General features: G+C 49.0%; 112 protein-coding genes, 1 pseudogene and 2 riboswitches (1 of these 115 cut by a window edge). Of the genes and pseudogenes, 94 read left to right on the top strand and 19 right to left on the bottom strand.

Annotated elements, in window-relative coordinates; genetic code table 11:
* The 4 genes from DFQ01_RS31370 to DFQ01_RS13480 form a co-directional block, all read left to right on the top strand.
* A partial coding sequence (locus tag DFQ01_RS31370) for a hypothetical protein (protein WP_281272010.1) occupies positions 1–180 on the top strand: 180 nt, incomplete at its 5' end.
* A 10-nt stretch (positions 181–190) separates the two neighbouring features.
* Complete coding sequence (locus tag DFQ01_RS13490; protein ID WP_110044410.1) at positions 191–1219, top strand: ROK family protein; 1029 nt, start codon at positions 191–193, stop codon at positions 1217–1219.
* A 61-nt stretch (positions 1220–1280) separates the two neighbouring features.
* A complete protein-coding gene (locus DFQ01_RS13485; protein ID WP_110044423.1) occupies positions 1281–2489 on the top strand; it encodes an MFS transporter in 1209 nt (402 codons plus the stop codon).
* A 142-nt stretch (positions 2490–2631) separates the two neighbouring features.
* Positions 2632–3561: a GNAT family N-acetyltransferase gene (locus DFQ01_RS13480; protein ID WP_174812683.1), complete on the top strand. Its 930-nt coding sequence runs from the start codon at positions 2632–2634 to the stop codon at positions 3559–3561.
* Positions 3562–3691: 130 nt separating this feature from the next.
* Here the strand turns inward: DFQ01_RS13480 and DFQ01_RS13475 are convergent, their stop codons facing one another.
* A complete protein-coding gene (locus DFQ01_RS13475; protein WP_110044408.1) occupies positions 3692–5167 on the bottom strand; it encodes an MDR family MFS transporter in 1476 nt (491 codons plus the stop codon).
* A 158-nt stretch (positions 5168–5325) separates the two neighbouring features.
* On the opposite strand from DFQ01_RS13475, the gene DFQ01_RS13470 reads away from it, so the two are divergent.
* The 9 genes from DFQ01_RS13470 (at position 5326) to DFQ01_RS13430 (ending at position 13897) form a co-directional block, all read left to right on the top strand.
* Positions 5326–6006, top strand: a complete 681-nt coding sequence (locus tag DFQ01_RS13470) for a TetR/AcrR family transcriptional regulator (RefSeq protein WP_110044407.1) — start codon at positions 5326–5328, stop codon at positions 6004–6006.
* Between the two features lie 139 nt (positions 6007–6145).
* Positions 6146–6739 carry a DedA family protein gene (locus DFQ01_RS13465; protein WP_217490337.1) on the top strand — a complete coding sequence of 198 codons (594 nt, stop codon included), beginning with the start codon at positions 6146–6148 and terminating at the stop codon, positions 6737–6739.
* Positions 6740–6837: 98 nt separating this feature from the next.
* Positions 6838–7359: a GNAT family N-acetyltransferase gene (locus DFQ01_RS13460; RefSeq protein ID WP_110044406.1), complete on the top strand. Its 522-nt coding sequence runs from the start codon at positions 6838–6840 to the stop codon at positions 7357–7359.
* Positions 7360–7477: 118 nt separating this feature from the next.
* Positions 7478–8155 carry a response regulator transcription factor gene (locus DFQ01_RS13455; RefSeq protein WP_110044405.1) on the top strand — a complete coding sequence of 226 codons (678 nt, stop codon included), beginning with the start codon at positions 7478–7480 and terminating at the stop codon, positions 8153–8155.
* Positions 8152–9531, top strand: a complete 1380-nt coding sequence (locus DFQ01_RS13450; RefSeq protein ID WP_110044404.1) for a sensor histidine kinase — start codon at positions 8152–8154, stop codon at positions 9529–9531. The genes DFQ01_RS13455 and DFQ01_RS13450 overlap by 4 nt, the downstream gene beginning before the upstream one ends.
* Positions 9532–9596: 65 nt before the next feature.
* On the top strand, positions 9597–10724 hold the full coding sequence (locus DFQ01_RS13445; RefSeq protein ID WP_110044403.1) for an ABC transporter permease: 1128 nt from the start codon (positions 9597–9599) through the stop codon (positions 10722–10724).
* Positions 10721–11398, top strand: coding sequence for an ABC transporter ATP-binding protein (locus tag DFQ01_RS13440; RefSeq protein WP_110044402.1), 678 nt, complete (start codon positions 10721–10723; stop codon positions 11396–11398). The genes DFQ01_RS13445 and DFQ01_RS13440 overlap by 4 nt, the downstream gene beginning before the upstream one ends.
* A 204-nt stretch (positions 11399–11602) precedes the next feature.
* Positions 11603–12697 (top strand): amidohydrolase family protein, encoded by a 1095-nt coding sequence (locus tag DFQ01_RS13435; RefSeq protein WP_110044401.1) that lies wholly within the window; start codon positions 11603–11605, stop codon positions 12695–12697.
* A gap of 210 nt (positions 12698–12907) precedes the next feature.
* A complete protein-coding gene (locus DFQ01_RS13430; RefSeq protein WP_110044400.1) occupies positions 12908–13897 on the top strand; it encodes a hypothetical protein in 990 nt (329 codons plus the stop codon).
* A gap of 67 nt (positions 13898–13964) precedes the next feature.
* Here DFQ01_RS13430 and DFQ01_RS13425 read toward each other — a convergent pair whose 3' ends face one another.
* Positions 13965–15371 carry an MFS transporter gene (locus tag DFQ01_RS13425; protein WP_110044399.1) on the bottom strand — a complete coding sequence of 469 codons (1407 nt, stop codon included), beginning with the start codon at positions 15369–15371 and terminating at the stop codon, positions 13965–13967.
* A gap of 114 nt (positions 15372–15485) precedes the next feature.
* Here DFQ01_RS13425 and DFQ01_RS13420 point away from each other — a divergent pair, with 114 nt between their 5' ends.
* The 9 genes from DFQ01_RS13420 (at position 15486) to DFQ01_RS13380 (ending at position 30800) form a co-directional block, all read left to right on the top strand.
* Positions 15486–16379, top strand: coding sequence for a LysR family transcriptional regulator (locus DFQ01_RS13420; protein WP_110044398.1), 894 nt, complete (start codon positions 15486–15488; stop codon positions 16377–16379).
* Between the two features lie 228 nt (positions 16380–16607).
* Positions 16608–18437 (top strand): sensor histidine kinase, encoded by a 1830-nt coding sequence (locus DFQ01_RS13415; RefSeq protein ID WP_110044397.1) that lies wholly within the window; start codon positions 16608–16610, stop codon positions 18435–18437.
* Positions 18412–19572, top strand: coding sequence for a response regulator (locus DFQ01_RS13410; RefSeq protein WP_110044396.1), 1161 nt, complete (start codon positions 18412–18414; stop codon positions 19570–19572). Before DFQ01_RS13415 ends, DFQ01_RS13410 begins: the two co-directional genes overlap by 26 nt.
* 166 nt (positions 19573–19738) lie before the next feature.
* On the top strand, positions 19739–21376 hold the full coding sequence (locus DFQ01_RS13405; protein WP_110044395.1) for a hypothetical protein: 1638 nt from the start codon (positions 19739–19741) through the stop codon (positions 21374–21376).
* 42 nt (positions 21377–21418) lie between these two features.
* A complete protein-coding gene (locus DFQ01_RS13400) occupies positions 21419–25063 on the top strand; it encodes a hypothetical protein (protein WP_110044394.1) in 3645 nt (1214 codons plus the stop codon).
* 145 nt (positions 25064–25208) lie between these two features.
* A complete protein-coding gene (locus DFQ01_RS13395) occupies positions 25209–27014 on the top strand; it encodes a putative bifunctional diguanylate cyclase/phosphodiesterase (RefSeq protein ID WP_110044393.1) in 1806 nt (601 codons plus the stop codon).
* A gap of 131 nt (positions 27015–27145) precedes the next feature.
* A complete protein-coding gene (gene argC, locus DFQ01_RS13390; protein ID WP_110044392.1) occupies positions 27146–28102 on the top strand; it encodes an N-acetyl-gamma-glutamyl-phosphate reductase in 957 nt (318 codons plus the stop codon).
* A 157-nt stretch (positions 28103–28259) separates the two neighbouring features.
* Complete coding sequence (locus DFQ01_RS13385; protein WP_110044391.1) at positions 28260–28712, top strand: helix-turn-helix domain-containing protein; 453 nt, start codon at positions 28260–28262, stop codon at positions 28710–28712.
* Between the two features lie 75 nt (positions 28713–28787).
* Entirely contained in the window at positions 28788–30800 is a 2013-nt protein-coding gene (locus DFQ01_RS13380) for a Na+/H+ antiporter (protein ID WP_110044390.1), read from the top strand.
* A gap of 51 nt (positions 30801–30851) precedes the next feature.
* On the opposite strand, the gene ytxJ is transcribed toward DFQ01_RS13380, so the two are convergent.
* The gene (ytxJ, locus tag DFQ01_RS13375; protein WP_110044389.1) at positions 30852–31190 is read right to left on the bottom strand and encodes a bacillithiol system redox-active protein YtxJ; all 339 of its coding nucleotides are present in this window, start codon (positions 31188–31190) and stop codon (positions 30852–30854) included.
* A 369-nt stretch (positions 31191–31559) separates the two neighbouring features.
* Here ytxJ and DFQ01_RS13370 point away from each other — a divergent pair, with 369 nt between their 5' ends.
* The gene (locus DFQ01_RS13370; protein ID WP_245946669.1) at positions 31560–32204 is read left to right on the top strand and encodes a phosphatase PAP2 family protein; all 645 of its coding nucleotides are present in this window, start codon (positions 31560–31562) and stop codon (positions 32202–32204) included.
* Between the two features lie 118 nt (positions 32205–32322).
* Positions 32323–32577 (top strand): hypothetical protein, encoded by a 255-nt coding sequence (locus tag DFQ01_RS13365; RefSeq protein WP_110044387.1) that lies wholly within the window; start codon positions 32323–32325, stop codon positions 32575–32577.
* Between the two features lie 15 nt (positions 32578–32592).
* On the opposite strand, the gene DFQ01_RS13360 is transcribed toward DFQ01_RS13365, so the two are convergent.
* On the bottom strand, positions 32593–32952 hold the full coding sequence (locus DFQ01_RS13360) for a hypothetical protein (protein WP_245946663.1): 360 nt from the start codon (positions 32950–32952) through the stop codon (positions 32593–32595).
* An 86-nt stretch (positions 32953–33038) separates the two neighbouring features.
* On the opposite strand from DFQ01_RS13360, the gene DFQ01_RS13355 reads away from it, so the two are divergent.
* The 3 genes from DFQ01_RS13355 (at position 33039) to DFQ01_RS13345 (ending at position 36374) form a co-directional block, all read left to right on the top strand.
* Positions 33039–33659, top strand: a complete 621-nt coding sequence (locus tag DFQ01_RS13355) for an NAD(P)-dependent oxidoreductase (RefSeq protein ID WP_110044386.1) — start codon at positions 33039–33041, stop codon at positions 33657–33659.
* A gap of 210 nt (positions 33660–33869) precedes the next feature.
* Positions 33870–35057: a GTP-binding protein gene (locus DFQ01_RS13350; protein WP_110044385.1), complete on the top strand. Its 1188-nt coding sequence runs from the start codon at positions 33870–33872 to the stop codon at positions 35055–35057.
* 114 nt (positions 35058–35171) lie between these two features.
* Positions 35172–36374, top strand: a complete 1203-nt coding sequence (locus DFQ01_RS13345; protein WP_110044384.1) for a macrolide family glycosyltransferase — start codon at positions 35172–35174, stop codon at positions 36372–36374.
* A gap of 117 nt (positions 36375–36491) precedes the next feature.
* Here DFQ01_RS13345 and DFQ01_RS13340 read toward each other — a convergent pair whose 3' ends face one another.
* Positions 36492–36770: a DUF2642 domain-containing protein gene (locus DFQ01_RS13340; protein ID WP_245946662.1), complete on the bottom strand. Its 279-nt coding sequence runs from the start codon at positions 36768–36770 to the stop codon at positions 36492–36494.
* 153 nt (positions 36771–36923) lie between these two features.
* Here DFQ01_RS13340 and DFQ01_RS13335 point away from each other — a divergent pair, with 153 nt between their 5' ends.
* On the top strand, positions 36924–38321 hold the full coding sequence (locus DFQ01_RS13335) for a catalase (protein ID WP_110044383.1): 1398 nt from the start codon (positions 36924–36926) through the stop codon (positions 38319–38321).
* Positions 38322–38568: 247 nt separating this feature from the next.
* On the opposite strand, the gene DFQ01_RS13330 is transcribed toward DFQ01_RS13335, so the two are convergent.
* Positions 38569–39180: a TetR/AcrR family transcriptional regulator gene (locus DFQ01_RS13330; RefSeq protein WP_110044419.1), complete on the bottom strand. Its 612-nt coding sequence runs from the start codon at positions 39178–39180 to the stop codon at positions 38569–38571.
* 133 nt (positions 39181–39313) lie between these two features.
* Between DFQ01_RS13330 and DFQ01_RS13325 the strand changes: the two genes are divergently transcribed.
* Positions 39314–40753, top strand: a complete 1440-nt coding sequence (locus DFQ01_RS13325) for a DHA2 family efflux MFS transporter permease subunit (RefSeq protein WP_110044382.1) — start codon at positions 39314–39316, stop codon at positions 40751–40753.
* A gap of 217 nt (positions 40754–40970) precedes the next feature.
* The gene (locus DFQ01_RS13320; RefSeq protein WP_110044418.1) at positions 40971–41579 is read left to right on the top strand and encodes a DNA-3-methyladenine glycosylase family protein; all 609 of its coding nucleotides are present in this window, start codon (positions 40971–40973) and stop codon (positions 41577–41579) included.
* A gap of 62 nt (positions 41580–41641) precedes the next feature.
* On the opposite strand, the gene DFQ01_RS13315 is transcribed toward DFQ01_RS13320, so the two are convergent.
* A complete protein-coding gene (locus DFQ01_RS13315) occupies positions 41642–42160 on the bottom strand; it encodes a methylated-DNA--[protein]-cysteine S-methyltransferase (protein WP_110044381.1) in 519 nt (172 codons plus the stop codon).
* A complete protein-coding gene (locus DFQ01_RS13310) occupies positions 42147–42800 on the bottom strand; it encodes a bifunctional transcriptional activator/DNA repair enzyme AdaA (RefSeq protein WP_110044380.1) in 654 nt (217 codons plus the stop codon). Before DFQ01_RS13310 ends, DFQ01_RS13315 begins: the two co-directional genes overlap by 14 nt.
* Positions 42801–42995: 195 nt before the next feature.
* Between DFQ01_RS13310 and DFQ01_RS13305 the strand changes: the two genes are divergently transcribed.
* From DFQ01_RS13305 to DFQ01_RS31930, 3 genes are all read left to right on the top strand, one after another.
* The gene (locus DFQ01_RS13305) at positions 42996–43628 is read left to right on the top strand and encodes a hypothetical protein (protein WP_110044379.1); all 633 of its coding nucleotides are present in this window, start codon (positions 42996–42998) and stop codon (positions 43626–43628) included.
* Between the two features lie 115 nt (positions 43629–43743).
* Positions 43744–44226, top strand: coding sequence for a GAF domain-containing protein (locus DFQ01_RS13300; RefSeq protein ID WP_110044378.1), 483 nt, complete (start codon positions 43744–43746; stop codon positions 44224–44226).
* A gap of 43 nt (positions 44227–44269) precedes the next feature.
* A complete protein-coding gene (locus tag DFQ01_RS31930) occupies positions 44270–44398 on the top strand; it encodes a hypothetical protein (protein ID WP_281272008.1) in 129 nt (42 codons plus the stop codon).
* A 98-nt stretch (positions 44399–44496) separates the two neighbouring features.
* Here the strand turns inward: DFQ01_RS31930 and DFQ01_RS13295 are convergent, their stop codons facing one another.
* Positions 44497–45195: a helix-turn-helix domain-containing protein gene (locus DFQ01_RS13295; protein WP_110044377.1), complete on the bottom strand. Its 699-nt coding sequence runs from the start codon at positions 45193–45195 to the stop codon at positions 44497–44499.
* Between the two features lie 157 nt (positions 45196–45352).
* On the opposite strand from DFQ01_RS13295, the gene DFQ01_RS13290 reads away from it, so the two are divergent.
* From DFQ01_RS13290 to DFQ01_RS13255, 9 genes are all read left to right on the top strand, one after another.
* Complete coding sequence (locus tag DFQ01_RS13290) at positions 45353–46876, top strand: FAD-dependent oxidoreductase (RefSeq protein ID WP_110044376.1); 1524 nt, start codon at positions 45353–45355, stop codon at positions 46874–46876.
* Between the two features lie 123 nt (positions 46877–46999).
* A riboswitch (ZMP/ZTP riboswitch) is annotated at positions 47000–47079 on the top strand.
* A gap of 60 nt (positions 47080–47139) precedes the next feature.
* Complete coding sequence (locus tag DFQ01_RS32155) at positions 47140–47655, top strand: hypothetical protein (RefSeq protein ID WP_281272007.1); 516 nt, start codon at positions 47140–47142, stop codon at positions 47653–47655.
* A gap of 29 nt (positions 47656–47684) precedes the next feature.
* Entirely contained in the window at positions 47685–48305 is a 621-nt protein-coding gene (locus DFQ01_RS32150) for a hypothetical protein (protein ID WP_281272006.1), read from the top strand.
* A 48-nt stretch (positions 48306–48353) separates the two neighbouring features.
* Positions 48354–49295 (top strand): helix-turn-helix transcriptional regulator, encoded by a 942-nt coding sequence (locus DFQ01_RS13280; protein WP_110044375.1) that lies wholly within the window; start codon positions 48354–48356, stop codon positions 49293–49295.
* A gap of 70 nt (positions 49296–49365) precedes the next feature.
* Positions 49366–49905: a DinB family protein gene (locus tag DFQ01_RS13275; protein ID WP_110044374.1), complete on the top strand. Its 540-nt coding sequence runs from the start codon at positions 49366–49368 to the stop codon at positions 49903–49905.
* 113 nt (positions 49906–50018) lie between these two features.
* Entirely contained in the window at positions 50019–50327 is a 309-nt protein-coding gene (locus DFQ01_RS13270) for an MTH1187 family thiamine-binding protein (RefSeq protein ID WP_110044373.1), read from the top strand.
* Between the two features lie 142 nt (positions 50328–50469).
* Positions 50470–50799 carry an ArsR/SmtB family transcription factor gene (locus DFQ01_RS13265; RefSeq protein ID WP_110044372.1) on the top strand — a complete coding sequence of 110 codons (330 nt, stop codon included), beginning with the start codon at positions 50470–50472 and terminating at the stop codon, positions 50797–50799.
* Positions 50796–51197, top strand: coding sequence for an SRPBCC family protein (locus DFQ01_RS13260; protein WP_110044371.1), 402 nt, complete (start codon positions 50796–50798; stop codon positions 51195–51197). Before DFQ01_RS13265 ends, DFQ01_RS13260 begins: the two co-directional genes overlap by 4 nt.
* 115 nt (positions 51198–51312) lie before the next feature.
* The gene (locus DFQ01_RS13255) at positions 51313–53568 is read left to right on the top strand and encodes an ATP-binding cassette domain-containing protein (protein ID WP_110044370.1); all 2256 of its coding nucleotides are present in this window, start codon (positions 51313–51315) and stop codon (positions 53566–53568) included.
* A 70-nt stretch (positions 53569–53638) separates the two neighbouring features.
* Here the strand turns inward: DFQ01_RS13255 and DFQ01_RS13250 are convergent, their stop codons facing one another.
* Positions 53639–54019 (bottom strand): c-type cytochrome, encoded by a 381-nt coding sequence (locus DFQ01_RS13250; RefSeq protein WP_245946661.1) that lies wholly within the window; start codon positions 54017–54019, stop codon positions 53639–53641.
* A 165-nt stretch (positions 54020–54184) separates the two neighbouring features.
* Between DFQ01_RS13250 and tatC the strand changes: the two genes are divergently transcribed.
* Together tatC and tatA are read left to right on the top strand one after the other, a co-directional pair.
* Positions 54185–54919, top strand: a complete 735-nt coding sequence (gene tatC, locus DFQ01_RS13245; RefSeq protein WP_110044369.1) for a twin-arginine translocase subunit TatC — start codon at positions 54185–54187, stop codon at positions 54917–54919.
* 27 nt (positions 54920–54946) lie between these two features.
* The gene (gene tatA, locus DFQ01_RS13240; protein WP_110044368.1) at positions 54947–55150 is read left to right on the top strand and encodes a twin-arginine translocase TatA/TatE family subunit; all 204 of its coding nucleotides are present in this window, start codon (positions 54947–54949) and stop codon (positions 55148–55150) included.
* A gap of 88 nt (positions 55151–55238) precedes the next feature.
* Here the strand turns inward: tatA and DFQ01_RS13235 are convergent, their stop codons facing one another.
* Complete coding sequence (locus DFQ01_RS13235) at positions 55239–56954, bottom strand: GMC family oxidoreductase (protein ID WP_110044367.1); 1716 nt, start codon at positions 56952–56954, stop codon at positions 55239–55241.
* Positions 56955–56972: 18 nt separating this feature from the next.
* Complete coding sequence (locus tag DFQ01_RS13230) at positions 56973–57806, bottom strand: gluconate 2-dehydrogenase subunit 3 family protein (RefSeq protein WP_110044366.1); 834 nt, start codon at positions 57804–57806, stop codon at positions 56973–56975.
* A 126-nt stretch (positions 57807–57932) separates the two neighbouring features.
* Between DFQ01_RS13230 and DFQ01_RS13225 the strand changes: the two genes are divergently transcribed.
* Positions 57933–58625, top strand: coding sequence for a hypothetical protein (locus DFQ01_RS13225; RefSeq protein ID WP_110044365.1), 693 nt, complete (start codon positions 57933–57935; stop codon positions 58623–58625).
* A 71-nt stretch (positions 58626–58696) separates the two neighbouring features.
* Here the strand turns inward: DFQ01_RS13225 and DFQ01_RS13220 are convergent, their stop codons facing one another.
* Positions 58697–59542 (bottom strand): AraC family transcriptional regulator, encoded by an 846-nt coding sequence (locus tag DFQ01_RS13220; protein ID WP_342769990.1) that lies wholly within the window; start codon positions 59540–59542, stop codon positions 58697–58699.
* Positions 59543–59805: 263 nt separating this feature from the next.
* Here DFQ01_RS13220 and DFQ01_RS13215 point away from each other — a divergent pair, with 263 nt between their 5' ends.
* The 5 genes from DFQ01_RS13215 (at position 59806) to DFQ01_RS13200 (ending at position 63780) form a co-directional block, all read left to right on the top strand.
* Positions 59806–60543 (top strand): SDR family oxidoreductase, encoded by a 738-nt coding sequence (locus DFQ01_RS13215; RefSeq protein ID WP_110044363.1) that lies wholly within the window; start codon positions 59806–59808, stop codon positions 60541–60543.
* A gap of 171 nt (positions 60544–60714) precedes the next feature.
* Positions 60715–61086, top strand: coding sequence for an iron chaperone (locus DFQ01_RS13210; protein ID WP_110044362.1), 372 nt, complete (start codon positions 60715–60717; stop codon positions 61084–61086).
* Between the two features lie 71 nt (positions 61087–61157).
* A riboswitch (cobalamin riboswitch) is annotated at positions 61158–61364 on the top strand.
* 161 nt (positions 61365–61525) lie between these two features.
* On the top strand, positions 61526–61699 hold the full coding sequence (locus DFQ01_RS31095) for a hypothetical protein (RefSeq protein WP_174812681.1): 174 nt from the start codon (positions 61526–61528) through the stop codon (positions 61697–61699).
* 101 nt (positions 61700–61800) lie between these two features.
* Positions 61801–62742 carry a methylenetetrahydrofolate reductase gene (locus DFQ01_RS13205; RefSeq protein WP_110044361.1) on the top strand — a complete coding sequence of 314 codons (942 nt, stop codon included), beginning with the start codon at positions 61801–61803 and terminating at the stop codon, positions 62740–62742.
* A 123-nt stretch (positions 62743–62865) separates the two neighbouring features.
* The gene (locus DFQ01_RS13200) at positions 62866–63780 is read left to right on the top strand and encodes an alpha/beta fold hydrolase (RefSeq protein ID WP_174812680.1); all 915 of its coding nucleotides are present in this window, start codon (positions 62866–62868) and stop codon (positions 63778–63780) included.
* Between the two features lie 127 nt (positions 63781–63907).
* Here DFQ01_RS13200 and DFQ01_RS13195 read toward each other — a convergent pair whose 3' ends face one another.
* Entirely contained in the window at positions 63908–64813 is a 906-nt protein-coding gene (locus DFQ01_RS13195) for an AraC family transcriptional regulator (RefSeq protein ID WP_110044359.1), read from the bottom strand.
* Between the two features lie 162 nt (positions 64814–64975).
* On the opposite strand from DFQ01_RS13195, the gene DFQ01_RS13190 reads away from it, so the two are divergent.
* From DFQ01_RS13190 to paiA, 4 genes are all read left to right on the top strand, one after another.
* Positions 64976–67378 carry a glycosyl hydrolase family 95 catalytic domain-containing protein gene (locus DFQ01_RS13190; protein ID WP_110044358.1) on the top strand — a complete coding sequence of 801 codons (2403 nt, stop codon included), beginning with the start codon at positions 64976–64978 and terminating at the stop codon, positions 67376–67378.
* A gap of 166 nt (positions 67379–67544) precedes the next feature.
* On the top strand, positions 67545–68213 hold the full coding sequence (locus tag DFQ01_RS13185; RefSeq protein WP_110044357.1) for a FadR/GntR family transcriptional regulator: 669 nt from the start codon (positions 67545–67547) through the stop codon (positions 68211–68213).
* A 20-nt stretch (positions 68214–68233) separates the two neighbouring features.
* The gene (locus DFQ01_RS13180; protein ID WP_245946660.1) at positions 68234–69463 is read left to right on the top strand and encodes a CynX/NimT family MFS transporter; all 1230 of its coding nucleotides are present in this window, start codon (positions 68234–68236) and stop codon (positions 69461–69463) included.
* Positions 69464–69718: 255 nt separating this feature from the next.
* Positions 69719–70237 carry a spermidine/spermine N(1)-acetyltransferase gene (gene paiA, locus DFQ01_RS13175; RefSeq protein ID WP_110044356.1) on the top strand — a complete coding sequence of 173 codons (519 nt, stop codon included), beginning with the start codon at positions 69719–69721 and terminating at the stop codon, positions 70235–70237.
* 70 nt (positions 70238–70307) lie between these two features.
* Here paiA and DFQ01_RS13170 read toward each other — a convergent pair whose 3' ends face one another.
* Complete coding sequence (locus DFQ01_RS13170) at positions 70308–70634, bottom strand: YnfA family protein (protein ID WP_110044355.1); 327 nt, start codon at positions 70632–70634, stop codon at positions 70308–70310.
* Positions 70635–70773: 139 nt separating this feature from the next.
* Between DFQ01_RS13170 and DFQ01_RS13165 the strand changes: the two genes are divergently transcribed.
* The 23 genes from DFQ01_RS13165 (at position 70774) to DFQ01_RS13055 (ending at position 94700) form a co-directional block, all read left to right on the top strand.
* Positions 70774–71349: a hypothetical protein gene (locus DFQ01_RS13165; RefSeq protein ID WP_110044354.1), complete on the top strand. Its 576-nt coding sequence runs from the start codon at positions 70774–70776 to the stop codon at positions 71347–71349.
* Positions 71350–71481: 132 nt separating this feature from the next.
* On the top strand, positions 71482–71859 hold the full coding sequence (locus tag DFQ01_RS13160) for a VOC family protein (protein ID WP_110044353.1): 378 nt from the start codon (positions 71482–71484) through the stop codon (positions 71857–71859).
* A gap of 30 nt (positions 71860–71889) precedes the next feature.
* On the top strand, positions 71890–72813 hold the full coding sequence (gene coaA, locus DFQ01_RS13155; protein WP_110044352.1) for a type I pantothenate kinase: 924 nt from the start codon (positions 71890–71892) through the stop codon (positions 72811–72813).
* Between the two features lie 191 nt (positions 72814–73004).
* The gene (locus DFQ01_RS13150; RefSeq protein ID WP_110044351.1) at positions 73005–74195 is read left to right on the top strand and encodes a stalk domain-containing protein; all 1191 of its coding nucleotides are present in this window, start codon (positions 73005–73007) and stop codon (positions 74193–74195) included.
* A gap of 67 nt (positions 74196–74262) precedes the next feature.
* Complete coding sequence (locus DFQ01_RS13145; protein WP_110044350.1) at positions 74263–75105, top strand: DegV family protein; 843 nt, start codon at positions 74263–74265, stop codon at positions 75103–75105.
* Between the two features lie 198 nt (positions 75106–75303).
* Entirely contained in the window at positions 75304–75738 is a 435-nt protein-coding gene (locus tag DFQ01_RS13140; protein WP_110044349.1) for a YciI family protein, read from the top strand.
* The gene (locus tag DFQ01_RS13135) at positions 75735–76991 is read left to right on the top strand and encodes an RNA polymerase sigma factor (protein ID WP_110044348.1); all 1257 of its coding nucleotides are present in this window, start codon (positions 75735–75737) and stop codon (positions 76989–76991) included. Before DFQ01_RS13140 ends, DFQ01_RS13135 begins: the two co-directional genes overlap by 4 nt.
* Positions 76992–77019: 28 nt before the next feature.
* On the top strand, positions 77020–77361 hold the full coding sequence (locus DFQ01_RS13130) for a DUF1801 domain-containing protein (protein WP_110044347.1): 342 nt from the start codon (positions 77020–77022) through the stop codon (positions 77359–77361).
* A 649-nt stretch (positions 77362–78010) separates the two neighbouring features.
* Complete coding sequence (locus DFQ01_RS13125) at positions 78011–79384, top strand: aspartate kinase (protein WP_110044346.1); 1374 nt, start codon at positions 78011–78013, stop codon at positions 79382–79384.
* Positions 79381–80343, top strand: a complete 963-nt coding sequence (locus DFQ01_RS13120) for a DMT family transporter (RefSeq protein ID WP_245946659.1) — start codon at positions 79381–79383, stop codon at positions 80341–80343. Before DFQ01_RS13125 ends, DFQ01_RS13120 begins: the two co-directional genes overlap by 4 nt.
* A 149-nt stretch (positions 80344–80492) precedes the next feature.
* Positions 80493–81722, top strand: a complete 1230-nt coding sequence (locus DFQ01_RS13115; protein ID WP_174812679.1) for an ATP-grasp domain-containing protein — start codon at positions 80493–80495, stop codon at positions 81720–81722.
* A 23-nt stretch (positions 81723–81745) separates the two neighbouring features.
* Positions 81746–83107: an aminotransferase family protein gene (locus DFQ01_RS13110; protein ID WP_110044344.1), complete on the top strand. Its 1362-nt coding sequence runs from the start codon at positions 81746–81748 to the stop codon at positions 83105–83107.
* Positions 83108–83134: 27 nt separating this feature from the next.
* Positions 83135–85435 carry a DUF4082 domain-containing protein gene (locus DFQ01_RS13105; RefSeq protein WP_110044343.1) on the top strand — a complete coding sequence of 767 codons (2301 nt, stop codon included), beginning with the start codon at positions 83135–83137 and terminating at the stop codon, positions 85433–85435.
* Entirely contained in the window at positions 85417–86913 is a 1497-nt protein-coding gene (locus tag DFQ01_RS13100) for a class I adenylate-forming enzyme family protein (protein WP_110044342.1), read from the top strand. The genes DFQ01_RS13105 and DFQ01_RS13100 overlap by 19 nt, the downstream gene beginning before the upstream one ends.
* A complete protein-coding gene (locus tag DFQ01_RS13095; protein ID WP_110044341.1) occupies positions 86914–87168 on the top strand; it encodes an acyl carrier protein in 255 nt (84 codons plus the stop codon). It begins immediately after the preceding gene.
* Positions 87165–87617, top strand: coding sequence for a GNAT family N-acetyltransferase (locus tag DFQ01_RS13090; RefSeq protein ID WP_110044340.1), 453 nt, complete (start codon positions 87165–87167; stop codon positions 87615–87617). The genes DFQ01_RS13095 and DFQ01_RS13090 overlap by 4 nt, the downstream gene beginning before the upstream one ends.
* A complete protein-coding gene (locus DFQ01_RS13085) occupies positions 87614–88858 on the top strand; it encodes an MFS transporter (RefSeq protein ID WP_110044339.1) in 1245 nt (414 codons plus the stop codon). The genes DFQ01_RS13090 and DFQ01_RS13085 overlap by 4 nt, the downstream gene beginning before the upstream one ends.
* Positions 88859–88870: 12 nt before the next feature.
* Positions 88871–89833: a cysteine peptidase family C39 domain-containing protein gene (locus DFQ01_RS13080; protein WP_110044338.1), complete on the top strand. Its 963-nt coding sequence runs from the start codon at positions 88871–88873 to the stop codon at positions 89831–89833.
* An 18-nt stretch (positions 89834–89851) separates the two neighbouring features.
* On the top strand, positions 89852–90508 hold the full coding sequence (locus DFQ01_RS13075; RefSeq protein WP_110044337.1) for an HAD family hydrolase: 657 nt from the start codon (positions 89852–89854) through the stop codon (positions 90506–90508).
* Positions 90509–90537: 29 nt separating this feature from the next.
* Positions 90538–91725 carry an aminotransferase class I/II-fold pyridoxal phosphate-dependent enzyme gene (locus DFQ01_RS13070; RefSeq protein ID WP_174812678.1) on the top strand — a complete coding sequence of 396 codons (1188 nt, stop codon included), beginning with the start codon at positions 90538–90540 and terminating at the stop codon, positions 91723–91725.
* Entirely contained in the window at positions 91694–92716 is a 1023-nt protein-coding gene (locus tag DFQ01_RS13065) for a zinc-dependent alcohol dehydrogenase (RefSeq protein ID WP_174812677.1), read from the top strand. Before DFQ01_RS13070 ends, DFQ01_RS13065 begins: the two co-directional genes overlap by 32 nt.
* A gap of 75 nt (positions 92717–92791) precedes the next feature.
* The gene (locus DFQ01_RS13060) at positions 92792–93700 is read left to right on the top strand and encodes a dihydrodipicolinate synthase family protein (RefSeq protein ID WP_174812676.1); all 909 of its coding nucleotides are present in this window, start codon (positions 92792–92794) and stop codon (positions 93698–93700) included.
* 232 nt (positions 93701–93932) lie between these two features.
* Positions 93933–94700 (top strand): YheC/YheD family protein, encoded by a 768-nt coding sequence (locus tag DFQ01_RS13055; protein ID WP_110044333.1) that lies wholly within the window; start codon positions 93933–93935, stop codon positions 94698–94700.
* 89 nt (positions 94701–94789) lie between these two features.
* Here the strand turns inward: DFQ01_RS13055 and DFQ01_RS32000 are convergent.
* A pseudogene (locus DFQ01_RS32000) lies at positions 94790–94932 on the bottom strand (LysR family transcriptional regulator); the annotation flags it as partial.
* 98 nt (positions 94933–95030) lie between these two features.
* Between DFQ01_RS32000 and DFQ01_RS13045 the strand changes: the two are divergent.
* Both DFQ01_RS13045 and DFQ01_RS13040 read left to right on the top strand, forming a co-directional pair.
* Positions 95031–95558: a sigma-70 family RNA polymerase sigma factor gene (locus DFQ01_RS13045; RefSeq protein ID WP_245946667.1), complete on the top strand. Its 528-nt coding sequence runs from the start codon at positions 95031–95033 to the stop codon at positions 95556–95558.
* Positions 95534–96835: a DUF4179 domain-containing protein gene (locus DFQ01_RS13040; protein WP_110044331.1), complete on the top strand. Its 1302-nt coding sequence runs from the start codon at positions 95534–95536 to the stop codon at positions 96833–96835. The genes DFQ01_RS13045 and DFQ01_RS13040 overlap by 25 nt, the downstream gene beginning before the upstream one ends.
* A 99-nt stretch (positions 96836–96934) precedes the next feature.
* Here the strand turns inward: DFQ01_RS13040 and DFQ01_RS13035 are convergent, their stop codons facing one another.
* Positions 96935–97483 (bottom strand): TetR/AcrR family transcriptional regulator, encoded by a 549-nt coding sequence (locus tag DFQ01_RS13035; RefSeq protein WP_110044330.1) that lies wholly within the window; start codon positions 97481–97483, stop codon positions 96935–96937.
* A gap of 180 nt (positions 97484–97663) precedes the next feature.
* On the opposite strand from DFQ01_RS13035, the gene DFQ01_RS13030 reads away from it, so the two are divergent.
* Genes DFQ01_RS13030 through DFQ01_RS13020 form a run of 3 tightly spaced genes read left to right on the top strand, consistent with a single transcriptional unit; the run spans position 97664 to position 100365 of the window.
* Positions 97664–98704 carry an NAD(P)-dependent alcohol dehydrogenase gene (locus DFQ01_RS13030; RefSeq protein WP_110044329.1) on the top strand — a complete coding sequence of 347 codons (1041 nt, stop codon included), beginning with the start codon at positions 97664–97666 and terminating at the stop codon, positions 98702–98704.
* Between the two features lie 6 nt (positions 98705–98710).
* Positions 98711–99964: a multidrug effflux MFS transporter gene (locus tag DFQ01_RS13025; RefSeq protein ID WP_110044328.1), complete on the top strand. Its 1254-nt coding sequence runs from the start codon at positions 98711–98713 to the stop codon at positions 99962–99964.
* Positions 99965–99966: 2 nt separating this feature from the next.
* Positions 99967–100365, top strand: a complete 399-nt coding sequence (locus DFQ01_RS13020; protein WP_110044327.1) for a (R)-mandelonitrile lyase — start codon at positions 99967–99969, stop codon at positions 100363–100365.
* A gap of 69 nt (positions 100366–100434) precedes the next feature.
* Here the strand turns inward: DFQ01_RS13020 and DFQ01_RS13015 are convergent, their stop codons facing one another.
* On the bottom strand, positions 100435–101286 hold the full coding sequence (locus tag DFQ01_RS13015; RefSeq protein WP_110044326.1) for an aldo/keto reductase: 852 nt from the start codon (positions 101284–101286) through the stop codon (positions 100435–100437).
* Positions 101287–101455: 169 nt separating this feature from the next.
* Here DFQ01_RS13015 and DFQ01_RS13010 point away from each other — a divergent pair, with 169 nt between their 5' ends.
* On the top strand, positions 101456–102226 hold the full coding sequence (locus DFQ01_RS13010; RefSeq protein ID WP_342769989.1) for an AraC family transcriptional regulator: 771 nt from the start codon (positions 101456–101458) through the stop codon (positions 102224–102226).
* Positions 102227–102766: 540 nt separating this feature from the next.
* Positions 102767–104824 carry a pectate lyase family protein gene (locus tag DFQ01_RS13005; protein WP_110044325.1) on the top strand — a complete coding sequence of 686 codons (2058 nt, stop codon included), beginning with the start codon at positions 102767–102769 and terminating at the stop codon, positions 104822–104824.
* Between the two features lie 67 nt (positions 104825–104891).
* On the opposite strand, the gene DFQ01_RS13000 is transcribed toward DFQ01_RS13005, so the two are convergent.
* Positions 104892–105509, bottom strand: a complete 618-nt coding sequence (locus tag DFQ01_RS13000; RefSeq protein WP_146216867.1) for a hypothetical protein — start codon at positions 105507–105509, stop codon at positions 104892–104894.
* 409 nt (positions 105510–105918) lie between these two features.
* Between DFQ01_RS13000 and splB the strand changes: the two genes are divergently transcribed.
* The 10 genes from splB to DFQ01_RS12950 all read left to right on the top strand — a co-directional run.
* Positions 105919–106986, top strand: coding sequence for a spore photoproduct lyase (splB, locus tag DFQ01_RS12995; RefSeq protein ID WP_110044323.1), 1068 nt, complete (start codon positions 105919–105921; stop codon positions 106984–106986).
* Positions 106987–107358: 372 nt separating this feature from the next.
* A complete protein-coding gene (locus DFQ01_RS31915; RefSeq protein ID WP_217490336.1) occupies positions 107359–108708 on the top strand; it encodes a collagen-like triple helix repeat-containing protein in 1350 nt (449 codons plus the stop codon).
* Between the two features lie 189 nt (positions 108709–108897).
* The gene (locus DFQ01_RS12985; RefSeq protein ID WP_110044321.1) at positions 108898–109296 is read left to right on the top strand and encodes a hypothetical protein; all 399 of its coding nucleotides are present in this window, start codon (positions 108898–108900) and stop codon (positions 109294–109296) included.
* Entirely contained in the window at positions 109293–109484 is a 192-nt protein-coding gene (locus DFQ01_RS12980; protein ID WP_110044320.1) for a hypothetical protein, read from the top strand. The genes DFQ01_RS12985 and DFQ01_RS12980 overlap by 4 nt, the downstream gene beginning before the upstream one ends.
* Positions 109485–109516: 32 nt before the next feature.
* On the top strand, positions 109517–110245 hold the full coding sequence (locus DFQ01_RS12975) for a glycosyltransferase family 2 protein (protein ID WP_110044319.1): 729 nt from the start codon (positions 109517–109519) through the stop codon (positions 110243–110245).
* Positions 110232–111365, top strand: a complete 1134-nt coding sequence (locus tag DFQ01_RS12970; RefSeq protein WP_245946658.1) for a glycosyltransferase — start codon at positions 110232–110234, stop codon at positions 111363–111365. Before DFQ01_RS12975 ends, DFQ01_RS12970 begins: the two co-directional genes overlap by 14 nt.
* Before the next feature lie 22 nt (positions 111366–111387).
* Complete coding sequence (locus DFQ01_RS12965) at positions 111388–112455, top strand: polysaccharide pyruvyl transferase family protein (protein WP_110044317.1); 1068 nt, start codon at positions 111388–111390, stop codon at positions 112453–112455.
* A 134-nt stretch (positions 112456–112589) separates the two neighbouring features.
* Positions 112590–113468 (top strand): aldose epimerase family protein, encoded by an 879-nt coding sequence (locus DFQ01_RS12960; RefSeq protein ID WP_110044316.1) that lies wholly within the window; start codon positions 112590–112592, stop codon positions 113466–113468.
* 60 nt (positions 113469–113528) lie between these two features.
* Positions 113529–114311, top strand: a complete 783-nt coding sequence (locus DFQ01_RS12955) for an SDR family NAD(P)-dependent oxidoreductase (RefSeq protein WP_110044315.1) — start codon at positions 113529–113531, stop codon at positions 114309–114311.
* A 113-nt stretch (positions 114312–114424) separates the two neighbouring features.
* Positions 114425–114732 carry the 5' end (the start) of a phosphotransferase family protein gene (locus DFQ01_RS12950; RefSeq protein ID WP_110044314.1) on the top strand. The gene runs 643 nt beyond the window's last position, so only the first 308 of its 951 coding nucleotides appear in the window; it begins with the start codon at positions 114425–114427; its stop codon lies off the right edge, out of view.

Here is a 114732-nt window from a genome sequence, read left to right as displayed (position 1 = left end):
CTTCATTTCTTCTCTGCTCAATGTAATTGTCTCCTGTCCCATAGTGACATTATCTCAGAACAGTTATGGGGTGACATTATCACAGCAGAACAACAAACCTTCGAGAATGAAGTTGACTTCACCAACGAAGGCGCTTATACTCCATTTATTAAAACAGTTATAATAAGTATTCGAATATAGGGGTGTATACATGCAGCCTCATACGTACAACACGATCCAAGTGAAGAAAATGAACGTCGAGCTTGTAAAGAACACTTTAAAGGCACAGGGAGTAGGCACGAAAGCATCTATTGCTCAATTAACGAAGTTAAGTGTCGCTACATGCGGAACGATACTCAATGAACTCGTCGCATCCAACGAAGTCATCGAGATGGAGACCGAGGGAGCAAGCGGCGGTCGCCCTGCGAAGCAGTACAAGTACAATGCCGACTTCGGCTGTGTCATTTGCCTGCTCATCAAGACGGAGGGAGGAATATTGTCTATCCACACCAGCTGTGTGAATCTGATCGGTGAGACGTTGAACGAAGCCGTTCACGTGCTGGAGAGAATCGATATGGACGTCATCGATCAGCAGATCGAAATCCTGATGAGCGAGAACAGCAATGTCCAAGCAATAGGCATTGGGATTCCTGGCATCGTCCATCGTGGCGTTATCGGCGTCTGTGACGTGCCGGAGCTGGTGAATCAACCGCTGGGGCCATTTCTGGAAAATAAATACGAGTTATCGATTACGATCGAGAACGATATGAACATGACGGTGTACGGCTTTTACCATATGTTCAATTTCGAGGAGGATAAGACGTTCGCCGTTGTCACGTTTCCGAGAAACCATTTTCCAGGCGCGGGTTTTATTGTGGATGGGCGCATCTTGTCCGGCAACACGAAATTCGGCGGAGAAGTATCGTTCTTACCATTCGGTGTCTCGCGCGAAGAGCAGCTGCGTCTGCTCCATACAGAAGAAGGTTTCGTACAATTGGCATCTCACACGCTGACATCGGTCATTGCAATTATTAACCCGGTGACGATTGCGATTACCGGTGATCTCCCACAGGAGTCGCAGCTCGATGACCTATATCAATACTGTCTGAAGGACATTCCGGAGGCACATATGCCGCAGTTGATTGTGAAGAACGATACGAACCGCGAATATATGACGGGTCTTGCGACTGCAACGCTGGAGAGCTTAACGTACCGGCTGCAGATTATAGAGAAAAGATAAGGATAAAGGAGACAACGATAGAGTGGAGACATCAACTGCTGCTAAAGGCAAAATCAACAAGATGTACGCCATGCAGCTGGCGACGATTTTTATCGGATTTATTATTTTCGGCTTTTCGGAAAATATTAAAGGGCCTGCCATCCCGCGCATTCAATTCGACTTCAGCTTGAATGAGTCGCAGCTAGGTACTTTATTATCGCTCAATGCGCTAGGCTATCTGATCGCCTGTTCGTTCACGGCCTGGCTGACGCGGATATGGGGGATTAAGCGAGTAACGGTTATCGCTTTTGCCTCGATGGCGATATCTGGCGTCTTCATCTTTTTGTCGCAGCAGTACATGTGGTTCTCCGCATCGTACTTCCTGATGTACATAGGGAACGGGATGCTGGAGATCGGCCTAGCCGTACTAGGTGCGCGAATCTTCGTTAGAAATACAGGTACAATGATGAACTTAAGCCATGGCTTCTATGGCCTAAGCTCGACAGTGGCGCCGCTCATTGCAACGGGTCTGATGAAGGTTACAATGTTCGGTCATACGCTGGACTGGCGCGGCATGTATCTCGTCATGCTGATGTTATCGGCTGTACCGATCGTATTCGCGCTGCTCAGTAAGTTCCCGGGGGATGACATTAACCATGAAGAGCGTACGCCGTTTCGGAGCTTGCTGCGGGATCCTGTGTTGTGGCTTATGGTGTTCATTCTCACCTTCGGCGTCGTATCGGAGCTGGCAGTGGGAGGGTGGCTCGTTAACTTCTTGGAGAAAGCGTACGATTGGGATACGGTAAAAGCATCGGGGATGCTGTCTGCATTCTTCCTGTGCTTCGCGCTAGCCCGACTGCTGCTGGGACCCCTAACGGATCGGCTTGGTTTCACACTCTCATTGATCGTGTTCTCAGGCTTGTCTGCTCTATGTACATTCGCTGCCATTCTAGGTGGAGAAAGCTATGCTTTCTTATTCGCTGCTGCTGGTGTAGGCATTGCGATGATCTATCCGACGGTTATGGCCTTCATCGCTAAGCGTTACCCGAACGGAAGCGATACGGCAATTACGTTCACGGTAACGTTGATGGGGTTAGGCAGTGTCATTGGCAACTATGTCATTGGTGGCGTCATCGAGTTCGTCAAAGGTAGGGTTGGTTCTGATTCGGCGAATGGATTGCTGCGCGGTCTTCAAGCAGGCTACGGCTTTATCGGACTATGTGCGGCATTATGTGCAGTAACCGGCATTGTTTTGTATATCCTTCTGCACAAACGTAGAGAAATCATATAATCGAGGTGAAGACCGCCGATCTGGCGGTCTTTTTGTATGCATCTGCAGCGCCATGTGTTTATAAAAGTTATTATGAGGTCTACCATAAATTCCCTGAACTCCTGTATCATAGAACTATCTTGTAATTAAAGAGGGTATGCAAATGAAATTGAAATTATCCCGAGATGACTTGGCATTCCGGCTACATAACCGTGCGGATACAAAATTGATCGTTGCGATGATTAACAAAGATCAACATCATATGCTGCATGGCTATACAGCCGAGAAGTTCGAACAGGATCTAGACGAACCAAGTGAGCGAATTCGCGAGAATACGTTCATTGTCGAGCTTGCGAACAAGATGGTTGGTTATTTCTCTCTCTGTTTCGTTGAACGCGAGACGCATATCTCTGTCTATTGTTACGCGACAGTGGACATGGATTGGCGGAGACGCGGGATCGGGTCGGCGATGTTTGCTTACATATTTGATCATCTCCAGCATGCAGCGCAGCAAGGGAACAAGCCGATTCACTTCATCCATCGTGCATTGACCAGTATCCCAGGCGAAACTGCGCTTGGTGTTAACTTGGACATGGAAGTGCAGAATTGCTTGCAGATTATGTGCCTCGACGACTGGAGTCGAGCGATACAAGACATTCAACCGAACGGATTCCGTTTCCGATCGCCGCAGCTTGAAGACGCAAGCAGCTGGGCTGAGATCTATAACGATGCATTTGGTGGTAACAAAACAGCAGTGAGTGTCATTCATGAGTTTCAAGGAGTAGAGTTCTCACCTGAATTATACTTGATGGGAGTGGACGAGAAGGGTACGCCCGTTGGATTGATCTGCGCGACGAATAGGGGGAATCATGCCCGAATTCCGACGCTTGCGGTTAAGCGTGAATGGCAGCGTCATGGAGTAGGGAGAGCCTTATTGTCCGAGATGCTGCGAGGATTACGAGCTGCAGGTGCCCTCGATGTTCGACTTAGCGTAGAGAGCCGCAATGAAGCGGCGCAAGCGTTATATACGCAGTGTGGATTTGAACCGGAGTATCAGCGGATACACTACAGTACCATTTTCTCGAAAATATAACGGATTTCCTTCATCCTTCAGGATACCCCGACCCATTGCGTGGTATAATCAACAAACAAGAAGGCTCAACCATTAATCGTCCTTGGACGAATGGCTGAGCCTTGTAACGTTCTATATGGACTAACACTCGTTAAGAAAGCTGCTCTGCACTTGCTAAACCAGCTTCTGGCGTATTAGTCGGTGTGATGTTCTTCTTCTTAACCAGCAGACCAAGTGGGAATGCAATAGCAACGATAATGGTTGCAACCATGAATACGTCGTTCACACTCATTGTATACGCGAGCAATGGAATCGTTGCTTGATCTTGACCCGAAGCAGCTAACGAATGTCCATGCGATGTTGCATGTGAGATGAGCAGGGAAGTGAAGAGCGCAATTGCAAATGAACCGCCTACGTTACGAACCCAGTTATTAACCGAGGAAGCATCGCCGGACTGAGCACCTGGAATTTCCTCCATGCCTGCCGTACCTGTTGCAGCAGCGGCGAACGAAACGCCAATGTTACGTACCGTCATCCAGAAAATGATGTAAGCGTGCGAGATGCCAACTTCCATTCGCGTCATCTCGTAGCTGCCGATCAGAATGAGGATGATACCGCCTACCGTTAACCATAACGGGCCGAGTCGGCTGTACAGCTTGCCGGCAACTGGCATGAACAACGCCATGATTAGGGATGCGGGCAGCATGATAATACCTGTATCGAGTGCTGAGATGTGCTGCACGTTCTGTAGGAACAGTGGGATGAGCAGCGTACCCGAATATAGACTGATCATGATCAGCGTTGCAGATACGAGTGAAATCGTAAACCGAGCGTTTGCGAATACTCGCAGATTTAGCAGCGGATTGTCCGTTCGAAGCTCGTGCCAAATGAACAACGCCAACGTCACAAATCCAAGTGCGAACAAACCAAGCGTGCTCCACGAAGTCCAACCCCATTGTCTTCCTTCGCTAAGCCCCAGCAGCAGCGCGGTGCTGCTCACGATAACCGTTGCGAGACCCGCAATATCAAGTGGCTTGCGGCTGCCCATTCGATAATCTGGAATCATCAATTGGATGAATACAATTGCGATAAGGCCGATCGGAATATTAATAAAGAATAACCATTTCCAGCTGAAGCTTTGAATCAACCAACCGCTAAGCGTTGGACCAAAAGCAGGGGACAGCATCGCGGACAGCGCCCAGATACTGACGGCAAATGCTTGTTTTTCTCGTGGGATGACTTGGAAAATAATCGTCATCGTAGCCGGCATAACGAGACCGCTGAACGCACCTTGAATAATACGGAAGGCAATAAGCGATGTTGTATCCCAAGCCAGCGCACATAGCAGCGAGAACAGGACGAAGCCTACCATCGCATACAAGTACAGCTTTTTAAAGCCGAACCGATTACCTAGATAACCCGTTAAAGGCGCAATAACGCCAAGCGACAGCATGAACCCCGTCAATACCCACTGGATCGTATTCAGATCGCTGTGGAAATCTTCAATGAGAAACGGCAGGGCGATGTTGATCGTGCTAATGCCCATGACGCTAAGGAACGAGCCGAAAAAGATCGCGATCATGATCGGCCAGAACCTCACATTGCTGGGTACTGCATTTTCCAGCATGTTTACTTCACTCCATTTCCTGTCTATTTAAGTTTCTACATCATACTACACGACCTAATCGAAGTAAACTAAAATCATTAAAAACGTATAGTTCGTACAGAATGTTTACGTTACCGAAACATTCGTTTATACTATAGACATTAAGGGGGGAACGTGGAATGAAGAAACCGGAGGAACAACCGGGCTTCCGATATAATGACCTCGAGTGCAAATGCAGGCTCGCCAACAAGCTGTTGGCCCCCTTCCGAGCTACGGGCTTTCAACAGCTTAGAATGGACGATATTGCGAAGCAGATGGATATTTCCAAAGCGACTTTGTACAAATATTTCAGTTCCAAGGACGAAATCATTGATCTGATCGTCGATCAATTCGTGAATAGCGTTGAAGAGAATGACGCGGAGGATCTGCCTGGCGCGGAGAATTCGTATGAGGTGCGATTCCGCAACACATTCGTACGAACGCTGATGATCGCAAGCTATCGGTCGGAGCCATTCTTGAGAGACTTGCGCGAGACGTTCCCAGAGCTGTACGGAAAGCTTGAATCGGCCATTGCTGCCCGCAACGAACGGCTGTGCACGTTTTATGAGCAAGGGATGAATGAAGGCGTATTCAATCCTCAGAACGCAACCTTGTTATTGATGCAAGATGAACTGATCTTCCGGAATCTAATGGATCCGATCTATCTGATGAAGCATCACTTAACGCTGCGTAATGCTCTGTGGGATTATTACCTCATTAAGAAACGCCAACTGCTTAGTTCGCCAAAGGATGATGGTGATGAAGTCATGCGTGAACGACTGGATAAGCTGGCGAGTAAGTTTATGTACGGCGTGAGTTAACCAGGATTAACAATGGTGTAATGAACCGTAGGATATATCCTGCGGTTTTTTCACGATAACTGGGGAACAACTAAGATGGCAATGATGCATGATTATACGCACGATGCCAGAGAACAGCTAAGAAGGAAGAGGAAATCCATTGGGGAATGCAGCAATATGGTTAGAGCACTACGGTTATGGGATTCTATTCGCTGCGCTATTGCTTGAGATGCTGGCCTTGCCGCTGCCGGGCGAGATGCTAATGAGCTATACCGGTGTGTTTATCTCCGAGGGCCGCATGAATTTGCTGTTGAGCATCATTGTGGCCGGTGTCGGCGTAACCGCTGGCGTTACTTTATCCTATTTCGTCGGATATAAGCTCGGCAAACCTTTCGTTCTTAAATACGGCAGACACTTTCACATTGGTGAAGCACAGCTAGCGAAGACGTCCGTTTGGTTTGAGAAATATGGAGAAAAGCTGCTGTTCATCGCTTATTTCATACCTGGCGTGAGACATTTCACCGGCTACTTCTGCGGAGTTATGCGGGTGCCATTCCGACATTATGCACTCTACGCTTATACAGGTGCATGGTTCTGGGTATGTACCTTTATCCTGCTGGGACATGCCTTAGGCGAGAAGTTCGAGGCATATCACCATACGATCAACCGATATATGCTTGTGCTGATGCTAGTTGGCGTTGGAACATCGTTGCTGGTTTATTTCTTACAGCGATTAAGAAAGAAAGCTACATAAGAGATTGGGAAGCCGCATAATTGCGGCTTTTTTATTTCGGACCGCATGGGTATAATTGCCATAACAAGAGTAACAGGCAGGAGGATTATCACTGGATTATGCAAACCAAAGATGGAAAGCCAATCATAATAAGACGTTTAAACGAAACGGATGTGCAAGACATCTATGCACTTATGCTGGACGTCTTGTCACGACTGCCATCGCAAGATCTGTTCGCTATGTATGATGAAGCCTTTATTACCTATCACTTGAACGAACATGGTGAAATATACGGTGCGTACGTCAATGGGAACCTTGTTGCGTACTCGGTGATCTCATACCCGGATAAGAGTGATAACCTGGGCCCCGAGTTCGGCGTTCCGGTAGAGGAGCTGTCGCACGTTGCCGTGTTGGATTCGACCGTTGTTCATGAGTCTGTGCGTGGAATGGGGCTGCAGCGCTATTTTCATAGATTAAGAGAGGAACGTGCGCGGAAGAGAGGTTGTCTGTATCTCTATTCCACGGTCCATCCGGATAATTTGCCAAGTGTAAGGAATTTAGATGAAGCAGGATTAACGCTGCAGTTCACACGTCCGATGTATGGCGGCAAGATGAGGCATTGTTATGCGAAGCGGTTGTAGGCCAGGTAAATATACAAGGATGCCGCGTTCAACGGCATCCTTTTTTTCCTGCGCTTGTACTTGCTTGCGATTATGCTATGCTAACAACGACATCAGGTAAGTTATGGGGGTTGTTACGATGAAAAATCTGCTTGTGGCAGATGATGATCCGAATATTCGAGCGCTCGTACGATTTGTGATGACTCGGGAAGGCTACCAGGTACATGAAGCGCAGGATGGAGCCGTTGCGGTTGGAGTCATGCAGCAAACTTCGATTGATCTGGCTATCATTGACGTTATGATGCCGAAGATGGATGGACTCGAACTATGTGAATATATCCGGGAGCACTATGATATTCCAATCGTGATGTTGACTTCCAAGGATCAACTAAGCGATAAGGAGCAGGCGTATCTCAGAGGGACGGATGATTACGTCACCAAACCATTTGAGCCGGAAGAGCTTCTCTTCCGAATCAAAGCGTTATTTCGTCGGTATACGCGCGCTTCAAGCGATATCATTCGCCTGAATCGGATTACGATTGATCGTAAAAATGTAGAGGTGTCCGATGGTCAATCCGTGCTGCTGCTGCCGATGAGGGAATTTGAGCTGCTGGCCCAGCTCGCACAATACCCGGGTCGACTGTTCTCGCGAGAGGAGCTGATACGTCTCGTATGGGGAGCGGATTTCGAGGGGGATGACCGAACCGTTGATGTACATATCAAAAGGCTCCGCCAACGATTCGCGAATTACGTTGATGACTTCAGCATTCAGACTGTACGCGGCATTGGATATAAAGTCGAGGTGAGAGGCAAGTGAAGTCGCTCTATTTCCGTGTATTTCTTATTACGATAGCGGTTATTCTTGTGAGCAGTACGCTCGGCTTCCTAGCATCGAATATCTATTACCACCTAAAACTAAAGCCATATAACGATGAGAAGCTTACCGGCATCGCTGAGCAGATGAAACAGTACATCGAATCGGAACCTGAACAAATGGACAAGTATCTGCGCAATGCGGCTTCTCTCGGATACGAAATCTATGTAACGGATGAACAAGGTAATTCTCAGTTCTACGGCAGTAACTTCAGAGAGCGGGATTTGGATCAACAGGCGGTTGACCTTGTCTTCGGCGGTGAGGTCTACCATGGTGTAGCCCAATTTCCGAACAAACCATTCATCTCTGGTTTCTTCGAGAACCGTTTGAGCAACACGATAGGCTTGCTGGTCCAATTCCCTACGACGAAATATGCTTTATTCATGCGCCCGGACGTGCTTCTGCAATTTGGAGAGCTTCGTACATTTTTTGCATTGGTCGGGTTGTTGACTGTAATCATAAGCATTCTCATCTTCTTGATTAGTACCCGTTATTTGGTGAAGCCGATAACGAGACTGTCCGATGCAACTAAACGAATCTCTCAGGGACATTACAACCTTCGGCTGCCTACAAGAAGACGAGATGAGATCGGCCAGCTTGCGAGCCATTTCATGACGATGAGCAGGGAGCTTGATCGCGTTGATCAAGCGCGTCAGCAATTTGTCTCGAACGTATCCCATGAAATCCAATCGCCGCTCACATCCATTCAAGGCTTCGCCCAAATTCTTGCCAAGCATGAATTATCGACAGCGGAGCGTGCGCATTATATCTCTGTCATTGAAGCTGAGAGCCGTCATCTCTCCATGCTTAGCAAGCAGCTGCTTATGCTTTCCTCACTGGAACAGGGGGAAGATGCACTCAATAAACAACGGATCGTTCTACACACTCACGTCCGACAAGCGGTACAGGTGCTTCAATGGCAGCTGGAGGAGAAGGAGCTGCTATTGAAGCTTTCCATTCCTCCAACTGCCACGATCTATGGTGATGAAGTGCTCTTCATGCAGGTGTGGATGAACCTAATCGCCAATGCAGTGAGCCATATCCCGACAGGACGCAGCATCGAAATTGTAGCTGAGCAAACTGCCTCACATACAGTTATTATCGTAGCAGATACAGGGGACGGAATTGCTCCTGAGCATCTGCCCTTTCTATTCGACCGGTTCTACCGTGTCGACCGCGCCCGCGAGCGCACATCGGGTCGAACGGGTCTTGGTCTTGCAATCGTGAAGAAAATCGTACAGCTCCACGATGGTCAGATTGATGTAAGCAGTTCTCGAGAAACGGGTACAACCTTTACAGTGACGCTTCCGAATTTGTAATGGTTTGTTCACGCGCCGTTCATTTTCACTTCCTAAACTGGTGCCAACCAAGGGAGGGAAGCACGATGTATCTGGCCATTCGAGAGATGAGATTCGCTAAAGTTCGTTATGCGTTAATCGCGACCATTATGCTGCTAATCGCCTTTCTAGTCCTATTCGTCACTGGACTGGCGAAGGGACTCGCTTATGACAATGCAGCTTCGATTGAGAACATGAGCGCATCACATTTCGTAATGGAGAAAGAAGCAAGCCACCGTTTTACGCGATCACTTCTTGAAGAGTCTGTGCTATCTCAGACTGGCAAAGCTATTGGGGAAGAGAATGTACAGTCACTAAGTGTTCGAATGACCACTGTCACAAACGCGGGGGCAGAATTTAAACTCGATGTGACACTAATTGCAGTGAAGCCCGAGGGCTGGTTGATGCCATCGGTATCCGAAGGACATGCGATAACCTCGCAAAGTATAGGCGAAGTGCTGGTCGACAGCAAGATGAAGGAATCCGGGATTGGTATTGGCAGCATAATTGTCGATCAGGGTTCAGGGCTAGAATGGACAGTTAGCGGGTTTGTGAGCGATGAGTCTTTCAGCCATTCGCCAGTCATCTTCTTAAACGAGTCAGACTGGAGGCAGCTCCAACTCAAGATGAACGCGTTGAAAGGAGCTGACGGAGCGGCCTCAGACCGCTCAATCAGTGCAATTGCACTTCGAGCGGATAAGGAGCAAGTCGAGCAACTTGCAGCTGCAATGTCTCAAACCGAGATTGTAACGAAATCCCAAGCTATCGCGGCTATACCCGGATACAAAGAGGAACAAGGCTCTCTGACGATGATGATTCTGTTCTTATATATCATCTCCGTATTCGTATTAGCGGTATTCTTCTATGTCATTACGATTCAGAAGAGTCATCAGTTCGGGGTATTAAAGGCAATCGGTACGCGAACCGGCTATTTGGTCAAAAGCGTATCTCTGCAGATGCTGCTATTGAGCGTCAGCAGTTTAATGATAAGTGTGCTGCTAGTCCGAGCGATCGAAATGATGCTGCCAAGCGGCATGCCGTTTCAACTTCACGTGTCGACCCTTTTAATGACATGCGGAGCCTTTATCGTCATCTCGCTTGTTGGTGCTCTTCTGTCCGTCTATAAAATAAGTCGAATCGATGCGTTGGATGCGATAGGGAGGACGACAGCATGACTTATCGACTCATAATGGACCAAATCACACATAGATTCGAGGACGGAGGCGTACAGCGAACGATTCTCAACAATCTCAGCCTGAAGGTTGCAGAAGGAGAGCTCGTTGCCGTTCTCGGCCCTTCTGGTTCTGGGAAAAGCACCTTTTTATCCATTGCAGGCGCTCTTCTCGCGCCTACGAGCGGCAATGTGCTTCTTGATGGGGAATCGATTACGGGCGAGAACGCTGGTGAGCTGTCGAGCATACGACTTCATCAAATCGGATTCATATTCCAAAGTGCCAATCTGATTCCGTATTTGAAAGCGGAGGAACAGCTGATGTTTGTTGCCAAACAAAGCGGTATCCATTCGTCGCTAGCTGCAAAGCGAGCACGCGCTTTACTAGAGAAGCTAGGAATGTCACATAGACGAGGTGCATATCCGGAAAAGCTGTCAGGCGGTGAACGCCAACGTATCGCTATTGCAAGAGCACTCATGAATGATCCTGCTGTGCTGCTCGCAGACGAGCCGACAGCAAGCCTTGATGCCGCACGAGGCATGGATGTGGTCCAGTTGCTCGCAAGCGAAGCGAAGGAGCTGGGTAAGAGTGCGGTAATGGTTACCCACGATGAGCGTGTCCTTCCGCTATGCGACCGCGTTCTACATTTGGATAATGGATGTTTGATAGAGAAATAAACAAGCGGCAGTCTGGGACGTTATCGGGTCCATGGACTGCCGCTTTTCGATTCGATCGTGTAGTGAATGATACAATCCTCGTAATATTAATCGCATCATGCAACTATCTTCCCACAGAGTAATCGCATACAATATGACTATATCAACTATCTTTACCTTTTATTACATATCGATAGCATGTGATGCGTACGAAGGAGGTATAGTATGACTAAGAAATCATTCTTCATCCTATTCGTTAGCTGCTGCACGGCATTAAGTCTCACATCTTGCAGCGATCCAGACACGAATTCAGATTCTGTGATCAAGTCAGTTGCTGCTAAAGCTAAGGAATTGAAGAAACAGACAGATTCACCGACGCTGGCTGAACTCGTAGATACATATGGCGAATTAGGACTCGTAGATGGTCATAATCATGATGCTAGTGACTCGCAGTATCGTCGATCGGAGTCGATGTGGGCTAGAAATCAAGTCGCTCATGTCGTCCTGTTCGGTGACGTGTCTGAGCCGAGCGCGATCAATACAGATGCGAACAGTTGGACAGCTTATCAATCGAATCCTGAGCTCTACATCCCATATTTCTCTGGTTTCGACCTGCATGATCCTAGCAGCTTGGACGTGGTGAAGGAGAATCTGGAGAAAGGCTACTTCGGACTTGGTGAAATTGCAGGTGCATCGACTTATTCGCCAGTCGTCTCCAACGTTCTATGGAAGGCGAATGATCCCATGGACGGATATCTTCCGCAAATTTATGATCTGATCGCTACTTACAAAGCGCCCATATTGCTTCACATCGATCCTCCGAACGGAGAGCCTGTGGCGAAGCTGGAGCAAGCGATGTCTGAGCATCCGGATACAACCTTCATTTTCGGACATATCAATGCCTATAACACACCTGAAGAGATTGACCGGTTGCTATCGAGCCATCCCAATCTATACGCTGACTTTTTTGCTGGATTCTCAGTTTTTAACCCTGAAGGAGGCTTACACCCAGAGAACTTCATACCCGTGATAAAGAAATATCCCGACCGTTTCATCCTAAGTACCGATTCCGGATATGGTCTTGAAGGTGGAGAAGAGCGGGCAATTGAAGCGATGTATCACATACTCCATCTGCTGGATGATCCGAGGATCGCTCGTATGATCGCACAGGATAATCTTATGAATCTGATCAATGCGCAGCCTGCCACTTCGACCCAGATGAAAGCCATTCAAGGGCTAGGGACGAAGACGGGAAAGTCGTATGGAGAGAAACTAAGCAAGAGAGAAGCTGGTATCATCCTGGCTCAATCAACGAATTAAGGACAATAGAAAAGAGTGAACGACGGAGCGATATTTGTCATGAACTGGCATCTTTCATAGACAAAATCAAAGGCTGTCGCTGCGGCGGCAGCTTTATTAGTTGTGCCTCGAATTGAGACTGGCAATAACCACCTGCCCATTAGGTGCAACCAAATGAAGCTTAAATACGTTTAGATAGTATCTGACTTCGTTTGAAATGAGGGATTAAGTGTGAAAATCAAGAGTAAAGCAAGCGCTGCGGCAATGATGTGCTTATTGTCTGCTGTTCTGCTAGCAGCGTGTGATAATAACGATAAGAAGACCGAGAGCAGTCCGAACGAATCGACTTCGGCAGTGGATAAGGACCAACAGGCAGAGCCGACGCCTTCGGAACAATCATCGAAGGACGATCCAGTTCTAAGTGATTATAATGCATTGAAATCAACTAATCCTGATATAAGTGATAGGCTGAAGTTTCTGAACGAAAATCTAACCAAATTGCAACCAGAGTCTGCTGATCAGATCGTTCGTGATTTGGTTGCCAAGTACGACGAGGAGCTGCCGAGTCGACAGGAGCCATTTTACAAAGAGAATGTTGCAACGGCATTGAATGCATTGGATTGGCCAATCACGAAAGACAACGCAAGTCAGATCAAGGATGATTCGATTCGTACGATGGTCGAAGCGGTGTTCGCGGATGGCTATAAGCTGGAAGCGGTGGAAGGCTCGATTTTCCCAATTGTGGATTACAATTCGCTTCGCCAATATAAGACTGCGCTGACGTCTGCATATGCAACGTATATTGAACTGTTGGCGCAATTATCGGATCAGAAATCGATGTCAGATGGCGGACTTGTTATTACGTGGGATCAATTTGCTGACCGGATGATGATGTACGACCAGTATCTATCCCAATTCGCGAGCAGCCCTGATGCATCTAAGGTGAAAACAATGTATGAGGGAGCACTGACGATTTATATGAGCGGTGCTGACAATTCTCCGATCTATGATCGAGATGGTTCCTACAAGCTGCTGGATGAAGTGAAAACGAGCTATGAGCGCATCGCCAAGGATTTCGCTGACACGCAAACAGGTAAGATCATCCAAGGATACTTAGATGTGCTGCAGCAGTCGAACTGGCAGGTTCGCTCGACCGATGGGAAGTCCGCCGTACAAGCGGTAGACAGCTATCGGGAGAAAGCATTGGCTGAGATCAAGTAATAACGAAGAAGACCGGTTCGTTCCTCCAATAGGTACGGACCGGTCTTTTGTAGTGCCGTACGACCAACTAACTTGCTTGTTCCACTTTCGTTTGCTGCCTAGGGCTTATCTCTTGCCGACGACGTTTGCTTATGACAACTAATGTTAACGCAATTACTGTAAGGATAACGCTTAGCATGCGGAAACCATGATAACTGAAATGTCCGCCCATTACGACACCGATTAATAGGGAAGAGAGAATAGTACCTATATATCGTGATGTGAGGAATAAGCCGGACGCTACACCGATCATCGAGGTCGGAGCGCTGCGGAACAAGGCAGCCTGCATCCCAACGCTATTCAAGCCGTTGCTAATGCCAAACGCTGCTAGAGCAAGACTAACAAGGACTACTGGCGAATGCTCATTCAGTGTTATAAGCCATATCGATCCGACGGTCATGAGCAATGCAGATACGATTAGTGCTGGCCGTGGACCCGATCGTTCAACCCATCGACCTGCAATTGGAGAAGCGGCGAGCGAACAAACCCCTAAGCTTAGCATCAACATTCCGGTATGATATTCACTTACATGACGCACTGTCTGCAGATAGGAAGGAAGCCCGAAGAAGACCGAGTAGAACAACATGTTCATGAGCATGAATTCAACATTAACCCAGGTCAAAGAAGGATACTGGGCGAAGGTGCGCAGCGGAATGAAGGGAGACGATGTACGTAATTGCTGCTTGATGAATGCGAATAAGAGTATAATGCCGATTAGTCCAACAATGATATTGGTTAATGATAAATGACCGGATGATTTGGCTGAGAGTAACCCGATCAGCAAGGTAATTAATCCACCTGTAAAAAGCGCTATACCTAGCGGGTCCATCCTTGCGATCCACTGACGAACAGACGTACCATTACGTTCAGAGGATGGTCGACCATCCTTTGGTACTACGCGCCAAGCAAGCACGAGGCTGCCGATAACGAAGGGAAGATTGACGAGGAAGATTGCTTGCCAATCCCACCAGTGCATTAACATTCCGCCAATGAACGGCCCAATGGCTGCAGCGCCAGATAAGAAAATGCTAAGCACAGATAGTGCGATTGCCTGCTTCTCTGTCACATGAACGCGAACGATCGCCATCCCAACGGCAATCATCATACTGGTGCCGATCGATTGAACGACACGGAATACGATCAGCCATCCGAAGCTTGTAGATAGCGGAGCGAATAAGGATGCTGCGAATGCGACCAATAAGCCCATGATGAAAATCTTCCTGCGGCCGAACAAATCGCTCGCCTTGCCCATGACAGGCTGCGCTACGGCACTTGCAATATAGAACGAGAAAATAATCCAAGACACCTTAGTGAAATCAAGTCCAAACGCCTGCTGCAAGTCAGGAATTGCGACTGATACCATCGATGAATTAAGTGGGTTCAGCATAATCCCCAGACCTATAGCAATCATTAGCCACCAGCTTCGTGCACCCATGAATACATCCCCCTTACGTTGTGTGATGCTATCTTACAAGATGTCATTGATTTACTCCAACGCATTTCATGTTATGATCTCATTGACTAGAAGGAATGAGAGGAGAATCGTGAGATGGAGCTTCTTCAAATCCAATACTTTATTACGGTCGCGAGACTGGAGCATGTCACCGAAGCGGCACGCACACTGCATGTCACGCAATCTTCACTTAGTAAAACGATTCAACGTCTTGAAGAGGACCTTGGAGCACCGTTGTTCGATCGAACCGGGAGAAATCTCCGATTGAATGAGTTCGGCATTCGGTTCCTGCGCCGTGCGGAGAGGGCTATGCTCGAATTAGAGCAAGGAAGGCTGGAAATCGAGGATCTAACGAAGCATGAGCACCGTGCCCTCAAATTAGCGGTCACCACCGCAAGTACGCTGCCATCGATTCTTCGTGAGTTTCGGAAGCAGCTGCCGGATATTCAATTCCATGTCCAGATGCTAACGACGCAGGAGATGGTCACGCTTCTGCGCCGAGGAGAGGTCGATTTCTGCTTATGCTCTCCGCCGATTCAGAACGAAGACATCGAGTGTCAGATCGTATGTGTTGATCCGGTCGTCGTCGCTGTGCCGGCAGGACATCGCTTCGCACATCGAACAAGCATTTCGTTAATCGAATTGAAAGACGAATGGTTTGTTGGGGTGAAGAAAGGGTATGGGACTCGCGATTGGGTCGATGAGGTATGCAGATCGGTAGGATTTGAACCGCAGTACATATTCGAAGGGGATGAGCCAGCAAGGTTGAGCGCATTGGTTGAAGCGGAAATCGGAATCGCCTTCATCCCAAGTACAGCAAGGTACGCGCGTGACAGCATCCACTATATTGCCATCGAGGATCAACAATTGGCGAGGGAAATCGCATTATTATGGCACAAAAGCCGATATATCTCGCGAGCCGCACAACAATTCCGAGAGGTTGTCGTCGACTATTTCGATGCGTTCACATCAAGCGGAGCTGCGAAGTGATCCAAACATCCGTAAAAGCGCAGTTGCCGAAGCAGCTGCGCTTTTATCACGCTCTTTCCTCCGAAAAGGCCTTCTGCCGGGGTGCTCGCGTGCTTCCACAACATCGAAATATTTTATCATCTTAACTATTGTTCTTGATAACAAGACCATTTCACGATACGATATGTTTCAGGAATATAATGGTGTTGAAAACTTTATTCGTAAGAACATATAGGGGTTAACTACGCTATGGATCAAATCAAATGGATGTCATTACTACTTATCCTTGCAGCGGTCGTAATGATATATATCGCTTTCCTCTCCTATCAGAAGCGCCATCTGCCGGTTGCCAGAACGCTGATTCTGATCATGATCGGGGCATCTTTCTATGCTGTTGGGTATGCGTTCGAACTTCTAAGCAGTAACCTGCAAGAAGTAAAGCTAGCTCTGCAAATCGAATACATAGGCATTCCGTTCATCTCGACGCTTTGGTTCTATCAAGTCATTCAATTTACTGGGACAGTCAGCCGGTATCGAAGGCGCCTTGCACTCGTGTTATTCTTCATCCCTACAGCAATCTTCTTCCTACATCTCACCAACGATTGGCATCATCTCATCTATGAGAGCTACAGCTTGAACAAGGATGCGTTAATTCCTTTGTACACCACAGTCAAAGGGGTTGGCTATCAAGTTCATGTGCTCTATAACTACTTTGTTCTTCTATGCGGATACATTTTATTGTTGCCGAAATATTGGAACTCCTCGAGGATCGTACGGAGGCAGATTATTGTATTGGCCATGGCTGCCGCCGCTCCAATGCTGTGCAATATGTTCTTCTGGTTTGGAATCGTTGTAGATCTTACCCCTTTCGGATTTGTTGCATCTGGCATGCTCTATGTATGGGGGATACTGAAGTTTCATTTGCTCCGTTTCACGCCAATTGCAATGACGCAGCTGTTTGATACCATACGCGACGGCGTCGTTCTTCTGGATGATGAGGATCGAATCGTAGGCTACAATCGTGCGGCGGAGCTAGTGCTTCCCGAGCTTCACACGAAGAAGCAGTATCCGGCCTATGTTGGTGATCTGCTATCGCATGTACCTGAACTGGTCGAGTTTATACGATCTGCTGATGCATGGGATGAACGTGTTCCGTTCCATCGTCACAAGCCCGAAGGGGACAGGTTCTATCTATGCAGCGTGACCTATATTTACGATTCAGATGTTGCTATTGGTAAAATGATTCTGTTCTACGACATTACCCAGCTGAAGGCGAACGAAGCACAGCTGCGTGAGAATGCTAGACAGCTCTCGGAGCTGAACGCATTCAAAGACAAGCTCTTCACGATCGTTGCGCATGATATTCGCGATCCGATAGCCATTCTCGTGAACCTAACCGAGCTGCTCGGAGAAGAACTGGCGGCGACCGAAGATCAACACGCCGAGGTGTTCCTAGAGCTGCAGCGACAGGTGCAGGGCACATTCCAGCTCGTTGAGAATTTGCTGGATTGGTATCGAAGTCAGAATGGCAAAGTCATGTTTCATCCGCTTGATTGGAATTTGCAGCAGGTCGTGTATCAAACGTTATCCATTGCTGGATCGAAGGCAGGCCTTAAGCTCATTCGTTTGACAGAGCGAATTGATGACAGAATTACGGTAAGTGCAGATAAAGAAATGCTTGATTTTATACTGCGGAACTTAATCGCGAACGCGATCAAATATACGCACATAGGCGGATGGGTAGAGGTTGTGGCAACATTGGAGGGCGATCAGGTTACGGTATGCATCCGTGATAATGGGGAAGGGATCGATGAGCTAACCGCGGAGCTGCTGCGTCAAGAAGAACCAATATTCAAGGCGCCAGCTAATGGGGAGGAAGCCGGCAATACGCGGTTCGGGGTTGTGCTGGCCCGTGAATTCGTCCATATGCATGGAGGCAGCCTGTGGTTCAACAGTGTGTCTGGTGAAGGCTCAACGTTCTGTTTCACATTACCGGGGTCGATGTCTGAGGGTAGGAGCGGCGTGACAGACGATCCTAGAGAGGAGCGGCGTCGTGAAAGTAATCGTGGTGGACGATGAGCCAGCGATGCATCTGATCTTGAGCAAAATGCTAGGCAAGCTGCCTGGCATTCAAGTAGCCGGCACCTTCTCGGACGCGCAGTCTGCACACAGCTTTCTGAATGACAACACAGACATCGGCCTCGCATTCGTCGACATCTCCATGAATGGCGAGAACGGCATGGAATTTACGTCGAAGCTGGAACGCGCCGGTTCTCAAGTACAGATCATTTTCGTCACATCCCACAAGGATTTCGCTCTGGAAGCTTATGAGCTGTCTGTTCTAGACTATTTAGTCAAGCCCGTCTCTCAAGACAGGCTCCAACGTGCTGTTAATCGCGCTTTGATGATATGGCGGGCCTCTCACACAACATCCATTCCATCACAACCGAGCTCGACTCCGTTAGGACAAACCGTCATCACGATGCTTGGCGACGTCGTTGTTAGCAATGCGGCTGGACGGGTGAAATGGATTTCGCGCAAATGCGCAGAGTTGTTCGCTTATCTCATCCTGCATCGGGGCAGGCGGATTCCACGTTCAAGACTGTTAACAGACATCTTCGGAGGCATGGATCTGGAAGGGGCAGTCAACTATTTGAATACGACCGTCTATCAATTGCGTAAGTCACTGGAACCATTAGGTTTGCGTGAGGCGATACGTTCGGAGAACGATGGCTATGCGATTGAATTATTAGATCCCGCCATCGATTCCATCACATTCGAGCGGCAACTGGTGAAGCTGTCTGCGATTAATGCCGACAACATCGAGGATGCGATGAAGATTGAACAACTGTATACAGGCGATCTATTCGGAGACAAAGCCTATGTATGGGCAGCGCATGAAGTGGAGCGTATCGTGCGACTGTACATTGGATTCGCTGTCAAGCTTGCTGCGGCATTAATTGCGATACGAGAGATGAGCACGGCATCTAAGCTGCTGCTCAAGCTAATCGATCGCTACCCGTTCGAAGAATCGATCGTCCTGCATCTCATGCTTATTCGCGTGCAGACCAAGGATAAGAAAGGGTTGACGGCGCTGTACATGAATTATGCGCAGCTTCTTGAACGTGAACTTGGTATTGGGCCTTCCGAGGAGATGGAAGAGCTGTATCGAATATCGATGAATCGCTTATCTAATAAGAAAACGGACCAATAAATGATATTTAGAAAAACCGCGAAGCCTTGATGCTTCGCGGTTTTTCTGTTTGGACGTTCGATGTTTTTTCATTATTCTTTTATTTCGCAATTGTACGCTTAGATCGTGAACATGAAGACAATACCTGCTGAAACGCAAGCGATACAATAGGAGGCGTAATCATTCGATGAACAACAAACTGATCTTCGAGCAATATGACATGGTCGTATCAATCACGGAGAAGACGCTGAATGACCAGCTGACGCACCTGCTGCAAATGGGCATCATTCAACCCGAATTCATTGTACTCAAAACCTACGACCGACCGAGCAAGAAGTATGTGTTTCAAGTGCTAGCATCTTCAGATGAAATTCCTCGAAACCCAGACGGCACGCCAAAGCAATCATGTATCGATGGCGTTATTCACCCGCAAGTTACGATAGCGCGAAGTGGAACGGACATCGTATTCGAGCTTAACTTCTTATCTGGCACTGCTTATCTATGGGACGGTGCCGGACCGGAAGCCCAGTTAGTGGCCTATGACATGACGGATTGGAAATATGGGATTTCCATAACGATGGACTTGAAATCGGTTGAGAAGGAGTCGTTAACGAACAACCGATCGGTTCCGGATTTGGTCAAAGATCAGTTGTATCATTTCATGGATCATATGTTCACCGTCAACTCGCTATTTATGGATTTCGAGTCTACCGATCTGCTTCGCTTCGATCCAACGCATACGGATACGGGGAAGGATGCAGGCGATCTAGGCTGCGAGCAGTTTGTACTCTTCATGCAAGCCTATTTGAGGGAGCTGCAGGCTAAGGGAAACCCATATATTCTGGGTTACGCCATTCACACGACGCCGCTCACAGATCCACCGTCGCAGCTGCAAGTGCCTGACGCACTTCAACCCGTAGGTACGACGTTCACCATGTTCCATGATGCCGACAACTCGAACATGAGCACCTTGAATTTCATACTGGCGACCAAGGGCGGGCACAGATCAGTTGAAGGAACGCCTGGTATATTCGATACGAACTGGATTGGAACGACAGAGCAGTGCGACGCCAAAATGATTTATTCGCACCATGTGCTGGTGGAAGAGTTTCTACTTCGACCGATTTTCGATCAGATGAGCTCTGGGATTTACGGTCATATTCTCAACCATATTCATGTCGGGATGGGCAATCCATATGAGGATGCTAAGCGCGCTTACGTGAATCCTGACGGGACATACGGGTTCTCCTACAATATCTCGGATGTCAATTCCGGGGATAACCAATACGTGAATAGGTTCTCTGTGAATATCGCCAACAACACCGCAGCCTCCAAGATTGATCTCAACTTCAATGGGCATATCGCTTTGTACCGAAATGTATCGCGGGATATGGGTTTTTGTACGGCTCATGCTTGGGCGCAGGGCAGTGTCGACTGGAGCGGCACGATTTCGCTGATCGCTTCCGTCGCCGACAATCGCCCGGTGTTGTCCATGACCAACAGCTTCAAGATTGATCAATCCTCGTCTAACTCGGGCAAGAACGACTGCGCCAAAGCGTTTGAAATATTCGGTGAGATCGTTAAAGGGATTCTTGATGTGCTTACCTTCTTTTCGGCAGGGGATTTCTTCCATGATCTGTTCGACCAAGTGTTCAAGCTGGACATTCCGGGGATTGGCGATATCGGCAATGTGTTTGGCAATCTCTCGAACGTGTGTCAGACGACGATTATGCTGCCGGCCGGCCAAGTGTTCTTTTTCAAAAATCCATCGGCGGACAACGAAGGGAATTTCATGCTTGAACTGACGTATAAGGCGGAGAACTAAGTCGAGGCGACGAACTGATCATTAAGGAGGTTAATCATTAATATGGAAAATCAATATCCTTCGGATATCGTTACACTGCCAGCGTCGAACTTGGAGGGGACATCGCAGGTTACATGCCATATCGCAAGTGAGTTGATGAAGAACCATCAACCGCCGTCCATTTTAGAGCCGAATTCAAATATCGCGGTCGTACAGGACAGCCAAGGCAAGCCAATGATCTTCTCGATTGGAACGGATGATGTATTTCGACTGCTCAAATACGATGAATCGTCTGCAACTGGATTCTCCGCTATTGAACTAAGCAGTGGATTCATAGAGCACACTACTGCAAGAACGTTTGCTGTGTCGCAGGACAAAAAAGGCAGCATCACGGTCGCTGTCGCGCTGAGCAAGGCAGGGGAAGCGGCAACGACAATATACATTGCTTCTATGCTATCGGATGATTACACGCAGACGGATTGGCACTCATTCGGCGCTTTGACTAAGGCGGTTACCGGAGTCGACAAGGCATTTGGCGCTGAGAAAATGCTCATCGGCACTTCGGATGACGGGCAAGCGCCGCTGCTCATTGTTTCCGGTCATATTAATGGCCCTAAATATTATTATCAAATCGATGCAGCCGCAGCGTCCGCGGTCAAATGTGAATTCCCGCAGAACGTCAACCAAGATCCTAATAGCCTTCAGGATATGTCCATCGGTTATGCGTTCGGTCAGCGCGCGATCTATTTTCTGTACAAGATTGGCAACTCCCAGACACTCGAATGTTCGACGATCGCCAATAGCAAGCTTGGTAAAATGCACTATGATTATAGTCCGGGCAATCAGAAGATCGATCCGAGCTTCCGGAACCTGCATTACAACTGCCTATCTACACCGACCGGGGCACAAACGAACCCGCTGCTCCTATCATCCGATCTTTACGTCGGAACGAATACAGGCATATATGTATTCAAAGATGCGAAGATCCGAAGCATGCAGAAGGTGACCGACAAGCTCCAAGACGTGCATGAAATCATCGTCAAGGAGGACCGTGACAACATCTCGATCTGGGCGATGTGCAGCCCGAATAAGTTGTATTACATCTACGGCAAGAAAGGCAGCACCTACAGCTGGAACGAACCGGTTCTGTTCAGCGGTTCCGCCATTCATATCGCGCCGATTCGCAGTCACCTGAAGCTTGCCAATGAGCTATTCCTCGTCAATCAAGATCAGAGCCTCACGCATTATTGGCAGGATCCGCAATCTACGCTGTGGCAGCAGCGGGTGATGAATTTTGCTCACGCCGGCAAGACGCTTGAGTTCAACTCCTTTACTACCCATATCCATCTAGACAATGATCAAGGTGCGCCGCTGCAAGGCTGCAAACTGCGCATCACTTCATCCGAATGGATGTATGTTCAGATGAATGGTTTGACCTACAGCCTGGATCAGCATAATGCTGCTGAAGTAGAGACTGACTTAATGGGCAATGTGACCATCGTTCAGATGACCAGTGATATCTCTTCGGCAATCTATCATGTAGAAGCGGACTTCCTGGACAAGACGCTGAACATTTATCCGAACGGGCGCATTCATAAGGGACTTCAAGTAATAAAGAGCGGGGGGGATCTGAAGAAAGCTGTAACGGCCGATGGCAAACCGGTTGTCACAGCACAGCTGGATGACAAGACATTAGATGGCGTTGCCAGCAGTATCGCTCAGATATCGGATGCAGGTGCTTCATTCATGGCAGGAGCTGGAACATCCGCGAACACATTCGTTTCCGTCACAGATCAAGCGGTCAAACATACGGGCCTGCTCAACGTTTCGCATTTGCCGACTGGCTTCGTTACAGGAATGAAGGTTCAGAACGGTTTACTGCAGCCTTACGTTCCGCTGGTGCAGCCGAAGCTGCTAGGCGATATATTCGACGACATCGGCTCCGTCGCTGGAGATGTGTTCCATACGTTAGAGCATGTATTCGAAACCGCGATCCAATATATACGGGACGGCGTTACCTATTTGCAGGATGGAATTAGCTTCGTGCTCGAGAAAGTCGGAGATGGCCTAACGTTCGTGCTCACCTTAGCCGACAAGGTCATGAAGATCGCGCTCAAGACGCTCGGCTGTGTGTTCAAAGCGTTGAACTGGGTGTTGAAGCTGGTTGGCATCGATCTCAATAAGGTGCTCGAATGGCTTGGTCGCTTGTTGGGGTGGACCGATATTTTGGAGACGAGCGACCGGTTGATCGACATGTTCAACGGCGTGTGCGACTCGCTTGTAGAGGCGATTCCAGCTATGCGTGCGAATATTACAGGAACATTGGAAGCAATTGAACACCAAATCGCAGAGCCATCGATCGTAGATAAATTCAAACAATCGAACATAGAGAAGCCATCCATAATCGGTACCGGCATCGCCGCCTTGTTCCAGAATCCGATGACGAACTGGCCAATGTATCACATCTTGCATGGTAACTTCTTCTCGGGAAGCGGTTCAAGCGGCGGGGACGATAGTGGAATTGCGCAGCAAATTCAGCAGACGCTTGGCAAGTTCGTTGATCAAGGTCTGTTCACCGCAGAGACGGCACTACAGCTGATGATCGAGACGTTCATCGAAGAGATTCCGAAGCTGGCCATCGGGGATATTCTCAGCAAACTGCTTCAGATCATCGCCGTAGCCTCGATCGAAACCGTTAAGCATACGGTTGAAGCGGTATTCAGCTTAGGTAAGATTCTTGTTCAGGCAATCAAAGAGATGCTCAATGAGGAAGTGGAAGTACCTATTCTGTCCAGCCTGCTTGAGCTGATTATAGGGGATCGCAAGCTGACGCTGCTAAGGGTATTCACCTTGATCGCGGCGATTCCGACACGCATTATCTATCGGATTGCCACAGGTGACTCGCTTGCGAATGATAAAATCGGTATTTTGCAGAAGGATGATTTGCGCAATCTGATTACAGGTCAAACTTCGGGCTTGCCGAAACAGCTCAAGTTAGGTGAGACACAGCAGATGACAGCAGCTGCAGTCCAGAATGAGGCGCTGATTCGTGCTGAAAAGGAAGAGAATAAACAAAAGGAAGAAGATGGATATAAAGAAACCGTAGATGTAATGAATTACTTTTATATCGTTTTACGGAGCATCGAAGTGGTTTGTGCAAACATCAGTTTGGCTGAATACACCTATACGCCGAATGATGGTGGGGCACGATTGCCAATTGCAAGACCTATTCTGAACTTCGCGCAAAAGACAGAGATCGCATGGTCGGCATTGGCACTTGGCTGTGTTGCATATAACATATATGAGACCAATACATCGGTATCCATGGAAATATCTGCTTACCAAATTGTGATCTTGACTTTCTCAAGTATTAAGATTCTCTTGAGTGGTATCGGTAGATATAAACCAGAATATAAAATATTCGCACGTGTCTTTTCCATGATCAGTTACAGCGTTGCATTAGTTCTTCCTTGGATTATTGCATCTCCCAATACGGACAAGAATCGATCGAACAATATGAGAATCGCATCAAACGTCTTCCTAAATTTGTATAAAGTAATTGCTAATGTGCCAGCCAAGATTAAGACTCTACCAGCACTGTTTGCGCTAGTTGCAATCAATACGACGTTCGGGCTGACGCATGTCTCACTTGTCGCCGCCAGAATCCCCACTGATAAAGAAGATCACGTTACGTTCTCGATTGTGTAGCAGCATTATCATAAACCGATCTCTTAGGGGATCGGTTTATTTGTATCTAGTAAAAAATAATAGATTACATTAAAATGTATGAAAGGAAATAAGGTACAAAAATAGTTTGCTAGAGCGAACTCAAACTTAACCGAGGTGCTGATTGATGAAATACCGACAGAGATGGATTAAACGTTTGATACATCATGCGCCAAATGCAGTCATTATTCTTTCTGCGCTTTCGCTCTCCTTGAATATGATGGACTCCGTAACTTCTTCACGTGGACATGTATTCGCTCTACTGTTCGCTGGATTTATTTTCACTTCGATTGTGATCAAGCCGCTCCGAATGAAGTACGTGCTGGCAGCAGCAGCATTCATCGCATTTTTTAATGCCATACCGGAGCTGTCCTTTGATAAGCTGGTAAGTGTCATGTATTTGACGCTAGTCCTGCTAGCCTTTCTACTCCCGTCACCAATACCAACTATCCTCGCTGCAGCCTTCTATTTAATGTACATGCATGCCTACTTGCCTGCTGAGCCAATAGAATTGGTCAACAGCATGATGATTGGCGTCATCATCAATACGATCCTTTATTCATTGCTGGCATTCTACTTCCGGAATATGAAGAAAGAGAATGAATTAAACGCGAAGTTGAACGTTCAATTAAACGAGGCGCTAGGTGAGCTTGAGCATATGGCCTACTATGACATGCTTACGGCACTACCTAACCGAGCGCTGCTCAAGGAACGAATGATTGCTGAACTATCCAAGGAGACACCTCTTGCGGTATTATTTCTCGACCTTGATTACTTCAAGAACGTCAATGATATGACGGGTCATAATGGGGGAGACCAGATGCTAAAGGACGTTGCCAACCAGCTCAGCAGTGTAGTTGGCGGCGACTGTTTCATCTCGCGTTATGCAGGCGACGAATTCATTGTTGTGTTCCCGTATGAAAGGCACGAGGAAGTCGACGCATTGGCCCAAAAGTTAATCCATTCGTTCCGCACACCGTTTCAGCTGAATCAGAAGCAGATTTACACGACACTTAGCATCGGGATCAGTCAGTATCCCAAGGATGCGTGTGAAGTGGAGTCGCTGATATTGTGTGCTGACAAAGCGATGTACGAGGTCAAGCGCAGCGGAAAAAATGGCTATCGGTTCTTCTCAGCAATCCAAAGCGAACAATTGCTGCGTCAAGTCAAGTTGGAGAACGATCTTCGAAGCGCCTTGAGTAGACAAGAGCTCTCCCTTTATTATCAACCGATCGTAGAGATGCACACGGGAACAATCCGGGGAGTAGAGGCGCTGCTGCGTTGGACGCATCCGGAGTTCGGACCGATAGCGCCATCTGTATTCGTTCCTCTTGCTGAGCAAACAGGCATCATCATTGAGATTGGCGAGTGGGTGCTTGAAGAAGCGTGCAGACAGGTGAGAAGCTGGCAGCTGGCAGGCAACCCCGAGTTAACAGTGGCCGTGAACATCTCAATACGCCAGTTCAATAATGCGGGGTTCACAACAACGGTAAATAGAATCCTGAAGGAAACAGGCTTCGATGCCGCCTTACTGGAGCTGGAAGTGACCGAGAGTATGATGCAAAACTTGAATGAATCGATGTCGATTCTCGACGAGCTTAAACGTCTAGGTGTGAAGATCTCGATAGACGATTTCGGAACAGGCTATTCTTCGCTAAGCGTGCTGCGTCATTTGCCCGTTGATTACCTGAAGATCGATCGTTCATTCACACAAGAATTAACGACAGATACAGCTGCCGAGTCGATCATAAAGCTCATTATTGATATCGGCCATACATTGAACCTGGAAATTATATGTGAAGGGATCGAGAAAGAGGAGGAGCTTGAATTGCTCCAGCAGTACGGCTGTAGGATCGGGCAAGGCTATTATTTCTACCGACCGGTTTCCTCTGAAGAGATGGGGCTTCTGCTTCATCGCGGTACGCCAGCTTAACGCTATAGGACTCTCTCATTTGGCACTACATGCTGCCACTGGGAGAGTCTTTTTTAATTGACGAACCCAATCATTGCTAGTATATTAATTCGTAATAATGAATAAATATACAATAACGGAGATGATAGGCGATGCGTAATACCGTATTCATAGACGGACAGGCCGGGACGACAGGCTTGAAGATTCGTGAAGACCTGGCGAAACGGACTGACATCGAATTATTGCAGATCGACGATGACAAACGCAAAGATACAGACGAAAGACGAAAGTTGCTCAACGAAGCTGATATCGTATTTTTTTGTCTTCCCGATGCGGCCGCTCGCGAGTCTGCATCATTCGTAACGAATCCGCGCACTCGAATTATAGACGCCAGCACTGCATTCCGAACGGATAACGATTGGGTGTATGGATTGCCCGAAATCCATCACCAACGAGACCGCATTCGTTCCGCCTCGCGTGTATCTGTACCTGGCTGTCATGCGACGGGATTGATTTTATCCCTTCGACCATTAATTGATGCAGGTATTGTTGGTCGAGATTATCCGGTAACTTGTTCTACCGTAACAGGCTACTCGGGTGCAGGAAAGAGTGGGATAGCGGAGTATGAGAATCTGACTCTTGCTGCTGCGAAACAACTGAATGTGCCAAGACATTATTCACTCCAGCGCAATCATAAGCATATCCCTGAGATGCAGTTGTTGACAGGACTGACCTATGAACCTTCATTCACGCCGATCAAAGCAAGCTATAAGCAAGGAATCGCGATGTCCGTTCCACTATTCAGTCGTCTTCTGCCGAGCAAGTCTACGGCGAGAGACATTCACGATGTACTCTCCGAATACTATGCATCGGAACGTTTCGTACAGGTGATGCCTTTTGATTCCGATGCCCATCTAGATGATGGTCACTTCCTCATAACGGCGTGCAACAATACGAATCGGCTGGAGTTATTCGTATTCGGACACGATGACAAGATTAACATTATGGCCAGATATGATAATTTGGGCAAAGGCGCATCTGGCGCTGCGATTCAGAATTTGAACCTCATGCTTGGATGTGACGAAGGGTATTGCTTAAAGGAAAGATGAGAGAAGGCGCTGCTACGCGCCTTTTATTATGCAGCCAAACTAGTAATATACAGTAACTTCCATCGGTTCCCCTGTAAAATTATAGAATGCGATGATATAGTGGATAGGCATATCGCACGGTACTATCACATACTCGCATTATAGGAGAGACATTGGCATGCCATCGTACAATCTGAACCACATCGCCGCAGCAATGAAAAAACTACGTGCCGACAAAGGGGTTACAATCGGACAAATCGCAGGGAAGACAGGCATCTCCTACGAGGTATTATCACGACTGGAGAAAGGGACGGAGAAAAATGTTGCTCCGAGCACCATCATTCTGCTCGCACAATACTTCGAGGTAACAACAGAAGAACTGGAAGGCCATTCAACCGTTGAACGTTATTTGGTCACTGGCGGTCGTAAAATCGATCTATCGGATTATTCGGAAGCTGAACTGACAGAGATCGAGAATTTTATGGTATTCCTGCGTTGGCGACGGGCTGAAGAGAATCGTGTACGCAATCAAGAAGCGTTAGAGCGAGAACAGAAGCGGCAGCAGCGAGCGGCTGCTAAGCAGGTTCCAACCTTTATGGAGCGATTAGCGCGCTTTGCTCCAAATTCCTAGATCGTATACAGCCTATCGATTAGGGGACATTAAGGAACAAAATGTAAAACTACATATCCGAGGGGCCAAACGCTTATGGAGTTATTTCTTCTAATACTAGGGCTGCTGGCCCTTATCGCCGTATCCAATGTGCTTAATCGGATTGTACCATCGGTTCCAGTACCATTGTTTCAGATCGCGCTTGGCGCCGTGCTGGTGCTGCTGCCGACCGGAATCGAGCTGGAGCTGGAGCCCGAGCTATTCTTCGTTTTGTTCATCGCTCCATTATTGTTCAATGACGGGAAACGAACACCCCGAGAGGAACTATGGAAGCTCAGGGGCTGGATCTTACTGTTGGCGGTCGGACTAGTCTTCGTGACTGTCGTTGCCGTTGGATATGGCATTCACTGGTTGCTGCCTTCGATCCCGTTGTCAGCAGCATTCGCATTGGCGGCGATCCTGTCACCAACGGATGCCGTGGCGGTTGGTGCGTTGTCTGGACGAATCAATCTGCCGAAAGGGATTCTGCGACTATTAGAAGGCGAAGCATTGATGAATGATGCTTCGGGTCTCGTTGCCTTCAAGTTTGCGGTTGCCGCAACGGTGACAGGCGCTTTCTCGCTGGCTGCCGCGAGCTGGAGCTTCATCGTCATCGCGCTAGGCGGTGTATGGGTCGGTATCGTGTTATCGCTTGTCTTTATCGCAATCCGATCCTTCCTAAGAAGGCTTGGCATTGAGGATGCCACGATGCATGTGCTGATTCAGATTCTAACGCCATTCGTCATCTATATGCTGGCTGAAGAGGTAGGCGTATCGGGAATCCTCGGCGTCGTTGCAGGCGGTATCTTCCATGCCGTTGCGAAGGATCGATTGGAACCGTATGCCACGAAGCTGCAGGTTGTCTCGACCAGCACTTGGTCGGTCATTTTGTTTATATTGAACGGTTTGGTGTTCATCCTGCTTGGTCTGCAAATTCCACATGTCACGGAAGTGATCTGGGAGGACCCGCATTTCAACAATGCACAGGCAATCGGTTACGTACTGATCATTACGCTTGCGCTATATGTGCTTCGATTCGTATGGGTGTATCTATTCTCCGTATTGGAAGGAGTCAGCAGCTCGACACGAGAACGCCTTCACTCCACACTGCTGACAACCTTGTCCGGCGTGCGAGGAGCTGTTACACTGGCCGGTGCGTTCTCGATACCTCTGCTGTTGGATGATGGAAGTCCGTTCCCGGAACGGGATTTGATCATCTTCCTCTCAGCGGGCGTCATACTCGTGACCTTGATCGTCGCCAGTGTAGTGCTGCCGCTTCTATCTAGGAAGACGGATGGGGAAGGAGCAGAGAGCAAACATTTGACCGAGCACCAAGCGCAGGTCCGCATTCTGGAGATGGCCGTTCGATCGCTGAAGGATGAGATTACGGACGATAACCGTGAGGTAATTGCGGCAGTTCTTGGCGATTATGGACAGAAGCTTCGACAGGTTCACTCTGAGCAAGGCTTCGCGCAGGGTCGTGCAATGCGAGCAGAGGTGTGTGATAGATGGTTGTTCGCCATTCAGGCAGAACGAAAGGAAGCAGCCCGATTGGTGGACAATGGCGAGTTGGCGGCGGATACAGCCAAGCGGTTCGAGTCGATATTATCGCGAACGGAATCGATACTCGCCAATCGCTCTTTTGCTGTCTTTTATTCGCTTCGGCTTGCATTCAAGCAAATATGGAAGAAAATCTCGAGCGGAAGAGACGCTCGCTGGTCCCTGGCTGACATTGAAGCGATACGTGAGCTTCGCATGCGAACGTCTAAAGTTGCCATTAATGAGCTTCAAATCAATATGCGTGAAACGGACAATCGGGCATGTACCGCTGTCATCCAGCACTATCAGGAAGGGATTCGACGTACGAATTTATTTCTCAACTCTGCACTGCACAACGACGAGGAGTTCCAACGCGAGAAGAAGGAATGGGAGCGTAAAGCCATTCAGATGGAACGCGATGCGCTGCAGGAAATGTACGTGAACGGAGAAGTGACGATCGGGATGGTGAACCATCTACGGTTCTTCATTAACACGATGGAAGCAAGCCTTTCGGAAGAAGAGATGGAATAGACATGATAAAAAAATCGGCAGCAGCGATCATTCGCCGTTGCCGATTTCATATTAGTCAACTACCGCCGTAATATGTGCTTTTGTAATCGACCAGTGGGAAGTCGTCCAATACTTCGCTTTGTCCTTCACGAAGATGATCTGCGGCGATTCGTGCTTCACGCTCAGATCCTCAGCGATCTGGTTCGATACCGGACGGGATTCGATCACTTTAACAAGCGTGTAGTCTACATCTTGATTAGGCGAAGCTTTCAAATAGTCTTCGTACTCACGAAGCGCGTTTGCACTTACAGGGCAAGTCGTGCTGTGTTTCAAAATCAATTGGCCGCGTTCAGCCGACTTCGCAACAATATCATTCCACTCTTCAAGAGTCGTAATCTCATTCCAGTTCATGTGAGATCCCTTCTTTCACCTGATATTTATTAATCTACTTACTTTAAACAATTAAGTAATTGAATTTTATCATGTTCCTGTCCATAGTCAAGCTCCGCTAATGTCTGATGGCTTCATTTCGTATTATCTCCTGTCGAGGAAAATGTTATTTTTCAATTTGGTACTCCTGTAGAAAGTGCTCAGAAGCTAATGTATGATCCTGCAAAGTATGCCGGCAAGGTTCTTGACTATGTAGGGCTTGTCCGTGGAAAGAAAATCTTTCACCTAAGTATGACTACTACTCACAATAGTCACACTAGAAGAGAGTCTGCCGATTGCGGCAGCTCTCTTTTTAAGATACAGAAGTGGGAGAGAAGTCGTTTGAATAAAGTGTTATTTCGTTCACTGTCATACGCAGCCTTATTGACTGGCGTATTTCTTGTCATCGCTTTGTTGATCAGCCGCAAACAAATGGCAGCATTTGATAACGAATTGACAACGCTGGTCTTACGCATATATTCACCGGAAGCAACGACGGTCATGAAAGGGTTCACTTTTGCCGGCTCAAGCTTATGTGTGACAATAATCGCGATTCTGATCATCATTATGTTGCTCGTAATCGGCTATCGGCGAGAATTGATTTTCTACATGGGGGTTATCGTCTGCTCGGGCCTTCTTAATCTCGTGCTCAAAATGATCTTTCACCGGGCACGGCCCGATCTTCACCGCATTGTCGAAGCCACTGGTTACAGTTTCCCGAGCGGGCACTCCATGTCGGCCTTTACGTTGTATGGCATCACGATCTACTTCCTATGGAAGCACGCACGCCACGCGTGGCTTCGTGTCACAATTGTCTTGGTCGGAGCTGTCATGATTCTGATGATTGGAATCAGCAGGATCTATCTTGGTGTTCATTACCCAAGTGATGTCATTGGCGGCTATGTGATAGCGGCTGCTTGGCTGACTGCGAGCATTGGGCCATATGAACGTTTCCTGGAGAAAAGATGGCGGTCACGTAGGTTTGGCAGCGCATAAACCGACTGATTTCACTATTTAAGCAGCTAGTCCATGCGACTAGCTGCTTTTTCATTCAACGATGCGCCTGATATAGTAAGAGAGAGGGATACATACAGGAATAGTTAAGGAGAATACGATGTGGAAGTTTATCGAACCAGGTTATTATGTGACACTTGAGAGCTGTTTGGAAGCAGCGTGTGATGGTGAGAAAATAATCGATGAGATCGTTCAACATTACTTGACGGAAGGCAAGGAAAGAAGCGAACGAACGCATCGGTGGATCGTCATTGATACCCATTATCTATCCATGAATGGGGAAGCTCACTTGCGATTTCGCAGAAAAATGCAGACGTATCGAGTTCGAGGCTTCGACATCGACGAGACGTTCTAGTGAGATTACGTCGGTTTATTTGAGCTTCGTTATTAGAATTCCAGTAACAACAAATCCGAGGCCTATGGCTGTTTTCCACGTTGGCGCTTCTTTGAAGAACAGGTAGCCAAGGAGAAGTGAAATAGCTAACTCCAGACATTTGGACACGATGAGTACGTAGCTAAGATTGCCGAGTACCTTTAAGCCAAATTTCACACCGTAGCCGATGGCGAGATTCGCTGCACAGAAGAAAGGAAGCATGAGCAGTTGAAATTTCAGAGTCGTCCAGAAGTGCGGATCGATATGCTTGCTCTGATAAGCGAAAATAAAATTTGCCGTGAACAAGCCAGCGACAACGAGCAGGAAGCTGTAAACGTAGTACATATACCCCTCCATTAATTTTGCCTCTTACCGATAATGTTTCCCGAGAGCAAAATTATTATCTACGTACATGATTGGAATAAATAAACAGGAGGTTCCTTATGAAAATATTTATTGTTGGTGCAACAGGTCGCGTTGGAAGCAGAATTGTGAACTACGCACTGAAAGGCGGCCATGAGGTGGTCGCTTTAGTGCGGCAGCCAGACAAGTTGGCAGCCGTCGACGGGAAGCTAACCTTATTCCAAGGCGATGCACGGAACGAAGCGGACATTCGATTGGCTATGCAGGGAGCGGACGTTGCGGTCAGCGCCTTGGGAACCGACGGGACGACAACGCTGTCAGAGTCGATCTCCATAATGATTGATGAGATGAGCAGACAGGGGATACAGCGGATTGTGACAGTGGGCACAGCCGGCATTTTGCAAAGTCGAACGAACCCGGAGCTGCTTCGTTACCAGTCCGCGGAATCTAAGCGTCGCAGCACGTTCGCGGCAGAGGAACATCAGCGTGTTTATGAGCTGCTTAAGAACTCGGATTTGGACTGGACAATCGTTTGTCCTACTTTCCTGCCTGATGGCGAACCAGTGGGGGAGTACCGAGTTGAACGTGATTATTTGCCAGAAGGAGGAACCTCGATATCGGTGGGAGATACAGCGGAATTTACGTATCGGCAGATCAACAGTGGTGCGTATAGCTGTACACGAGTGGGCATTGCGTATTAGTTTAAGGCGTGATAACGAAGAGAATAGAGCTTGTCCGATAACGGAGGCTCTATTTTTTGTTTAAAGGCAGTGTTGACGGATGGATGGAATTTTGATACGATTCATTAATCGTAACAATTACGATTATTATGCGAAGAGGTGGACAATGTCCGCTTTTTTCTTCTTACATAATCGTAATGATTACTAATAACTTGTGAGGGTGATACCATTATGACGAAGAAACTACCTGTTACTGTATTAAGCGGCTATTTGGGTGCAGGCAAAACAACGGTGCTCAATCACGTCCTACATAACCGGCACGGCATGAAGGTCGCTGTAATCGTCAATGACCTTAGTGAAGTTAACATCGACGCAACTCTGGTGAAGGATGGCGGGGGGCTGTCGCGCACAGACGAGAAGCTGGTGGAGATGTCTAATGGGTGCATTTGCTGTACGCTGCGTGAAGATTTGCTAGTTGAAGTCAAACGGCTGGCGCTGGATGGTCGATTCGATTACATCCTGATTGAATCAACAGGCGTCGGAGAACCGGTACCTGTCGCACAAACCTTCACGTATGTCGATCAGGATCAGAATATCGACTTATCGCAATGGTGTCAGCTGGACTGCATGGTTACGGTCGTTGATGCATACCGCTTCTGGAACGATTTCTCATCGGGTGAATCGCTTCTGGAACGAAGCCAAGCTGTCGGTGAAAATGATACGCGAGAGGTCGTCGATCTGCTCATCGACCAAATCGAGTTCTGCGATGTGCTTCTGCTGAATAAGTGCGATATGATCGAGGCAAGTGAGTTAATCGAGCTCGAGCGTGTTCTTCGTAAGCTGCAGCCGACCGCTAAGCTGATCCGAACTGTCAACGGTCAAGTTGACCCGTCTGAAATTTTGAACACGGGACTGTTTAACTTCGACGAGGCAAGTCGATCCGCAGGTTGGATCAAGGAGCTGGAGAAACCTGTCCATACGCCAGAAACCGAGGAGTACGGCATCTGGTCGTTCGTGTATGAACGTGTAAGACCGTTCCATCCCGGCCGGTTGATGAGTTGGATGGAAGAGTGGCCGGAGGATGTTATTCGGGCTAAAGGAATCATGTGGGTCGCCTCCCGCAACAACGTGGGGCAGACGATTAGTCAGGCTGGACCATCTGTGCATTTTGGCCCATCGGGCTATTGGGTTGCGGCACTCCCACTGGAAGAACAGCAAATGTATCGCGAGGCTGAACCGGAGCTGAACAACAGCTGGTCCCCGGAATACGGCGATCGCATCAACAAGATTGTGTTTATCGGCATCGATATGGATCGCGAGCAGCTCGTTGCGTCCTTGGACGATTGTCTTCTAACGGAGGAAGAGATGACGAGGGATTGGAAGCTGTTCAATGATCCGCTGCCGAATGCTATCGCTTAGTTCAGTTGTCTTTCATTTGAGAGTCCTTCACGAGGGCTCTCTTTGTTATTTGCTGTTTCAGCTGTTTGTTCGTAAGATTAGAGTAATAGATCTACATAAATTGGAGTGACGATAATGGCACGTATCTTATTCATAAATGCAGGGTCGGAAGGGCATATCAATCCGACAATCGCTGTTGTGCAGGAGTTGATTGCACGTGGGGAAGAAGTGATGTACTTCTGCATTGAGGCCTATCGGGAACGGCTAGAGCAGACGGGCGCAGTAGTTCGGACTTTCGATGATCAACAGTTTATTCGAGCTTTCATCTCAGGCGGACGGACCTATCCGCTTGAACGTGTGAACGGCCTGCTGATGACAGCGGACATTGTTATTCCAAGTGTGCTCGAACAGATCGAAGGCGAGCAGTTTGATTACGTCATCCATGACTCCATGTTTGGCTGTGGACGGATTCTGGCGCAGATTCTACAGCTGCCTGCAATCAGTTCGTGTACCTCGTTCGCACAGTCGGAAGCCGATTTCAATAACTTGTTGGACAAGTCCTGGATCAACGCTCCGGAAGAGGTAATTAACCCTATTAAAGAAAAATGTAAGAGTCTAACGACAGCGATAATGGAGCGGTATGGTGTCGAAATCAACTCTCCATATGAAGTGTTCTGCAACCCCGCATCACAAACGATTGTCTATACAACAAGGGAGTTTCAGCCCCGTGGAGAAACGTTCGATACATCTTATCGATTCGTTGGTCCATCGATTGCTGCGCGGACAGCACAAGACAGTTTCGACCTATCCGTTATCGAGGAGAAGTCTCTAATCTATATCTCGTTAGGCACGGTATTTAATATGGCTAATGATTTCTACAGGCTTTGTTTTGAGGCGCTTGGCAGCTCAGAACATAGGGTGGTTATGTCGGTAGGGAGCCGCACCCAAATTGCTGATTTGGGCGATATCCCAAGCAACTTCATCGTCCGAAAATACGTTCCTCAGACACAAGTCCTGCAGCAAGCGAAACTATTTATTACGCATGGCGGGATGAACAGCACGCATGAAGGGCTTTATTATGAAGTTCCACTCATTGTCATTCCGCAAGCTGCAGATCAGCCGATCATCGCCGGCCAAGTTGCTAGTATTGGCGCGGGAATAAAGCTGCAGATGCAAGGGTTAACAGTGGATCAGCTTCGCGATGCTGTCGATCAGGTGTTGGGTCATGCCTCTTATAAAGAAGCAGCTAAGAAGATGAGCGAATCTCTGCATCAGGCAGGCGGTTTTAAACACGCTGTTGACTCAATTATCGCGTACATAAGCGGGCACCGAAATTAATTCCGGCAAGCAGCAGCTACTACGCGTAAATGATCTGATAATTTGAACGAATCGAAGTCATAAATCAAACATAAAAGCGACCAGTATTGGTCGCTTTTATGTTGATGAGTTAGCAAATTATAACGGCATCGTCCAGACAATCTCAGCGATTCGTACACATGCTTGACGGGTATGGAGTTGAAGAAGAACGTGATCTGGCTTTACATCAATGATGGTTCCTTCGATCGCACCACGCGTCGTTTCGAGCAAAACACACCGTCCAATTAATCGCTGAAGGGCTTCTACAACATAGGGATCAATCGACGATACCGTTTTTATATGATAAGGGCTGGTCTGGCTAGGACTTACCTGACTAGGACTTACCTGGTTGTTATTATAAGTGTACAGAAATGTCACTCCTTGATCGTTTTAACCCATCATATGTCATTGCCTATACTTTGGAATACGCATCTGCCTATTTGAACCGGTTTTACAATTTGACATGCTGTCATAACCGCATCCTGGCTATGCATACATATCTCTGAGTATGTAGGCATGGGAGGCGGATCAATGGACGATAACAAAGCCAACGATCAGGCATATGATCGCAGCTGGCAGGGGGGCACTGCATCTTCACAATGGACGGGTACCCAGCGGCCAGAGCACCACTCGCAGACGGTGGGGGAGCGCGGACCGATTTTGGAGCAGGACAGCATCCTTCACGAAACGCTTGAAACCTTTGTCCATGCGAAAATAGTAGAGCGTCCGGTCCACGTAAAGGGATTTGGCGCCTTCGGTTATTTTGAAACGCTGCATTCGATGGCTGCTTATACGAAGCTCTGCTTCCTGCAGCAACCAGGCCAACGAGTGCCTGTAGCGGTTCGATTCTCACTTGCGGTCAGCAATAAGGGGACACCGGATACATCCCGCAATGTACGCGGATTCTCGACCAAATTTTATACCGATCACGGGATCTTTGATCTATTGTGCAACCATATTCCTGTATTCCTCGTGCGCGACCCGATTCGGTTCCCCGAGTCGATCCACGCATTCCTGCCGTCACCGATCAACAATCTCATCGATCCGAACCGGTTCTGGGGCTTCATCGCGACAGCACCGGAAGCTACGCATTTCGTCGTACGCCTTTATTCGGATGAAGGGACAGTCAAGAGTCTACGTCATATCCCGGGGCATAGCGTGAACGCCTATGTATGGAAAAATGCACAGAACGCTCGCTACTATGTCAAATATCGCTGGCTCCCGCTGGCTGGCGAACAGTACATCGATGCGCAAGAAGCAGCGAGGATCGCCAGCGAGAACCCAGATTACTCGGGCAAGGATCTGTATGACACGATTGCCAAAGGGACACCCGTCCAATACGGACTGTATGTACAGCTGATGAACCCGCAGGACGAGGCGACGCTGCCGTTCGATCCACTAGATGATACGAAAGTGTGGGATACTCGGCAGTATCCGCTGCTGCCAGTTGGACGGCTCGTGTTGAACAGCAACCCAACCAACTATGTGGATCAGATCGAGAAGCTGGCTTTCTCACCTTCTAACTTATTAGAGGGAGCCGAGCTGTCCGATGACAAAATGCTTCAAGGCCGCAGCAATATATATTCGGATTCGCAGCGGCATCGCCTTGGAGCGGATTTCCGCAAAATACCGATAAATCATCAAGCGCATTGGTCACCAACGGATCAAGTAACGAGTGGAGCAGGTCGTTATGTGGCTGGCCGGCTCGTTCGATCCGATATTCCGAAAGCAGAGAACTTCTCGCAAGCCGGCCAGTTCTACCAATCGCTTACACAGGTACAACAAGATCATCTCGTCCAAAATCTGGCAGCAGATTTGTCAGCTGCTTCGCCTGAGATTCAGAAGGTTGTATTAGGTTATTTGTATCAGGCTTCTGCAAACTTAGGGGAGCGAATAGCTCGTCAGATTGCTACGCCGAAGCAGGGATGAATCACGATAGAAACTTGAATGAGAGCGGGGTCCGCCAATAATGGCTGGCCAAGAACAAGGAAGCGTCAAACCTGCTCTTGCGACGAGCGGAGCCGGCTGTACCTGCAGCTATCGTCGTTAACGGTATGGGGGATGAGGCAAGACAAATTATTGATATAATCCGTTTTGATCGATAAAGGGGAATTAAATAGGGAATAAGAATAGACCGTTCGCCAAGCGAACGGTCTATTTGTTCGGTACAGATTTCTTATTTCATGACAATCGGCAGAAAAATCTCGTCCACGATCTCTTCGATCGCTTGATCAGAGATAGGCTCGTGGGTTGTAAGAAATTCATATCGAATAAGATCGACGGGGACGGATAGAGCCCTCGGACGGATTGCCTGCACATTGGTTACTTCTCCCCGTTTCTCAGCATTTTCGAGAATGGATTTAATGAGTGCAGGCAGCTTCTGTTCGCTGCGTGGACCGATGTGACTTGGAAGAGCGGCTAGCTTTTCCTGACCTGCATCCGCCATAATGCCTCGAATCGTCTCAGCTCCAATCAACTGCAACGGCATCATGATACCACCAAGCAGCGTAATCAGGTCCAGACGAAGGTTTCCTGTATCTGGAACCGTGAGCGAAGGCTTTGGTGCAAATTGGATGAGGGCCGCAGTGATAAGCTTCACTTTGTTCGGCCAGCGGCGGTAGACCGCGTTCTTATTCGTCTGCGCTCGTGCAGCGACTCCTTCCATAGACAGACGGGCATAGCCCAATTCGTTCAGTTCATCCCATGCAGCTTGTAAAATCGCTTCCTCTAGTACAGATCCGCGCCGACGAGTACCTGTCTGTTGGTCCTCATTCGTATTGTCCGACATCGTGATTCGTCCTTTCGTATTACCCGATAGTTGTCTATTAATATTGTATTGCATTTTCACCCATAATCCTATACGATATAACACGAAAGTACGGTACGTACCGTACCCTATAGAAATGGCAGGAGGATTAAACATGTCTACTAGCGTGGCTAACGCCGGCAAGAAAGAGAAGGAGAAGTTGGACCCCAAGGTACTGAAGGTTGCGCTCGTTCTTGTATTCGGCGCACTTGCACCACAATTGGACTCAACTATGGTGAATGTTGCGATTGACTCATTAACCGCAGATTTGAGCAGTACCGTTTCTGCCATTCAGTGGGTGATTACGGGTTACATTCTCGCCATGGGGCTGGCAGTTCCGATATCGGGCTGGGCAATCAATCGTTTCGGGGGCAAGAAGGTCTACATGCTCTCACTCATTATTTTCTTGATCTCATCCATATTGTGTTCGGTTGCATGGAATACAGGCAGTCTAATTGGATTCCGAGTGCTGCAGGGGATAGGGGGTGGCTTATTAATTCCGACGCTGCAGACCATGCTCGTCCAAACAACGAACGGCCGCAATCTTGGACGAGTCATCTCAATCATTGGGATACCGACCTTGTTAGGACCGATCCTTGGTCCCGTGCTCGGCGGCATTATGGTCAATGATTTGAGCTGGCGATGGATCTTCTATGTCAATATTCCGGTCACTTTAATCGCGCTTTGGTTAGCGTGGACAATCATTCCGAGTAGTGCAACTTCGCAGCATAAACAATCTCTTGATATAATCGGACTGCTGCTATTATCTCCAGCATTCGCTGCCCTTATCTATGGCATTGCCGAAATGTCGAAATATGGCTCGTTGAACAACACTTCGGTCTCGATTCCATTATTAATTGGCGCAGCGCTCATGGTGGCGTACATCATCTATGCACTTCGAACAACGAAAGTGCCGGTTCTCGATCTACGATTGTTCCGATCACGTCATTTTCTAGCGTCCAATATCACGTTGTTTCTATCCGGTATGACGATGAACGGCGCGCTGCTGCTGCTTCCGTTGTATTACCAGCAAGTAAGAGGAGAGAGCGTCATCTATACGGGGTTGCTGCTCATTCCTCAAGGGATCGGTATGCTGCTAACCCGAAGCTGGATTGGCAAATTAGCGGATCGCATCGGATCGCAGATCATCGTCATCATTAGTCTCGCGGTCACATCTATAGGGACATTGCCGTATGCTTTTGCCGGCGCGGAGACGAATCATGTATTACTTGCAGCGGCACAAGTCGTTCGCGGGGCAGCGCTTAATGGTATTCTGATTCCGATCATGGTTGCGGCTTACGAAGGACTGCGGAAGGAACAAATCCCGCATGCTAGCGTGTCTACGCGTATTTTTCAAACAATCGGTGGGGCGTTCGGCGCGGCTATTCTTGCTACTGCGATTGATCACTACATGACTCATCACACGATAACAGGGGTCACAACATTAGCCTTGGCCTATCAGGAAGCTTTCTGGTGGTCGATTGGCTTCTCGGTCATTGCCGTTATTCCTTCGCTTCTGATGGTGAATCGCAAGAAGCAGCAAGAGGTGGGGTAGGTGTAGTGTGATTAGACGTAGCCCGCTTGTGATTTGCTGAAAGAACGCATCTACCCATCTTCGGAGTGAGGCCGCCATTGTGCGGCTTTTCTTCTCGTTTCACAATCTTGCGCTTTCATTCAAGTTATGACCACAATTCCGTTCATAATGGTTATAGTGATAGAGGATGGTACAGCATTTATGCATAAACGAGTGGAGGTGAGGCTGCGTGAACAACATGGCGATCAAAATATATGCGTACGGGCAGCAAGAAATCAACTATTTGAAGCAGGCGGATCCAGAATTGGGGCGTGTTATCGATCAAGTGGGGATGCTGAAGCGTGAAGTCAATCCTGATCTATTCACGGCACTTGTCCATGCAATCGTAGGTCAGTTGATTTCTGTCAAAGCAGCACAAACTGTCTGGAACCGCATGCTGGAGAAGTTCGGCGCCATTACGCCGGACAATCTCGCTATGCACAGCCCGGACGATATTCAATCATGCGGCATGTCGATGAAGAAAGCAGTCTGCATTCATACGATTGCTCAATCGATCAACTCGGGAGAATGGGATATCGAGGCGCTTCGCGATCTGCCGGACGATGAGGTGATACGTCAGCTATCTGCACTGAATGGCATTGGACGATGGACGGCCGAGATGCTTCTAATTCATTCGATGGAACGGCCGGATGTCGTTAGTTGGGGAGATATTGCGATTCGGAGAGGCATCATGCGACTATATAACCTAACCGATTTGTCCAAAAACGAGTTCGAGCAATATCGCCTCCGATATTCGCCGTACGGAACGGTAGCTTCTATTTATCTTTGGGCGATATCGTCTGATTAATAGTTGTCAATCGTGTAAAAAGATCAGCGCCCCATTATGGGTGCTGATCTTTTTTCATAGGACTAGAGTCTTCGCTCCAGCTCCAGCAGCTTTGTTTTCATCTCAATACCGCCACGATAACCTGACAATGAGCCGTTTTTGCCGATCACGCGATGACAAGGAACCGTAATTAGTATCGGGTTGGCACCAATGGCTGTACCAACTGCACGAACAGAAGCGGGCTTCTGAATTCGAGTCGCTATATCCGAATAGGAGCATGTTTGCCCATACGGGATTTCGCATAGCGCTTTCCACACCGCTTCTTGAAACGGTGTGCCTTGATAGTAAAGCGGGGAGGTAAACTGCTCAAGCCCGCCTTTGAAATAGCGAATCAGCTCATCGGCATAAGGCTGCAGCTTCTCGTCATCTCGCATGAATTCATATCCCGGCATACGGCGATCCGCCCACGCGGTAAGCTCTTCAACCGTCTGCTCCTGCGATCCAACAAAACATAATCCTTCATCCACAGCGGCAATATGCACTCGCCAGCCTTCATGGGAAAGAAGAGACCAGTAGAGGATTTTACGGTTAGATGTTGTCATAGGGATTATTCTCCTTCGCTTGCTGCCTTTGCTGTTGACGATAGGCTATAGGGGTAAGACCCGTTTTCTTCTTGAACAGTGTTATAAAATATGGCGTATTAGCGAGTCCAACCGCTTCTCCGATCTCTGCAACCGTTCGATCCGTTTCGACCAACAGCTGCTTCGCGTTATCGATCCGAACGAGTTGAATGTAATCCACCGGTGTCATGCCCTTCACTCTTCTAAACGTTCGATGCAGGTGATAGGGGGTCCCATGACTCATGAGCGCCAACGCTTCCAGTGTCAACGATTCATGATAATGTGTATCTATATACTCCGTCACAAGCCTAATCCATTCCTCATCTGGCAGCCTTTGTCCTGTAGGTTTGCAGCGCTTGCAGGGGCGAAAACGAGCGGCTATCGCTTGCTCAGCAGTCATGAACAGCCCGACATTTTCTCGGTTCGGCAATCTCGATTTGCAAGAAGGACGGCAGAAAATACCCGTCGTTTTCACAGCATAATAGAACCGACCGTCATAGGAAGCGTCATTATGAGCGACGGCCTGCCACTGCTCATCCGATAGTGAGGCAGGGGGGATTCGTTTATCTATGAATGCATCTGAGTAAGTTCGACCTAAGCTCGGATTCCGATCATTCGGCATGTTGGTTCACCTCTAGCGATAGTATAACCGCAATCGCATCGCTTTGTGTGAGTTAACGGATGTAAGAGCAAGATAACGAAATCGCTAACCGCTGCAAATCCTCATCTATTGAAAACGAACAGTAGGTCCATTACACTTAAAATGCTTCCATATTTTATATTTTGCTGCCAATCGAAAGGGGGTGTCTGATAGTTAATGAGGTTAAGCAGAGAAACGCCACTCATGCCGAGGCTGCTGTTAATAGCGTTAATTATCTGCTCCGTTTATCTTGTTACTCAACTGCTCTCGAAAGATGACAAGTCGGATCAGCGATTAATTAGCAACGTTAATTATATCAACAGTACAGGCTTCAGTATTCGTTCAGACTCCACAAATCTTGAGACTTCGGCGAAGGGGACTGTTTTTGTAGAAGGGAACGAAGGGATTGCAGATCGGATCTCCATCGTAGCCGCGATTGATATCGATCCGAACGATTGGGGAGGGGTAACCTTCTATCTCCCGAACCATTGGTCCATTGCCAATGTGACGAGCAGCTATCCCGAGAACAACCAGCAAATGAATCCATCCGAGAAAGCTTCGATCTGGACGACCACAGATACCAAGAGCGAATGGCAGGCTTGGGTTGAAATTGGAACTGAGCGCAGCTACGAGCCAACTGGCGGCGGTCATGGAACGGTCGTTATCGATCTCGTCTACGATGGACATGACAAATCGATGCCGGATTCATTCGAATTCACTGTAGCTGTTGGTTCGAAGACCGTAAACGGCACTCGAATATTAGGTCCAGATGACGTTCGTGTCCCGGTTTCTCTAAACAACGTTCAATAAGTTAGCTCCATTAACCAACTAACGCATGACAGATTTTACAAAGGGAAGGCTCCAAGCTTCGCAAGAGATATTATGATATGATAATTCAATTATCGAATGTCGAGGTGAAGATCACATGTTTGCTAAGGAACACTATTCGGGCACGAAAGAAGAAAACTATCGGCTCGTAATCAAACAGCTGTCGTCCTTACTTGAAGGTGAAACCGATACAATAGCTAACTTAGCTAATGCCTCAGCTCTGCTGAACCAATTTCTATCCGACATTAACTGGGTAGGGTTCTATCTGCTGCAATCGGATGAGCTTGTACTGGGACCCTTCCAAGGGTTACCGGCTTGTGTCAGAATTCCAGTAGGAAAAGGGGTATGCGGAACCGCTGCCCAACGTATGGAAACGATTCGAGTAGAGGATGTACATGCATTCCCAGGCCATATTGCCTGCGATGCCGCATCGCAATCGGAAATCGTCATTCCGCTCATCAACAATGACGTGCTAATAGGTGTACTGGATATCGACAGCCCATCTAAAAGCAGATTTGATGAGACGGATCAGCGCTTCCTGGAGGAGCTTGTTCAAGTGTTAGTGCATTACATCGACTAACTACTACATCGAGCTAGGTGCGACGAGCCAAGCGACTTTCCAGATGAAGCATCTTCTGGGCTGGTTGAATGAAACGAATCATCTCTACTACGAAATATACGACAACGTAGATAGTAGTCTCTCCAAACAAGAGTTTGTCGCTATCGCGGAAAATGTGTTGGACGAGCAATAACGAGCGATACGCACAGCATATGGGAACATCTGTTGAACAACATTCCGCAGCTTAGCAAAGAGCCGTCCAGCAATGGACGGCTCTTTGTTGTACGCAATCTATTCCTCATATTCGGCAACGAAAACATCGGTTAAGATCGCCTTCGCTTTCTTCAGGTCACGAGAACCCAGCTGATTGAGAATCGCGACGATTTGCTGCATATCTTCCTTGTCAGATGGGGGGGAAGGGGTAGTTCTATTGGTGTCATCATGGACGGGTACATCTTGTTCTACAGGTTGATGTACCTCCATATCGCTCTCTGGAATTAACCAAGAAGTATGGAGCGATTCGCGGAGAATCCCCCCCAGAAACTGCAGTTCATCCGCCGAATACCGATGTAGAAAACGATGCACGCCAGAGTTAATTCGTTCGTGCAGCGCATGATGAAGCTGGTAAACGGCTCGACCAAGCTCCGTCGTTCGGAACAGCACTTCTTTCTTATTGTTCGGAAGGTAGTCGATTTGAATCACTTTCTTATCAATGAGCTTACGCGTTACTTTCGAGACGCTTCCCTTCGAGATGCCTACTTCCTTGGAAACCGTTATTCCATTAACAGGTTCAAGATTGCCAATTGCCTCAAGCACGCTAAGCATCATAACCGACATTTCTTGCATAACCACTTTTAACTCATCGGTAGTGCTGTTCTGTATGAGCCACTGTTTCTCTTCATCATCTTCTGTTTGATACCGGCGTACCGTTAGTCCGATGCTATCTATAATATCGCGAATGAAGCGTTCTTTATCCGAATGATTGATCATTGTGATCTCCTCCGAAGGCTATGATACCAGTAAATTGTTCAGAACTCCACCATAAAGTTTCCGAAGAAACATTATTGACAAGAACAAGCAGTCTACGTAATAATGTTTCCTATGAAACGTTATAAGTTTCCGCGAAAACAATAGGAGGTCGATTCAAATGACCACATTTCGACATATTGATGTTCTCATCGCTGGCGCTGGCCCAACTGGCTCCACATTAGCGGCAGACTTAGTACGACGGGGCCTCTCGGTCCGACTGGTAGACAAATCCTCTCACGGGTTCACAGGCTCCCGTGCCAAAGGGATTCAGCCGCGCACGCTCGAGGTGCTCGAGGATCTTGGCGTCGTACACGAAGCGCTCGCAGAAGGCGGTTCTTATCCGAAGGCCGGATTTCACCTCGGCCCATTTACAATACCTTGGCGGATGATGCCGCACAATAAGATTACGCCAGACACGCCGTATCCGAACATTTTGCTGCTTCCGCAGCATCGGACCGATGCGATCCTTCATCGATTGCTCAACCGCAGCGGACTCAGCGTCGAATTCAACACCGCTGTAGAAAGCTTTGAACAGGACTCGGAAGGGGTGACGACGACACTTGCTACAGGCGAGAAGATTCGTAGTCGCTATTTGGTCGGGGCTGACGGTGGTTCGAGTACCGTTCGAAAGTCTGCTGGCATTCCATTTGTAGGCGAGACCAACGATTCGGATCGATCGCTCATTTTTGACGGAATCATTGATGGTCTGTCTCGTGATCGATGGCATATATGGCCGCGCAAGAAAGGGAAAACAATCGCCGCTTGCCCGCTTCCGCATTCGGACCAGTTCCAGGTCATGATCCGTCTGAAGCCAGATGATATGCCCGATCTTACCGAAGCCAAGCTGGAGGAGCAATTCCATTACCTTACCGGCTTGCGCATTCACAACATAACGTGGAAATCGGTTTTCCGTCCTAATGTCCGGCTTGTAGAGCGATACCGTTCAGGTCGAGTATTCCTTGCTGGTGATGCTGCGCATGTCCATACGCCGGCCGGAGGGCAAGGGCTCAATACCGGCATACAGGATGCCTATAATCTCGGTTGGAAGCTTGCACAAGTGATCGCAGGCGCACCAGAGAGCCTGCTCGACAGTTACGAGGATGAACGACGTCCAATTGCCGCTCAAGTGCTTAATCGATCCAATGAACTGTACGCGAGCATGGATCAGAAACGTATGTCTGGACTAAAGCGCGGAGACGAAGAGCGGCAGTTGAAGCTAACTTACTATGGTGGACCTTTGTCATCCGACAATCAAGCAGCTACCACAACGTTACGAGTTGGTGATCGAGCGCCGGACGCGCCTTGCATGGGACCAACGGGTCAGACTCGTCTGTTCGATATCTACCAAGGGCCACATTTCACGTTACTGGCTTTCGGCCACCATGCAGCTCAAGCACTGCACGAGGTAGCTTGGCCAACTAGCGGAGCAGAATTGCACCGATACTGCGTGACTGCCGAGCCTGCGAATGGTGCTGCCGCTGCCTGCATCGCTGATTCCTCCGGTATGCTGTCCCGAATCTACGGCATTACGGGTGATACACTCATCCTGATTCGCCCAGATGGCTACATTGGAGGTATCTTCAAGAACAATTGGCGGGAGGCATTCAACCGCATCAGCAGCACTGTTGCTCCATTGCATTAACAGCGCACTTATTTATATCGTTTCCATCGCAACAAAAACCTGAATGTTGTCAGCGTGCAGCACCAATTAATCTCGCTGTGACCTTGTTTTCTCGCCGATAGCCGAATATAATAGAGGCAAATATTGGATGTGTGTGACTGGCGAAAACGTGGTGAACCACGAGGGAGCACGCATGGTAACGGCCGTTCGCCTGGGCAAAGTATTTGGACAACACGTCCAAATACTTTTTTTATTTTCTAATCCGATGAGAGGGGTAATTGAAAATGAAAGAAATGTTTCTTCGTTACGGCATGAATCCGCACCAGGCGAAGGCAAGGCTATATGCAATAGGAGCGCTGCCGATTAGGATATTGAATGGCGATGCTAGCTATATCAACATACTCGACGCATTAAATGCTTTTCAGTTAGTCAGAGAGCTCAAGCAATGCATCGGCCAGCCGGCAGCAGCTTCATTCAAGCATGTTAGCCCCGCGGGCGCAGCTGTTTATTCCCCGTTAAACGAATCGCTTGAACGGTCCTATTTTGTCAAGGGTTTGGAATTGTCTCCATTGGCTGTTGCCTACTCGAGAGCGCGAGGAACGGACCGAATGTCTTCTTTCGGCGATTGTGCGGCATTCAGCGATCAGGTCGATGTGTCCGCAGCTCAATTGCTCAGTAAAGAAGTATCCGATCTGATCGTTGCGCCAGCGTATGACGAGGATGCATTAGCCGTTCTGAAGAAGAAAAAGAACGGAAATTACCTTATTATCGAGATGGATCCGAATTACTGCCGGACCTAATCGAAACCCGATCGATATTCGGCATCACAATGGAGCAGGAACGCAACAACCTGCAGATTTCGGAAGAGATGCTAACGAACCTTGTAACGACGAATCAACAAATCCCCGAAAACGCAGTGCGAGATCTACTGATCGCGCTCATAACGCTCAAATATACGCAGTCCAATTCCGTGTGCTTCGCGTTGGATGGTCAGACGATTGGCATTGGCGCAGGTCAGCAATCCCGCATTCATTGCACAAGGTTAGCGGCAGGGAAAGCGGACAATTGGTGGTTGAGACAACATCCTCTCGTCAGCCAAATGGACTTTCGCGCGGGAATCTCTCGTGCAGAGATCAACAATGCGATTGACGGGTGGCTGAACGAAGATTATACAAACGCAGAAGAAAAACAGTGGAGAATGAATTTCAACGTAGTACCGGATCGACTTACACAGAAAGAAAAGCAATTATGGCTGCAAGGTTTACAAGGCGTATCTTTCGCATCAGATGCTTTCCTGCCTTTCCGCGACAACATTGATCGTGCCGCTCGAAGCGGCGTTCAATATTTAGTTCAAACGGGAAACTCGCTGCGAGATGATCAAGTTATAGGAGCAGCGAATGAATATGGGATGGCGATGGCTTATTCTGAGGTCCGATTATTTCACCATTGATACCGATCAATTCGATTGGCATACACATTCAGTTTGGAGGGCGGCGCGATGAATAAAACGGACCGGATGCTGGCCATCGTTCTGGAGCTGCAGCGGCATGGGCTGCGGCGTGCAGAAGATTTGGCGGCGGTGTTCGAGACAAGTGTACGAACGATTTACCGCGACGTGCAAGCATTAAGCGAGGCCGGAGTACCGCTCATCGGTTCGCCTGGCCAAGGATATTCATTGGCGGATACCTATTTTCTCCCGCCAGTATCGTTCAAAGCAGAGGAGTCGGTTGCCCTGCTGCTTGGACTTGACTATATTGAACAGCAGCTCGATGCGGGGTACCACGTACAGGCTGCTGGTGCTAGGCGTAAGATTGAGGCGATTCTGCCTGATGAGGTGCGTCGAGAGACGATGCGGGTTCGCGCCGCCATGAAGATGTTGGCCGTCGGGGTGACCGGCAGCGAAGAGAAGGAGAGACTGACCGTTCTGCGTCAAGGGATCCTGGAAGAGAGGAAGATACGATTCCACTACAGCAAGAAGATTCCGGAGGCAGATGGCAGCAGGCACAGTGTACGTGAAGCAGATCCCTATGGTCTCGTATTGATCAAAGATTCATGGACACTTGTCGCCTACGACCATATGCGGCAGGGACTGCGCCATTTTCGATTGAGCCGAATGCGTGATATTGAGATAACGAATGAACGATTTCATCGCCCTGATGACTTCGACCTGCACGCCTATAGACCTTCCGATACACGTGATGTCATCGTGCGTCTGCTTATATCTTCAGCTATCGCGGATCAAGTGCTGGAGAGTCCTTATTATTACATCGACAGTACCGAGGAGACTGAGAACGGAGTGGTGATTACGCTGCGTATTCGGCATGAGCTCGAAGTGCTTGGATGGATTATGAGCTGGGGAGCAAGCGTTGTTGTGCTTCAGCCGGACTCGCTTCGAGAACGTGTTCGGAACAATTTAATCGAATCGCTCAAACACTACTGACATCATGCTGTCAGTAGCATAATTGTATACTAGCTCTATATTCGAAATTCGAAGGGAGCTACATCCTAATATGATTACGAAACAATTATTGGAGCAATTCGAGAACACCGCTAACTACTACTTGAGTGAGATTCCGAAATACACGATGGAACAAATGACGCGCAAGCCTTCTGAGGACGAATGGTCGCTTGGCCAAATGTACCTTCATCTCGTCGGTTCAGCGCTGTACATGCAGCTGCGTAATTTGGAGTTGTGCCGCGAACAGGAGTCGGCTCCAGTCGCGAATGATAGGCCCGAGATGGTAAAAGCGATGTTCGCAGCTGGAAGTTTCCCCCCAGATCGAATCCGGGTTCCTGCATCGCCGCAATACACGCCTAAGCAGCCTGAAAGTCTGGAAGAGATGGAGCAAGGGCTTCGTGCCGTTATCGCCCGCATGCGAGAGCTTGAACCGACCTTGGCAGCAATTCCTGCAGATCGAGCGGTCGCGCATCCACGGATGGGATTATTAAACGCACAGGAATGGTTCGCCTTGGTAGAGATGCATTACCGTCACCATCTGCTGCAGAAAGGGCGACTTGATGTGTTCCTCCTCAACAATGCTTCCGTCTAGCCTTTACAAGATGTAACCGTCTGGCGAAACTGATACAATAGATGACATTAGAATCCGACGATTGTTCGTTCGGGATACTGCTTGCTAAGCAACACGAACATGGAGGAGACCAAGTGGCAATTGTACAAGTAACTATCGTGCCTCTAGGCACTGGAACGCCCAGCGTTGGGGAATACGTCGCTGACGTTATTCGAGTGCTCGAGCAAGCGGAGGAGCAGATCCAATATCAGCTCACACCGATGAGCACCATCATTGAAGGGGAGTTGGATGATCTCCTAGCTGTCGTACGCAGACTGCACGAGGTACCTTTCGAGAACGGCGCTATGCGGGTATCGACATCAATTACGATTGACGACCGCAGAGATAAGAAAGGGACAATGGAACAAAAGCTTCGATCGGTAGAAGATCGGCTTCATCCGTAATGAACCGCGCAAACAAAGCTTCGACGCAACCGTGTCGGGGCTTTAAATTCCTTCGTTGACACGACACCGAAAAGTGTCCTATAATTAATTTGACACCAAACAGTGTCCATTCTGAGAACAGCTAATCCTAGGAGAGGGTGTTGTGAGCGATAACAATCCGTTGCGGGATCCATTCGATGCAATCGCAGATCCAACACGACGTAAATTGATTCGCATATTGGCGGAACCTAGAGAAATTCCGCTGCATGAATTAACGGTACAATTCGATATGGGGCGTACAGCCGTATCGAAACATTTGACGATATTGAAAGAGGCGGGTTTAGTGCTTGATCGTAAAGTCGGACGGGAGACCCGATTCAGGCTGAACGCCGCTCCGCTCCGGGAAGTCCACGACTGGTTGTCTTTCTATCAGAAATTTTGGACCATGAACATGATTAGTTTAGGTCAATTATTAGAGGAGGATGAAGAATGAGCTTAACCCTTACTTTAGATTTCCAATACGCGACAACGATCGAGAAGCTGTGGTCCGCATTGACGGATTCGAGCAAGCTTGCTAAGTGGGTTTTGGACAATGATTTCAAACCTGAGGTGGGTCATCAATTCCAGTTCCGCGCGGAGGCTAATCAGTACTGGGATGGCATCATTAATTGCGAAGTCCTTCGCGTAGATGAGGAGAATCGTGTATTGTCCTACACTTCGGCCGTTGGTACAGAGAAGCATACCGTCACATGGTCGATTCAAGATCTTGGCGAAGGCAAATTAAACCTGCATCTCGAACAAACGGGCATCTCCAACGAACAAGCACTTAACGGTGCAAAATGGGGCGTCACGCAATGGTGCGGCGAGCTTGGCAAGCTGTTGGAACAATAAGATCATCTTGTACCCTATAAACCGGCTGCAATCTAAGCAGCCGGTTTATATTCTCCTCTGAGACATTTCGATAAGCAGTAAGCCAGTCGAAAGATAGATGAAAGGATGTTAGTCTTTGAGCGAATCGAATCAGGAATATATCGTCATCTCGGGTGCAAGAGAGAACAATCTGAAGAACGTTTCATTGCGCATTCCGAAACGTAAAATCTCGATCTTCACCGGCGTTTCCGGTTCCGGCAAATCATCGATTGTGTTCGATACGATTGCCGCAGAATCGACGCGATTGCTTAACGAAAACTTCACGATGTTCGTGCGTACGTTTCTGCCCAAATATCCACAGCCGGACACGGATGCCATTGAAAACCTGAGCATGGCCGTCATTGTAGACCAGAAGCGACTGGGAGGCGGCTCACACTCCACGATGGGCACCATCACGGATATTGCTCCCATTGTGCGCCTTCTGTTCTCACGTGTAGGTCAGCCGCATGTAGGAACAGCTAACATGTTCTCGTTCAATGACCCGCAAGGGATGTGTCTCGAATGTAACGGTATCGGCCGCAACCTGGGGGTGGACATGGACAAGGCAGTCGATATGTCCAAATCATTAAACGAAGGGGCGCTCATGCTTCCTGACTATTCCGTTGGCGGCTTCGAATTCAATATGCTCATGGAGTCAGGGTCCTATGATCTCGATATGAAGCTGAGCGATTACCCGGCTGATGTACTTGAGCAGTTGTTGTACGGCAAAGCGAGAAAAGTGGAAGTGCTGTTCGGCGGGAAAACGATCAATGTTACAGTGGAAGGCGTCATTGAGAAGTTTACCAACAAATACATTAAACGTGATGTGAAGACGATGTCCGAACGCACGCAGCGCGCCGTTACTCCGTACATTACGGAAGGTCCTTGCACCAGCTGTCATGGAGCAAGACTCAGTCAAGCTGCGCTAAACTGCCGCATTAATGGATACAACATTGCGGACTTCTCCGCCATGGAAGTCGGACAGCTCATCCGCGTCGCTCGCGAGATTAATGATCCCATTGCTGCTCCTATCATCAAGTCGCTCACAGAGCGTTTGCAGCATCTAGTCGATAATGGACTGGAATATTTGACGCTCGACCGCGAGACCGATACGTTGTCGGGCGGGGAGTCGCAGCGCGTCAAGATGGTCAAGCATCTGAGCGGCAGTCTGGTGGATGTCACCTATATTTTCGATGAGCCGAGCGTTGGGCTGCATCCTCGAGATGTTCACCGACTGAATGAGCTGCTGCAGAAGCTGCGCGATAAAGGCAATACGGTCATCGTCGTTGAGCATGACCCGGATGTTATCAAAGCAGCGGATCATATCGTCGACGTAGGCCCGCACGCAGGGAGCCGCGGCGGTACCATCGTATATGAAGGCAGCTATCAAGGTCTGCTGGAGTCTGGGACGCTGACCGGCAGCTTTATGAAGCGTCCGCTTCAGCTGAAGCAGGATTGCAGACCACCTTCCGGCAAGCTGGCTGTGCAGCACGCAACCCTGCACAATCTGCGAGAGGTAAGCGTCGATATTCCAACCGGCATCCTTACAGTCGTTACAGGCGTAGCAGGCTCTGGCAAAAGTACGTTGATCAACGATATATTCCTCCAGCAGCATCCCGATGCGATCGTGATCGATCAATCGGCTGTAGGGGTTTCTACACGCTCGAATCCGGCAACTTATACAGGCATTATGGATGATGTCCGCAAAGCATTCGCTTCTGCGAACAAAGTCAATCAAGGCTTGTTCAGCTTCAACTCCAAGGGAGCCTGCGAGAACTGTCAAGGTCTCGGCGTCGTTTATACAGACATTGCCTTCCTCGACAGCGTGAAGCTGCCTTGCGAGGTTTGCGGAGGCAAACGCTTCAAGGAAGAAGTGCTCGCGTACAAGCTTAATGGCAAGTCCATTGCGGATGTGCTGGAGATGACGGTCGAGCAGGCGTTGGAATTTTTCACACTGAAAGAGGTTGGGCGCAAGCTCCAAGCAATGAATGATGTAGGATTGAATTACATCACGCTCGGCCAACCGCTCAGCACGCTGTCGGGCGGGGAATGTCAGCGGATCAAGCTCGCAAGCGAGCTGCATAAGAACGGCAGCATCTATGTGATGGACGAGCCAACGACTGGCCTCCACATGTCCGATATCGGGCAATTGCTCGGAATCATGAACCGACTGGTGGATGCCGGTAATACGGTTATCGTCATCGAGCATAACCTCGATGTAATCAGCCAAGCCGATTGGATTATCGATATGGGACCGGATGGAGGCAGCAGGGGCGGACAAGTGGTGTTCGAAGGAACGCCAACGCAGATCGCACAAGCCGAGCAGTCGATCACGGGGAAATACTTGAAGTAAAACGCAAGGAACGAACAATAAAGGGGCAGTCCTTCGATCACTTGCTGATCTTTGGACTGCCCCTAAGCATTTATTTCATCGATCCAAGCCAACCAGCGAGATTCGCGATATCCGTATCGCTTATTGTACCTTTGAATGCTGGCATTCCGCCGCCGCCTTCATCAATACGCGTGGTAATATCCGCAACGGACAACTTACCGCCAACCTTCTGCAGATTAGGGCCGACGCCGCCTGATAGATCAGTCGCATGGCAGCTAATACAGTTGGCTTTATAAACGGTTTCAGCTGCGGCCGCGTCAACGGTGCCGCCGCTCGTGTTCGTGTTGCCCGTTGTTTCATTGTTGCCTGTCGTTTCACCATTGTTTGTTTCTTCTTTGTTGCCTCCGCACGCACTTAGCGAAAGAGCAAGCGTAAGCGCCATTATCCCCATCATCCACTTGGATTTGACCATCGTCTTAACACCTCATTCTTCGATTTATTTCATACGATTCCCTCATTCACCACAACGTATTCGGACATTCCAGAACGATACGCATAACACCGGACAAGCTGGACAATCTATACATGGGACTTGAAAATAATAACAGGTGAAGCCGGAGAATCGAGGTGATCGCGGTTGGACATTAACGAAGATGTCGTGAGGCACTTAACGGAGCTAAGGCGAAGACTGCTCATTGTTTTCAGCTGCTTCATTGTGGCCATGTGCGGCGGTCTGTATTTGTCCCCCCGCATCTTGCAGTACATCAAGAGCTCGGCAGCAGCGAATGTGCAATGGAATGTATTCTCCTTCACGGACGGGCTGTTCATCTACCTGCGCTGTGCGTTTCTGCTGGCGATGCTGTTCACGCTCCCAGTGCTTTTGTATCAAGCGTGGGCATTTGTTAAACCCGGTCTAACGCCACGAGAGGCGAAAGGAACGCTGGCTTATGTACCCGTCTCGTTCCTGCTGTTTCTCGCAGGCATATCGTTCAGTTATTTCGTTGTGTTTCCGATGATGCTTAGATTCATGATTCAGATGAATCAGACGATTGGAGCGACGGAGACGTATGGGATCGACAAGTATTTTGTGTTTCTGTTCAGCGTCGTATTCCCGTTAGGCGTCGCCTTCGAAATGCCGCTTGTCATGCTGTTCCTAACGAGGTTGGGGCTGCTTACGCCAGAACGAATGAAAGTGTCACGCAAATACGCTTATGTAGGTCTTGCAGTTGTAGGCGCCTGCATATCACCGCCGGATTTCGTTTCGCATTTGTCCGTGACAATTCCGCTTCTGCTCCTGTTTGAAATCAGCGTTCTCTTGTCCAACCGGTATGCAAGGCGTCAAGCAGCTTATCCGTATCCCGATCCCGCATAAGACTACAGATCGTAAAGGAGAATACTCATGTTCAATAACATTGGTGTTTCTGGGTTAGTCATTATTTTGCTCATCGCGCTGATCGTCTTCGGACCATCCAAGCTGCCGATGCTTGGACGCGCCTTCGGCGACACCCTTCGCGAATTCCGCAGCTCGACTCGAGGCATTGTAGAAGAGGACACACATCCTGCAGTAGAGCAGGAGCAAAAAGATACGAATAAGCTGCTGTAAGCAATAGCGATCTAAACTTAAACTTAAGCACACTAGGAAGGGCCTTATCGATGAGATAAGGCCCTTCCGTCATTGAGAAGGCAGCTGCTCAAACGAGCATGCCGCCTTTTTGGTGATAGGTTAGAATGCCTTCAGCTGCCCGGTATGCAAGCGCACCAACGGTATTGGTCGGGTTGTAGCCTGCATTTTGCGGGAAGGAGCTGGCACCTACAACGAACACATTCTCCGCATCCCACATCTGGCTGTAGTTATTGATCGCCGAATCCCCTTTATCCGCGCCGATGATCACACCGCCCGTATTGTGGGTAGATTGGTAGGTCGTGATCTCATATGGGCCAAGATCCTTCAGATAGTCGACATGATCAGCGCCCATTTCCTTCATTATTTCGGAGCATTTGAGCGCTAGGAACTTCGCCAGCTCGCGATCCTGGTCCTCGAAATCGAATGTAATCCGAATGAGTGGATCGCCATAGGCATCCTTGTAGGTGGGGTCAAGGTCCAAGTAATGATGCTGATAGGACATGGATGAGCCTTGCGCACCGATGCTGAGCGTCCGATTTGCGTACTTGAGCGAATTCGTTTTGAACTCGGACCCCCAAGTTGCTGTACCCGAGGGAACCGGATTGTTCTGAATCGGCCGCGCCCCTGCTTGAGCAAGTGTGATGACGCCGCCGTGTATGAAGTTGAGGCTGCTGTGATCGAAGTTGTCGCCATTGTAGTCATCAAGCGATACGCCAAGTGCACCTGCACCAGCATACGTATTAAATTGTTCTTTCTCGAAAAATCCCGCCGCGCTGCCTTTGGTCACCTGATACGCATAGTTTTTGCCGACTACACCTTTGCCGGTCGAAGGGTCATACGCCGTGCCAAGACCGGACAGCAGAAGCAGCCGTGTATTGTTGAACACATAGCTGGCGGCGACAACAATATCGGCAGGCTGGATAATCTCTTCGCCCGTCGTCACGTCGATGTACATCACACCGGTTGCCTTGCCGCCCTTATGTATAATACGTCTTACATCGGAGTGGCTGCGGATTTCGAATTTGCCCGTTTTGTTCGCAACAGGAATGACAGTGACGACTGGATCGGCCTTGGCGCCATATTCGCAGCCGAACCGTTCGCAATAGCCGCAATATTGGCAGGCAGCGCGGGAAATCCCGTCTGGATTCGTATACGTTTCCGACAGGTTGGCGGAAGGCATCATATAAGGATTCAGCTTCAAGTTCTTTGCGGCATCTGCGAATTTCTGCAGTGCAGGGGACTTCTTCATCGGAGGCGTTGGGTAATCGGCGCTGCGTTTGCCGCCAAGCGGATTGGTTTCACCCGAGATTCCGGCCGTCTTCTCGAACTTGTCATAATAAGGCTCCAGCTGGTCGTAGGTAATGCCCCAATCTTGAATCGTCATGCCCGCAGGCAGTTTATTCTTCCCATAACGCTCAATCGTTTGACTGCGAATCTGGAAGTCATAGGGCAGAAATCGATACGTGTGACCGTTCCAGTGAACGCCCGAACCACCAAGGCCAGTGCCCAACAGGAAGGAGCCGTAGGATCGCATCGGGAGAGCACGTACTTTCTCGTTGCTGCGGAACGTGATCGTTTCCTTGGACAAGTCTTGGAACAGCTCATAACGAAGCGCGTAACGAAGCTCATCGTGAACCATGAAATAATCTTCGGTTTTACGTTCCTTGCCGCGCTCGAGGCCAACGACATTCAGTCCAGCCTTCGTCAGCTCAGCCGCAATAATACCGCCTGCCCAGCCGACGCCGGCAATGACGACATCGGTTTTTGGTAATGTTTTTGCCATAGCAGTCTCCTTAGTGAGCTAGTGCGCCGCCATATGATCCTGCAGGCTGCTCGGCTCCATTGTTGTATAACCTTGATCGATCGCTGCGGCATAGCTCATCTGGTTGCCTGGATAGCCGCGCATGCGCCAGCCGTTCATATTGGCATTGCCACCGTACAAGGGATCGCTGTATGCCCCTTCGAGCGTGTTGGTTCGCAGCATTTTGAAAAAAGCGCTCGCCGATATCGTCGTCAGTGCAGCTGTATCCGACTCGAAATCTTTCAGCACTGCATCCATTTCTTCAGCAGCAAGGGAGGTAAAGCCCTTCTGATACTTCGTATTGCTGTAGTTGTCCAATTCGCGAATCCCGATCTCATAAATTTCTCGGCGTTTCAGACGACCTTGATAGCCTTGCTCTTTCTCACCGGAATAGAACGGAGCATTCATATAGTCGCGTCCGTTGAAGCCATAATCGCCGGCGAGCTGATGGTCGATGAAGAAAGCTACACCAAGCGCTTTAGCTCCTGGCCCGTTATCATCCTCAGGGAAAATACGCTCAGCCGCGCTTTCGACGATTAAGTATTGCTCCTGTGTAAAGAACATTAAAGCACGGTTGTAGTTGCGTATTTCTTCCGTAGTGCCCGTATTCGTCGCCGGTGTTTCAGTGGTTGATTCGTCTGTCGTTTCCTTCTTGCTGCAGCCAATAAGCGAGCTTAGTACACCACCCACAGCGAGACCGCCAAGCGCATAACCCGTTGTCTTCAAAAATTTGCGTCGGGAGCTGTTGTGGGCTTCGTTCTCGGACTGAGGTGTCTTCGTAGCTTCAGTGCTTGGGGTCTTCTCAGACAAGCTATCTTGATCGGATTGAACCATCACATTCCCTCCTGAAATGTAAATCCTATACGCACGTTTATTATTTTCCAACAAAACATGAATATTCATTTCAGATGCAAGGAGATGCTAACCTCAGCAACGAGCCTCAAGCAGGGGGGATTGACCATGAGAATGAAATCGATGACAACTATGGTATCAACGTTGGGAGCTTGCATGCTCCTATACGGCTGTGCAAGTGCGCCAGGGGACAATGTAGGGATTCACTCGGCGCATTCGCCCCATGCAGCTTCCGTCAAAAATCCGAATGTGATCCCTTCGGAAAATGGCGAGAAAACCATGACGACGAACCGCCATGGAAGCACAACGAATGGAATGGGTACGACTGTCTACAGCATGATTGGCAGTTCCAGTCTACACTCCACTGGATTTTCGGCACATCTGGAATCCAGACTAAGCGGTGCCGGCATCTCCGACGTCCGCGTGTTTGTGTTTGATGACACGGTTGTACTTGCGACAGCTAAGAAAGTATCTAGCGCATCCCGATACGATGAAGTGCAGCAGAAACTGCTCAGCTCGAATGAAGGCATGTCAACAACCGGCACCACACCAGGCAAAGGACTGGGAGGGATAACGGGCACCGATACAACAGATCACGATAATTTGTCCCTGGCGGCAAATCAAATCGAAGGCTTCATGGGCGGCAAGGTGAAAGTATTGACGGTCGAAAGTGCAAAAGCAGTCCAACTCATCGAGCAGATCCGTACAGACGCTACAGCGGACAAGCTGTCTCCAGCCAAGATCGCAGGAGAGATTCAGACGCTGCTTCAGCTTGTCGAAAGTAAGGGCAGCAAGAAGTAATCGTTTGTTGCAAACAAAAGAGCATCCACTGACGGCTGTTTAGCCGATCGGTGGATGCTTTTTCTTATATTCTAGGGACCTGAAACTGAACTGCGCAGCTCCTGAATGTCTAACATAGGCGGACGACCATACATACGCGCATATTCACGACTAAACTGAGATGGACTCTCATAACCTACGCGGAACGCTGCATCAGAAGCATGGAGGGACTCTGACAACATCAAGTTCCGGGCATTTTGCAGGCGTATCGTCTTCAAATATTGCAGGGGGCTCATTGCCGTAACTCGCTTAAAATGCTTATGGAATGCCGACGTACTCATGTTAATGGACTTGGCGAGTTGTTCAATCTCAAGCGGCTGATCATATCGCTGGACAATGTGCCGGATTACTTGAGCAATATTATGGGCTTGGCTGCCGAGAACTGCGAATTGCTGGATTGACGCTCCTTGTTCGCTTTGAAGGACACGATACAAAATTTCTCGAATGATGAGCGGCGATAAAATGGGAATATCAGCAGGTTTATCCAGCAGGTGCACGAGTCGAACGATAGCTTCGAGCAAGTCAAGCGACATCCGATTCAACGTTATGCCTCGAGTAGGATGCGATGGTGGAGACGTAGGTTGGTCCATCGCTTGCACGATATCTAGAATGACATCTATCTCAAAGCTCAGCTTCAAGCTAAGATATGGTATCTCAGGTGAAGCTTCTATGACTTTACTGATTACAGGCAGCTCAACGGAGTTGATGAAATAAGTCGACGGATCATATCGGTAGGACTCATCTGCTAGAATGGACATCTTTGCCCCTTGGGCAACAACGCAAATGGATGGCTTATACACGGACTCCAATGGTTCGGTCAATTGTGTTGCGTGCATCAATGTAAGTGATGGCACTAAAGTCTGATGTGTACCTGTCATTGGAGCATGCCTATGGATCAATCCCGTCAATTGCAGCAAGGCTTGTTCAATCCGATGCGAATCGCTCATAACGTATCTTTCATTCCCTTCATTACGTTCATCCTTATCTAGATAATAGCGAGAGTGAAGAGAATTAGGCAAGAAGTGAATAGGTATGATCTAACGGGCAAACACGATATTTACCTATAATCAGGATACAAGGTCGCGGTCGAGATCAATCGAATGACGATCTGTGAGAGCTAGGAATAAAGGAGAGAATCGAAATGAGCTTGAATGAAAAAGTAGCCATTGTAACAGGTGCTTCCCGTGGGATCGGTCGTCAAATCGCTATTCAACTAGCGCAGTCAGGTGCGAAGGTAGTCGTCAATTACGCTTCAAATTCACAGAAGGCGGAAGAGGCTGTTCAGGAGATCGCGCAATTAGGGGGTGAAGCGATTGCGATCCGCGCTGATGTGAGCTCGGTAAGTGAAGTCGAAGCGCTATTCACAGAGACATTGGAACGATTTAATCGTGTAGATATAATCGTCAATAATGCGGGTGTTATGAAAAATGCAGCAATTGCTGAAGTGACGGAGGAGATGTTTGATCAGCATTTTGCCATCAATGTGAAAGGCACCTACTTCGCGTGTCAACAAGCGATGAAGCATATGGCTGCAGGAGGTGCGATCATCAACTTCTCAACATCCGTATCTGGTGCAATGCTCCCGACGTACAGTGTATATGCAGCGACTAAGGGGGCAGTCGAGCAGCTCACACGCCAATTGGCTAAAGAGTTCGGGCCGAAGGATATCACCATCAACTGCATCGCGCCAGGGCAAGTATCGACGGAGATGTTCTTGAACGGCAAATCCCCAGAATTAGTTGATTCATTCCGCAAAATGAACGCATTCGGCCGGATAGGCGAGCCGGAAGATATCGCGAATGCGGTAGAGCTGCTCGTTAGTGACAAAGCTCGCTGGATTACGGGACAGATCATTCGAGTGAATGGCGGATTCAACTGAAACTGCCCGTTATACGATTTCAAAAGGAGCAGGTCGCCACGGCGCTGCTCCTTATTGTCTGTAATTCGTCATCGTTCAATGACAGAAGGGTGTACATATTGTGATATAGTAGAAGGAAGTTTAAGCCAAGTGATAATCTTTGCCGATTGGACAATGAATAGGGGGCGCATCATGGAAGTGTTCGCAGAATTCATAGCACGCGTCGAGCACCCGCAGCACCGAGAGCGATTAGAGACGGTACTGAATTGGGTAGCTGATCACTACCCTCAATTGGAACCCAAAATCGCTTGGAACCAACCGATGTTTACCGATCACGGCACTTTTATTATCGGATTTAGCGTAGCCAAGCATCATATCGCCGTTGGGCCTGAACGAGCTGCGATGATTCATTTCGCAGATCAAATCGTACAAGCTGGCTACAGCCATAGCGACCAATTGATCCGCCTGAAGTGGGATCAGTCAGTTGATTATGAGCTGCTTGCGAGAATCATTGATTACAACATGGAAGATAAAGCAGACTGCACAACATTCTGGCGAAAATAAAGTAAACACGTTTGTTCTTGTCATCCCTTAACGAAGTCGACTATGATGAAGGGAATTGAATGTACCCCAACTACATATAATCGGGAACAGGTGTCTGAGCGACATGGATGGATGTCGTCCAGACTTAATAGGGAAGTTCGGTGCAATACCGACGCGGTCCCGCCACTGTAACGGAGGAGCAGGCAGCAACATCAAACCACTGATCGAACGCGATCGGGAAGGCAGCTGCCATGTTATGATTCCTAAGCCAGGAGACCTGCCTGTTCTAACGACACTGCGGTACCTACGGGAGATAGGGAGGTGTTAGATGATCGATCATAATTTGCGATTATGAAGGCGTCTTTCCCTATGTTCGTGATACGGGATTGACGCCTTTTTTATGTTGTAAACAGCGTAAGTCATCTATTCTATTAATCGATAAATAGGGGAGGCTTCTGCCATGCGACACGAACTGATTCATTTTTTGTCCCATGTTGAAGACGAGCAATTGATGATTGGGGTCATTGCAAACTTGAATGTCGATTCTTATGCCAGCCTGCTCCATCATCTCGCTTTCACATCTTCAAGCACACAGGAACGATGGCAGAAGCTGATGAACCAGGTGCTTCGTTAGAAAATTAAGATAGCAATTTTTATAAATTTGTGCGAATATATATTGGGTTAATTGAATATTTATTCACGTTCGTGCTAACAATCGTCTGAGGATGGGATCTTATGTTTAGAGAGTCTATTTTGAACAAGAAAGCAGGAATTATAACATACGGAATGACTCCGCCGAAAGAATCGAGTTCGGTTGAGAAGATCGCGGAGATTTCCCACAAGCAAGTTGAACGGCTTAAAAACGTTGACATAGATGCGCTGATTCTATACGACGTGCAGGAGGAGTCCGATCGTGTAGAGGAGGAGCGTCCTTTTCCATACATGGCCATGCTGGATCCGGAAACCTATAGTGAGCAGTATCTTCAAGCGCTCGACGTCCCGAAGATCATCTACCGCTGCGTTGGCAAATATTCCGAAGCGGAGCTGACGAATTGGCTGAAGAAGAGCAGCGACAAGGATCGGTTCAGCGTGTTCGTAGGCGCCTCTTCAAGTGGACAGAAGGTAACGCTCGATCTGTCGGAAGCTTATCGATTAAGCGGCCAGCATAACTGCGACCTTACGTTCGGAGGCGTAATCATTCCAGAGCGCCATACGAAGAAGAAAGATGAGCATATGCGTGTCGTGAACAAAATGAAGCACGGCTGCAGCTTCTTCGTCTCCCAAGCGACGTATAATGTCGAGGCATCGAAGAGCTTCTTGTCCGATTACTACCACTACTGCAACGAGCTTGAGATCGAGATGGTTCCGATCTTGTTCAATCTCGCGCCATGCGGCTCGACGAAGACGCTTGCGTTCATGAAATGGCTTGGCATCAGCATTCCGCGCTGGTTGGAGAACGAGCTGAAATATTCGTCAGACGTACTCGATAAGTCGATTCAATTGACGAATAAGATCTTTGAGGAGCTGCTAGAGTTCGGCCTAGAGAAAGGCATCCCGGTCGGCTGCAGCGTCGAAAGCGTATCGACCCGCAAGATCGAGATCGAGGCATCCATCCAGATGGTGAAGGACATCAAGTCGCTGATCGATAAGAAGCAGCTTGTTCAAATTGTGCGATAATAGCAGACCTATGCAGGCAGTCGATCAACCGATCGGCTGTCTTTTGCTTTTTACGTGTGAATACAATGAAATCATAAGGCGAATCATACATGGATTCAGGTATTCCAAGCAAGGAGAATGAGGATGAATCCGAGTTTACCAGTGAACACGTCCAAACCAGTGCCGATCGGCCGGACATACGAGGTGCAAGGACGTCAGTTACTTCTCCACAGCGAGGGAAGCGGAGGTCCTGCAGTTGTTATGTTGCCCGGCGCCGGTTTTGTAGGCCTTGATTATTGGAACATCCAGAAGGAGCTTGCACGGTATACAACCTGCGTGATTTACGATCGTGCGGGAACAGGTTGGAGTGATTCGGTTAAGTTGCCTAGAAGCGCAGGTGAGGTGATAGATGAATTACGGCAGCTCCTGCATGTCTCCGGCATACAAGCGCCATACCTACTCGTAGGTCATTCACTCGGTGGCATCTATGCGCGTCGTTACGCTCAACAATATCCGGAAGAGGTCAGCGGTATCGTCATGCTGGACCCCGTGCACGAGGGCTTTCGGCAAGCACCGAAGCTCAAATTGCGGCATATACCTCGACTGTTATTCAATATGATCCGACTGCTGCTTCACTATAAGCCATTCTTTCGTCAGCAGTTTGCACAAGTTTTATCAACATGGCCCATACCATTGCGAGATCGGTTAATCGATTATCATCTTCGCTCTTTATTGCTTTCCTTTCGCGAGAGCAGAAACTTATCGAGTGAGCTCTACGAAGAAGTCGTACATGGAGGAGACATGCCTGACGTGCCTCTGATCGTTCTAACTGCAATGGCGATCGATCCTATGCAAGCCGTTATCATGCCTAAACCCTTTCTAAATAAAACAATCGAATTTAAACATAACTTATACACGGTATTTGCCAAGTCAATACCTCACGGCGAGAATCGAGCCCTTCATCATGCAGGACACAGCTGGCTTCATGTCGATCGTCAAGATGCTGTTATTCAAGCCATCATGGATGTACTCCGACAAAGTCGTTCGTTAAGCAATTAGTGGGGCAATCAAGTTTATAAAGGGAGCGGCGGCCGAATTCCTCGAACGATTAAGCGGGCTGCGTTAGAAAGAAGCGAATAACGAATAAAAGACATAAAAAGCCGCTGATGCGGCTTTTTGTGTTGCATTAATACGTCACGCCATATGTCTTCCGATAGTCGGTAGGCGACATGCCCGTCGCCAGACGGAATGCTTTGGAGAAATAATGGATGGAGGAGAAGCCGTGCTTAGCCGCAATGTCCGTAATCGATAGATTCGTACCAACCAATTCCTCGGCGATCCGGTGGAATTGCAGCCGTTTCACATAGTCATTCGGCGAGTAGCCCGTATCTGCTTTGAACAAAGCATGGAATCGGCTCTTCTTCAGACCCATCTCGCTGGCCCACAGATACAGGTTCTGCTCGCATACCTCAGGTGGTTCTTGTTCCATCCGCGACAAAATACGTGTAATGCGAGAGTCTCGTGCACCGTTCTTCATCGCTGCGACCACATATTGATGGAGGAACGTCTGGAAAGCGCCATTGTACTGCAGCTTGTCCCATGGATTCCGATAACCGAGAATCTCGGGAGGTGGCGTCAGCGCATTGAAATAAGAAACCCACATTTGAATGTTCGGACTATGAATGACTTCATACAGATCCAGCTCAGGCCCAATCGCGGTCGTCTCCTCACGAAATTCCTCAATCGAGCAGAAATAGTCGCGCTGATATTGAAAATCCGGCCGGCTTACATACTGCCAATCGAAATAAACACATCGATGTACCATCGGATCTTGCGAATCAGCCGTCCAACGATGCACGGAGCCAGCGGGAATATAGACAAGAGAACCTGCTCGAACCGTATAGCTTGTCCCATTCAGTTCAAGCAGCCCGGTACCTGATTCAATTAGAATGATGGCGTGAGCATAACATTTGCGAAGCGAGCACTGCTCGTTAGCAGCGAAAACGTACTTTTGTGCAAATAGAAGCAAAGGGTTAAATTCCGAGTAGCGTGTCACATAGTCCACTCGAAAGCTATAGATTGGGATTCTCATGAGATTGCACCTCCATAGGATAGAGAAGAGGTTGTAACGTTAAAGTCTATTATATTGGAATAAAGGACAAATCGATATGGTTTTATCCAAAGACATCGCGTGCAACCGTACCTATACTGTTCTTAACAGATCAACAGCAAATTCGAATTGGAGCTGATCGGAATGGAAAGAACGGCAAACAACAGGTACAAGCTCACGCTCAGATACCCGACATCCTGGTGGAACAACAAATGGCGTGAAGGACTGCCTTCCGGCAATGGAAGAATCGGAGCTTCGGTCTATGGCGCGGTGAAAGAAGAGACGATCATGCTGACCCATGAGGATCTATGGCATTGGGGGCGGAAAGCGGAACTCCCTGACGTCAGTTATACGCTCCCTGAAACGCGCAAGCTAATGGACGAAGAGAAGTATCTCGAGGCGAGCTGGCATTTGACGAAAGCCTTGCAAGATAGAGGGTACAACACAGAACTGGCTTCAAGATTTCCGCTTGCGGATCTCAAGCTGACGATGGTATGTGAGCAAGCATTCAAGCAGTACCGCAGAAGTCTCGATATGGAGACAGGTGAAGTCACAGTTCAGTGGCAGGATGGGGAGAAATCCTATGCTCGAAGGCTGTTTGTTTCTAGGGCTGACGATGCGATTATCTACGAAATCACCGCGGGCGGTCATGATATAACAGGCGCGCTTCGCCTGAAATTACATCCGACCGATGACCCTAACTTGGTTGAAGCATGCAAGGAAATCGAGGCAACCGTTCAAGTAAAGGCCGCAGGCAACTATCTCTACTATGCTGCCCGCAATGATGATGGATCGGATTTCGGAGCCGTCATGCACATCGTTACGGATGCAGGCGTACGAAGCGCGGACCAACAGGATGCGATTCATTTCCAAGGTGCATCCCGCGTACTGGCTATCGTCAAACTATTCGTGAAAGGCGATCGCGAGCAAGATTGGGCACGGCTCAGAAGTGAATTGTCCGTTATCCCTACGGATTACAAGAGGCTCTTGGCAGCGCATGTCGACATTCACGGAGAACTGTTCCACAGTGTAAACCTTGAACTCGGGGAGGACGATGGCAGTCGGACGAACGAAGAACTGCTGCTGGATGCTTATGAAGGAGAGGCTCCTACAGAACTCGTTCAGAAAATGTGGGCGTACGGCCGATATCTGTTCATCTCCGGTACACATGCGGAAGGTTATCCCTTCGGGCTATATGGTTTATGGGGGGGAGACCACCAGTTAACATGGTGCCACAACATGGCCAATGAAAACGTGCAGATGATCTATTGGCATGTTCCTGCCGGCGGCTTGATGGAGCTAATGCCCGCACTCATCCGGTATTACGACAGCATGATGGACGATTTCCGGGCGAATGCACAAAAGCTGTATGGCTGTCGCGGCATCTACATTCCTGCCGGTTCGACGCCAGGGATTGGCGTACCGAATCAGGTTGTGCCCGTCATTATGAACTGGACAGGTACAGCTGCCTGGTTGGCGCGGCATTATTACGAATATTATCTGTACACCGGAGATCGTACGCTTCTCGTGGACAAGGTGCTGCCGTTTATGAGGGAAGCCGTACTGTTCTACGAAGACTTCGTTGTTCTGGACCAGGATGGGCAGCTCAAATTTTATCCTTCCGTATCGCCGGAGAATACGCCGGAGAACTTCATGCCGACCGATGGAAAACCACTGGCACACCCGATGCCAACAACGATCAACGCAACGATGGATTGTGCGCTCCTGAAGGAGCTGCTTACGCATCTAATCGAGGGCAGTCGAGAGGCAGGCGTTTATGATGATGACATTATGCGATGGGAGCTCATGCTGCAGCGTATTCCGGATTACAAAATAAATGCGGACGGCGCGATTCGCGAATGGATGGATGAACGGTTCGACGATCGGTACAACCACCGTCATTTATCGCATATTTATCCGATCTTCCCCGGGCAGGAATTCACGAGAGAGGAGCATCCGCAGCGGTTCGAAGCATTCGAGACGGCTGTCAATAAGCGGCTGCTCGGCGCTCAGACCGGCTGGTCGCTTGGACATATGGCTGCGATCTATGCGCGGTTAGGGGATGGGAACAAGGCGCTCACGCAGCTCGATATTTTGTCCCGCTCCTGCTTGCTGAACAATTTCATGACGCTGCATAATGATTGGCGGGACATGGGCATCTGCATGAACATGGAGGAAGCGCCGATTCAGCTGGATGCCAACATGGGCTGGGTGAACGCCGTACAGGAGATGCTGCTCTACGTCTCGCCGACTATGGTTAAGCTTCTGCCGGCACTGCCTGATAGATGGACGAGTGGAAGCGTATCCGGTATGCGGTTCTGTGCTGGGAAGGTGTCATTCTCCTGGAATAAGGAGAATGACACCTTCCATGCGGAACTTATCGCAGAGCGCGACACAACGTTCACACTCAAGCTGCCGGCTGCATTCAATCGCTGCAACTGGTTAGGCCGCAATGTGTCGTATATGCCATCGAAGCTTGGGAACGACTGTTACGATGTAGCGATGACCAAGGGTGGTAAGTTGATTATCTCCATTTCTAAAGAATAAATTGAGAAAGCGGCAGCCGGTCAGCATGACGGCTGCCTCTTCCTATTGGAATCGAAACTACTCGTTCTGGACCTAAGTCCATTGGGGTTCATTTTTTTGACAAGACGCAATTAGTCGTGTTATTCTTTGGTTCATCCAATCATCCTACGTTTAGGAGTTGACCCTGTTGCTGCAGAAACCGAATCGGCTCACGCTTGTTGAGCAAGTCACCAAACAGCTGGAACAACTGATCGAGCAAGGCGTGTGGAAACCCGGAACGAAGATTCCACCTGAGCCAGAGCTAATGGACCAACTTGAGGTCAGCCGCAATACGCTCAGAGAAGCGATAAAAGCACTTATGCATGCGGGCATGCTGCAAACGAAGCAAGGCGATGGTACATATGTCCGTGCAGCAAGCGCGTTTGGTCCGGCTCTCCAGCGCCGGGTACGGAAGACAGATGCGCTGCAGACGTTTGAAGTGCGCAGAGCATTAGAGCGAGAAGCGGCAATCTTAGCTGCGCGCCGCCGTACGGACGAAGAAGCCGAACGCTTACGTCATTGCTTCAATCAATGTTCGATTGCACTCGACAACAATGACAACGATGCTTATGCGGAGTGGGACATGCAGTTTCACCGAGCTGTCGTCGAAGCTTCGCATAACGAGCTGCTGATTGAGATGTATTCGCATATTGCGGATGCCATGCAAGAGATCATCAAGTCGGTAGCGCCGATCAGCGATCAGCAGACGATAACTGCGTTGCATCTACAGCTGCTGCAAGCGATCGAGCAGCAGGAGGAGCGTGCGGCAGAGCAAGCCGTACATGCTTATATTCATCTATCTCAAAGTCATATCTAGCAAGTAGGAGGGACTTTTCGTTGAAACAACCATCAGCATTGGTTGATTCCAGAATCAACAATACCATCGCCTATGGATGGCTGCTTATCTTGAGCATCATACTCGTTGCAGCGAATCAACGGGCGCCGATCACGTCGGTCGGCCCGCTCATTGGCGATATCCGCGAATCAACCGGACTTACGAATGCAGTCGCAGGTATGCTGACGACTGTGCCTTTATTAGCATTTGCACTTATGTCTCCATTTGCGCCCAAACTAGCACGACGGTATGGCATGGAACGTGTTATTTTCACGGCATTAATCGTATTATTAATCGGCTCCGTCTGTCGTTCATTGTCTTGGACGAGCACTTTGTTTGTCGGGACTATATTGATTGGATCGGGCATTTCTGTCCTTAACGTACTCGTTCCAAGCTTGGTCAAGCGGGACTTCAGCTCCAAGATTGGATTAATGACTGGCGTTTATTCCGTATCTATGAATCTATGTGGTGCGCTTGCCTCAGGAATCAGCATCCCACTGGCTTCAACAGGTCTTGGATGGCGTGGGGCGCTCATCTGCTGGTGCTTGCTGACGCTAGTCGCGATACTCAGTTGGGGACCGCGGCTTCGTTCATCGAAGCATGCAGTTACGACTTCAGCAGTGCGATCGGGCGGACAGAAGGAGATAAACTTCTGGAAATCTCGCCTTGCTTGGCAGGTTACTGCATTCATGGGATTGCAGTCAATTATTTTCTACATGCTGGCTGCATGGCTGCCTGAAATCTTGATCAGCCGTGGAATGGCTGCGGACACGAGCGGCTGGATGCTGTCATTAATGCAATTTGCCATGCTGCCCTTTACATTCCTTGTGCCTATTATCGCAAGTCGGATGAGCAACCAACGTTGGCTCGTCGTTATAACGGTCGTGTTATTCCTCATTGGTGCAGGCGGATTGTTCCTGGACAATAATAACCTTGTCCCGTTATGGTCGATCGTCATCGGTATTGGCGGTGCCTTCGCCTTCGGCTTGGCTATGATCTTCTTCAGCCTTCGAACGAGGAACGCACAGGAGGCAGCCGAGCTGTCTGGTATGGCGCAGACCGTCGGATACATTCTAGCCGCGATTGGTCCTATGCTGTTCGGATGGCTGCATGATCTTACGCATCATTGGACAGTACCACTCCTGTCGATTGTAGCAGCGATTGTATTCCTGTTCTTTGCGGGACTGGGAGCTGCTCGCAACCGATACGTCTCGACAGAAAGTCGAGCATAACAAAATCAACTGCATCTGTTAGCAGCCGGTTATCTTGCTTACACTCACCTCTACTATTGCTCATCGGACTAGCAGCGCGCTGTCGTATTCGATGGGTAAGATTAGAGGTGTTTTTGTTACAACGAGGGCTTATGCCGGAAAGTGGAACCTTAATATTGTTGCATTTGCAACATAAATCGAATACGATCTTGTTACTGCTAAACGCTAACAACAAGGGCCTGCTATTCATATGGCTCACCATTGGAGGACCATTACATGACTATTCAAATAAGAAAATGCATCCCAAATGATCTACGCTTGCTGCAGCAAGTTAGTATGGAAACGTTCGATGAAACATTCAAGGACCAGAACACGCCTGAGAATATGAAGGCATATTTGGAGAAAGCCTTTAACCTAGAACAATTAGCGCAGGAGCTAAACAACAACTGCTCGTCCTTTTATTTCGTATATTCGAACGAAGATCTTGCTGGATATTTAAAGGTGAACGTGAATGAGGCACAGTCAGAGGCAATGGGGGATGATGCACTTGAAGTCGAAAGGATCTATGTAAGGAGTCTGTATCATAAACAGGGACTTGGGAAGCTTCTGATCCAGAAAGCAATGGAGCTCGCGATGGAACAGAACAAGGAGAAGATTTGGCTGGGCGTGTGGGAGCACAACGAGAACGCCATTGCCTTTTATAGCAAGATGGGATTTGTTCGCACGGGCGCTCATTCCTTCTATATGGGGGATGAGGAACAGACGGATGTGATCATGACGAAGATACTCTTCTAGTCAAAAAGCGGGGTCAGACCGAGTTCGATATCAAAGTGAGGATATCGAACCATTCTGACCCCATTACCTATTAGCTTCGCGGTGCCCATAGCATGATGGATACACCGACTATACATATGGCAGCACCGACCCAGTCGTATAGATCTGGCGCTTTTTTATCCACCAGCCATCCCCATAACACGGCCAATACAATAAATACCCCGCCATACGCCGCATAGACGCGGCCGAACGAGGGGAAGCTCTGCAGCGTTGGAATGATTCCATACAATACAAGAATGATACCGCCAAGCACGCCGTACCAGACAGGCTTGGATTCCCGTAACCACAGCCAAACCAAATACCCACCGCCGATCTCAGCAAGGCCAGCAGCAATAAAGATAACGATCGACTTCAGCAACCATAATCCTCCTAACCGATGTACATGGAGCGATTATAACAAAACAAGCCTTCTCTTCACAGAGTGAGGGAAGTACAACGAATATGGATAATGCTTCCATAGGAAAATAACATGAACAGTTTTGGAGGTGTTTCCTCTCATGTTCAAGAAAGGGATATTCATTGTTGTCCTCTTGATAAGCTACTGCTTTATCGAACCTAAAAGAGGAGATGCCTGGACAGGCATAGGCACTACCTTATTAGAGACATATCGAATCGGTCTGGCTGAAGCTAGAACATGGGATTCGAACGCCAACCTTACCTTGATCATTAGCGTTGGCAGTACGAGTTCGAATCCTCAATCAACGATTGGATTGGACGGAAGAAGAGAAGTCTGGAATATGATCTTTACGAACGGACAGCGTAATGCAACGCTGATCCTTAACATCAAGAGAGGGAAGATTGCGATCAAGCATGCAATTAACGATTCTGCTCCAGGGTTCGAAGTGATATCCCCTGAACAACTTACTCTTGATTCAACGGAAATGGTGAGGATTGCAAAGAAACACGGATTGAGACCAGGCAAGGGATTTGTTGAGGGTTATCACTTCAAAGTAATAAAAGAAAAGCAAACCTTGTTTTTCGGGATATATGGGCATAACAAAGACGGTAACCTCAAAACATGGTATATGAATAACAAAGGTACGATAATGGGGTCTGCGACGAAGAATGACTGAAGTAGAGTAGAAGCCGCACCTGTTGCGGCTTCTTTGCTATGAATTTCATACTAAGATCGTTGCCAAGTTTGAAACAAACCGCGATGTGGACTAACATAGGGAATACCTCGACAATCGGAAGGAGAACGAAGTATGATAAACAGACTCGATCATTTTGTGCTTACCGTCCGAAACCTAGATGCAACCATTCAGTTCTACACCTCTGTGCTGCAAATGACAGAAGAAACGTTTGGGGCTGGGCGGAAGGCATTACGATTCGGCAATCAGAAAATCAACCTGCATCAGGCCGGTCATGAATTTGAGCCGAAAGCGAATAATCCGCTGCCTGGATCGGCTGATTTATGCTTCATCACGGATATGGACATGGAGAATGTGATCAGCCATTTACATAAGCACAACGTCACCATCGTAGAAGGTCCCGTGACAAGGACGGGAGCGCTTGGGCCGATTCTTTCTGTGTATGTTCGCGATCCTGATCACAATCTGATCGAATTGTCGCAATATGTGTAAGCGCGCAAATCTACATTAGGTGAGGATGTCATGAGTCAGTATACGAATTATTTGGCCTTTACTCGAGAGCAATGGGCAGCCTTGCGCAATAAAACCCCATTACTGCTCCTAGAAGAGGAGCTTGAAAGCATTAAAGGGTTCAATGACAAAATATCTCTCCAAGAAGTCGAAGAGATCTATTTGCCGTTAATCCGCCTTATCAAAATGAGAATTCATGCATCTGCACATCTGCAGGAAATGACGGACTCTTTTCTCAATCATACATCGAGCAAGAAGCCATACATAATAGGGCTTGCAGGCAGCGTTGCGGCCGGCAAGAGCACAATAGCAAGAGTTCTTCAAACCTTATTATCCCGCGGGGAAGATCATCCTAAGGTGCAGGTCGTCACGACAGACGGGTTCTTGTATGCCAAGGAAACGCTGGAGCAGAAACAATTAATGAGCAGGAAGGGCTTCCCTGAAAGCTACGACTCCAAGAAGCTGATTAACTTTATGCGCCAAGTGAAATCCGGAGAAGGTAGCGCAGAAGCGCCAATATACTCCCATTTAACGTACGATATCCTACCGGATCAGGTCGATATCATCGATCAACCCGATATTGTGATTGTCGAAGGGATTAATGTGCTTCAAGTCGATAAGTCACGCCATGTATTTGTAAGCGACTTTTTTGATTTTTCCATATTCCTCGATGCAGAGGAGCACGATCTGAAACGCTGGTACATTGACCGTTTTCTGCTTCTACAACAGACGGCGTTTCAAAATCCACTGTCACACTTTCACCGCTATATTACATTGACGCAGGAGGAAGCAATCCAGAAAGCTGCTGAGCTTTGGGATACGATCAATGCCGTGAACTTAAAGGAGAACATTCTTCCTACGAAACGTCGTGCCAATCTCATTCTCAAAAAAGGGGAAGCCCACAAAATCGAGAAGGTGCTGTATAAGAAGTTTTAGCTATTACATAGCATGACCACCGCTGAAAGCCGCATGCACTGCGGCTTTTTTTTTGTGCTGCCTCATATAATCGCAAATCAGCCATTTCGGTTAGGATGCAACTTATATAGATACGCAACGTCAATATACATATAATGGATGTCGATTGTTCTAAACATCTAGAAAAAGAGACTCATATAAGGGGAAATAGTATGTCTACGAAAACACTTAAGCTGTTCATTGCTAGTTCTATTATGATCGCCTCCAGTGGAGTGAGCGGTCACGCGGAGATGGCATCCTCCGCACAAGCGAAGCCGCAAGTTTCAGAAGTTCATTTGAATTTCGGCGACAACATTGGAGTAGAACGCACGCTTAGACTTCCGCTGCTTCAGCAGAAAGGCCATTACTATCTCAGTCTCGTTGATTCCGAATTAATGTTCTGGGATATCAAATTCGTGCGCCAGAAAGATGGCTCGCTGCTTATTCAGAATCCTGACATCACAGCCGTATTGACGCAAGATTCCTCGTGGATCACGCTCAATGGAGCGAAGATGAAGCGCGGCGGTCCGATCCTCACGATGCTGAACGGTAAGCCCTATCTAGCGCTAGGTGAGCTTGCGTCTCTGCTCGGTCAACGAGTGACCTATGATGCGAAGACGAGAACAATCGATTTCGATTATAAGGGGCGTTACTTCAAGGGTTATCCGAACGAGAATATTACGGTGTGGATTAACCAGACCGAAGGGCAGTTGTATATGAGCGAAGGGGATGAACATCCAAGACAAATCGCTGCAATCGGCAAGTTAGGTGACGATCGCTTCTCTGCTTATGCAGAAATGGTATCGGAGGACAATATTGTAATTACAGTGAACGATCATTATGAATCTCGGTCTTCTGATCAATACAAAACCTACCATTTGTTGTTCTATAAAGGAGAACTCGTCCGGCAAACGGCAACCGATATGGAGCATGATCGAACGGTGCAAGCCGGTGATTATATCCTCTTGCCTGACGGGGACCAGGTGCTATGGGTTCGCCCGGACGGTACGATTGAGAAGGCGATCGATTACGTTGGAATTCTGGGAGAGCAGGCAACGATCGTATATGCCGATCAGGATATCATTTTGTTCCAGACCGTTGCCAATCATTTGCACGTGCTCTATTCCTTGAATGATCAATCAACCGTTTATCTGTATAAAGAATTGCTGCCGCTGATGGAGCAGCGTATGATCGAGAAGGATGGCTACTCCGATGACCTAACATTCCTCGGAAGAGATGGAGATACACTGAAATTCATTCACCGATTTATAGCCATTGATGGATTCGACGGTCCTTCTACAGAATATAAATACGACCTGAAACAACCAACCTCCTCGTCTAGTACGGAAGTCACAAATAATTGAGACGTATTTGCTCCTATGTCGTATGATAGTGGATAAGCTTAATTCATTCGAAAGCAGGAACTCACACATGCCAAACATCAAGATCGTAACCGATTCGACGGTTGACTTATCCGAAGCGGAACTGCAGCAATACGGAATTGAGGTCGTCCCTTTAACCATCTCCATCGGTGATGAGCATTATATTGATCGAGTGACTATTACACCTACGGAATTTATAGCGAAAATGAAAGCGTCCGATACGCTGCCGAAGACGTCTCAGCCATCAGCAGGCGCGTTTATGGAAATGTACGACCGCCTTGGAGCCGATGGAAGCGAAGTCATCTCCATTCATATGACGGGTGGAATGAGCGGCACCGTAGACTCCGCCAAGATGGCTTCCGAAATGACAGATACGAAAGTAACAGTCGTGGATTCACGATATATTACGAAAGCACTCTCGTTCCAAGTCCTCGAAGCATCCAAGATGGTGCAGGAAGGCAAGTCGGTCGATGAGATACTGACAAGACTTCATGTCATACGTGAGCAAACTCGACTGTTTGTCGTAGTCGATACGCTGGACAATTTAGTGAAGGGCGGACGCATCGGCAAAGGCGCTGCCTGGATCGGTTCGCTGCTCAAGATCAAAATCATCGCATCGCTTGAAGGCGGCGTATACAATCCCGTCGCGAAGGTGAGAAGCCGCGCTCAAATCGTGTCCCACCTGGCAAAGCAATTTGCGGAAGACGTGAAAGGCAAAGCGATTCGTTCGGTAGGTCTCGTTCATGCAGAAGGTGATGAATTAGCAGCAAAGCTGAAAGAAGCAATCGCTGAATTAACGGGATTCGATCGTTTCAAGATCGAGGACACAACACCCATCATCAGCACGCACACTGGTGTCGGCGCGATTGGGTTCATGTATTATTTTGAATAGGGCATTAAGGGAAATAGAATATATCAGCTTACGAGTCGAGTCGCTTTCATGCGGCTCTTTTTTGTCAATTAAAAAGGGATAGCCGTCGTGCACGTTGAAAAAAGTTTTGGAAAATATTTTTCAATCTGTCGATTTCGTTGTCTCTCGTTCGTTGTGAATATAGTAAGCAAATATAGGAACACATGGAGGAGATTGAAGATGAGATTCATGATGGTCGTAAAAGCAACGCATGATTCCGAGAACGGAGTAAAGCCAGATCCAAATATGTTGGAGGCTATGGCGAGATATAACGAGGAGTTGGCGAGGGCTGGCGTGTTGGTTGCGGCAGATGGGCTTCATCCTACTTCGAGTGCCATCCGCATCTCTTACCCTGAACCAGGCGGGAAGCCTAAAGTACTAGACGGCCCATTCACGGAAACGAAGGAGATCATCGCAGGGTTTACTTTAATTGAAGTGAAATCAAGGGAAGAGGCTATCGAGTGGGCCATGCGCATGCCGGATCCGCACGGATTCGGAGAAGGACAGATCGAGCTTCGTCAAGTGTTCGAGTTATCGGAATTGACGCAAGACCCAGAAACATTAGCCCAGTTAAATCAAATACAAGAGCAGGTGACAAGGAAGCCTAGATCGTGAATGAACGCAACGTCCACCGCGTCATCGATGGAATCTGGCGAATCGAATCCGCTAAGATTATCGCCAGTCTGGCACGAATGGTGCGGGATGTGGGGCTTGCCGAAGATTTGGCGCAAGACTCGCTTATTATCGCGCTGGAACGATGGCCAGAAACTAGGATACCGGATAATCCTGGAGCGTGGCTAATGACAACCGCGAAACGTCGAGCAATCGATCACCTGCGGAGGAACAAGCTGCGTGACCGCAAATACGAGGAGCTGGGCTGGGAGATCGATCGGCAGCGCGAACCGGATTGGGATGAGGCGCTGGACGACCCGATTGGAGATGATCTTCTTCGACTCATCTTTACGACATGCCATCCGATTCTATCCACCGATGCGCGGGTCGCGCTTACGCTTCGGCTGTTAGGCGGACTGACGACCGAAGAAATCGCCAGTGCCTTTCTCGTCCCGGAAGCTACCATCGCGCAGCGCATTGTTCGTGCGAAACGATCGCTAGCAGCAGCGAATGTTCCATTCGAATTACCGCCGAAGGCCGAGCTCGCAGCGAGGTTATCATCTGTACTCGAGGTCATCTATCTCATGTTCAACGAAGGGTACGCCGCATCTTCTGGAGGAAGCTGGATTCGACCAATGCTGTGCAGTGAGGCGCTGCGACTAGGACGAATTTTGGCCGAGATTGCACCCGATGAACCTGAAGTCCATGGACTTGCAGCACTTATGGAGATTCAATCATCTAGATTCAGAGCAAGAGTAGGACAGGATGGAGAACCCATCCTGCTTCTGGACCAGAACCGAGCGCTGTGGGATCACCTGCTAATTCGGCGGGGGGGAGCAGCAATCTCGCGGGCAGAGCGTCTTGGCAAAGCGTTTGGTCCCTATCTCATCCAAGCCTCTATTGCAGCATGCCATGCTCGTGCACGTACGTCATCGGAGACGGATTGGGTACGAATCTCAGCGTTATACGATGCACTATCACAAGCAGCACCCTCACCTGTCGTCGAACTGAACCGCGCAGTGGCGTTATCCATGGCGTTTGGACCTGCGATCGGACTTGAAGTACTAGATACGTTAATGGAAGAACCGTCGCTGAAGAACTATCATTTGTTGCCGAGCGTACGTGGGGACTTCCTAATGAAGCTGGGCCGTAAGACTGAAGCGTGTTTAGCATTCAAACGAGCTGCTAACTTAGCGCGCAATGAGAAGGAACGAGTATTACTGTTGAAACGTGCTGCGGAGTGCAGTGCAGACTAATACAAGGAATCGAGAGGGGAATTTCAACATGAGCCAAGAAGTTATCGAATTTATTGAGAAGGTCAAAGAGCCATGGCAAGCAAGTTTGTGCCACGAGCTGCGCCAAGTAGTGCACAACGCGATCCCCGATGTACAGGAGCGAATGCAGTACAATAAGCCTCATTTTCTGAGGAACAAAAAGTACGCTGCCGTCATCTCGACCTCGAAGGACGCGGTGAGCTTCACGATCTTCAATGCGACAGAGCTGGAGCTGCCCGAAGGGCTTTTCGACGGCCCGCCTGAACGAAAGACGATCAAGTTCCGCAGCGGTCAACAGATTGACAAAAGCATGCTCAATGATCTAGTCAAACAAGCTTCTAGCACACTATAAATCAACTACCGCCCATCGCGCGCAAGACGTTCTTTTCGGGAGAAGTAAATTAAATCGCTTTCAATCTAACATCGACATTGAACAGTTTGTGAACTTGTAAGCTTTCGTTAAAAATCTTTACATTTTCTGTAGGAATGAAGACGTAGCTCAATAGCGTGATCATCGTTCGAGCCCCTGATCGGGGCTTTTTTGTTTAATCGCTTCCATGTCATTTCCTAGCGATTTTTTGATTCCATATGCCTGTGATCTAGGAGGGAGAGAGAGGCTTTTGGACTGATTTTTGGGATTAACAATAACGCCATAATTAACATTTAAAGTCAACTTAAACTTAAATTACAATTGTTGACAAGCTGTTGTTAGCAAAATTATAATTCATTTCATAAATCGGACTTGAACATTGCCAAGGTGGTGACGACGAGAACAACAGCTGGTTCATGAATCATTATTGATCTGACCCCTGCACGAGAGGTGGAATTTATAATAAACGTTTCATAAGCAACGACTGTCTCACGACCATTGATTGTGAACAACATACTCGCACTTTGACAATTTCATAGTGAATAGTTACCACGGCATACAACCTATTCAAACCTTATACGAAGCAAGTATCCTAGCAAAATGAATCCAAGAAGTTCAGGAGGCTATTCACATGAAAGTGGCCAAATTCGGTGGAACGTCGCTGGCTAATGCTGAGCAGCTTCGTAAAGTTTGCCGCCTTATTCAGGCGGACTCGAAGCGGCGGATTATCGTTGTATCTGCTCCTGGCAAGCGTTATAAGGACGATATGAAGGTCACAGATATGCTCATTGCGTACGGTCAGCATCGTGAAGAGGGTCGTAACGGAGAGGAGCTTCTTGGTCTTATTGTTGATCGATATGCAAATATCGCCCGTGACCTCGGTCTCGATCAATCCCAAATCGTGCGGATAACCGATGCGATCGAACAGATTCGCATCCTAGAACCGGATGAAAACTTGCGATGGCGAGATGCACTCAAAGCAGTCGGCGAGGACACGAGTGCCAGACTGTTCGCAGAACTGTTGAACAACAACGGCGTGCAAGCTGCCTATGTGAATCCGATGGATGCCGGTCTGCTCGTCGAGGGAACCTGTGGAGACGCCCGCATTTTGCCGGGAACGATGGACATTCTGGCGAAGCTCAGCAATCGCGAGGAGCGGCTTGTCATTCCAGGTTTCTTCGGCTATACCCCTGAAGGCAGAATCGTTACCTTCTCTAGAGGTGGCTCGGATATCACTGGAGCAATCATTGCAGCAGCCGTTGGCGCTGAAGTCTACGAGAACTTTACCGATGTCGATTCCGTTCTATCCGTCAATCCGTCCATCATTCCAGATGCAGCTCCGATTCGTGAATTAACGTACCGCGAGATGAGGGAGCTGTCCTATGCAGGTTTTACCGTCTACCACGAGGAAGCGCTGCTGCCTGCCTTTCGCGCAGGAATTCCAGTGTGGATTCGGAATACGAACAATCCGGCAGCGGAGGGAACACGAATTGTCGCTGAGCGGCCAAGCTCAGACGGTGTGGTAGCAGGAATCGCAAGTGCCGGTGGGTTCTGCAGCATCTATGTGACCAAATACTTGATGAATCGCGAAATCGGTTTTGGCAGGCGGCTTCTGCAAATTTTGGAGGAAAATCGCATTCCGTACGAGCACACACCAACGGGTATCGACAATATGTCGATCATTGTCCGGGAGTCAGTGTTAGGGGAAGGTACGCTTGAACGGGTCATTCAACGGATTAAACAAGAACTGGACGTTGACGACATCCGTGTTGTCCATCGATTAGCGCTCATCATGGTTGTAGGGGAAGGCATGCTGTCATCGGTTGGCGCTGCTGCCCGCGCTGCACAGTCACTGGCTGAAGCAGGCATCAACATCCAGATGATTAATCAAGGCTGTTCCGAGGTTAGCCTCATGTTCGGCATTCGCGAAGAAGACGAGAAGAGGGCCGTCGCTCACTTGTACGAAGCGTTTTTCCGTGAAGCAAAGGTGGCGATTTCCCGTTGAAAGGGTGGCTCTCAACTCCGCTCGGTCGCACACTGGCCGCTATGGCGGCAACCTTGCTTTGGGGCAGCGCGTTTCCTGTCATTAAGCTAAGCTATAAGCAGCTCCATATCGTGTCCGGCGATATCGGGAGTCAGATCCTATTTGCTGGATACCGGTTTTTCCTCGCAGGTATGCTTATCTTATTGTTTATGCTGTTAATTAGGCAAAATATTTCGTTCCGCAAGGGCAGCGGCAGAGCGCTCTTCCAGATCGCTATCGTTCAAACCGTCCTGCAATACACGTTCTTCTACGTCGGCTTAAGTGAGAGCACCGGCGTTTACGGTTCGATTCTTGCCGGGACAATCTCGTTATTCCAGCTGCTGTTGGCTCGCTGGATGCTGAAAGAAGAACGGATTACATGGCTGAAGGCGCTTGGTCTATGCGTTGGCTTCGCCGGTGTCGCAGTCATCGGCATTCCGCAAGGCGGATATCTCGCCCATACGGTTGGTATCGGCGAGCTGCTGCTGCTTCTAGCAAACTTCTTTAACGCAGGTGGCAACATCATGTCCAAGGGAGCAGCAGCTAAGCTGCCGGTCACTTATATTAACGGCTATCAGATGCTAGCAGGCGGGGGAATACTTATCCTCGTCGGTACGATAAGGGGCGGCTTGTTTCCGTTCGCCTTCACCTATGAATCCTTCTTTCTGCTGCTCTATCTAGCGTTCGTCAGCGCCTCGGCGTTTATGCTGTGGAACGTCATCATGAAATACAACCCCGTCGGCGTTGTTTCCGTCTACTTATTTCTCATTCCTGTATTTGGCGTCATACTCTCCGCTATTGTTCTTCAAGAGACGCTTCATCTCACCGCATTGCTCGCGCTTCTTCTGATTGTCGCTGGCATTACGATCGTTAACACCAAGTGGCAGAAGGGGAAGCGTATCCTATCGAATCATACGGTTAAGGTGCGTTCTGAAGGATGAATGTATATACGTTTAAGCGAACTTGGCACGAATGTTAACCGAATATTCCGAATTTACAAACTATTAATTGCAAGTCGTATTGCCTTGCCTGCTCAGCAGCTTATTAATCCTATTAACTTCGCACCAATTCGATGACAAAGGGTGACTTTATGAACACACTCGTCTATCTGTCGGATTATCCTCATTGCTTCGAGCCTCTTCTGAACTATCGCGACATACACAAGGTTCTTATCGTCGAAGAGGGAACGACGACGGAACAGCAGCACTTGTACTTTGACGAAATTCACACCGTCAGCAGCATGCTTCGTCTGGATGAATTCGAAGCGATCTTCACGAATCTCGCATCACTGGGCACAATCCAAGCGATCATCGTACCTGACGAAGATTACGTTGCCATCGGCGGTTATTTACGTTCCAAGTTCAACATTCCCGGCCTTAACGAGCAGCAGACGCGCAATGTCCGCGATAAGTTCGTGATGAAAGAGCTTGTTCGTGCCGCTGGCATCAATGGCTGCTATTCGGTCTCGATCCAGGATCCAGACGAACTGCCTGAGCATATCGTCCATATCGGTTATCCGGTTATCGTCAAGCCAGTGGACGGAGCCGGAACGGCACATACGTACAGGCTTAATTCACAAGCCGACTTGGACAATTACTTGCAATCCTACCGAAAGCAGTGGCGGCAAATCGTCGTAGAGCCATTCATCGAGGGCAAGGAATTCCATTGCGATTCGATTATTGTCGACGGCGAGGTCGTGTTCTCCTCCGTTGGCGAGTACTTGTTCAACTGCCTTGATGTCGTGAATAAGAAGGGACCGCTCGGCATGATCATCTATCCTGCGTCAGCCGATTCGATCCCACATATTCGAGCGATCAAGGAAATGAATACGCAGGTCGTCAAGACACTTGGCATAACCAAATCGGTCTGCCACTCCGAAATGTTCTTACAGCCAAGCGGGAAGCTCTATTTCGGTGAAATCGGTGCGCGCGTCGGGGGCGGCCAGATCATTCCCCCGTGTGTAAGGAACAGCTATGGCTTCGACCTGCTGCAGACGCTCGTCGATCTAGAGATGGGGCAGTGGAAGCTGGAGCTTCAAGAGAAGCCTGGTGTTTACACGGGTGTCATCTGCTTCCCTTCCCGACAAGGAATTGTGCGAAACATATCGAAGCCAGACGATTTCCGCGATTTCCCGGGAATAATTCAAGCTCGTATTTTCAACAAGCCGGGGGATCAGCTGAATGACATGACCAACACGATGACGCGGACTGGACTGGCTGTAGCAGAAGGGGATTGTCTTGAACAGGTAAGAGAACGTCTGATGAATGTGTATTCCGCGTTCGTGCTTGAGGTTGAGCATGAAACGCTTATCAACCTATAAAGATCGATATTGGAGGAGAAATCATGACGAAATCGCAATTGTCCTACGAAATGAATGAAATGAAAGACTGGGATTTGCAGCACTTATGGCACCCCTACACTCAGATGGGAACGTATGCGGACGAGCAGATGATGGTAACAAGCGCTAACGGCTGCTATGTGACAGACGCTGAGGGCAATCCATACATGGACGGCATCTCAGGGCTGTGGAATGTGAATGCCGGTCATGGCCGTCAGGAAATTATCGACAGCATCTATGAGCAGTTAAAAGCACTCGATTTCTTCCCGCTCAACGGCTATACGTATCCATCTGCTGCTGTTCTGTCGAAGAAGCTGATCGACCTTGCGCCAGACAACCTGAACCGTGTGTTCTATTGCAATGGCGGCTCTGAGGCGAATGAAACGGCGATCAAGATGGTTCGAGCTTACTGGAAGCTCAAAGGCCAAGCAGAGAAGTATAAAATCGTTTCACTCAACAGCGCATGGCATGGCGGCACGCTCGGCGCACTGAGCGCAAGCCATATTGCCAGCGAGAAGCGTTATTTCGAGCCGATGCCAGCCGGCTTCATCCACATGATGCGGCCAGACTGTTACCGTAAGCCGGAATATATGACGGAGGAAGAATACGGACTGTATTGCGCGAACCTGCTAGAAGAGATTATCGAGCACGAAGACGGCGATACGATCGCTGCTTTTCTGGCAGAGCCGATTCAAGGCGTAGGCGGCGTCAAAATTCCTCCGGCGAACTACTGGCCGCGCATTCGGGAAATTTGCGATAAACATAACATTTTGCTCATTATCGACGAGGTTGCGACGGGCTTCGGTCGGACGGGAACGCCGTTCGCGATTACGCAGTGGGGCGTTCAGCCAGATCTCCTTGTGTGTGCAAAAGGGATCTCCAGCGGCTATCTGCCACTGTCGGCTGTACTTACAACGGAAGAGATTCATCTGCCGTTCACGCAAGAGGGCAAGTACTTCCAGCATGGCTATACGACGGGCGGACACCCGGCGGCGTGCGCCGCTGCCGTTGCCAATATCGACCTGATGGAGCGCGAAGGGCTGCTCACGCAATCGGAAGAGAAACGCAATTACATGCTGAATGCGTTCAAGTCGCTGCTTGATCTCGACCTCGTCGGTGACGTTCGCGGACGCGGCTTCATGGTATGCGTCGAGCTGGTGAATGACAAAACGACGAAGGAGCCGTATGCGCATGCCAAAGCATTGTGTCGCGAGCTGCGCAATGCGGGCATCATCGTCCGACCGATCGGCAACTCGATTCCGTTCTTCCCGCCGCTCATCATTACGGAGGAGCAAATCGATGATGCGGTGAGCAAATACCGCCGTGTTCTGTCGGAAGCGCGTATTCCAGCCGGTGCAACAGTTTAACTAAACGGCCTGATTGGAGTGGAAGCATTGAACCTGACGGCAACGATTATTGTGAATTCGGCATCGCCTAATTACAACGATTATTCCGGCTTTACCCAGCCATATTTGAAGCAATCAGGCGTGCCGCTGAGAACGGTGGATCGGAGCGCACAACGTTTGCGCGAGCAAGATCTAGATACGCCGCTTATTGTTCTCGCACATCGCAATCTAACAGCAGACGGCCAATCGGCATGGTCGGAAGAGGAAGGGCGCCTGCTTCGGCAGGCGCAAGCTGATGGTGTCGGCGTCGTATCGTTCGATGATTGTGATAGTCCGATCGCGCCGTTGTTCCAGATCCATTCACCGGAGCCTGCACCGAGGACGACGCTTCGGTTCACTAATAAGCCGCACTATATAACGCTTAATCATGCGTTAGGTGAACCGTTGAACCTTCAGAACGAGGTTCTTCCGGAAGCAGCCCTGCAAGTTGCGGGGCTTGAAGCGATAGCCGGAGCCGAAGCGCTGCTGTATGCCGATGATATTCCTTATTTGTTCGTCAAATCAGAAGGTTCCGCTCGCAGCGTGCAATGGGCAGGCATGGAGTGGATGCAGCCTCATGTAAGGGGTCCTGTATGGGGGCTTGATGATCTATTCTACCGTTCGCTCATCTGGGCGGCGCGCAAGCCTTTTGTTGTCCGATCGATGCCTCGATTCTTCACGTTACGGGTCGATGATTGTGTTGGTGACCACGGATGTTATCAGAATCAGGTATTCGAGTGGGTTGATATTGCGAATCGCTACGGCATCAAGCCTTGGCTGGGCTTCTTCCACGAAACGATCTCCGAACCGGCAGTCATTCGGATGGTTGAGCTCGTCGCGGAAGGGAACGCGACTGCACAATTTCATGGCGTTAACCTTTTTGGCACGTACTACGCAAATGGCGATTCGTCTGAGGAAGGCATCGGGCAGACAATCGAGCAATGGTTCGAACGGCATGGCGGATCATTTCCGTTGTCGAGCTACTTTATTCCGCATGCCTATGACTTGTCTGCGGAAGCGCTCCGAATTCTGCCAGAGCTAGGTGTCAAATTCGTAGGCATGCCTTATCCGGCCAATACAGGCGGAGGGGCGAAGAACCGATTCAATCCTTGGCTGCAAGCCGGTCCATTCCGCACCGGTCTGGAAGGAGTCGATGGGACGCCTTGGACGGGTTCGACCTATGCGAGACCACTTTATTACGCGGATTGGTATGAGACTTCTGTAGAAGGTGCTCCCGAATTGTTCAACGTGGTGTCCGAAGTTCGGGATGTGAACGGCTATGAATGGTTCAACTACGTCGCCGACAGCTCGCAGTACAGCGACGTCGCCGGGGCGATCCGCAGAGGAACGCTCATTCTTAGACGCTGCCACGACAGCCTTGTGCTGGGCAATTTGTTTACGCACGAGGACTCGTGGCGAGGCAAGTTTATTGCCAACATCGCTCCAGAGCATTGGGAGCAAATGATTGCGGGGATCGTCTCCAACATGGCGAGTGAACCGGTACGTTATACGACGATGGATGAAGCAGCAGAGTACGTCCTCGCGCTGCATCAATCCGCAATCGGAAAGGTGGAGTTGACAGGGGGCGTGCTGGATCTGCAGCTTGAAGGAACGTCAAGCTGTTCCACCGAGCTTACCGTATATGAAGAAAGCCTTGGGGTCATCCGATCCAGCACCTATTCGATTGATCCATTCGTAACCGACATCACCATGTCGTTCAAGCTGGAAGGAGCAAATGACATGCAAGGCTGGGAGGAAACGCTCTATACCGGCCAGTTCCCAATATGCACAGGACAAGCGGATCATCCGATGTCACTCGGTACACGGTTTATCGCTCTTGCTGCAGGGGCGATTGTTAAGGCTCGACTGTACGTTCCCGAAGGAGATGAAGGTCTGCACCTCGTTCGCGTATGGGGCGTGAGGGAAGGCCGAGACCTGATTCCACCGGTAGAGTGGGTCATCCCGATCGGCATGACGGGCTGGCAGGAGCTAGATCTGACCGCTCCCGTACATTTAACCGTAGGTCAAGAAGTGATCGTCGCCATTACGACGAGGCTTGATGGCGAAGGTCCTTATCGATATGCCGAGACACCGGAGGGCTTCAGCATTCCCATTGTAGGTGATGCGTTACTAGCATCTGCTGGGGCAGGACTTTACGCCGTGGACTCGAACGAGCTGCCAGCGCTGGTGCGGGAGAATGGTTCGTATTTTCGCGATATCGTCTTCCAGGTCGGGAATGACCAGCAATTAATCGCATTAAAGAATGATAGAAAGGAGTTGGCCATGCCAGGATGGATACCTTCGACCTGACCTGTATGAAGGAACCGGAAGCGGTTTTTCTGATTGAAGCTTATACGGATCGTGCCGTCACGTACGGCGATCTGCGGCTGATGGTCAATGGCCTCGCCAACCGCCTTCATGAGCAAGGCATTCGGAACGGCGACCGCGTCGTGCTCATGTTCGACAATCAGCTGGAGTTCATCATCTCGCATTTCGCCCTGCTGCGATTAGGCGCCATTGCCGTACCGATGGCTCCCGATGTGAGTGAAGAGATGTTCCAGCATGTTCTTCAGCAAGGCGAGCCTCGATGCTTGTTGGGCAAGGATGGATTGAAGCTGCCGGGTGCAATAATCACTGATGCGATAGTCGATGCGGATTCACAATTCATCACATTAACGATCACGGAGCTGCAGCTTCGCGAGGAAATGACTGAAGAAACGATGTTCGAGCCGGCCTCATTGGACTCAGAAGATCCGATTGCAATACTTTACACATCAGGAACAACCGGCCGATCCAAAGGTGTAATCATGAAGTACGGTGCGGTGCGGGCAGATTTCGAGGATTTCGGACAAGACCTCGGTTTTGACCGATCCACGCGCATCATCCAAGTGATGCCAGTTCATCATGCAGACGGCTGGTGCTATAGCTTCCTGCTGCCATTCCGATTCGGCAGCTCGGTGCTGCTGACGCCAACATTCCAAGCATCGGTCGCCGCAAGCTTCGATCGGCTCGTCGGCGAATATGGCGGCAATGTGTTGATCGCTGTCCCATCGATGCTGAAATCGCTGCTTGCTTTCAAGCCAAGGTATCTGGGGCCGGTTGAAGGAAAGCTGCGCTATGTGCTTTGTGGATCAGCCAAGCTCCACCTTGATCTGGTCGAAAGCTTCGAGACTCAGTTCGACACGCGCATTCTGGACAACTACGGCAGTACTGAAGCACTGCTGATCGCCTATTATACGCCGGAGATGCCGTATCGTAAGGGCTCAGTTGGGATGAAGGCGCCTAGATGCGAGATTCGGATTACAGAGGAAGGCGAAATCGCCGTTCGGAGTCCTTATCTGTTCGGCGGTTACTATAAGCTGCCCGAAGTGACAGCCGAGGTGCTGAAGGACGGCTGGTATTACACAGGCGACGAAGGCTTTCTCGACGAGGACGGCTTCTTGCACTTAGCTGGACGCAGAACGCAGGATGTCATCAATAAAGCCGGCAAAAAGATTTCCGCAAATGCGATCGACGAGGTGCTGCTTGCATGCCCTGGAGTGGCGGATGCGGCAACACTCGGGCTGTCAGATGCAATCTATGGCGAGGAAATCTACAGCTTCGTTGCTGCATCAGAGATCGGTAAGTTAGATGAGGCTGAATTGATGGAATACGCCCGAAAGAGCTTGCCGCGCGAGCAATGGCCGAAGCAGATCATCATCGTCGATTCGATTCCGAGAACGGCGATCGGCAAGGTGATTCGCTCCGCGCTGATGGACGATTTGAAGCAACCGACAGGAGGCGTTTAGATGGAGCGTATTGACCAAGGCGTACGAGACATTTTGCTCAAAATTACAGGTGTAAATCCGGTGGAGTCGCACAGTTTGCTGAAGGATGACCTCGGCATTGATTCGTTTCAGTTCGTTCAGCTCGTCGTGGAGCTGGAGAATACGTTCAAGATTCGGATCGATGATGCGCATCTCAATATGAATAGGTACACCGATGTGGCGAGTCTGTCAGCCTATCTATCAGAAATCGCGAAGAATGCGGAGGGAATCGCATGATCAACACATTGACCATCCGACAAGCGGGTTATCAAGACGCAGCAGTGCTGGAAGTACTGCTAGAAGAGCTAGGCGGACATCCGATCTCAACGGACGAAGTGCACAATCGTCTAGCGCTCGTGGAACGCAGCGATATCGACTCCATCTACCTATGCTGTGAAGGCGAGGATGTACTGGGCCTGCTGTCCTTCCGTATCCGTCATAACATGGAAGAGGTCAGCAAATTCGGGGAGATTTCGGGTATCGTCGTTCGTCCCGAGGCACGTCGCAAAGGCGTTGGCAAGGCATTAATGGCATTCGCTGAGGAGCTTGCAGAGCGAGAAGGCTGTATCGGAACATGGCTGGTCAGCGGCTTCGGACGCGAAGAGGAAGCGCACCATTTTTACAAGGAGCTCGGTTATCAAATCACAGGCTACCGCTTCGTGAAACGTACCGAGGCCGGTGAATGATCGACTACGTGAAATCCATTGCGGGACTGCCTTTCCCTGTAAAATGGTTCCTCATCACCGAGCTGCTGTTCGGCTTCGGGATGGGGGTATGGAACCTCAATCTTAACTTTCACCTGAAGGCGATTGGCATTACGAACTTTGCAATCGGCAACATTATCGCCGCCGGCTCGGTGGCGACAGCGATCATCTCTATATGGGCCGGTCGGCTGTGCGATCGTTTCGGCTATCACCGAAGCATGGTATTCGGCTGCTTGGCACAAGGCGTTGGCATGGCTGTCATTGCAGCCGCCGGTGATTCGATCATGCTTGTTGCGGGTCAGCTCGTGTTCAGCGCCGGAAGTGCTTTTATCTTATCCTCGGAATTTCCGTTCATCGTCAGCCTTGTGGAGGAGAAGTACAAGCAGCTTGTATTCAACATGCTTATCGTCAGCTACCAAGCAGCTATGTTCGCAGGCAATCTGTCAGGCAGCGTGCTGACGGAGCTAGAGGATGGAGCGGCGAATCCGTATCGGCTCTCTATATGGATAAGCGGCGTTGCGATTATGTTGATCGGTGTCGGACGCGTATTGCTCCCGCGCAAACGTTTGGCAGTGCAGGATGACAGTGAAGGTGGGCATTCGGCCCCACGCATGAGATTGGATGCCAAGCTAAGCTGGTTCTTGCTTTATATTGTGCTTGCTTCATTGTCGGTTGGCTTATTCTCATCGATGATTACATTGATCTGCCGAGACTACTTCGGACTTAATGAACAATCGGTTGGTGTCGTTGTATCACTATCAACGGTTGGCTCCTGCATTGCAGCATTCCTAGCGCCGATGCTGCTCGCACGATGGGGGAATGAGCGGACTGCCGCCCGTATCCTTGCCATCAACATCGCTTTGCTGCTGCTAATGCCTGTTGCCTGGGTGTATTTGTTCATCTCACTATGGATTTCACGATCGAGTCTTATGGCCATGCTCCCCGGTGCGATCTACAGCCCGATGCTTATGACGTTCCCGGAGTCGCAGCGCGGTTCGTTCTCAGGGATCGAAATATTCGCGATCAGCCTAGGAACAGGCGTTGGTGCAAGCGTCTCCGGTTATATTCTCACCTATGCCTCGCTGTCGACGCTGTTCATGATCGGTGCGGCAGTCATGTCGATTCAACTGGCTGTCTACACACTGCGCTGCCGGCGCTATCTGGCTCCTGACACTACGAAAGGGGGTGAAGCAGCCGTTATTCAACCTGCAGAAGGGATGTGAATTCGAATACGTATGCTGGACACGATCACAGTGAAGAACGACGAAATGCTGGATTGTCACGAGAATTTAATTGCCTCGTATGCTTCATCCGTCGGTTGCGATTACGAAATGATGTTTATCCGCGCTTGGGACTTCCGATTCGGTCCGGCTGAACAGAGCACCACGCAGTTGATCGGGCCGCGCTTAAGTGCCCAGCGAACGCCAGATTACGAGTGGCTGCGACAATTTCACGGAATATCACTTGAGATGAATGACAGACTGTCGAGCGATCAGGTTTACCGGCATGTTCAAGAGGAGCTTCTTCAGAATAACCCTGTCGCGGTCGGGATGGATGCCTACTGGTGTCCTTGGTACAAGGCGCCTTATCAGAAAATGCATTTTATGCATTACACGTTCGTCACTCGAACCGACAAGGATAACGGTGATTTGTACGGGATCAACATTATTGAAGGAAGCCAGCCGGCACGACTGCCTTTTACGCATTTCGAGCAGGGCTGCCTTGAGCTTACGCTGTTCCGAAGAGTCGCGGCAACGCAGATCAGCTTGGATTGGGAGAAGCTTCTGAAGCAAGCAGCGGAAAAACTGCTTCATAACGGCCGCTCTCTCGGAACGTTCGATGAAATGCGTCAATTCGCAGCTTCGTTGGTGGCTGTGGACATTAAAGCGGAGGTGGAAGGCTATACGGCACTGCCGCTGATCGCGCCACTCTTTTATGAAACGCGCGAGACGTTCCGCGGCAGGCGGCAGTTTGCGATGGCGCTTGATTGGATGAATCGTCGTGCCCATACAGCCGTACTGGCGGATGCATCCGCAGCGCTGCAGGATTTGTCTTCCCGTTGGCGCACGGTATTCGACCTGCTTATGAAGGCGTATTTCAGCCCAGAACCAGCAGAAGTTATGGCATATATTTCGACGATCGTGAACGGGCTTGCCGACGACGAAGAGAAGCTTGCCGAGTCTATCCTATCTGTTTGATTCCGGGAGGGAATAGAGATGAAAACCATACTGTTCGACTTTGACGGCGTCATTATCGATTCGGAGTACGTGATCCGTGCAGCATTCACGCTTAGTTATCGGGAGTTCATCGGCAGTGGAGAACCGCCAGTGGATGAATATTTGCGGAACATGGGGGACTCTTTCCCGAACATTATGCGCAAAATGAACCTTCCGATCGAAATGCACGAACACTTCTGCAGCTACAGCAGACGATTGATTAACCTGGTACCGCTGCATGCCCATGTACGCGAGGTGCTGGACTATTTTCAATCGCGAGGCTTTAAGATGGGCATCGTTACGGGAAAGGATCGGATGCGGACGCTCGAAATGCTGGAACGTCATGAAATCGGTCACTACTTCGGCACGGTTGTTGCAGGTGATGACGTATCGAATCCGAAACCTCACGCTGAACCGATCCTCAAAGCGCTTGCAGAGCTCGGCGCTAAGCCCGATGACGCGATTATGCTCGGCGATGCCGACAACGATATTATGGCAGCGCGCAATGCGAAGGTAAGAAGCTGCGCTGCACTATGGGGCGTCTCTTCCGAAGAAGAGCTGCGATCCGTGAATCCGGATTATATGGTGCATGATATGCTTTCGTTCCAACAACTCATGATGAACCAATTACAGCCGGTGACCGCTTCGCGTGACTAACCGGTGAATAGATGCGGCAGGTGAATGGATTGACCGCGAAACGAGAAGGCGAGTATTTATCGTTTACGATGCGCAGTATGGTGAACGCGTCGCTGCAGCAGGGTAAGGACGTCATCGATTTCACGATCGGCAATCCGGATCTGCCTATGCCTTCGGCCATGCTGGAGACACTCGTGAATGAAATCAACCATCCAGATAATCATCGATACCCCGAAGGGGAGTCTCGAGGCATTCGAGCCTTCCGTGAAGCAGCTGCGGTGATGTACGATCGTCGCTACGGTGTACGACTTGACCCTGATCGGGAACTGATTGGACTTATCGGGTCGAAGGAAGGAGCGCGGTACTTAAGTCTTGCGCTCCTGAAGCCTGGCGACGTCGTTATTTTGTGTAATCCGGGTTATCCGACGTATGAGCCATGCGCGGAGTTGACCGGTGCGGACATCTATTTCACTCCACTGCTCGAAGGGAATGGGTATTTGCCGGATCTCGGCCAAATTCCAGAAGAGGTTTTTCATAGAACCAAGCTCATGATCGTCAATTACCCGAACAACCCCATTGGCGCGGCAGCCGACGTTCCATTTTACACGCGGCTGATCGAGCTCGCGAAGCGATATGAATTTATCGTCTGCAACGACAATGCGTACGGCGAACTGTATTACGAGGACCCGCCAGCAAGCATTTTATCGGTTCCAGGCGCACTCGAATGCGCCGTCGAGCTGACAAGTCTCTCAAAGACGTACAATATTTGCGGTTGGAGGATCGGAATGATCGCTGGACATGCGGATACGGTCGCCAAGGTACTCGATCTGAAGCAGTATACCGATGCAGGCATGTTCACGCCATTCCAAAAGGCGGCTGCAGCCGCGATGCTGCAAGAAGACGGCTATCTCGATTGGCTGAGAAGCGTATATCGCGCTCGTCGAGATCTGCTAGTCGAGGGCTTGCGTGAACTGGGGTTCACCGCAGCTTCACCGCGTGCGGGAATGTTCATTTGGGCGAAGCCTCCATATAAGGGCAGCTCATGGGACATCTCGCGTATGCTGCTGGAGCAGTGCTCCATTGCTTGTAATCCGGGCAGCGGTTATGGCTCTTATGGAGAAGGATTCCTTCGGTTTTCTCTTTGCGTAACGGAGGAACGGATCAAGGAAGCAATAGCTAGGATGAAACAGATAAAGGATGATGCTCATGTCAAAAGCGATTATATACCGGTCGGGTAAGCTGTATAAGGAAGAGATTGAAGAAGGCGGAAGCCCGAACAGCTTGCGCGTACTGCAAACTGGCGTGTGCGGGTCCGATCGTCACATTTTGGCGCAGCGGCTTGGCGATGGACCATTCGTTATCGGCCATGAAATCGTCGGCATCGTGGACAAGCTGGAGCGTCCCGAGCTGCTGCTCGGCGATTCGGTTCAGCTTGGCGAACGCGTGATCGTGGCACCGGGCATCAACTGCGGCAAGTGCCGCAACTGCATCATGAAGCGCAAATACTGCTCGAACCGTTTCGTCTACGGTTTTACACCGTTCGCGTCACCAGAGCGGAATGGCTCATTCGCCGAGACGATGGAGCTGCGCGCCGGCACGAAGCTGTTCAAAATCCCGGACGCCATGTCGGATGATCGTGCGAGCTTCGCAGAAATTATGGCGTGTGCAGTTGGTGCCATCGAGAAAATCACCGATGCCGCTAATTTGAGTGACCTCGGCAAAGTAGTTGTGCTTGGAGCTGGACCAGCTGGCTTGTGCGTCTACACAGCAGCCAAGTTCTATGGCTTGGATGTTCATCTGTACGACATTAATGAAGAAGCGATGGCATTCGCACGGCGGATCGGTCCGCTTCAAACCGTCAACTCGCTGGAAGGGCTGGAGGGAGTATCGGCCGTTATTGACTGTGCAGGCAGTGCGCGAGCATTCACGCAGGCAGTCGAGCTTGTCGACATTGGCGGTATGGTCATTGAGTTCGGTGCATTCGTGCCCGCTGCGGCACCAGCATCATTCCCGTTCTGGCTGATCTGCCAGAAGGATCTGACGATTCGCGGCATCTCTGAGACGTATGATCGGAACTTCCCAGTAGCGCTGCGCATCCTGCAGGAAAGTCCGCTTGCGCTTGAGCGTCTGTTCACAGAACGAATCCAACTCGACGAGCTGGATCGGATCGTGCAATGTCTCGAGACGCCGACGATCGGCAAAGCTGTCGTTATTTCCAGCTCGCGATAATTCATTAATTACATGAATTAGGCACGTTAATTAAATATGTTAACTAAATAGGATCACTAAAGGAGAGAAATGAAGATGATTAAAGGAAACCAAGTCATTATTCCTACACCATTCAACGAGCAGGGCGAAATCGATGAGCGCAGCTTAATTAACCTGTTGGATCATGTCATGAATCTTGGAACGGAAGGCGTTATTACACTTGGAACGACAGGCGAATTCTATGCGTTGACTAACGCGGAGAAGAAACGGATCATCGATATTGCTTCCGAGCGTCTCAAGGGCCGTGCAAGCTTGACCGTTGGCGCTTCGCATTCCGGTACGGACATCGCTGCAGAACTGGCTGCATATGCGTCGGAGAAAGGTGCGGACGCGGTGCTTGTTACACCGCCGTATTATGGTCAAGTAACGACGGAAGGCATGATCCAGCACTTTGCCACGATCGGCCTGATAGGCAACATCGACTTGATGATCTATGACGGCGGCGGCGGTGTTGAGGTGCCTGTTGGCGTTATCGATCAAGTTCGTCAATTGACAACGCGTATGCGTTACTTGAAGCTAACAACGCCAAAGCCGTCGAAGGTACGCGAGATTCACGAAGCGTTTGGCGGTGAGGTTGGGGTATTGGCTGGTGAAGATCTGCTCATTATGCCGGAGCTGATCGAGGGTGCAATCGGCCTGACGACTGCAGCTGGCAACCTACGCGCGGATGTGCTGACGAACATTTTCCAACTTGTTCAAGAGAAGAGATATCAAGAAGCACAGGTGCTGCATGACCGTCACATCGCGCCACAGGCAATCGTTACCGGTTCGATCCGCAACGAGTTCATTCAATGCTTCAAATTCGCGCTGAAGGAAATGGGCGTTATCGCTTGCGATAAGGTTCGTCTTCCACTCACGCCGCTGAGCGAAGCACGCAAACAGAACCTGAAGCAAATGCTGATCAACCAACAGCTGATCTCCGCTGCTGAAGGATCGCTCGTGTAAGGAAGAGCTGCCCTTATTAGGCCTAGTAGGCTAATAGGGGTAGCTTTTTTCATTGAATTGAATAGCATAATTCGTCTGGTCAATAGTGAGAAGGAGCAAGGAGAGCGTGAAACTTCTTATGATTGCACCGGAGCTAATTACGGTTTCACCGCCGATCGGAAACTCCGTAGATAATAGCATTTATTAAATAAATGATAAGCGAGAACCAGCCAAGGAGGGGACAAAAGAACGAATGTCCGCACACATCGGAAGCAAGTGGAGGAAAACGAGAGCGATTCAAAACGATAGTGAGTTGGCAAGGCACATCCCGGAAACGGTTCGTATGACCAGAAGCAGCCTAAACGGGCTAGTGAATAAGTATGGAATGGTCTACATTAAGCCGGAATTCGGCACCTACGGCAATGGTGTTATGCGAGTAGAGAAAGTGAAGTCAGGCGGCTATCGATACCAACTTGATAAGAAAATAAGAACCTATGCCGACTTCAACCCGATGTATGCATCGATTCTAAGAGATACGAAGGGGAAGCGCTACCTTGCACAGAGGGGAGTCAACCTTCTGAAGTACAAAGGAAGGCGATTTGACCTTAGGGTAATGGTTCAATGGTCTCCTCTGAAGAAGTGGGAAACAACAGGGATCATCGGAAGAGTAGCGGGTAAACAAAAGATCGTAACCAATTACCATAACGGGGGAGAAATCGTAATCGCAGAGCGTCTTCTTGCGCCGCATACCGAACAAGTAAGCAAGCAGCTGCAAGCGTTGTCGATGCTGGGTGTTGCTACCGGGCGTACGATGAAGAAATCTTTCCCGCGCGTTTATAAGATCGGACTGGATATTGCATTGGAATCAGACTTGAAGCCTTGGATTCTTGAAGTGAATACGAGTCCAGACCCTTATATTTTTCTCAAGCATCCGGACCGAAGAATATTCCGTAAAATACAACGCTATGACCGGGCTAATACACGACAACAGCCACCCGATGACTTGCATCTCGTAAAGTGAATCCAAATCGGAATACCGCCCAAAAAGCCGCGTAATTGCGGCTTTTTGGCATGCAAGAAGTTCGAGCAAGTCAATCGAGAACTCACGACTAAGATAAACTCTGGTAAAATGATGATTCCAAGTCCGTTCTCCACCATCGACATGATGGCGTATCATCCCAGGTCGTGAACCGAACTTTCGGTTCAATATGATTGTGCTCGAATATGGCTGAGATCTCGGCTTTAGCGCCTTCACCTGATCGGATGTCTATTTTTTCTAATTATGAAACCTCACCGCGCTGTTGTGCATCTAACATACGTCTAAACGAAAGGAGGAGATGCATTGGACGTAATGAAGGAAGTGAAGAAAGCCCAAAGAGGCAGCATACCAGCCTTTGAGAATCTCATCCAAGCCCATAAAGTCGTGATGTACCAAGTGGCCAGAACGATACTCAAACGAGATGCGGATTGCAGCGACGCCATTCAAGAAGCGATTCTAAAGTCGTTTGAGAAGATCACCACGCTGCGAGAGCCTGCTTATTTCAAAACTTGGCTGCTGCGCATTCTGATCAATGAATGCAATCGAATTCATCGACAGCACAAGCAGCTGATCGAGATAGGGAATGCGACGCTTCCTTCGACAACTGAGAGCGGATATGAGCTAGTTGAACTGGAGCAGCTGCTAGCATCAATACCGGACGAGGAGAGACATCTCCTCCAGCTATATTACATAAACGACATATCGATTAAAGACCTAGCCGAAATCTACCGGAAACCCGAGAACACCATTAAGACGTGGTTACGCCGAGCCCGTGAGCTAGCACGTCATATTTTGGGCGAACAGGAGGGGTATACATGGAAAAATGGGAGCAGCGATTGAGTGATCAAGTGAACATAACCTTGCCCGAATCGATTGACCAACGCGTTCACCATACGCTTAGCGAGCTGAAGAGAAAACGCAGAAAACCTTCCAAACGAGCGATCGGCTCGATAGCCGCAGCAGCTGCACTAGCCGTAACAATGGGCATGACATCGTTGTCGCCGGCATTTGCTGAAGCGATACGCTCGATTCCTCTGGTAGGGTCTGTCTTCGACTTCGTTGGAGACAGAGGCGCGAAGAGAGCAAGTCAACTCGGGTTGTCCACACCACTCGGGCAGCAGGTTCTAATCGGCGATCATAAGATTACTTTCACAGAAAGTATCTATGATGGATCTAACCTGATCCTTGGCTGGATAGCGCCAGCAGCCGACTTAGATCCTTATGAATTCGCAACTGACATCGTCTTCAAGGTGAATGGGACAAGCGTGAACTATACCTTGAGTGCTCCAGCCTTACGATTGGACAATGGAACGTATGCCGGAACGCTTAACATCAATACGACAGATCAGCTGCCCGACAAGTTCAATCTAGATATAGTGTCTCCTATTGACGCCTCGTCACTTGCAACGATTCCTATAGAGCGTCGCGGCAATGACCATACCGCTGTCATTAACAAGACCGGAACTTGGAATGCGATCAACTTCGACTATCAAACGATTGCGTTATACCCGACTACGACGGTATTGTCCGTACATTTGCCTGACGCAGGCCTTGATAAATACGGGAGCTTGAAGTTCAAAGTGAGCGATGAACAAGGCAATGTTCGAAGTTCAACAGGCTCTACGAGCGATCAGGCACACGGTGCGTCGAAGGAGAGCGGCGAGTTCAAGTATTATTTTGAACCATTCGAGACAACCCCGAAGCAAATAACAATCATTCCTTATCTGAGCACCTCTTATTCTACGGTGAAAGTTGACGGCGAATGGATGGGGAAGCCTATCACGATACCGCAAGGGGATGTAGGCTCTGTTAGGATCGTGGATCAGACATTGGACAATAACAAATTAACGATCATTTGCGAGGTTACGGGCGAACAGATCGAAGAACAACTGAATAAAATCTCACTTGAAGATCGTCAAGGGAATCCACTGCCGAGAGTCAGCCCGCCAATTCGAATAGAGGGCAGCCCATACAAGTATGAGATTTCATTCTCTAACGTTGATCGCGCCGATTCATTCCAAGTTACATCGCCTGTGTTTAATCCAACCCATTATTTCGAGGACCTTAAAATCGTTGTCGATTTGCCTTCCGATTCGAATGTAGATGGGCTGAACTGAACCTGCTTAACGGCAGACGATCCTGCGATCGACTGCCGTCTTTTTGTTAGTTGTGAAACGCAGGTGAATTGAAATAGGGGATCTGATGAATATCGTCATTTAAAAGCTTCTACCCAGTAAAGCCCCGACTTGCTTCGCCATCTCCTGAGGTGGATATGGCATTCCGTTCTTGATCCACCATTCGATAACGCCCACATAAGCAGTCCCGGTGAATTGCAGCATTACATCATCGTTTATCGCTTGGTTTCGGTCGCTAGCTCTGTCAATCTCTCCTTTGAACCCCTCGATGAAGGAGGATAGAAGCCGCGTTCGAAACGAGGACGGTGTTCCTTTGCTTGCTAACATGGTCGAGAAGAACAAATAATTGCGCTCGAAATACTCGAAATAGGGGACAAGCGCTTCAGCCCATTCCAATTCGCATGCCCATTCGCCCATCTCGCCTAATTCATTAATATGAGTTTCGATCAGCTTATCCAACAAATCATACTTGTCCTGATAATGAAGGTAGATGGTACCGCGATTAACGTTGGCGCGGTCTGCAATGTCCTGAATCGTAATCTCGTCAAAATTTTTCTCGCTCATCAGTTCAATTACGGCCTTCTTCAAAGCCTCCTGTGTTTTCATTATTCTCCGATCCACTTTCGCCACCCATCTCACCAAACTTTCCAAGTTACTTAACACTTTCGATCATTGTGTTGATATATGAACAGATCCATCTTCTTTAACCATTGTCATCGCGTACTTGCTCCATAATAATAGACATATGTTGATTAATCAAATTCATTTGTTTATTTGACACAAATATAAGATTGGAAGGAGAACACATCCATGTGCAAAACGCATGTTCTAAGTGTTTCGGCTGCGAAAGCACCGTTTGAGAAAACAACAATTGAAAGACGACCATTACGTCCGGATGATGTCTCGATTGCGATTAAGTTTAGCGGCATTTGCCACTCCGATATTCATAGCGCTCATGGCGACTGGGAGGGGGGAATCTTCCCAATGGTGCCTGGTCATGAAATTACAGGGATCGTAACGGCTGTAGGGGAGAAGGTCACTACATTTGCTGTTGGGGATCGCGTTGGCGTTGGCTGTTACGTGGACTCTTGCGGCGAATGCGAATACTGCCTTCAAGGGGAAGAGCAGCATTGTACGAAAGGCTACGTCGCAACCTATAATTCCCTCGATTATGATGGTAATCCGACCTACGGCGGTTACAGCCAGCACATCGTAGTGTCGCAGCGATTCGTTGTGCATATTCCGGAACAATTGGCGTTGGATGCTGCCAGTCCATTATTGTGCGCCGGTATTACGACATATGCGCCATTGAAGCGTTGGCAAGCCGGTCCAGGCAAGAAGGTAGCCATTCTAGGGATGGGCGGCCTTGGCCATGTTGCGATTCAATTCGCGCATGCAATGGGTGCTGAAGTTACGGTCTTAAGCCGGGCGAAGGATAAAGAGAGCGAAGCAAAGTCATTTGGCGCGGACCATTATTTCTCAACGGGAGATCCTGAAACATTCAGCAAGCTGGCTAATCGTTTCGACCTGATCCTGAATACCGTTTCCGCTTCGATCGACGTCGATTCGTATTTATCGCTGCTTCGCGTAGACGGTACGCTTGTTAATGTCGGAGCACCCGCTGAGCCAAGCCAATACCATGCGTTCTCCTTAATCTTGAGTCGCCGCAGCATTGCTGGATCCTTAGTTGGCGGGCTTCCTGAAACGCAAGAAATGCTGAATTACGCTGCTGAGCATGGCATTACGCCTCAAATCGAGATTATCCGTGCCGATCAGGTGGACGAAGCATATGAGCGAATCCTGCGCAGCGATGTACGATACCGATTTGTGATCGACATCTCCACTTTATAGGTCTGAATGAGCGATAACGATGTTCGGAACCATCCGTCCTTGAAGCTGGCTCTGATGCTTTCCGCATTCTCTGCTTTAGGGCCGTTCACGGTCGATATGTATCTTGCTTCGCTGCCGCAGATCATGGATGACTTCGACACGAATGCTTCGCTGATTCAGGCCAGTTTAACTGCTAGTCTATTGGGATTAGGCTTGGGTCAATTGGTGATGGGGCCGCTAAGCGATCGATATGGACGACGCAAGCCATTGCTTATGGCCATGATTCTGTACATTGCTGCATCGATCGGGTGTGCCGCTGCCCCTCATATTGAACTATTTATTGCGGTCCGCTTCATTCAGGGCATTGCGGCTTCAGCAGGCCTTGTCATTTCTCGAGCGATAGCTCGTGATCGATACAGCGGCGTTCGAATGACGAAGTTTATATCGCTCCTTACGACAATCAGCAACATCGCGCCGTTAATTTCACCGAATGCAGGGAGTGCCGTCTTATCATATAGTTCTTGGATCGGTGTATTCGTTTTCTTGGCGATGTTAGGCATACTACTAACAGCCATCTCATTATGGGGAGTAGAGGAAAGCTTACCCATTGAGCGACGTGTTCGAGGCAGCCTTAAGACATTGGTGGAGAACTATATCTCGTTATTTCGTGACCGATCGTTTATGGGCTATGCCCTTCTGAATGGGATATTATTCGCGGGAATATTCGCCTTCGTAGCAGGTACGCCTTTTATTTATCAGAACATTTATGGTCTGTCACCGGTCCAATTCTCGATCTTGTTCGCAATGAACGGTCTCGCTATTATGGTTGGATCTCAACTCGTCAAATCGATGGCGGGACGAATGAGCGAACGGCTAATGATTGGGATTGGACTATCCTTATCCTTTGTCTCAACGGCTGCAATCCTAATTGCTGTTCTTTCTTATGGTTCATTATGGACCGTATTCGGCTCTACGTTCTTATTCGCTATATCCATCGGCATCATTGGGCCGATGTCGATTACATTAGCGATGGAACCTCATGGTCAAATTGCAGGAAGTGCTTCTGCCGTGCTAGGGACGCTTCAATTTGCATTAGGCGCCGTCATCTCCCCGTTTGTAGGTATAGCAGGCGAGAATTCTGCTATCCCTTTCGGGATCGTTATGCTTGTTACTAGTGTATTGGCCATCGTTTCCTATATAGTCGTCGTTAGAAGCGATGCGGCAGACGATGATCACAGCAAGGCACAATCAATCATTCGCAGATCAAAGAGAGGGATATAAACATGGAAATCAGAAGAGTCGGCACCCAGCCTTCCGGCAAAGGGCCAAGCGATTATTTTACCGGTACTGTTCGCATTGATCCGTTATTCGAGGCGGATGAACCTGCACGCGGAGCTGGAGCAGCTGTTACATTCGAACCCGGTGCACGCACCGCATGGCATACGCATCCGCTCGGACAGACGCTGATTGTGACAGCAGGCAAAGGTCGAGTTCAACGGTGGGGAAGTCCGATCGAGGACATTCATCCTGGCGATGTCGTCTGGTTCCCGCCTGGGGAGAAACATTGGCATGGCGCCTCGCCTGCCACAGCGATGACTCACATCGCCATTCAGGAACGTCTGGATGGCAAAGCGGTGGATTGGCTGGAGCATGTGAGTGACGATGATTACAACAGATCGTAATATAAATGTAATAAACCCAAAACCGTTGAGAGCTCTCAACGGTTTTGGAGTTTCTTAAGGGCCGGGAGGTTAAATATCAAGTTTACGATTGCCGAGCCATTGCACCATCTGTGGATCGCGGTGCGAGAAGAACAAGCTTTGTTTCGTATCTAGCGCAGCAATCGATTCCATATCCTCCTGGCTTAATTCAAAATCGAAGACATTGATATTTTCAACAATTCTGTCTTTACGAACTGACTTTGGAATGACAACGACATCTCTTTGTGTCAGCCAACGCAAAACCACTTGAGCAACGGATTTATGATGCTTATCGGCAATTGATACCAATACCTCATTCTGGAACAAGTTGTTCTTTCCTTCAGCAAAAGGCGCCCAGGATTCGATCTGAACTTGATGCTCTTTCATGAACTTTGCACTTTCGATCTGTTGATGGAAAGGGTGCGTTTCGATCTGATTAACCGCAGGTATGATATCATTATGGATGATCAAGTCGATCAATCGATCCTCATGGAAGTTACTAACGCCAATGGCTCGGATTTTTCCTTCGCGATACAATTCCTCCATCGCACGCCAAGAGCCGTATACATCTCCATACGGTTGATGGATTAAATATAAATCCAAGTAGTCCAGCTGCAATTTTTTTAACGATCTTTCAAATGCTATTTTGGTACGCTCATAACCAGTGTCCTGCACCCAGAGTTTCGTGGTAACAAACAATTCCTCTCTTGCCACGTCACTTCGTTTAATCGCTCTGCCAACGGCTTCTTCATTGAGATAAGAGGCAGCTGTATCGATGAGCCGATAGCCTGCCGTAATAGCGTCATAAACACTTTGTTCGCACTCAACTGGATCTGCAATCTGAAACACGCCAAAACCTAGGATAGGCATTGCAACTCCGTTATTCAAAATGACTTCTCGCATATCCACACCTCCATTTTGCTCCTTTAGGGCGTGACTTTATTATGCAATCCTGAAGGTAAAACAAATATCTAATTCGTCTTAAATGATTGCCTAATCCTCTCAATGCCATTACTAATCCGAATACGAATGACTTATAATAATACAAGATTAAACCATCTAGGAGGGTCCAATGCTTCAGGAGTTAAAAACACGCCAAGATAAAGTTACTAAATTGATCAATCGCCATTGCAAACAATCTGGCGTATTGCAGACAGCAATCCCTTCACTATTTTTAATCCGTTCGGATAAAGTGGATGAGCCATCGCATAAAGTATTTAATCCTTCTTTTTGCTTTGTTTCTCAAGGGTTGAAAGAAATCTTATTGGCTGATGAGCGACTAGTATATGGACCATCGGATTACCTGATTACATCGATTAACCTTCCGGTAATTGGAACGATTATAAATGCTTCATCTGATGTCCCTTACTTGAGCTTGAAACTTGAATTAAGCCAGAAGGAGATTTTTGAAGTCCTGAAAGATGCTGATTTATATTCCAATACCAAAGATAATGCTTCTCGAGCCATGTTAGTCGGTCAAGTCGACTTATCTCTATTAGATGCTGTCCTTCGGTTGGTTCAATTACTCGATTATCCTCAAGACATTCCATATCTTGCTCTTACTTATAAGAAAGAAATTATTTATAGATTGCTGCAAGGGCAATACGGCGCAACTCTTGCTCAAATTGCAGTAGAGGGAAGCAATGCCTATCGCATAAGAGAAGCAATTGACCAAATTATCGAGCAATATGACCAACCAATAAGAATCGATACGCTTGCTGATCTCGCTAGTATGAGCGTTTCATCATTCCATAGACATTTTAAAGAAATCACAGCCATGAGCCCGCTTCAATTTCAGAAACAGCTGCGATTGCAAGAAGCTCGAAGCTTATTGTTAATGTAGTCTGCAGATGCAACAGAGGTTGCGTATCGGGTTGGATATGAGAGTGCGTCACAATTTAGCCGTGAATATTCTCGCATGTTTGGGTATCCGCCCAAAGCAGATGTCAAGCGATTAAAGGAAGCGTATGAGCAAGCAGAAGGGAATAGCGACCAAATCCATATCAGAATGTCCGATCACAATTAATATAGCATATATTCGGATTGTGTTATCATCGATAAACGGTAAACGTGAGACATAATTATGGTCTTGCGTTTTTTTGTATTGCCTCCATTCAAAAATAGAGAAGGTTCGGCTCCAAAGTGTCATTTGACCCTTACAATAATCATTATCTCAGCAACGCGCCTTAGACACGCATTGAAATAGGGTCATATGTGTAAATGATTGTTTCGGAACTGACTTCGGAACAGGTAGGCTGAAGTTGCTCGAATGCAAGTCTCAAGCCCAAGATAAGAGGGGAGGGAGCAATCAACAAAACGAAATATTGTAAGCGATTCCATTGTCGTTCGCAAACGGTCATCAACCAATTAGGAGGGATTTTAATTGAAGAAGCGTGCAGCCAAGTTAACAAGTTACGTAGTCTTTCTTGCTCTTGCGTTTGCTCTAATGACTAGTGGACTCGGTAATCCAACCGCTCATGCTGCCAGTGTATCGATTACGAGCAGCGGCGCCTGGAATGAGACGACCTACGTACAATGGTCAGCTGTAAGCAACGCGCAAGGGTATAACGTCTACGTGAAACCTTCTACTGCAGCAGATTCGCAATATCAGCAGCTGGATAGCCAATTAATCCGTAATTATTCGTCCTACTGGAGAGCTGATGCAGTAGGGCTCGCAGCTGGTACTTATGTGATGAAAGTTGAAGCTGTTCTGTCAGACGGTACAAAGGCAAGTGCAGTTTCAGGCACGTTAACCGCAACTGCGCATGATCGTTCTGGGTTTGCCTTTGCATCAACGTCAACGTTCGGCACAGGATCCGGCGCTTACAATAACAACGGCACGCTGCAGAGCGGGGCTCAGGTCGTGTATGTAACATCAACTACTGCTCAAACGGTATCGCTTGATGTAAAAATCAACAGTGCAGGCGATAAGCAAACAGCGGTTGGGATCGGAGAGATTCTGACACTCAGACAAAAGGGCTACGATACAACGCCGCTTGCGATTCGTATTATCGGTAAAGTGACGGCTGCAAACATGAGTGGACAGCTCAACAGCAGCGGCTATCTCCAAGTAAAAGGAAAAACCGATTATACTGCGATGAATATGACGATTGAAGGGATCGGACAGGACGCCACTGCCTATGGTTGGGGACTTCTGCTCCGGTATGTCGGTAACGTCGAAGTAAGGAATTTAGGCTTGATGTTATTCCCAGACGACGGGATTTCACTCGATACGGGCAATGCAAACGTCTGGCTGCATAACAATGATCTTTTCTACGGCTCTGCCGGAAGCGACGCGGATCAAGTCAAAGGCGATGGCTCTACGGACATGAAGAAAGGGTCCACTTTTATAACGATTTCATACAATCACTACTGGGACTCTGGCAAAGCTTCGCTCGTTGGATTGAGTGAAACTGCTGATTTCTACGCCACGTTCCACCACAATTGGTTCGACCACTCAGACTCCCGTCATCCGCGGATTCGGACAGGATCGGTCCATATTTATAATAACTTCTATGATGGCAACGCAAAGTATGGGGTGGGTGTAACGACGGGAAGTTCAGCCTTTGTGGAATCGAACTATTTCCGACATACCAAATACCCAATGATGAGCTCCTTGCAGGGGACAGATGCTTTAGGGGAAGGTACATTCTCCGGTGAGAACGGCGGAATGATCAAAGCGTATAACAATCTCATTGCAAGCGCCGACAGTGTGATTTATGCGAATTCCAGTGCAGGAACGACAGCGGCGAATGCCACATCATTTGATGCTTATCTTGCTTCCTCTCGGACGGCAACCGTGCCAAGCACTTACAAAACATTGGTTGGCGGAACTGCTTACAACAACTTCGATACATTGAAGGACTTAGGTGTTAGTACGTCCAGCATCGATGCGGCAAGCAGTGTCGAGCAGGTCGTATCAGATAAGGCGGGTCGGCTCAATCACGGAGACTTCACATGGGAATTTACCGATTCCGTTGACGACACGTCCGATGCAGTTAATACCGCTCTTATGTCCAAAATTCAAAGCTACACGACCAGTCTTGTATCTGTCGGAGGAAATTCAAGCACATCAACAGATACTACAACTCCGACCGATACAACTTCGGAATCCATCGTTCACAACTTCACGACAAGCGGCACAACGAGCAGCTTCTTCACGATTCAGGGGAATCTGTCAACAACGAAGGGCACAGTAACCTATAGCGGATTAACACTAACACAGTGTTTGAAGATTGAAAGCTCGACCAGCATCGGATTTACGACAACAGCAGCCAAAACATTAACGTTAGTGTTCAATTCAGCGGACGGAACCCAGATCAAGATCGATGGTACCAGCTATGCCATGACGGGAGGCATTGTTAGTGTTTCTCTTGCAGCAGGCACTCATACGATTACGAAGGCTGATACGACCAATCTGTATTATATAGAACTCAAATAACGTTGAGAGAATCTTAATCGGATCAAGTCTCTTGTCCATCTATTGATGGCGAGTGCTTGATCCTTTTTTATCCCCCTTTTGCAAATCGAGCGCTGATCGGTCTGAAGAGTAAATAAACAGTCGCTGGGAACAAACAATAGAACCAAGGGTCCCACCATTTATGGATTGTGAGCAACTTGGTCGTTGTTAATCCTTGCGTAATGATGAAGATGAACAAGGCGATCGCAACAAACTTTACCCACACGCGGCCGGCTTGCAGCTTCATGAAGGTGACAATGACACAAGTCATAAACACGTAATACAAGGAAGCGAAGGCTGTTGTATCATGAGCAGGATCACTGAACCAACCCGGGTCATAACTCCGATTCATGAAGAACATGATGGGCACGACATGCAGCGTTCCCATAATCGGAGCGATGCACAAGAATAGAAGCAAAGAATGGAGTATGCCCCTAACCGGACGTTGGAGACGGGCATACAGGATTGGCGCTATCGGCAAGTAGAATAGTAATCCGACGGCTGTATATACGATTCTCCACCAGTTCAACGTATAGATTTCAATGATTACAAACAGCCATTCCACCACTCCAATCGCAGCTATCATGGCTATGATCCATTTCCATCGCAGCTGAAATACGGCCACCATAATCGCAACTGTGGGGATAACGAGCAGGTTCGAAGTCAATGCCCCCATATTACTGTCATAATACGCACTGTTCTTTAATAAACCCGGATGATATACATAACTGCATCCAAAAATATAAATCACAGTTTCAATGAAATATGCGAGTTGGTTCATCATAAGGAAAACGAAGACAGCCCGTACATTCCTCGCATGAATCAGCGTATACGTTAACAATAGAAGGCTAACAAAGCTTAAACCCAGATACCAATAGGCGCTGTTAGGCATAAATAAATTCCTTCCCGAATGGATCCTCGATGAGCGCTGTTATGGGCGCTTGGATGGATTTGGTATTCACTTATGATGCACGAAGCAGCCTATGCCCATTCACTGGGGATAGGGAATGAGGTATGAAAACGATGAATTCGTCCACCTTAAACCTATGTGAAGTGAGCTGCAGGAGGGATAGGATTTGTCCAACTCGTCGGGATTGCTGGCCCCGCCAGTACGCGAAACGAAGATATTCGTTCCGGAACTCGTTTATTTTGAACCAGATGCGCTGGAGTATCCGAAAGGCCAACGAATCCATGATTGGGCTCAAAAGGAAGGGCTACCGATTCGTATCACCAGCTCACATAATCGAATCACGAATTTACCGGGGGAGAGCGATTTAGAAAAATACAAAATTGCTAAACGCACACTGGTCGTTGGCATTCGTAAGACGTTAAAATTCGACCAATCCAAGCCTTCGGCGGAATATGCCATTCCCATCGCTACCGGCTGCATGGGGCATTGCCATTATTGTTACCTTCAGACCACGCTCGGGGCAAAACCGTATATTCGCGTCTATGTAAACACCGGAGATATTCTAGACCAAGCGAAAAAGTATATCGAGGAACGTGCACCTGAGATTACCCGCTTCGAAGCAGCATGTACGTCCGATCCCGTAGGTCTTGAGCATATATCCGGTTCGCTTAAGGAATACATCGAATTTATGGGAAAAGAACCACTCGGCCGTCTGCGCTTTGTGACCAAATATCATCATGTGGAGCCGCTTCTGGATGCAAAGCACAATAAGCATACTCGGTTTCGTTTCAGCGTCAATGCAGACTATGTCATTCGCAATTTCGAGCCGGGGACATCGAGCTTTCACGAACGGATTACGGCGGCCGGGAAGGTGGCGCACGCCGGCTATCCGCTTGGCTTCATTATCGCTCCAATTATATGGCATGAAGGTTGGGAAGACGGCTACGCCGATCTGATCGCTCGCCTCAAACAAGCACTTCCTAGAGAAGCGACATCCGATCTTACGTTTGAACTCATTCAGCACCGTTTTACGAAAACAGCGAAAACGGTTATCCAACAACGCTACCCGAAATCGAAGCTTGAGATGGACGAGGAGAACCGCAAATACAAGTGGGGTCGCTGGGGGCAAGGGAAATACGTCTATCAGGATGATCAAGCGAACGCACTCAAACAATTCATTTTTCAACAGATTTATGACCACTTCCCAGAAGCCAGAATTGAATACTTCACATGACTGAAGCGAAGAAGAGCTTGCTGCTTGCAGGCTCTTCTTTGTTGTAGTCAGTAGTCATCATCGTTTGATCGTCATGAATAGACTAACACTTTCATAAATTGAATCAAATCAACATGCATGCCTCTATCGAGAGGTTTTTTTGTTGTATCGCTTGGGGCTCCGATGGAAAGGAGCGGTGAACCGTTGAAACGTCATACAACGATACGACGTTGCCGTACCTGCCGAATGGCGCTTGACAAATGCTGTTGCAAACCGTTTAGAAAGAAACATCATCGACGACATCACCCTAAGCCTAAACCTAACCCTCCGGTTGGCGTGATCGGTCCGACTGGACCAGCAGGTTCATCTGGACTAATTGGAGCGACTGGGCCGATGGGGAAGACAGGAAATAGAGGCGTACAAGGTCTTCAAGGCTTGCGAGGCATTCCCGGCATTCGAGGTCCTGCAGGAGTTACCGGTGCGACTGGACCAACTGGTTATCAAGGCGATCCTGGAATCGGTACTACAGGAGTTACGGGAGTCACTGGTAACACGGGCAATACAGGCGCGACCGGTGTCACTGGGATCGGTATAACTGGTACAACTGGGGTCACAGGGCCAACTGGAGCTGGAGAAACAGGCGCGACTGGCGCGACCGGTACGACTGGTGTCACTGGCGTTACTGGATCAACGGGAGCGACTGGGACCGCAGGTGCAACGGGTGAAACCGGTACGGCTGGCGCTATTGGACCGACAGGTATTACCGGGACGACTGGAGAAACGGGGATAACCGGAGCGACTGGGGTTGGAACTACAGGAACTACAGGAACTACAGGAACTACAGGAACCACAGGTGCTACTGGCGCTACTGGCGCTACTGGCGCTACTGGCAGCATTGGCATAACTGGACCTACCGGTATCACGGGCACGTCTGGTGCTACTGGATTTACCGGTGCGACTGGTGTCACAGGAGCTACAGGAACGAATGGTATTACTGGGTCGACGGGCGTCACTGGTAATACCGGCAATTCAGGTGTAACAGGGGAAACGGGAGTTACCGGTGCGACAGGTAACACTGGTATTAATGGCGCTACTGGTGCAAGTGGCGTTACAGGTGCAACCGGAACGAATGGATCTACAGGGGCCACAGGCTCAACCGGTATAACCGGGCTTACAGGAGCTACTGGAGCTACGGGAGCTACTGGGGCTACCGGATCGACGGGAGCCACCGGCGATACGGGTGCAACGGGACCTAGCGTTCTAGCTGATGGATTTTCTGCTACTAGAGCACCAACCGTTTCAGCAACAGGTACGCAGCTAGCTAACTGGACCGTGACCGATCCGTATTACACAGGGACTGGGTTTAATGCGATAACCGGCACTTACACGGTACCGGTCACCGGTCGCTATGCGATCAAAGCAACTCTCACCTATACAACAACTGCAGCGCTCAGCGTTCAAATTGGGGCGACAGTCAATCCAAGCTTTGTCATTAGACGAACGAGTGCGCCGGTTACCGACTTGATTACTGGACTATTTCCTATTCTTGATGTAAATATCTTGCTGGTATTGACCTTGCGTGTCATACTTGGCAGCGCAACTGTAACCTTGACCGGCGATGTGTTTCTTAACGCAGGCGACACCATTGGGATCTTTTATGTCAACAGTGGTCTTACTGTCAACATCAATATCGGCGGAGCAACCGAATCCGCAAACGTATGGTCCATGCATCGATTGACTTGAGCCCTGCATCTATAAGGATACCTGCCCCTACGGAACGTAGGGAACGGTGTCCTTTTTGTCTTGAAAAGACAAACGAACATTTTCATAGATTGCTAGTGGAATGACTCAATCGTTCTTTCCTCAATCTGTATACGCTAGGTAAAGAGAAAGATTAGTAGTTTCCACATAGAACAGGAGGATGGAGAAGAGTTGAAGATTATTGTGAATGAGAGAGAGCTGAAAGAATATTTTGACGGACTTGCTCGTCTGCTGGAGTTGCGAACAGCGATGTCAGAGGCACCCAACCAACAAGATGGGTCAACGATGTTGAATGAGCTGCGACAGACCATTCGAGAAGAGTTAGCTTCAATTGAATATGAGAGTCAACGCGATGCCGGCACATACAGCTTGAATAAGCTCAAGCAAGTGTTTGAACCGTACACAGGAAAGCCAGTCGAGTTGTTAACGCCGGCCGGTACAGTCGAAGGGACCATCACCAAGGTGGGCAGCGATTATTTGGTCGTACGTGAACAAGGTGGGACGAGCGTAATGGCGCCGCTGGAACAGCTGATCGCCTTTCATTTAACAGGAAAGCAGGTCGACAAATGATTGAAGAATTGGTATCCCTCGTGAACAAGGAGGTTCAGATCGCGAGCGCATTGGAAACGATCTGCGGTACGCTTGTTTCGGTAGATGGCGCCGCGGTGACGATCCGCACATCGGAGGAATTCGGTTATGAGAACGGAAGCTATGCCATTATTCAACTTCGTTTCATTTCTTACATCCGGCTCTTATAACAATTATGGAAAGTAAGGAGAAGAGACAACCCGTGTCGTTTCAACGTATACCAGGACTAGTCAGCATTGTCATTACCGTCTATAACAAGCTTCCGTATTTATCGGAATGTTTGACGAGCTTGCTCGATCAGACCTATGAGAGTTGGGAGCTCATACTTATTGATGATGCCTCCACAGACGGATCTTACGAGTATGTTATGAATTGGCTTAATAACAATGAACCATTGTTAAGGGAAGGAAAGGGAATCTACACGCTGCGGCTGCCTCGCAATACAGGTTATGCTGGCGCGATAACTACGGGGATGTATTTGGCCAAAGGGGAGTATATCGCCATACAGGACGCCGACGATTTGTCACATCCAGCACGACTTGCTATTCAGGTCCGGTATTTGAACCATCATCCGCATATCGATCTGATCGGTACTAATTACGAAGTGTTCGAAGATGGCCTGCCTAACCGACGGATGCCCGTGTACTGGCTCAAATACGGCGAGCAGATTGGCAAGGTTTATGAGAAAGGCGGACATTGCATCTGCCATGGAACAGTCATGTTTCGTGGCGCTGTATTCGACCGTATCGGCGGACACACAAGGCGAATCGAAGGCGCAGAGGATTATGAATTTATAGCGAAAGTGATCAAGCCTGGAGCAAGAAACGTTGAGAACTTGCGGGAAGTGCTGTATTACTATCGCAAACATCCGAAGCAGCGTTCACGCAACTATTTCGGCAAGCCTCAGAAGGAGAAGAATGATGACGCATAATCGGATTAGGCCGCTTATGGTCATGGATAGTCTTTCCGTGGGCGGAACGGAAACGTATGTACTGAGCCTTGTGAAAACTTTCCCATCAATCGGCGTCGTCCCGGTTTATGCTGGTGCATCCGGCGTAATGTACGATGCTTTTGTTCGTGCAGGGTGTCCGATCCATCTCGTTGGACTAACTGCGGAGCAGTTGATGGACCCTGAACGTCAGAAGCAGGCCGATTACGCGCTTACGCAAATCATGCGAAGCCGAAAGATCGATTTGCTTCATATTCATCAAACACCATCTGGCCTGTATGCAGCGGATGCCGCTAGAAAATTGGGCATTCCGGTTGTGTTCACTGTGCATGGCGCTTATTATCCGCCGGATCAGCTCCAATTGATGAAGGAAGCCGGCTGCACCTTCGTTAGCGTTAGTCCTCCGGTACAAGGCTATTTGGATTATCAGGGGATTCCGTCGTATCTAATTGCGAATGGCGTTGATTTTGAACAATATCGTTCCGAGCCTTCCGCCGCACTGCGTGCCCAACTGAACATCCATGAAGGGGAGAAAATAGTCGTCTATGCGTCCCGTCTTGCATGGGACAAAGCAGTAGTATGCGCGATGCTCGTACGAGCCGCACGTACGATTCGATTGAGTGGATCAACTCCGCTTCATGTGGTAATCGCGGGTTCAGGCAATCAGTCAGCTGTAATCGCCGAGCTGGCCGAGGCCGTGAATCAAGAATGCGGCACTACCTTCGTTCATTTGGTAGGCAGCCAATTGCAAATGCGCGACTACTACAATCTTGGCGATCTTGTCGTTGGAACCGGACGAGTTGCGCTTGAAGCGATGGCGTGCGGCAAGCCGGTGCTGGCGATTGGCAACCACGGATATTTTGGCCTGGTGGATCAGCCTGTTTATGATGAGGCTTGGCAGTATTATTTTGGCGATCACAACTCCAAGGAACGTCCATCAGAGCAGTTGATTGGTGCAGCAATTACTGAAGCACTCGCATCAGCAGACAGACTGGAAGCGGTTGGCCGGCAAGGGCAAGCATGGGCACGTGCGAATTTTCATATCCGTGACAAAGCGCTTCAGATGAAGCAGCTGTACGGCGACTTGCTGACGAGAACTTGATAGGATGGAGGGATTGTATCGCATGCGTAAGGTATTATATTTAGGGTGGATTGGCTTCAACAATCTTGGAGATGAGTGGATGTGGGAGATGTTCCGGGCTATGGCGGATGCTCATCTGAACGAAGAAGAGTATCAAATCATCCCTTCTCTTCCGCAGGTAGAATGGAAGAAGGTAGACCAATACGATACGATCGTGCTCGGCGGCGGCTCGTTGATCATCCCGGGATATGTTGATCTCGTGCATGATGCGCTCGAGCTCGGGAAAACCATCATCATCTGGGGCAGCGGCCATGACCGACTTCATAAATGGGAGCAATCGGCAGAGGGGCTGCTGGTGCCAGACGCAGTCAATGAGAGTATCCAGTATCGCCAAAAGCTGAAAGCCGTCATGGAACACAGCGCTTATTGCGGAGTACGGGGACCTTGGACGGTGAATTATATGGATTCGCTAGGTGCATTGCCTGAGCATATCTCCATCAGTGGCGATTCTGCGATGCTTATGAACGCGCTGGTGCCAGTATCGGCTCCAGCTCGAACCGACCAAAGTCAATATCGGACGATCGGTATCAACTGGGGCACCTCGTATAACCGAATTTACGGCGGCAACGAGGAACGAGTGGAGGATGCATTAGCAGAAGCTGGCCGCTCACTGCTGGCTCTCGGATACAGGCTCCATCTCTATTCGGTCTGGGGACCGGACCAAGAGGCATTGGCGCGGTTGTATCGAAAGCTTGGACATGACGATCATGTTACGTTCGATCCCAACGTATATACGGCGGCGGATTATGTAGAGCTGCTGTCTGGATTCGAAGCGACCATTAACTTCAAGCTGCATGCCAATCTGCTGTCTGCCGCGGCGAACGTCCCATTCGTCTGTATAGGTTACCGGTTCAAAAGCTTCGATCTGATGCACGGCCTCGACTTAGCCGATTGGATCATCGCCTCAGATGACGAACAGCTGGCTCATAAGCTAACGGAGAAGGTTCAAGCTGCCGCAGCATGGCGAGAGGGCTATATAAGCAAGCTGGACGCAGGGCGTCAGACAGCATATCAGTCGCTCGTTACACCGTTTCGTGAGCGGCTCTTTTAAAGCAGCTTTTGAAGAGAATGTCCAGCTGTGATGGACATTCTCTTTTTTTAGTGCAAGTCCTGATTGTTCATTTCCGTCTAACTATTGGTATAATGAGGATTAAGTCTAAATGAACATCCACAGGAGGCACATCCATGAGCGAACAAACGAACTATACCATACATCATTTTGTTGATGGTTACCCTTTAATCGAATTGAAAGAGGCCGCAACGCGATCACGCGTCGTCGTTTGTCCTGAACGCGGCGCGATCGTCATCCATTGTGAATTGAATGGACAAGAGCTGCTTTACCTGGACAGGGACACATTCTTGAACCCGCAAGCGAACATCCGAGGAGGCATCCCCGTGTTGTTCCCGATTTGCGGACAACTAGTCGGTGGACAATACGAATGGAAGGGCAGCACGTACCAGATGAAAAATCATGGTGTCGCACGTGTGAAGCCGTGGGAGGTCATACAGTCTGGTACAGACAACGGTGCATACGTCACGCTGACTCTTCACAGTGACGAAGAAACGTTAGCTTCGTTCCCGTTCGCGTTCGAACTGCAGTTCACATACCGTCTTAAAGACGGGAAGCTGTCGATCGAACAGCAGTACACCAATCAGTCCGGAGAGCAAATGCCGATGGTTGCAGGCTTCCATCCGTATTTCGCAACGGACAGCAAGAACTTGGCTTATTCCTCAGATGCTACGAAACTGCTTGACTATAATGACAATGTCGAGAAACCGTTCAACGGCACGTTTGATTTGAACGGACTCGTCGAATCCGTCGCCTTGCTGGATTCGAAACGACCGGAGATTGCATTTCCGTTGAAAAGCAGCGGTGGACGCGTACATCTAAGCTACAGCGAGACGTTCCGCTACGCTGTTTTATGGTCGGTAGAAGGGAAGCCGTTCGTTTGCGTCGAGCCGTGGACTGCGCTCAACGAAGCGCTCAACGATAAGAAGGGGCTGCTGCTCGTTGAACCCGGACAAGCCCTTCAGCTGCAGATGACGATAGCCTACGAAGCTTAATAATAGGCTTGGACTATTCGAGTCCATCACAATATCAATTTAGAGAGGAGTCATATCCATATGAAACTGGGACTACAAGGTAAGCGTGCTATCATCACAGGTGGCAGTAAAGGGATCGGATTTGCAACAGCCTTGCTGCTTGCGTCCGAAGGTGCGCAAGTTGCGCTTGTCGCAAGGAATGAGGATTCGCTGCAGCAGGCCGCGAAACAAATCGCGGAGAAGACAGGTACTGAACCTCTTATCGTCGCAGCAGACGTGTCAATCGAAGCAGATGTACAACGCGCTGTAGCGGCAGCTGTCGATCGATTTGGCGGTATCGACATCCTGGTTAATAACGCAGGAACTTCTGCGGCTAAGCCGTTCGAAGCAGTCGATGTACCTGCTTGGTCAGCCGACTTAGATCTCAAGCTGTTCGGCGCAATCCACTTTACACGAGCTGCATTGCCGTATATGCGTCAGGCAGGTGGGGGCGCAGTCGTCAATGTGACCGCTGTCGGCGGCAAAACGCCATCCGGCTCATCGCTGCCGACTTCGGTCAGCCGTGCAGCCGGTCTAGCGTTGACCAAAGCCATGAGCAAGGATCTCGCGCGGGATGGCATTCGTGTTAACGCTGTCTGCATCGGTCTGATCAGAAGTGATCAGATTGAGCGCATGTGGCAGGCGACAGCTCCTCATTTGACTTGGGACGAATTCGCTGCTGATCCGCGGCACGACATTCCGCTCGGACGCATCGGTCGTACGGAGGAAGCCGCGAACGTAATTGCTTTTCTCGTGTCAGAAGCGGCTTCTTATGTATCCGGTACAGCGATTAATATCGATGGCGGCAAGGCGGCTGTTCTATAATCTTCACAATGATGCTTGAACCTTTAGAAGTCGTTGTTTGATTGCGATATGCAAGAAAACAACGGCTTTTTGTTTTAATCAAAGAGGATACGGGCAGGAGGAAGAGAATTGTAATGAAGGATGTCATCGTTACACGAGCCGAGCAAATTGCCAGCGATTTTCTTCAAGAACAAGTGAAAACCTCGTATCCAATCATCGACAAAGGCTTTGCCAATCACGTGTGCGTAGTCCAGACAACGAGCCATAAAGTCGTTGTTCGCATGAACGATAAAGGTGCATATCCAACCTATATGAAAGAAAAATGGTGTATCGAGCAAGCAGCGGCGGTTGGCGTTCCTGGACCCGAGGTTATAACCATCGGAATGTCAGACGATACAGCCTACATGATTCAATCCTTCGTAGAAGGCGAGAACGGATTAGA

It is taken from the genome of Paenibacillus cellulosilyticus (assembly GCF_003182255.1).
Lineage (GTDB): Bacteria > Bacillota > Bacilli > Paenibacillales > Paenibacillaceae > Paenibacillus_T > Paenibacillus_T cellulosilyticus.
The sequence above is the reverse complement of the archived record's forward strand: the minus strand, read 5'-3'. Positions and strand labels throughout refer to the sequence as shown.

Coding starts and splice junctions, on each gene's coding strand:
- DFQ01_RS13205 (WP_110044361.1), top strand. CDS start 61,801: ATGTTTAGAGAGTCTATTTTGAACAAGAAAGCAGGAATTATAACATAC.
- DFQ01_RS13420 (WP_110044398.1), top strand. CDS start 15,486: ATGGAGCTTCTTCAAATCCAATACTTTATTACGGTCGCGAGACTGGAG.
- DFQ01_RS32155 (WP_281272007.1), top strand. CDS start 47,140: ATGAAAGAAATGTTTCTTCGTTACGGCATGAATCCGCACCAGGCGAAG.
- DFQ01_RS13045 (WP_245946667.1), top strand. CDS start 95,031: ATGAAGGAAGTGAAGAAAGCCCAAAGAGGCAGCATACCAGCCTTTGAG.
- DFQ01_RS13250 (WP_245946661.1), bottom strand. CDS start 54,019: ATGGTCAAATCCAAGTGGATGATGGGGATAATGGCGCTTACGCTTGCT.
- DFQ01_RS13400 (WP_110044394.1), top strand. CDS start 21,419: ATGGAAAATCAATATCCTTCGGATATCGTTACACTGCCAGCGTCGAAC.
- DFQ01_RS13190 (WP_110044358.1), top strand. CDS start 64,976: ATGGAAAGAACGGCAAACAACAGGTACAAGCTCACGCTCAGATACCCG.
- DFQ01_RS13470 (WP_110044407.1), top strand. CDS start 5,326: ATGAAGAAACCGGAGGAACAACCGGGCTTCCGATATAATGACCTCGAG.
- DFQ01_RS13260 (WP_110044371.1), top strand. CDS start 50,796: ATGAGCTTAACCCTTACTTTAGATTTCCAATACGCGACAACGATCGAG.
- DFQ01_RS13425 (WP_110044399.1), bottom strand. CDS start 15,371: ATGGGTGCACGAAGCTGGTGGCTAATGATTGCTATAGGTCTGGGGATT.
- DFQ01_RS13080 (WP_110044338.1), top strand. CDS start 88,871: ATGCTGGACACGATCACAGTGAAGAACGACGAAATGCTGGATTGTCAC.
- DFQ01_RS13140 (WP_110044349.1), top strand. CDS start 75,304: ATGAGATTCATGATGGTCGTAAAAGCAACGCATGATTCCGAGAACGGA.
- DFQ01_RS13160 (WP_110044353.1), top strand. CDS start 71,482: ATGATAAACAGACTCGATCATTTTGTGCTTACCGTCCGAAACCTAGAT.
- DFQ01_RS13295 (WP_110044377.1), bottom strand. CDS start 45,195: ATGATCAATCATTCGGATAAAGAACGCTTCATTCGCGATATTATAGAT.
- DFQ01_RS13235 (WP_110044367.1), bottom strand. CDS start 56,954: ATGGCAAAAACATTACCAAAAACCGATGTCGTCATTGCCGGCGTCGGC.
- DFQ01_RS13380 (WP_110044390.1), top strand. CDS start 28,788: ATGGAGTTATTTCTTCTAATACTAGGGCTGCTGGCCCTTATCGCCGTA.
- DFQ01_RS13210 (WP_110044362.1), top strand. CDS start 60,715: ATGGAAGTGTTCGCAGAATTCATAGCACGCGTCGAGCACCCGCAGCAC.
- DFQ01_RS13435 (WP_110044401.1), top strand. CDS start 11,603: ATGACTAAGAAATCATTCTTCATCCTATTCGTTAGCTGCTGCACGGCA.
- DFQ01_RS13415 (WP_110044397.1), top strand. CDS start 16,608: ATGGATCAAATCAAATGGATGTCATTACTACTTATCCTTGCAGCGGTC.
- DFQ01_RS13280 (WP_110044375.1), top strand. CDS start 48,354: ATGAATAAAACGGACCGGATGCTGGCCATCGTTCTGGAGCTGCAGCGG.
- DFQ01_RS13350 (WP_110044385.1), top strand. CDS start 33,870: ATGACGAAGAAACTACCTGTTACTGTATTAAGCGGCTATTTGGGTGCA.
- DFQ01_RS31915 (WP_217490336.1), top strand. CDS start 107,359: ATGGGGAAGACAGGAAATAGAGGCGTACAAGGTCTTCAAGGCTTGCGA.
- DFQ01_RS13330 (WP_110044419.1), bottom strand. CDS start 39,180: ATGTCGGACAATACGAATGAGGACCAACAGACAGGTACTCGTCGGCGC.
- DFQ01_RS13485 (WP_110044423.1), top strand. CDS start 1,281: ATGTACGCCATGCAGCTGGCGACGATTTTTATCGGATTTATTATTTTC.
- DFQ01_RS13385 (WP_110044391.1), top strand. CDS start 28,260: ATGCCATCGTACAATCTGAACCACATCGCCGCAGCAATGAAAAAACTA.
- DFQ01_RS13345 (WP_110044384.1), top strand. CDS start 35,172: ATGGCACGTATCTTATTCATAAATGCAGGGTCGGAAGGGCATATCAAT.
- DFQ01_RS12960 (WP_110044316.1), top strand. CDS start 112,590: ATGAGCGAACAAACGAACTATACCATACATCATTTTGTTGATGGTTAC.
- argC (WP_110044392.1), top strand. CDS start 27,146: ATGCGTAATACCGTATTCATAGACGGACAGGCCGGGACGACAGGCTTG.
- DFQ01_RS13110 (WP_110044344.1), top strand. CDS start 81,746: ATGACGAAATCGCAATTGTCCTACGAAATGAATGAAATGAAAGACTGG.
- DFQ01_RS13460 (WP_110044406.1), top strand. CDS start 6,838: ATGCAAACCAAAGATGGAAAGCCAATCATAATAAGACGTTTAAACGAA.
- DFQ01_RS13085 (WP_110044339.1), top strand. CDS start 87,614: ATGATCGACTACGTGAAATCCATTGCGGGACTGCCTTTCCCTGTAAAA.
- DFQ01_RS13335 (WP_110044383.1), top strand. CDS start 36,924: ATGGACGATAACAAAGCCAACGATCAGGCATATGATCGCAGCTGGCAG.
- DFQ01_RS13355 (WP_110044386.1), top strand. CDS start 33,039: ATGAAAATATTTATTGTTGGTGCAACAGGTCGCGTTGGAAGCAGAATT.
- DFQ01_RS13360 (WP_245946663.1), bottom strand. CDS start 32,952: ATGGAGGGGTATATGTACTACGTTTACAGCTTCCTGCTCGTTGTCGCT.
- DFQ01_RS13060 (WP_174812676.1), top strand. CDS start 92,792: ATGATTAAAGGAAACCAAGTCATTATTCCTACACCATTCAACGAGCAG.
- DFQ01_RS31930 (WP_281272008.1), top strand. CDS start 44,270: ATGAAGCATCTTCTGGGCTGGTTGAATGAAACGAATCATCTCTACTAC.
- DFQ01_RS13195 (WP_110044359.1), bottom strand. CDS start 64,813: ATGAGAATCCCAATCTATAGCTTTCGAGTGGACTATGTGACACGCTAC.
- DFQ01_RS13290 (WP_110044376.1), top strand. CDS start 45,353: ATGACCACATTTCGACATATTGATGTTCTCATCGCTGGCGCTGGCCCA.
- paiA (WP_110044356.1), top strand. CDS start 69,719: ATGACTATTCAAATAAGAAAATGCATCCCAAATGATCTACGCTTGCTG.
- coaA (WP_110044352.1), top strand. CDS start 71,890: ATGAGTCAGTATACGAATTATTTGGCCTTTACTCGAGAGCAATGGGCA.
- DFQ01_RS13220 (WP_342769990.1), bottom strand. CDS start 59,542: ATGACAGGTACACATCAGACTTTAGTGCCATCACTTACATTGATGCAC.
- DFQ01_RS13455 (WP_110044405.1), top strand. CDS start 7,478: ATGAAAAATCTGCTTGTGGCAGATGATGATCCGAATATTCGAGCGCTC.
- DFQ01_RS13305 (WP_110044379.1), top strand. CDS start 42,996: ATGAGGTTAAGCAGAGAAACGCCACTCATGCCGAGGCTGCTGTTAATA.
- DFQ01_RS13395 (WP_110044393.1), top strand. CDS start 25,209: ATGAAATACCGACAGAGATGGATTAAACGTTTGATACATCATGCGCCA.
- DFQ01_RS13100 (WP_110044342.1), top strand. CDS start 85,417: ATGGATACCTTCGACCTGACCTGTATGAAGGAACCGGAAGCGGTTTTT.
- DFQ01_RS13145 (WP_110044350.1), top strand. CDS start 74,263: ATGCCAAACATCAAGATCGTAACCGATTCGACGGTTGACTTATCCGAA.
- DFQ01_RS13200 (WP_174812680.1), top strand. CDS start 62,866: ATGAATCCGAGTTTACCAGTGAACACGTCCAAACCAGTGCCGATCGGC.
- DFQ01_RS12970 (WP_245946658.1), top strand. CDS start 110,232: ATGATGACGCATAATCGGATTAGGCCGCTTATGGTCATGGATAGTCTT.
- DFQ01_RS13090 (WP_110044340.1), top strand. CDS start 87,165: ATGATCAACACATTGACCATCCGACAAGCGGGTTATCAAGACGCAGCA.
- DFQ01_RS13475 (WP_110044408.1), bottom strand. CDS start 5,167: ATGCTGGAAAATGCAGTACCCAGCAATGTGAGGTTCTGGCCGATCATG.
- DFQ01_RS12980 (WP_110044320.1), top strand. CDS start 109,293: ATGATTGAAGAATTGGTATCCCTCGTGAACAAGGAGGTTCAGATCGCG.
- DFQ01_RS13030 (WP_110044329.1), top strand. CDS start 97,664: ATGTGCAAAACGCATGTTCTAAGTGTTTCGGCTGCGAAAGCACCGTTT.
- DFQ01_RS13405 (WP_110044395.1), top strand. CDS start 19,739: ATGAACAACAAACTGATCTTCGAGCAATATGACATGGTCGTATCAATC.
- DFQ01_RS13225 (WP_110044365.1), top strand. CDS start 57,933: ATGAGAATGAAATCGATGACAACTATGGTATCAACGTTGGGAGCTTGC.
- DFQ01_RS13055 (WP_110044333.1), top strand. CDS start 93,933: ATGTCCGCACACATCGGAAGCAAGTGGAGGAAAACGAGAGCGATTCAA.
- DFQ01_RS13095 (WP_110044341.1), top strand. CDS start 86,914: ATGGAGCGTATTGACCAAGGCGTACGAGACATTTTGCTCAAAATTACA.
- DFQ01_RS13040 (WP_110044331.1), top strand. CDS start 95,534: ATGGAAAAATGGGAGCAGCGATTGAGTGATCAAGTGAACATAACCTTG.
- DFQ01_RS13315 (WP_110044381.1), bottom strand. CDS start 42,160: ATGACAACATCTAACCGTAAAATCCTCTACTGGTCTCTTCTTTCCCAT.
- DFQ01_RS13440 (WP_110044402.1), top strand. CDS start 10,721: ATGACTTATCGACTCATAATGGACCAAATCACACATAGATTCGAGGAC.
- ytxJ (WP_110044389.1), bottom strand. CDS start 31,190: ATGAACTGGAATGAGATTACGACTCTTGAAGAGTGGAATGATATTGTT.
- DFQ01_RS13020 (WP_110044327.1), top strand. CDS start 99,967: ATGGAAATCAGAAGAGTCGGCACCCAGCCTTCCGGCAAAGGGCCAAGC.
- DFQ01_RS13490 (WP_110044410.1), top strand. CDS start 191: ATGCAGCCTCATACGTACAACACGATCCAAGTGAAGAAAATGAACGTC.
- DFQ01_RS13150 (WP_110044351.1), top strand. CDS start 73,005: ATGTCTACGAAAACACTTAAGCTGTTCATTGCTAGTTCTATTATGATC.
- DFQ01_RS32150 (WP_281272006.1), top strand. CDS start 47,685: ATGGAGCAGGAACGCAACAACCTGCAGATTTCGGAAGAGATGCTAACG.
- DFQ01_RS13025 (WP_110044328.1), top strand. CDS start 98,711: ATGAGCGATAACGATGTTCGGAACCATCCGTCCTTGAAGCTGGCTCTG.
- DFQ01_RS13125 (WP_110044346.1), top strand. CDS start 78,011: ATGAAAGTGGCCAAATTCGGTGGAACGTCGCTGGCTAATGCTGAGCAG.
- DFQ01_RS13010 (WP_342769989.1), top strand. CDS start 101,456: ATGCTTCAGGAGTTAAAAACACGCCAAGATAAAGTTACTAAATTGATC.
- DFQ01_RS13445 (WP_110044403.1), top strand. CDS start 9,597: ATGTATCTGGCCATTCGAGAGATGAGATTCGCTAAAGTTCGTTATGCG.
- DFQ01_RS31095 (WP_174812681.1), top strand. CDS start 61,526: ATGCGACACGAACTGATTCATTTTTTGTCCCATGTTGAAGACGAGCAA.
- DFQ01_RS13480 (WP_174812683.1), top strand. CDS start 2,632: ATGAAATTGAAATTATCCCGAGATGACTTGGCATTCCGGCTACATAAC.
- DFQ01_RS13300 (WP_110044378.1), top strand. CDS start 43,744: ATGTTTGCTAAGGAACACTATTCGGGCACGAAAGAAGAAAACTATCGG.
- DFQ01_RS12955 (WP_110044315.1), top strand. CDS start 113,529: ATGAAACTGGGACTACAAGGTAAGCGTGCTATCATCACAGGTGGCAGT.
- DFQ01_RS13320 (WP_110044418.1), top strand. CDS start 40,971: ATGGCGATCAAAATATATGCGTACGGGCAGCAAGAAATCAACTATTTG.
- DFQ01_RS13075 (WP_110044337.1), top strand. CDS start 89,852: ATGAAAACCATACTGTTCGACTTTGACGGCGTCATTATCGATTCGGAG.
- DFQ01_RS13230 (WP_110044366.1), bottom strand. CDS start 57,806: ATGGTTCAATCCGATCAAGATAGCTTGTCTGAGAAGACCCCAAGCACT.
- DFQ01_RS13165 (WP_110044354.1), top strand. CDS start 70,774: ATGTTCAAGAAAGGGATATTCATTGTTGTCCTCTTGATAAGCTACTGC.
- DFQ01_RS13115 (WP_174812679.1), top strand. CDS start 80,493: ATGAACACACTCGTCTATCTGTCGGATTATCCTCATTGCTTCGAGCCT.
- DFQ01_RS13325 (WP_110044382.1), top strand. CDS start 39,314: ATGTCTACTAGCGTGGCTAACGCCGGCAAGAAAGAGAAGGAGAAGTTG.
- DFQ01_RS13015 (WP_110044326.1), bottom strand. CDS start 101,286: ATGCGAGAAGTCATTTTGAATAACGGAGTTGCAATGCCTATCCTAGGT.
- DFQ01_RS13130 (WP_110044347.1), top strand. CDS start 77,020: ATGAGCCAAGAAGTTATCGAATTTATTGAGAAGGTCAAAGAGCCATGG.
- tatA (WP_110044368.1), top strand. CDS start 54,947: ATGTTCAATAACATTGGTGTTTCTGGGTTAGTCATTATTTTGCTCATC.
- DFQ01_RS13310 (WP_110044380.1), bottom strand. CDS start 42,800: ATGCCGAATGATCGGAATCCGAGCTTAGGTCGAACTTACTCAGATGCA.
- DFQ01_RS13215 (WP_110044363.1), top strand. CDS start 59,806: ATGAGCTTGAATGAAAAAGTAGCCATTGTAACAGGTGCTTCCCGTGGG.
- DFQ01_RS13065 (WP_174812677.1), top strand. CDS start 91,694: ATGTCAAAAGCGATTATATACCGGTCGGGTAAGCTGTATAAGGAAGAG.
- DFQ01_RS13275 (WP_110044374.1), top strand. CDS start 49,366: ATGATTACGAAACAATTATTGGAGCAATTCGAGAACACCGCTAACTAC.
- DFQ01_RS13365 (WP_110044387.1), top strand. CDS start 32,323: ATGTGGAAGTTTATCGAACCAGGTTATTATGTGACACTTGAGAGCTGT.
- DFQ01_RS12965 (WP_110044317.1), top strand. CDS start 111,388: ATGCGTAAGGTATTATATTTAGGGTGGATTGGCTTCAACAATCTTGGA.